The organism is Sciscionella marina DSM 45152 (genome assembly GCF_000379465.1).
Classification (GTDB): Bacteria; Actinomycetota; Actinomycetes; order Mycobacteriales; family Pseudonocardiaceae; genus Sciscionella; species Sciscionella marina.
Genome location: NZ_KB905394.1, coordinates 1 through 90,434, shown reverse-complemented (window position 1 = coordinate 90,434; position 90,434 = coordinate 1). Strand labels below are relative to the sequence as shown.

The window sequence follows — 90,434 nt, the reverse complement described above, 5'->3', positions numbered from 1 at the left end:
CTCCTTGATCTTCTTCTCAGCGCTCACAACGCCAGATGTCATCACTCACAGTGCCCATCCCACCGGACATCAGCCCGGCGTGTCGGGCCGAAAGCACCGCTACTGACACAGGCCCCAGTCCCCCGTATGGCCTGCGGTTTTTTGTGTTCACGGGTTTTCGGGTGAGTGTGGTGTTGGGTGTGCTCCTGGTGGGGCATCCTGGGGTGGTCTGTGCTGGGTATCGCTTGGTGGGCCGGTGCGGTTTTTGCTTGTGTGGCAACGGGTTTGTGGCTAAGGCGGTGGTTGACCCCGGTGCGGGGCCGATAGGGGACAATCACCGCGAACCGGGGGGTCGGTTTGTTCGGTTGGTGGGGTGGGTGTTGTCGGTCCAGCGTTGTTCGAGGGTTTTGAGGTGTTGGCCCTGTTCCGGGCGGTGGTAGAGCCCGTCGACCTGGTCACCGACGGCGGTCAGCAGACGGGCCAGACGGTTCCCGACGTCGCCGGCGATGCCCACGATGAAGACCTCATTGGTGTCGCTCTCGTTGATCGGTGTGCCCACGGGTAACGGAGTGCGCAGCGGGCCCGGCCGGACCACTGATCTGCCTGTCCGGCCGGGCTCGTTGTGGTGCGGGGGTTATGCGCGGGACTTGTTGACTTCGGCGAGGAGGGTGAGGAGGGCGTCGGCCGCTGGGCCGGAGGAAGCCGGGCTCTGGCCGGTGACGAGCAGGCCGTCGGTGAGGACGTAGGGCTGCCATTCGTCGGTCTTGGAGTAGTCGGCACCGAGGCGCTTCAGTTCGTCCTCGACAAGGAAGGGGACGATGTCGGTCAGTCCGACGGCGGCTTCCTCCTCGTTGGTGAAGCCGGTGATCCTCCGGCCCTGGACGAGAGGTGTGCCGTCGGGGTTGGTGGCGTGGCGCAGCGTGCCGGGGGCGTGGCAGACCAGGGCGAGGGGTTTACCGGCGCGCAGGATGGTCTCGATGAGCTGGACGGAGGTGGGGTCTTCGGTCAGGTCCCACAGGGGGCCGTGTCCGCCGGGGTAGAAGACGGTGTCGAAGTCGTCGGCGGAGACGGAGTCGAGCCGGGCGGTGTGGTCGAGGGCGGCCATGGCTTCCGGGTCGGCCTCGAAGCGGTGGGTCTGGTCGGTCTGGAAGGCGGGTTCGTTGCTCTTGGGGTCAAGCGGAGGCTTACCGCCCTTGGGGGAGGCAAGTACGATTTCGGCGCCGGCGTCCTTGAAACGGTAGTAGGGGGCGGCGAGTTCCTCCAGCCAGAAGCCGGTCTCGCGGCCGGTGGCGCCGAGTTCGTCGTGCGAGGTGAGAACGATGAGGATCTTCATGGTGTGACTCTTTCAGTAGACCGGTCGTCTCTGTTGGTGACCGGTGCTCGGGTGGACCTTCGGGGTCGGGGTGTGGCTGGGCGCTACAGATGCAGGAGCTGACGGGTGACCGTCGTCGTGGTGTCCAGCGGGGCGATGTCGCGGTGGATCTTGGCCATGACACTCGCCCCGAGCCACATGTCGTACAGGACCTGCGCGGTGTCGCGAGGGGTGCCGTCGACGGTGATCGATCCGTCCTTCAGGCCGGCCGTGATCGTCCGTTCCAGGCGGTCGATAATGGCGGTGGTGCCTTCCTTCAGGGCGAGCCGCATTGTCTCCGACAGGTCGGCGACCTCCGCGCCGAGCTTGACGGCCAGGCACTTACCCTGGCATTCATCGACGCTCTGTGTCTCGTGCCAGTTCCGCCAGTAGTTCATGAGCCGTTCTGCCGAGGTCAGGTCCGACTCGGCGAGGACGCGGTCCATGTCCGCCAGGTAGTCGGTGAAGTAGGCCCGCATCATGGCCTCGCCGAAGGCGTCCTTGGAGCCGAAGAAGTGATAGAACGATCCCTTCGGAACCCCGGCCGCGGCGAGGACTTCGCTGATGCCTACCGCGGAGAATCCCTTGCGGGACATGATCCGCTGGGCGGCGTCGAGAATGCTGCGGCGAGTGTCGCCCCGGACGGCTGGCATGCTCCCCATCCTACCGTCCATTAGACCAGTCGTCTATTCGGTTTCATGCATCGGCCACACCGCCTGACACGTTATCGGCCGAGGAAGTTCAAGAGGATCTCGTTGACCTCGGCGGTGTGGGTGGTGAGCAGCCCGTGCGGCGCGCCGTCGATCTCGACGTACTTGGCGGTGGGCAGGGCTTTGGCGAAGCGGCGTCCGGTGGCATCGATGGGCAGGGTGCGGTCGCCCGTGCCGTGCACGATCAGGGTGGGGACGTCGATCCGGGGGATGTCTGCCCGGAAGTCGGTGGGCCAGGTCAGTGGGGCGGCGGCTGAGGCGATCGGGCCCGCGCCGGCCGCTACGTTCCAGGCGTTGCGCACGGCCTCCTCGCTCACCCGGGTGCCCAGGTTCTCGTCGAGGTTGAAGAAGTCGGCGTAAAAGCTGGCGAAGAAGGCGTAGCGGTCCTTGTTCGCTTCCTCGGAGACGCCCTCGAAGAAGGAGAGTGGCGCGGCGCCGTCGGGATTGTCGTCGGTGATCGCCAGATACGGTTCCAGCGACGCGAGGAACACGGCCTTGGCGACCCGGCCGGAGCCGTAGACGGACAGGTAGCGGGCAACCTCGCCGGTGCCCATCGAGAAGCCTGCCAGGACCGCGTCGCGCAGGTCGAGGGTCTCCATGACGGTGTTCAGGTCGGCGGCGAACGTGTCGTAGTCGTAACCGGTGGAGGGCTGACTGGACTTGCCGAAGCCGCGCCGGTCGTAGGTGATGACCCGGTGGCCTGCGGTCAGCAGCGCCGGAATCTGACCCTCCCAGGAATTGCCGTCCAGCGGGTACCCATGGATGAGGACGACCGGCTGCCCCGTCCCCTTGTCCTCGTAGTGCAGCTCGATGTCGGTGCTGTTCTCCGTGCCGACCTTGATGCGTCTCATTGCGCCTTCTCTTTCCGGGAGTTCGGTGTCTGTCGCGTTCTGAAGTTACTATACGACCGGTCTACTCAAATCACAACCCCCTTCGTTCTCGGGCATCGGCCTTTCGGGCCACGCGGCTGCGACGGGCGTGGATCGCGGCCGCCGCAGCCACGCGGACAGGTTGGTAGTGGGCAGCTGAGGAGTCCCGGCAAGCCGGACCCGTCGGCGAGCTCCTTGTCGTCGAATTCAGCCGTGCTCGTTGAGGATTTTGATGATCCGGCCGACCGCCTCTTCGAGCATCTCGGGCTGGGTTGCGAAGTTGAGCCGGACGAAACCGCTGCCCGCTTCGCCGTGGTCCGGCCCCGGTGCCGTGGCTACGGCTGCCTCGTCGAGCAGCAGTTGAGCCGGCTGTGCCCCGGATCCCAGTGTGCGCAGATCGAGCCAGGCGAGGTAGGTGGCGGCTGCTGGTTGGTAGGCAGCGGAGAGTTCCGCCTCGGCGAACAGCCTGGCGAGTAGTTTCCTGTTTTCATCGAGGAACTGGATGGCGTTGTCCAGCCATGGCTCTCCGTGCTGGAATGCGGCAGCGGAGCCGAGCATTCCGAGCGGGCTGATTCCACCGGTCGCTGCGCCGGGAAGGGTTTTCCACAGCGCGCGGTCGTCCGGGTTGGTGAGCGCGATGAAACCGCAGCGCAGGCCCGGAATGTTCCATGCCTTGGTGGCGCTGAAGAGCGTGACCGAGTGCCGGCGGGTTGTGGCATCGAGCGACGCGTACGGCGTGAACTCCGTCTGATACCGCACCGGTGCATGTATTTCATCGCTTATCACGCGCGCACCATGCCGGTCGACTACCGTGGCGAGCGCGCGCAATTCGGCGGGGGTGAAAATCCGGCCGACCGGATTCGACGGGTGACAGAGCAGCACGCTGCCCGCTCCGGCCGCCAATGCCGAGTCGATCTGCTCGATATCGAGCTGATACTCGCCGGAATCGGTGCGCATCGGAACTTCGACAGCGTGGCGACCGGCCAGTTCGATCGCACCGAAGAAGCTGCGGTAGCTCGGCGTCGGGACGACAACCGGCGATTCCGGTTCGGTGAACAGCCGGATCGAATGGGTGATGCCGCGCATCAGTTCGGGTAGTAGTCCGATGGCCGATGGCTCCGTCGCGAGCCCATGCCGCTCGGTCAGCCAACCGGCGGCGATTTCTGGCAGATCGGAAGCCGAAGCCGGGATCGGATAGCCGACCGTCTGGCGCCGCAGGGCGTCCCGCAACGCAGCCATGATCGGCTCGGCGATCGGCAGATCCATCTCGGCGACCGTCAGATCGAGCACCTCCGGCCCGTATACCGACCACCGCTTGGTCCGGCGTTCGCGCGATCGCGCCACATCCCAATCGAGCTCGGCGTAGCGTGCTTCGGTCAACGGAGTACCTCTACTTTCTGGGTTTGCGTTTCAGGCTCGAGCTTCGTTGATCGAAAGGAAATCGGAATGGTGTTCCGCTCGCCTGGCGAGCGCTTGCCGGTACTGCACACCGGAGCGGTGCGCCAGCCACCATGTTCCGGCACTGATGGCAGTGGCGAGCACGGTATCCCACGGTGCACTGACGACTTCGATCCCGTCGAATGCGCCGAGGAACGAAAAGGAACCGAGCAGTAAAAGCCAGCCGATCAGCCAAAAACCTTGCATCGCCGATACTGGTTCGCTTCCACGGTGCACCCGCCGGCGCACGAGGTAGATGACGAACCCGATCAACAGCATCGGCAACGCAATTCGTACTTTCGTCCAGCCGGACCAGTAAAGGATGAGTCCGGACAGTACGAACGAGGTGAACCCGATCGGCATCGACCAACGACCGAGCCACCCGGATCCGGGTCCGTCCGACCGATAGAGCACTGTGCTGGCCACCGAAACGACAGCGTAGCTCAGTCCGTAGAAGAAGCTCAGCGAACTCGCGATCGATTCCCAGCTGCCGAAACCGAGGATGACGACAGCGCCGACCACGGTGTTGAGCAGCAAGGCGGTCCACGGCACGCCCCAACGGCGGTTGACTCGGGTGAAGACGCTCGGCAGCAGCCCATTCTGCGCCGCACCGTAGGTATAGCGTGCCTTGATCGAGGTCCCCATCAGCATGCTGCCGGACGGCGAGAAGACCGCGTCGATGATCAGCACCGTGGAAAGCCAGCCCATGCCGAGCAAACCGGCGAGTTGCGCAAGCGGGGAACTGAGGTTGAGTCCATGCCAGCCCGAACCGAGCAGACCGCTCGGTGGCGAGAAAATCATCGCGGCCTGCAATGCCAGGAACAGTAACAGCGAACCGCCCCAGACCAAGAGGGTCGCACGTGGGACGGATTTGCGCGGATCCTTTGCTTCACCGGAAAGTACCGCCGCACCGTTGATTCCGGTGAACGCGTACACGACACCACCGCCGACGACAGCGCTCAGTGCCGAAGAAATACCGTACGGTGCGAAACCGCCGCCGATCCGGTAGTTGTCCGTATCGAATCCGCTGGCGAGCAACAGGATCACGGTCACGGCCGGGACGACGAGCTTGATCGTGGTCACCACGTTGTTGATCCGGGTGATGAAAACGACGCCGAAGAAGCTGGCCGTACAGAACACCAACAGCAGTCCCGCCGCCAGCAGCCGGCCGGTCCAGCTCAGCGAATCCTCGTTGACCAGTCCAGGGACCCACCGTCCCAGATACTGTGCGACAGCGGTCGATTCGCTCGGCCCGGCGAAGATGGCCTGTAAGAGGATCGCCCAGCTGACCGCGATACCGACAAGTGGACCGCTGGCCATCCGCGGCCAGCGTACATTGCCGCCGGACATCGGATTCCGGAAGGCGAGATCGATGAATACCAGGCAGACCAGAAGCGTAGCGAGTCCGCCGATCACCCAAGTGAGCAGTGCGGCGGGGCCCGCGGCCTTCGCGACGGTATACGGTGACAACAGCCAGCCGGACCCGATCACACTGGAAAACGTGAGCATGGCAAGGGATGGTGTTCCCAATGCGCGGCGTAGCCGGCGGTCGTCGGCGGCCGATACCGTCCCCGAGGAATCCCCGTCGGGTTTTTCCATGCTCATATTTCCACTATTGAATGCCGTGCGGCGTTTCGGAAGAGTGACTTTCCCTTCGGCTAGCGTTAGCCTCTGCCTATGGCTGTGCCGCCAATCGATATCACGGACCTCAGCGTTTTCACCGCTGCTGCACGTCTCGGGAGCTTCGCCGCCGCGGGAGCCGATCTGCGGATGAGCGGTCCTTCGGTGAGTACTCGGCTTGCCGCGCTCGAACGTCGGCTGGGCACAACGCTTTTCGAACGCGGAGCGCGAGGCAGTGTGCTGACCCCGGAAGGGGAGCGGTTCGCGGAGTACGCCACACGATGCCTCGGCTTGCTCGATGAGGCGGTCGCGGAGCTCAACAGCGAACGAAGCCAGCGACTGGTGCTCGCCGCGCCGGCCAGCCTTGCGTCCTCCGTTTTCCCAGCTGCACTGACCGTGCTTGCCGGTAAACCGGTCGCGCTGCACTGTCGTGTGGCGCACAGCGACGAGGTGCTTCGCCGACTACGCGACGGCACCGCTCATGCCGGATTCGTGCTGACCGGGAGTGCCGAGGAGCAATTGCGCTCGGTACGAGTCAGCCGGCCGTCGATGGTGGCCGTTTGCCCTCCGGAGCACCCGCTGGCGCATCGGAAACGGCTGCGCTTCGCGGATCTGCGGGAGACTCCTGTCGTGGTCTACCGCTGGGGTCCGGAAGCCGAGTCACTCGCAACGAACTTCGAGCATCCGCAACGCCCAGGCAATCGGCCGGTGCACACCATCGGACTGCCGTTGACGGCGATTCAGCTCGCTATCGACTCCGGTTACATCGCTGTCGTTCCTCGGTTCGCGGTCACGAAAGCGCAGCGCGCCGGTGAGCTTGCGGTACTGGCCCTGCCGTTGCACCAATGGAAACTGGAAATCCGCTTCGCTTACTCGCCGACGGCGGCGAGTCGCCCCGGTGTCGCGACGCTGCTCGAACACCTCGGCGAGATCGGAACGGCATTGGGCAACTCGCCATCGGGGCGATCCGGATAGCTCATCGAGCATCTCGCGGCCGGTGTCGGGCTGGCGACCGACCCGATAGGCGAACACGGCCCGGTCGCGGTCAGTAGTGTCGGCGGCTTTTTGTGTGGTCGGCGCAGAAACACGGCATGTCGTGATCTACGCAGTGCCGGGCATGGCCGCGTATTCGGCCAACCGCTCCATCGCCAGCCGTGGACTCGACAGCACCCGGGTGCCACTCGTGGGCCGTACGGTGGCTATCCGCGCCATCGAGGCCTGGGCTAGTACGACCACATCGACTTCGGCGGTCAGGCGGTCGAGTTCCTCGGTGACGATCGCATCGTGTTGCACGCTTTCGCCACGGTCCAGCGCGGCGAAAGCGCCGTCGCAGAGGCGCGGGACCACCGTGACGGCGCGGCCGGCCTCGCAGGCGACGGTCTCGACCAGTTCGCTGGTGGGGACGAGTGTCGTGGGCAGGGTAGCGAGCACTCCAACCGTGGTCCCGAGGTCGATGGCGCGCTCGGCCATCGCACGATCGACCCGCCAGACGGGGGTATCGGCCCTCTGCGTGATCTCGTCGACCACGTCGCCCACCGACGAGCAGGTCACGAGCACGGCGTCGACGCCGAAGCCGGCAAGCGCAGCGACGTGGCCGCGGAGCCGGTCCCGCGTCTTGTTGTCGACCATGCCGTTACGGACCGTCCTCTTGAGGAGGAGCTCGTCGGTGATGACGGTCGTCTCGACTGCGGGGAGCAGTTCAACGGCGAGCTCGGTGAACGTCGGCGCGAGGCGCGAGACGGTGTGGACGATGCCGAGGCTCTGCAAGGGAATCTCCATTCTGACGTTGGGCAGGGCACAACCGTCAAAGGCGTGACGGATCCAGTGATTCACGGGCTGGTGACGACGGTCGAGAACCTCGTCCCGAACGCTTCGGACCGTGTCGGTGCATGTCGCGCTCGCCGAGTCACGACCAGCGACATAGCGCCGGTCCGGCCGAGCCTGGCGCTGCGCCGGCCCGCGCAGTGGGCTATGGAAGCGTCGGACGCGCTAGCTGGAGCAGGAGGCCGAGCGTCACATGTTCGTCCTCCGACCGCAGGTATACCGGCCCGTTCCGGCACCGGTCCGGATCGAAGCACAGTCCCGTCAATAGCACTCAGCGAGCAGACCGCCGTCGACGACGAGCGCCTCACCCGTGACGAAGCACGCGTCATCCGAGGCGAGGAAAAGCACAGCGCGAGCAACCTCGCGCGGCTGCGCTATCCGGCCGAGCGGGTACTCGGCCTCGGCCTGCGCGCGCAGGGCGGCCGGATCCTGCGCGGCGGCGAAGTACGCCTCGACGATCGGGGTCTGCATGTCGCCCGGGCAGACGGCGTTGCAGCGGATTTTCTCGCGCCCATACTTCACAGCGGCCGATTTGGTCAGCGCGAGGACCCCGCCCTTGGCGGCGCCGTAGGCAGCGAGCATGGGGTCGCCGGCCAAAGCGAGGACGGAGGCGACGTTGACGATCGCTCCGCCGCCCGCTCCGCGCATCACCCGGATCGCGTGTTTGCTGCCGAAGAACGGGCCCTTCAGATTGACGGCGAGGACGCGGTCGAGCTGCTCCTCGGTCGTGTCGGCCAGCTCTTGCTCGACCTGAATCGCGGCGTTGTTGACCATGACGTCGAGTCGGCCGCACCGCCGCACCGTGTCGTCGATGAGAGCCTCGACCTCGGCTTCCTTGGAGACGTCTGCGTGGCGATAGACGCCGATCCCGTCCATCGCCGCCGCCCCAGCCTCGTCGCTGACGTCGCAGCCGAAAACATGTGCTCCCTCGGTCGCGAACTCTCGCGCCAAGGCACTCCCGAGACCGGAGGCGACCCCGGTGACGATCACGCTACGTCCTTCGAATGACCTGCTCAACACTGCTTCCTTTCGTTGACCATCCGACGCCTGCGCAAGCTTGACACCGGGCTTCACCGCTGCCCATTGCGTCCAGGAATGACTCGTGCTCCCCGAGTCATATGCGAAGACAGGGCTCCACTTCCGTCACTGCGTGGTCTGGGAGAGTGCAAGCGCCCGCAGCGCGAACCAGAGTTCGCACACGTCACCGGTGGACCGCATCGAACGGCCGGTCAGTTCCTGGATCCGCGCGATCCGGTAGGCGACGGTCTGTGTGTGGATGAACAGCAGCTCACCGGCCCGGCTCGGCGAGCGGTCACATTCCAGGTACACCCGAAGGGTCTTGACCAGTTCGGTGCCTTGCTCGTGGTCATACTTGAGGAGCGCGCCCAACACATGTTCGGCCGTCAGCTCGGACTCCGCGAGCGTCCGCGGGAGGAATGGGGGACTGCCGTCGCCGTAGGACGCCAGCGCGGAACTGCCCGGGCTGACGGTCTCCAGCGCCCACCGCGCTTGGCGGACGGCATCGCCGAGGTTGCCCGCCCCCGCGAACGGGTCGCTGAGCCCGGCGCGCCAGTGTTCCAGTCTGGTGCGTTCCTCGAGGTATCCCTGCGGAAGGTCGTCGGCTCGGAACACGGTAATGGCGATCTGGCCGATCTCGCCGACCAGAAAGGGGATGTCGCCAAGCAGCCATCTGCGCGCGAGTCGGTCGACCGCGGTGGGGCGGTCGTCGATCGCCAGCACGCGCAGATCGCCCCGCAGGCGGTGCTCGTGGAAGAGTGCGGTCAGGACCGCCGGTTCGAGTCGGCCGTTCAGCGCGTCGTTCAGCAGTCCGGCGCCCGAACGACGAGCACGCTCTACCTCCGCATCGACTCGCCCGATTTCCAGCGCGCATGCGGCCGCGATCTGCTGCAGGACTGCCAGCCGGGGCTCGACGTCGCTGTCGGGGAAGGCGATGAGGCAGGCCGCGCGCTCGCTGGGGATCGGCATGGTGAGCGCAGTCCGGTCATCGACGGTCAGGTTCATCACGAACGGCGCCCGGCCCGAGGACCGGCGGACCTCCTCGTCGTAGGCGTCCTTCCACGCATGCCCGGGCGTACTGCCGCCGCGGATGAGTGGTTCCCACACCTGCGGGTCGACCACGTGCAGAGTGCAGCGCACCACGCGGCTGAGCCGGTCGACGAACTCGGTGCCCGCGAGCTTCTCGCGCAAGCTCGCCATCACCTCGCCGTGCACCCGGGCGATCTGGATGAACGACTGGTCCTCGCCCCGGGCATTGGCGGCGGCCACGAACCGCACATACTGAGTGAAGCCGACGGCGTGCGCGCCGTCGATCACCGGGAACCCGGATCGATCGGCCGCCGCAAACAGCTCGTCGGAAAGGTGTGGACGGCGTTCGTCCTCGCCGATCACGATGCCGCTCAGTCCGGCCGCGGCCATCTTCTCCACGAACCGCACCTGCGCCGCAGGCTCCTCCGGGACGATGTAGCCACAGGTCAATACGAGATCGCCTGGATCAAGCCAGTTCCAGGGATCACAAGCATCGCTCACATGAGCCCACGACACCGGACGGTCGAGCCCCGCCGCACCGGCAAGCAAAGTCGCCTGCAGGTGCCGCAACTCGACCAGGTCACGGACCGTGACGGCCCCCGGTATGGTCACGGTCCGTGACCATGCCGTTCGCCGTCGGCCCGCCACTTGCGCTCGGGACGTGTGCTGTCACAACGGACCCAGCACAATCATCGCCGCAGCACCATAACGCGCGGACGGGGTCGTACATCGTGATTGCATTCGAGAACACGTCCTACCGAACCACGCGCCGCTCGTGTCGTCCGGATGTTCATGCCGCAGGCGGCGCACGTCTCGCGCCCGTGCCGCCCGTTCGGCCTCAAGCCGTCGGTCTTCGGAACGTCGACCGCGAGCGCACGTGTACCTAGCGTGGTCATAAACATCGAAGGTCACCACGCGGAAAAGGGTGCCGCGGGCAGTGCGAGCCATTTGTCGACGGTAACACGCCGAGAGTGCGGAAAGTCTTATCTTGACACATAGCCGGAGTCCTCTCGGCTATGTGTGCAACTAGAAGACACGATTGTTCTGCGGGTCAGAAAATGATCATGATGGCAATTTCTTTCACCTTCGCAGGCCAATCGGGATGGCTCCGGCTCGCGTCCCGCCTGCGGCAGACCTCGCATACCGGGCGGAGGGCAGCATGAGCACGGAGACGAGGATCGACCGGACGGACCACGCGTTCAATCCGCGATTGGCAACGCCGCCGAGGATCACCTGATCCACCAGGTTGACGCCGAACCGGCACAGGTATTCCGTGTTCCGGGACCGACCAGAGCAGCAGGCCGGTGTCGATCACCTGGTCGACGACTCGGTGCAGTGTGTCGACGTAAGCAGCCAGGCCGTCCACGGGTGGGCCCACGCTGAATCGCCGGGGTGCTTCCGGACGAACGCCAAGCCCATCTCCTGACGACTGCATCCCGTCCCATGCTTCCCCGCGGGCGTCGAGTATGTTGATCCACACCGTGTCGGCCCGGATTTGCCGGGCAAGGTGGTTTGCCGTCGCGATATCGCGCCACCAGATCACCGCGGCGAGACAATATTCGGTGTCGCTCGCGCGGTCAGCGAGCTCTTCGGGTTCGTCATAGGAAATAACGGAGAGCACAGTCCCGAATTTCCTCGCGTGCGATACGCATGGGGTCGGTCACTCTCGCGAATCCTGTTGGCGAGTTCTCCCCCAGGCTCCCGCTCCCGGTGAGCAGATCGGCCCCTCCTGGCAACCGTATGGCACGTCCGGTCGGTGCGCCGGAGTTCGTCGGCAATTTGGGCGCCGGATGAACCCGCACTGACCACCAGAACGTTTCCTGCGATGGGTTGCTCCGGTCTGCGATAGGCGACAGAGTGGATCTGTTATATGTTGTCGTCGTCCGGAATGGTGCGGGGGATTTGTGGTTTCTGGAACGGGCCGGTTGCCGTCACCACGTGACAAGCACGGAGGTTTCCTGCGGACGTTTCGACCGTGAAACCCGGATGGGAAATTCCTCGTGCGCTCAAGTGCTTACTCGTGGCGACGCCGGGTTGATCTGCGCCGACGATGACAACATCGGTCTCCTGACCCGGCACGGGCCCTCCGCTTCATTTGATCAGGCCGCTCACGATTCGGATGTTCGAAATCGGTGCTGCTCGGACCACGGCGTTTGCCCGATGATGTTGCCACGGTCTTCCTGTGTCCAGTGTGGGAGACACGGGCTCAGTAGGCCAATACGAGTTGTCGAACTCTGGTATCGGTTTTGCTCATGAGAGGCGTCTGTGGATGAGTTGCAGCCCCATCGTGGCTCCACTGCGCCGATTCGTGTGTCATGATCGTGGTGTGTCCAAAACCTATGTGGTGATCTATTCGTATACCAGCGACTCGGAGTTGCGCGAGAAAACACGGCAGGTCCACCGCGACTACCTGAGTTCACTCGCCGACGGCACGTTGCTCGTCGCGGGTGCATGGGCACCCACCGAGGATCCGGGTGGGCTTCTGATTTTCCGCTCAGAAGATCGTGCCGGTGTACAAACGATCGTCGACGAGGATCCTTATACGAAAGCCGGTGTCGTGGCCACTGCCGATATCAGGGAGTGGGCTCCGCCGCTGGGGCCGTTGTCCGATGCGCTCAATGGCAAGGGCAGTGTCGGCAACTGACGCAGTAGGGCGTTCCGTGGTCTCGCTCGATCACATTGAGTGGTCGAGCGGGTCCGGAAGTGTTGTGCGGCAGGGGATCCAAAGCCTGGACGCTGTCAGCCGGGAATCGAGCCCGCCTCCTGCCGGCGCAGTGATCTGCTGCACGGGCTCACCTCGCCTCGCCGATCCCTCGCCTCGTGTTGCTGCGCGTCCGACATCTCCGGAGCTTCCGCCTTGGCCGTACAATGCCGTCGTCAAGGTCATTCAGCTTGTGGTGCACCGACTCTTTGAACCCAAGGAGTCACAAAAGGGGCAATTTTTCAGGATCCGTGATACCTCGATCGGGACCGTGTCAGGAGCGGTGTTCTCGGCTCGACACGCTGGGTTTCGGTTCGGTGAGATGGGCACGATGAGTGATGACGCTGGATACTGTGCACACTCCTTCGGGTAAGGTGCGCGGTCTGCGCAGGAACAGCCGGCCGCGCAGGTGGTGGCGCGGGCCCGTGAGCAGGTTCTCGATCTGACTGGTCCGGACGGGCTGCTCAAACAGCTGACCAGGACAGCCCCGACCGGGATGGCACGAACGTGCGCAACGGGTGCCGGTCGGGGACCGTCCGATCAAGTGTCTTGTCGATGAGTCGTGCACCTCGGTTCCAATGCCGAGCAGTCAAGCGCGGTCTGCTCGAATCGCAGGGAGTGGCCGGGTGCCTGCTTGACATAGGGTGTTTGTCATTCACCGGATGGGCACAATCGATGGAGGAGTCACCATGGGACCGCTGGTCGTCAAGGGGATCGATGGTTTGCGCACCGCCACCGGCGCGGTGCTGGGCCCGACGGAATGGCTGCGGATCGACCAACAGCGCATCGACATGTTTGCCGATGTCACTGGTGATCATCAGTGGATACACGTCGATCCTGAGCGGGCGCGCGACTCGCCGTTCGGCTGCACTGTGGCACATGGCTATCTGACCCTCTCGCTGTGCAACTACTTCCTGCCACAACTACTCGCCGTCGAGGGCGTGCGCCTGGGCGTGAATTACGGGGCGAACCGGGTCCGGTTCCCTGCCCCGGTACCTGTCGATTCGCAGATTCGCGGTCGCGGCGAAATCCTCGCCTGCGACGACATCCCGGGCGGTGTACAGGCCACGATCCTGATCACCGCCGAGACCGCGGACGGCGGCAAGCCCGCCTGCGTCGTCGAGACTCTCAACCGCTGGCTGACCTGACCTCACCAAGCGACCAGTGGATGCCTCGCCGCCCGGTAGCCGAAGACCATCCAGATCAGGGCGTCTCTGGGGGCTGGTCGGGGTCTGTTGAGTTTCATTCTTTCCGTGTCTGTACGGCGTAGGTCAGGTGAGTGGTCAGTGAGGATGTGGACTCTGAACTGACTTGCTGCAGCGCTACGCGGCTGGCGTCGATGCCTTCGAACAGTCGGATGCCCTTGCCGAACAGTACGGGTGCGAGAGCGACCGTGAACTCGTCGATCAAGCCCGTGTTGAGGCACTGCATGATCGTCTGGCCACCGCCGGAGACGCGGACGTCCTGGGCTCCGGCGGCTTTCCGTGCCTGCTCGATCGCCGCTTCGACGCCGTTGTTGACGAAGTGGAAGGTGGTGGCGCCCTTTCGTTCCCATGGCTCGCGTGTCTCGTGGGTGACGACGAAGACCGGGGTGTGGAAGGGCGGCTCTTCGGGCCAGGAGTGCTCGCCGGCGTCGAACATCCGCTTGCCCATGACGTTCGCGCCGGTGCGCTCGAAGGTTTCCCGGACGATGTCGTTGTCGCGGCCTACCTCGCCCTTGCCGGGCAGGTTGAGACTGTCCCGGAAGTACTGGAGCCGGAAGACCCAAGCCTGCAGCTCCATCCACTGCTTTCCCATCAGCTCTTCCGGGGACTCGGGGGCGATGAATCCGTCCAAGGACATCGACACGCTGAAGAACACCTTGCTGGCCATCAGCCCTCGGCTCCCTGATGCACGGAGTCGGTGACATACGCCGCAAGGTTGCCCAATGTCTGCCTGCCCCCTTCGATCGCGCCGTGTTTCTCGATCGCCTCGTCGCGCAGCTGCTTGGTCGGGAAGACGGTGAGCATCTCGATCGTGGTCACGTCCCCATCGGCGGTGAACGTCAGGACCGACTCGAACGCGTCCGGATCGTCGCGATGCTCGCCGTGAAGCATTGCGATCCGCTCCGGCGGGGTGATCTCTGTCCAGGTGATCCACTCGGGGTAGTCGGTGCCGTCCGGGCCGTGCATCACGAAGTCCCACACGCCGCCGACGCGGAACTCGAACGCCCGCGTGGTGGTGGTGAACCCTTTTGGTCCCCACCACTGCGAAAGATGCCGCACTTCGGTGAACGCGTCGAACACCAGCTTCCGTGGCGCGCCGATTGTCCGGGAGACCACGATCTCTCGGTCGGCCGTCGCGGACTGCCCCGACGACGGGTCTGGTCTCCTGCTGCTCATCAGCTATCCCCCCGGTTCTCCTGCTTCAAGGCCTGCACGTATGCGTCCAGCCGGTCGAAGCTCTCATTCCAGAATTGTTCGAACCCGCCCGTCCACTCGTGGATCGGCCGCAGCCCCCGGGCATCGAGACAGTAGAGGCGCTGCTTGCCCTGCTGACGGTCCCGCACCAGCCCGACTTCCCGCAGCACGCGCAGGTGCTTCGACGTGCTCGGCTGCGGCAAGCCCAGTTCGCGGACCAGATCAGTCACCGGGCGCTCACCGGCACGCAGCAGCATCAGGATCTCCCGGCGCTGAGGCTCGGCGATCGCGTTGAAAACGTCCGACGTCGTTGCTGCTCGTGCCACAGAAACCATCATATACCCATATCGGTATGCGTCAACAAGGGAACGGTAGCCCGTGGCCTGGTTCGGGGTGAGCCATGCGGCGGAGGATGATTCTCGACCGGAATCGACCTGGCCGTTTTGTGCGCTGAGTCGAGAGCGCGCCGTGGTTCAGAGCGTGTCTCATGGGAGAGTTTCTCGTGGCGGGTGACGGTGGCGGCGGTGGATCGTTCGATGCCCAGCGGTTCGCCGAGCTTCTTTGCTGGACTCGACGTCTTTGCCGGCGATACGGACGACGATGCCGCGGTCACGGACGCAGTCCCGCAGGTCGGTGTGATCGTCGGCCTTGTCGGTGTGCAGCGTGCTGGGTTTGCGGCGGCGGGGTTCCGGCCGGGATCGCCATGACCAAGGGTTTCCGGGCTTGCCGCGGTCGACCGGATCCGGCCGGTCATGAACCCTTTTTTCGCGCGAATCGATGCCGCGTCCAGGACGGTGCGGTGCAGCCGGGGCCATAGACTGGCCTTGGTCCATTCGGTGAACCGTCGATGCGCAGTCGGCACCGTGCCCCGAGCGACGGTGGCAGTATTCGCCAAGAGCATCCGCTGGTCAGCATGTACACCATCGTCGTGAACACGGCCCGGTCGTCGACCGGAGCCCCCAGTTCATCCGGCACCAGCCGCCGGGACAACGCATCGACCACGACACACGATCACGCACTGCCAACCACGAAAACCATACGAGACACGCTCCAAGAGCGGATCCACCGGTGTTTCGACATTCCCAGATGTGGCTGTCTGCGAGCATTTCCTGTCCTGTGGAACCGGTTCGCCGATCCGCCCGTGCTCGTTACGCTGCGCGGCTGTACGCGAATCGGGATCGGGGCGGTGGTATGCAGACTGTTCGAAGTGGACTTTCGGCGGCAGTGCTGACCGGTGCGGTGTTGCTGGGCGTGGCCCCGGTGGCTTCGGCACACGTGCGCGCGGATGTCTGGGGCTCCGCGGCGCCGGGACACTATGCGACGGTGGTGCTCCGGGTGCCGAATGAACAGGAGTCGGCGCGAAGCACCGGAATCGTGCTCCGGTTGCCCGCGGAGCATCCGCTCGCGGAGGTGTCCACGCAACCGGTCCCCGGCTGGCGGGCGCAGGTGACGAAGCGGCGGCTGCCGCAGCCGAAACGGGAGGGCAAGCTGACGCTCACGGAAGCGCCGAGCACGGTGAGTTTCACCGCGGATCCCGGAGCGGGCACCCCGCCGGGGCAGTTCCAGACCTTCTGGCTGTCGCTGGGCCCGCTGCCGCCGGACACGGATGTCCTCCACCTGCCGACCGAACAGCGTTACGACAACGGCAGGGTGGTGGACTGGGCGACCCCGGCCAGGGCAGGTGCCGCGGAACCGGACCATCCGGCCCCGCAGATCACGGTCGCCGGTACGTCCCGCCCGCGGACCACCGCCCAGGACGAAAGAACCGGTGACGGGATCGCGCGGCTGCTCGGTGGGCTCGGCGTGGGGATCGGGGTACTCGGACTGGGGCTCGCGATCGGAGTACTGCTGCGCCAGCGAAGGGTGAACCGATGAAGCGGGCACTGCTGCTGGCCGCGCTGGTCCTGGGACTCACCGGGCTCACCGCTCCCGCCTTCGCGCACAACACCTTTGTCGGTTCGAGCCCGGGAAACGGTGCCACGGTCGGCAGTTCTCCGAAGCAGGTATCGGTCACCTTCGGTGAACCCGTGCAACAAGGGGAAAACCGAATCTCCGTGCTCGGCCCGGACGGGCACAGCCAGTGGCAGGCGCAGCGTCTGGCCACTGTGGACGGTGACAGTGTGCGAGTGCCGCTTCGCGAGCTCGGCCCAGCCGGGCGCTACACGATCGCTTACCGGGTCATTTCGGCGGACGGGCACCCGGTTTCCGGTACCGCGACGTTCACCCTGAGCGCGCCGGGCCACGGCACACCCGCTGCCCCGGAGCAGGCCGGGCAGTCCGATACCGGCGGCGGGGTACCGGTCTGGGTCTGGGCGGTCGGTGTCGTGGTGCTGCTGGCGGTCGCGATCGGGTTGGCGCTGCGACTGACCCGGCCCGTGAGGAAGTAGTGCGCGCACTGCCCTTCGTGGTCCTCGCCTTCGTGGTGACGCTGACCGCGGCGTTGGTCGGTGTGGTTACGGCTCCCAGCGCGGTGCCCGGGATCCCGAACAGTCCAGCGGCCGTCGGGGTCGGGATCTCCGTGCTGCGCGGGGTGTTCTATCTCGCCGCTCTGGTGCTGCTCGGTGTGCACCTGCTGCCCGCGCTGCGGGCCGCGAAGGCGGGAACCCAGCCCATCGCCGCGTGTGCCGCGCTGATACTCGGTGCTTCCGCACTCGGTCAACTCGTGTTGCAGAGCGCGGATTTCCGCCCGGAGCGCCCGGTCACCCTGGCTTCGATCGGTGAGTACGTGGCACTGGTCGACGCGGGGAAGGCACAGGTGTTCCTGTTCGCGCTCGCCGTGGCGCTTGCGGTGCTCGCGGTCCTGGACGCACGTCGGGGTGGCGGGATCGCGCCCACGTTGCCGCTGTTGCTCTCCGGTGCCACGGTACTGGTTCTTCCTCTTGTCGGGCATGCCATCGATCAGCCGGACTGGCGTGGCCGGCTCGGCATCGTGGCGATGGAACTGCACGTGCTCGGCGCGCTGGTCTGGACCGGGGGTCTGCTCGCGGTGTTGTTCTCGGCCAGGGATCCGGCGGCGGTGGTGCTCGACCGATTCTCCACGGTGGCGGGGATCTGTCTGGCCCTCGTCGCGGTCACCGGGGTCTGTTTCGGGCTGCTGCAGCTGGACGCGGTTCCGGGGATTCCCTGGTATATCGCGCTTTTCCGGAACGACTACGGTCTGTTGCTGTGTGCCAAACTGGTCTGTGCGCTCGCGTTGAGCGGGATCGGGACAGCCATGCGTTATCGTGTTCTTCCCGGGGTGCTCTCCGGAGCGCGTGGCGGATTCGCCCGGCTCGCGGTCGTCGAGCTCGCGGTGATGGGACTGGCGATCGGTTTCGCGGTGGTACTCACCAGAACACCGCTACAGCAATAATCCATCGATTCGATTTGTTCGGACTCGGATATACTCGCATATAAGCATATAACAGGACTATAACAGTCCTGGTTGTGCGGGAACTTTTCCGAGCGTTCATGGTCAGTTCGTGAGCTGCGAATATGATCGTTATTCTCCGGTTTGTACGCCTGATCGGGTGATGACGACGACGCTGGGACACGTTGACATCACCCGCGCGGGGCGAAAATATTCACCCATGCTTCGTACGCTCCTGGTAGCGCGGATTCATGCGGACCTGTGCCGCACGGCGAGCGCGCTCTGTCAGTGAACGCCGTGTCGGTTCTGCATTCGCGGTAATTCGAAGTATCTGTTTCCGTCATATCCCCACCGGGCGGGCGAGTTGTTCGTGCCCTCGCACGCCGCTGGAATCTGAAAATGGAGAGTGGATGGTGAAAACCTCGCGACGATGGCCCAAGGTTGCTGCCGTACTCGCCGCTGCCGTGGTCGGTATCGGCCTCGCGGCATTTCCCGGGACGCAATCGGCCGGTGCGGCCGTGCAGGTCTCGACCGAGCACACGAAGGCTGCGGACGGCAGGGACTACTGGGTGCAAAACCACCTGGCCCCGGCGAATCTGGCGGCCAAGGGTGATACCGGAGGTAAGCGCAAGGAATGGTTGCTGGTCTGGGCCGGTGACGAGAATGTCGCCGATACCGCGGTGAAGGACATCAAGGGGCTGCCCGGATCCCTCGGCGGTGGCCTGGACAAGGTGAAGAACGCCCTGCCGGGGCCGGACTTCCTCGCGGTCATCGATGCGACGAAGGGGTCCCCGGACTACGGCAAGGTGGTCAACACGGCCACCGTGGGGCCGCTGGTGGAGAACGAGCCGCATCACATGCAGTACACCTGGCACAAGGGCAACACGATCTACGCGGGTGGGCTGTTCAGCGCGGCCACCTACGCCTTCGATGTCTCGGCGCTGCCCAAACTGCAGCTCAAAGGGGTGAGCCTGCCGACCCAAACGCTCGGCGGTTCGGTTCCGGACGCGTACGACACGCTCAAGGACGGCACCGCCTACGGCACGTATATGGGCGGCCCGGTGGTTCCCGGTCCCTATGTGGACAGCAACGGGAAAACCGTGATCTCCAACGGGTTCGCGGGCAGTCCGGGGGAGGTGGTGCGCTTCGACCAGAAGGGCAAGGCACTCTCCCAGGTTTCCGCGGCCACCCCGCAGGGCGACAACCAGAAGCTCTGCGACGATCTGCCGCAGCTGAGCAAGGCGACCTGTGCCAACCCGCACGGCATCCAGGTGCGCGAGGACCTGAACACCATGGTCACCAGTGACTACGTGGAGCCGAGGAACATCATCCTCGACCCGGTGAAGCAGCCCTCGCCGTACTTGCGCCGTCCGACGATCCGGACCTGGGACATCGCCGACCGCAACCACCCGAAGCTGAAGTCGGTGGCATACCTGCCCGATGGTCCCCGGTCGAATCCGAAGGACCCGCTGCACAACGAAAGCCGTGCGGTGATGGAGAACGGGGTGACGCACAAACCGGGCCACAAGGGTGCCTTCGCGCAGACCATGCAGGGCGGCGCGATCTTCTACACGCCGGACATCACGGCGAAGAAGCCGAAGTGGCGCGAGGTCTGGGACGACGGCACGGCAGGCAAGAAGTTCGGTCCGAAAAACGACAACATCGGATCCGGCACCAACGGCGGCTGGGTCGCGGTGAGCCCGGACGACAAGTTCCTGTACCACGCGGTCATCGGACGCCCGAAGGGCACGCTCGGCCCGAGCGATCCCGGTACCAGCGGCGGGGTCTACACGCTGAACATCCAGAAGCTGATCGGTGCCGGCGATGATGTCAAGTGCGCCATCGACACCAAGGCCAAGGCCGAACAGGGCGGTAGCGGTGACTGCCCGACGCTGGCCGGGGCGGCCGGGATCAACCCGGATGAAGCCGGTCAGGGCCCGCATTGGGGCGCCTACGACAACTTCCAGACCGGAAAGGACGGCTACTACCACGAAACCGAGCAGCCATCACGCATCGCCGCCTCGGACTACTTCGTGGCCCGCTCTGGGCTGGACGGGGACCACAAGGTGTGGATGCTCGGCCTCGGTAAGAACGGGAAGCTGTCCGTGGACAAGGACTTCCGGGACGAGAACACCGGCCAGGTCGGTGTCGACTTTAACCGGAAATCCTGGCCACACGGCGATTTCGGATACGCGAAACCGCACTCCGAACTGTTCGTCGTCGCCGACAAGGATCTGAAGTAGGTCACTGGCAACGAAAACCGGTCGGTGGTGCCGGGGCTTCCTGCACCACCGACCGCCGAGCTTGGAGTCGTCATGGACATGCCGGGTATGGATCACGCGGCGCAGGCCGCCGACGCCGGTACCCCGACCTTCGCGGTGCTGCTGCGAATCGTGCTCCTGGTGGCCACCGCCGTGGTCGCCGGGTCGGGACTGCTGCGGCCAGCCATACGCACACACACGAGGCGGACCGCGGTGTCGGTGTGGATCGCGGCCGGGATCGCCGTGCTCGCGGACGCGCTGTCGGTTGCGTTCGCGCAGGCGGGGATCGTGGTGACGGTCGTGCAGATCGTGCTCACCGTCGCGATCGCCGCGCTGCTCGGCAAACCCCGGCCGGTCGCGGTGATCTCGGTGCTGTTGACCGGCCTGCTGATCGCCGAGGGATCACAGGAAGCCGCCGGCGGGCTGTGGTTCGTGCTGGACCTGTTCTTCGTCCTCGCCGCGGTGGTGTTGCTCGGCGCGGCCGGTTATCTGGCCACCGTGGACATTCAGGACTGGCGGCTGGACCGCTCGCGGGTGCGGACGCTTGGCCTGAGCGCCGCCGCGGTGCTCGCGGTCACCGGGATCGGGCAGCTGCTCGCCTCCGGGATCGCGTTCGACCGGCGGCTCTACGAGACGGCGTACGGGCTCGTGATGTTCGCCGGAGCGGCGCTTGCCGTGCTGGTGCTCATCGCCCTACTGCTGCGGCGGTACGCGCGGATCGCCTCCCGTGCGGCGGCGATCGCCGTGGTGCTCAGCTTCGGCGCGTGGACGGCGGTCGCGGCGATCCCCGAACCCGGCGCGCTGCCCACGCCCGGGGTCCCCGAACTCACCCACGTGCAGCTCGCGGAAAAGCAGGTGCCGTTGTTGGTCACCCCGAACCGGCCAGGACCGAACCTCGTGCACTTCCCGGATTCCGCGGGCCGCAACCTCACCGTCGCGGGCGAGGACGGTCACCGGGTACGCGCCGATTCCCGTCCGGGAGCCGAGGGCAGCTGGGCGAAGGTGAATCTGCCCGCGGGACGCAGCACGCTCACCATCGGCGGCGAGGAAGTGGGAGTGGACACCGGAACCGGGCCCGCACTGCCGCAGGCGGTCGGACCGGACGGACCGGAATGTGCGAGTGCCGCACTCGGTTCCCTGGTCACCGGCAATCGGAACGTGCTGCACACCTGTCCCGCCGATGCGCTCTCCCCGGGTGATGCGCGGGATCTGCGTACCACCGTGGGCTTTTTGGCCGGTCGTGGGGCGCGGGTGATCACTCTGGCCGGTGATGCGAGCGCACGGTCCACCGCGGCACAACGGATCGTGCGTGCGGCGGCCGCACGGCGCGGAGTCGTGATCGCCGATCATCCGCGTCCCGATGGCGCATTGCTGGTGGTCTCCGGGTGGGAGCACGCGACCGGCACCCTGGTGCGCACCCGGCGCGCGCAGCAGGAAAATCCGCTCTACGCCTACGGAAACTACCTCGCCCCCTGGTTGCTCAACGCGCCGATCGTGAATTCGGTGCCGACCTCGGAGTTGCCGCTGCGATTCGACCCGCGGGTGCGCGAATCGCTGGAATTCTCCGTGGCACTGGAGAACCTGTTCGGCGGGGAGAATCCGTCCACCGCAGCCTACCGTTCCTGGGCGGCCGAGACCAGCGCACCGGTGGACAGCGGGCTGCAGATCTACGGCTGCGCGCAGGTGAACGCGATGCCGATGGATGCCATGGGAGACATGGGGAAACCGTATCCGGGGCAGTGGATCCCGGACGGAACGATCGTTCCGGTCACCGGGGTGCTCCGTTGACCGCCGCCGCTGGGAGAACAGAAAGGGACGCCTATGACAGCGATCGACGGTAGTTTCGGATTGCCCGCTCCCGCGGCGCGGGCGCCATCGGCCCGGGCGGGCGTGGTCGGTGTGGGGTTGGTGCTGGCGGTTGCGCTCGGCCTCGCCGTGTTCAACGCGGCGGGCTGGAAACTGACCCTGCTGTACGCGGTCGGTCTGTTGCTCGGCCTGGTGCTGTTCCACTCCCGGTTCGGGTTCACCTCGGCGTGGCGGCAGCTGGTCACCGTCGGCCAGGGCAGCGCGCTGCGGGCGCACATGCTGATGCTCGCGGTCGCCTGTGCGCTGTACGCGGTGATCCTCGGATTCGGGGCGGGGCTTTCCGGGCGGCCGGAGGGACTTGTCATGCCCGCCGGGGTCGGGGTGATCCTCGGCGCGTTCCTGTTCGGGGTCGGCATGCAGGTCGGCGGTTCCTGCGCCTCGGGCACGCTGTTCGCGGTCGGCAGCGGTCAGACCGCGATCCTGTACACGCTCGGCGGGTTCATCCTCGGTTCGATCGCGAGCGCCTTCGCCGCGAACTGGATCACCGTGCTGCAGAACCTGGGTCCGACGGTGTCCTTCGCCGACACCCCGCTCGGCTATCCGGGTGCGCTGCTGATCTCGCTGGTCATCATCGCGGGTGTGGTGCTCGCCTCGCGGTGGGTGCAACGGCGGCGCAGCCCACCACCGGTGCAGCCACCGCCCTCGGCGTGGGGGATCGCCAGGGTGCTACGCGGTTCCTGGCCACTGTGGGCGGGTGCGATCGCGCTGGCCGTGCTCAACGCCGTCACCCTGTTCGTCTCCGGCGGGCCATGGGGCATCACATCCGCGTTCAGCCTGTGGGGCGCGAAAATCCTCGGCTGGCTTGGTATCGACATCTCCGGAGCTCCGTACTGGCAGGTGGCGAAGAACGCCAAGTCCCTGCATGCTTCGGTGCTCGCGGACAAGACCTCGGTGATGGACTTCGGCATCATGATCGGCGCGCTCATCGCCGCCGCCCTTGCGGGTGCCTTCGTGCTGCACCGCAGGGTCCCGCCACGGATGGCGCTCGGTGCCGTGCTGGGCGGAATCCTGATGGGATTCGGTGCGCGGATGGCGGGCGGTTGTAATATCGGAGCCTATTTCTCCGGAATCGCCTCGTTCAGCCTACACGGTTGGCTGTGGGGAATCATGGCCATCGGCGGGACCTATGCGGGAATAGCGTTGCGCCCGCTTTTCGGACTGACGAATCCCAAACCGACGGATTCGGTCTGCTGAATCCTGATCCGCAACAACAGTGAGGAGTATCCACCCATGAAACGACGTCTCGCGCGTATCCTTGTCGGCGGCGGTATCGCCGTGGCGGCGCTTGCCGGAGCGGCCGGGCCGGCCGGTGCCGCGCAGCCCGCGGCCCAGGACGGTCCCGCGGTCTGGCTTGTGCCCGGGGGCGACCTCGGCGGCGTGCTCGGCCCCACCGTGGGCGTGCCGACCGCGCTGCTCGCCCCGGTGAACAAGCTGCTGACCGTGCTACACGGTTGAGGTCAAGAAAGTCGGGGCCGCCGCACCGAGTATGGTGCGGCGGCCCCGGTGCGCGGTTCAGTTCCCGGAAGGCAGCAGCTTGCCGGGGACTTCGGCGACCGACTGGATCAGCCCGACGACCGGGACCCCGAGCACCGTGTAGTCGGTCCAGATATCGTGCAGACCGCTGGTGTCCGGCTCGTCCACGATCGCGGGATCACCGCCATCGCCGGTGCCGCCGCCGGTCGCCGCCAGTGCCGGTACACCCGCGCCCGCGAGCAGGCCGAGCGCGATCACCGAGGACGCGATTCCGCGCCGGAGATTAGTGCGCATAACTGTATTCCCAATCTGGTTCCGATGGGTATTGTCCGAAACTACCGTGGCACTTCCGGTGCGGAAAAGAAAGTGCGATCCAGGTATCGGGAATTCCTCGATAATCGACGAATTGCGGATCAATAGGCGAGTGCTGTTGTTGCGGTTGTGCGATGCGGCTTCGCACGACGGCTCGTCCAACGGAATCTCCGCCGCATCACGACGAGGCAGCCCTGTCTGAGTGGTCTTCTCAGCAAAGCTGAGAGGCCTGCCATGGTCGGCTCGGTGTCCAGCGGCGGTGCCGCAACGGCCGTGGCCGCCGGGCTGCTACCCCTGGCTCATGGTAGTGACGGGGCAGGCTCGATCCGCACACCGGCCGCGACCTGTCACCTTGTCGGGGTGAAACCGAGCCGCGGATTGGTGAGCTCGGCGCGCCGTCTTGCCCTTGGCATCCGGTACGGCTCCGGTGCCGGACGATCGCACAACGTTCCCTATCGCACATCCGAGGCATACATCTGGTCTACCCGAGTGGCTACCTGAGAAATTACCGCCAGTCAGCTCTCGACCGTATCCGCGTGGTGTGCGGTGGCGTGGAGGCTGCTCAGCAGCGCGAGGGCGTGGGCGCTGGGTGTGCCGGGGTCGGCGTGATAGATGATCAGTTGCTGCCCGGGGGCGTCACGTACGTCGAATGCCTGGTAGGTGAGGGTGAGCGGGCCGACGTCGGGGTGCACGAGGTGTTTGGGTTCGCGGGTCTTGCCGCGCACCTGATGGGTTTCCCACAGAGTCCGGAATTGCGCGCTGCCTTCGGTGAGTTCGGCCACGAGCTGTTGCAGAGCGGGATCCTCGGGGTCGTAACCCGCGGCTACCCGCAGGTTCGCCACGACGGCTTGCGCGGTCCATTCCCAGCGTGCGTAGAACCGTCGTCCGGCGGGGTCGAGGAAAGTCATGCGGGCGAGGTTGTCCACCGTGCCGAACGGTGAGAACAGCCCGTCGGCGAGGGTGTTGGTGGCCAGTACGTCCAGCCGCTGATCGAGCACGAACGCAGGGGTCTGCGGATAGCCGTCCATGAGCTGTCGCAGTTCGGGGCTCACGGTGCGGTGTTCCGGAACGGAGGTGGTGGCCGGCGTGGCGCCCGCCAGCCGGTACAGGTGGTCGCGAGCGTCGGGTCCGAGATCCAGTGCACGGCAGAGCGCGTCGAGCACCTGCGGTGACGGGTGGGTCTCACGGCCCTGTTCCAGGCGGGTGTAGTAGTCGACGTTCACCCCGGCGAGTACGGCGACTTCTTCGCGGCGCAGTCCGGTCACCTTGCGGCGTCCCGAGTGGAGCACGTCGGCGTTGCCGGGGGATCGTTGTGCGCGGCGCGCTCGCAGGAACGCACCCAGCTCAGTGCTCGCCATGGCACCAGGGTAGGTCGGTCTCCGCCCGGTTGCCTGGGTGTGGGACACCCAGGCACCGTTCGTCCTGCCGGGGCTGGTTCTCGCCGCCGATGCTGGTCGGCATGACAGGTGATAGCGACGTGCGGGCTATGAGGGTCCCCGCGGCTGGCCGAATCGAGCACGGGCTGCATGCCGGGAGGCGCTGCGCGTGCGCTGCCGATCACCCGGGGGCGGGCAGGGCGATGAGCGCGGAAAGTCGTGAACTGGACGGTAAGTCGCACTGCTCACCGGCGCCGCTCGCGGTGTGGGTGCGCCATGGTCGCTGTGCGGCACGCCCGTGATGTGCGAGTGCTGGGCACCGACCCCGTTCGCAGTGAACGAGGTGGCCGCCCGACTCAGTGGTGTGTCCCAGGAGGACACCACAGCCGACTGGGACGAGCTGATGTCGGTCAACGCTCGGGGAACGTTTCTGCACGCCAGGGAGGTGTTCCGCCCCGGTGTGGTCGAGACCGACATGCTCGACGACTTCCGGGCCGACAGCCGGGAGTACCTGTGCTCCTTCGGCGACGCCCGCCCCTGGGCCATGCCGCACAACCCGAAGAGGTGGCCGAGGTGATCGGTTTCCTGGCCCGGCCTCGCTCGAGCGTCGTCACCAGCGCGGCCGATGACGGCTACACCGCCGCCTGATCCATACACACACCACAACGAGAGACAAGGAGCCGTCATGTCTGGACGCCTCACCGGCAAGGTCGCGCTGATCACGGGTGCGACAGGCGGCATCGGTCAAGCCACCGCGGAACTGTTCGCCCGTGAGGGAGCCGGCCTCATCGTCGCCGACCTCGACCACGACACCACTGACAAGCTCGCCGCGCGCCTGAAAGCCGAAGGCGCCGAGGTGCTGGCGGTCCGGTTGGATGTCCGCGCACCGGAGAACTGGGACGAGGCAATCGATCTGGCGAGCCGGCGCTTCGGCCGCCTCGACATCCTGGTCAACCTGGCCGGCGTCGTGGACTGGCCCGGTATCGAGGACACCACGAAGGACGACTGGGACCGGGTGGTCGCGGTCAACCAGACCGGCACCTGGCTCGGAATGAAAACCGCCATGCCCCTGCTGCGTGCCTCCGGTAACGCCTCGGTCATCAACACCTCGTCAGTACTCGGCCTCATCGGCAGCGGGGCCGCCGCCGCATACCAGGCGACCAAGGGTGCGGTGCGGTTGCTGACCAAGACCGCCGCCGTCGAGTACGCCACCCGCGGAGTCCGGGTCAACTCGGTGCACCCCGGGGTGGTAGCCACCCCGATGATCCAGGACCTGCTCGACGAGCAGGGTGACCAGCAATCCGACATCCTGCGCACCCCGATGCGCCGGGCGGGCGGCCCCGACGAGATCGCCCCCGCAATGCTCTTCCTGGCGAGCGACGAATCCTCGTTCGTCACCGGAACCGAACTCGTCGTCGACGGCGGACTCACCGCACACTGACAACCGTCTTCGGCTCCACGCCAGGTGCCCGCATACAGGTCCTCAGTGTTCCGTGGTGGCGGGGAGCGCAGCACGTGGTGCGGTGGCATCCGCGGTCCCCAGGCACTGGCTGCCGTCGAAGAGGCCCAGTTCGTAGTGCGCGGTGTGCTCATCGTGTTCGTCGACGGCGATCCCGATGTCGTAGGTGCCGGGATAACGGACCTCGCCGAGGTAGTTGACCTGGTAGTGCCAGGGAAGGAATCGCGGGAGTTTCCTGGGGAACCGTCTCCCAGCAGGGTGTGTGCGTGCGACGCGATCGCCTCGTCGTACCAGCCCAGCGCAGCGATGTAATTGACGTGCCGGTTGAGATCGACATCTCCGACGCGGGCGTGGACGGTGGCGGCGGCCGGGTAGTAGTGCCGCTCTCGGTGATGCGGACCGGGTTTCGACGCAGCTGTCACATCTGTTCCCGGCAGCCGTAGCTCTTCGAGGTCGGCGAGCAGCTCGTCCGGCACGATGATCGGGCCGGACTTGTCGGCGAGCACGATGGTGGCCTCGGCCGTGGCGACCGGCTGGCCGTCGGAGAACATGCCCTGACCATAGGTATACGAAGACCGCCCGATCGCCCGGATACCGGTACCGATCCGGACGGTTCCACCGAACTCGCCGAACGCCGAGTACCGTTCGACACGCTGGCCGACCAACAGGATGTGGAACGGCCCGAACCCGCTCTCGGCCACGAGCTTGTCGAACCGCGGGAAGCGCAGAGCCACACGGGGATGTTCGAAAAGGCGCGCCAGTGCCACCGTGCTCGTCGTGCCGTCCGGCGCAAGGTCACCGAACCGTCGCACCACCTGCTGCCGGTCCGGAAAGTCGGCCTCGGTCGCAGGCCAGTGGGCTGTTCGTCGATGGTCACAGTGGTTCCTTTCCGGGTAACCCGACACCGTCCCGCTGGCGGGCACGCCCCTGGACAGCCTCCGAGCGGTGGGCTGCTGCGATGTCATAGCCGCCGTGAACCTGCTCTCCGGTTCCGCAGGCGACGAAGTGTTCAGCATGCGCAAGCTGGCCGGTGAGCTGGGGGCCGATTCCTCCAGCCTGTACCGGCACTTCCGTAACCGCACCGAGTTGATGCTCGCGATCGTGGATCATGTACTGGTCCAGGCCATGCACGATTACCGGCGGCAAGGTAGCTGGCGTGCGCGGCTGGTGGACCTGGCCTTGCGCTCCTGGGACGCGTATGCCGCGTTGCCGCAGCTGGCGAAGGACGCCAGCCACTATCCGGGCAGCGGGCCGGGCAGTCAGCTGGTGATCGAGGAGACCCTGCAAGCCCTCGGCGACGCCGGGGTGCCCGAGGAACTCATCCCCGAGTGGTATCACCGGCTGATGACCTTGTCCGTCTCCCTCATCGCCGCACACGCGGCCAGGCAGACCAGCGGCCCAGCCGAACAACAACGCAGACTGGAAACCTTCCGGGTGATCACCGTAGGCGCCGACCCGGAAGAGTATCCCGCATTGGCTCACTACAGCCGCCACATCAAACCCACGGGCTTCACCCGCGCAAGCTTCCTCGCCACCATCGAACTCGTACTGGATGCGGTACCGGCCCGCCAAGAAACAAGCGGTACTCAGTGAACCGTCACGGGTCGGGCCGCTTCCTGCGTTGCGTCACCTCTCTTTGATGTGTGAACAGATGACTCGGGAAATCGTTCAGTCGGCCGGAGCGCGGAGTGCGTGCAGTTCGGCCGCGGCTTCCGGATACTGCTCCGCCAGCTTGTCCGCGGAGGCGAACTCGACGCAGTCGTCGGTGTAGGCCGGGATGACGATCGTGCTGAACAGGCTCCACTCGCCTCGGGTGACGGTGGTCTGCCAGGTTCCCGCCGGAACGACGACCTGCGGCCGCTCACCGGCGGAGACGTCGGTGCCGAGCACCACACGCTCGATGGTGCCGTCCGGGTGCAGCAACAACATCGCAGCGGGCGCTCCCGCATGGTGCACCCACACCTCGGTGCGATCGAGTCGGTGCGGCGCGGAATACGCCGGGGCGACGAGCAGATAGTAGATCGCGGACCCGTCCGCGGACCGCCAGCTCTCGCCGAACAGTCCACCTTCTATGGGCAGAGGCTGGAGCTCTAGATACCTGATGTAGTCCGTGGGTTCTGGCATACCCGGACCCTAACGGGAATCAGGGGCAACCGAACCGCGACGAACCACCCCTTGCTGCCACACCACTTGCGGAGGTGATCGACGGGGAGGACTATCCCACCAGCGCGGTCCCCTCCACTTCAGCGGCTGCTCTCGACTACGCCCGTCATCACGGCGCCAGCACCTACCACGAGGTCGGATCGTGCGCGATGGGCTCGGCCGACGACGATGTGCTCGCCCCCCGGCTGCGTGTCCGCGGTACCGATGGGCTGCGGATCGTCGACGCATCCGTTCTGCCGTTCCAGGTTTCGGCCAATACCGCCGCGCCGGTGATGGCCCTCGCCTGGCTTGCCGCCGATCTACTGGATGCCTGGCACGTGGAACTTTGCATGGTGTCTCAGTCAGTAAGGAGACAGCATCTCGGATTACCGGGACGATGGTCGCGGGGATGGCGGAATGACGGTCGTGCCCACTCGATGAATGTCGCGCGACCGTGTTCATTGATGCCGTGGTCGTGAAGGCGCGATGGTCAGCTGATGAGTCCCGCGTTCTACGGCCGATCGGTGTGACGCTCGAGGATCGTGAGGGTGTGATCCATTTGATGAGGAATTCTTTCCGGATCGCGTGTAAGCGTGGCTTGGACGTGGTGAAAAAGGATTTGGAACCGGTTCTTGCCGCCGCGGCGGCGGGAGCTGCCAAAGGGCCCGAGCGATCCGGGATGAGAACGCTCAGGCAGGTCGGCCTCCGACGCGTTCCCATTGGGCTTTGTTCCACTCGACGTATTCGGCCCGGACGCCACCGGGTAGTTCGGCGGTCAGGTTCCTGCCGGTGGGTACGGTCTGCGGGCCGCGCACGATCTGCGCTCCGGCCCGGTCGAGCAGCTCCTGGCACTCGTCGAGGTCGTCGACGATCAGCGTAGTCACCGTTGCCCGGTACGGCTCCAGTGCTCGCTGATCACCCGCCACCAGCAGAACGCGGCCAACGGTGGCCAGCTCCAGGCCGTTCGGCATCGTGAAGCGGGTGTCGGGCGGCTCGCCCGTGACCGCGGTAAAGGACGCCAGTGCCGCATCCAGGTCGTCGACATAGGCGCGGGCGTAGGTGCGGAGGATACGCATGATCAGAAAAGGTGTGCAGCGATGCGGATATTCCGTTTGCACCTTGACGAGTGCCTGACCGTCCCGACATCAGGATCAGCTCGAGTGGGGGTGGGGCAGGACGAAATCGCGTAGCAGAGCGGCGACCTGGTGTTTGCCTTCCAGGGTGCTGCCGTGGCATATCCGGGGGAGGATCTCGATGCGTTTCGTGCCCGGGATCGCCTGGGCGAGAGTACGGCCGTGCTCGGCGGTCGCGGCGGGATCCTCGGCACCGTAGATGGGTTGGGTGGGCACGGTGATCGTGGCGAGCCGATCGGTGACGTCGAAGCCGTTGACCGCGTCGAGCCGGCGGGCGTCCTCGACCGGAGGCTGGTGCACCAGTATCCCGCGGGTCTCGGCCAGCAGGCCGGGATCCCGCCGCCTTTTCTCCGAGAGCACGAAGTCGAGCATCCGCGTGTCGCGCTGTTCGGGTGGGAGCGCGGTCAGCTCACCGGCGGCGGTCCTCGGGACCAAGTGAATCCTGGGCAGGGTCGCGCCGAGCGTCAGGGTGGCGATGACCCCGGGCCGGGACACCGCCAACTGCAGGGCGATAGCGCCTCCGAACGACACCCCGAACACGTGTGCGCGCGCGTGGCCCAGCCCGTGGATCAGTGTCGCGAGATCGTCCATTCCGTAAGGGGTGGCGGAGTTGATCGACTCACCGGTGTCGCGCTGGTCGTAGGTGATGGTGTGGATGCCTTCGTCCAGCAGTCCGCGGAACTGGTCGTATTGCGCGCGGTTGCTCTCCCGCCGTGGATCAGCGCGAGGGGCTGCCCGGAGCCCGAGGTCGAGTAGGCGATCCTGGCCTCCCGCTCTCGTTCGCCACCTGGACCGTGCTACACAGTCAGTGCGTCGGCCAGTTCCCGGGTCCGGCCCAGCATCCGCGCCATCGCGATCGAGTCGATGTAGTCCTCGTAGCTCACGATCTGACCGTTCCGCACCCGGGCCACGGCCAGCGCCCGGAACGTGTACGGCTCTTGGGCCGCGTGTGACCAGCCGTTGTGGCTGAACTCGGCGACGACCACCTCCGGATCGTCGGTCTGGTGTACCACCGTCTCCACCTCGGCCATGTCGAGCAGCTCCTTGGTCGACTCGCCCGCCTGATAGTACTTCTGGATCGCCTCGGGCCCGCTGAGCTCCGCGGGTGTGCCCGGCGGAGCGAAGGGGAACCGGAGCACCCCATCGGCTGCGAACAGGCTGGAGAACTCGGGCCCGTCCCCGGCTATCATCCGGCGGACCTCTTCGATCATTTCGCGGGGTGTGAGCGCCATGATTGCTCCTTCGGGTGACGATGAAATCCTCAAGAGGACAGCAACGTCTGTTTACCGTGGTCGGGTTGTGTGGACTCGGGTGTTGCGTGCTTCGATGGCTTTCCAGGTGGCGGGGATCGTGAGGTCGGCTCCGTTGTGTGCGAATTGTTGGGCCGCCGTTGTGTGGGGGTGGTGGTGTGGCTGGGGGTGTTGCCGATCGCGATGTAGAGCCCGAGGTGTTCGGTGAGCTTNTCGTCCGGGCCGAATACCGGTCGGCGCGCTGGCGAGTGTGCTTCGTCGGTGCCGACGATGAGGTCCGGGGTGTTTTCGTGGCTGGAGGCGACGGTGACTGTGACTCGGTCGCCGTTGTCGATGAGTGTTTCGACGTGTTCCTCGAAGCGCAGGTCGGCCTGCTCGGGCAGGTGTGTTGCGGGATGGTGACCGCCACGTGCCAGGTCGATGTCGGCGCTGAGCCGGGCTGTTCCTGCCCCACCGGTCGAGATCCGCATGCTTGCTCCTTCGGTGCCCCACCACCCCACTATAGCGACATTCTGTCTATTTAAGCTAGTTTGCCGGGTGGTCGGGGCGGCGAGTGGTCGGTCACCCCTGCGGCTCGTGTCGGGCTGTGCTGATCTGGGTCACAGCCATCCGTGGTCGTGGGCGTGGCGGGTGAGGACGACACAGCGGGTACCGGGATGGTGTGTGGCGACGTGTTCGGCGACCTGGGCGCCGTCGAGCCCGGGCATCTCGATATCGAGTACCGCGATATCAGGCCGATGGGCGCGGATCACCGCCGACACTTCGTTGCCGGTGCCCGCCTGACCCACCACGGCGAGATCGTCTTCCATACCGAGTAGGGGCGCCACCGCATGACGAGTGACCGGCATCGTCCCGCCGTATGCCGGAAACACCGCCGATGTGCTCGAACAGGCCGTGACGCAGTGACCCGCAGACGGGGCAAGAGCCGGCTCGGCGGGTTGCCTTTCTTCCACTGGGACACCGGCTATGGAGACAGCTCGGGCGTGAACTGCTGGACTTCGCGCCGACCGCCATCCCAGCCGGTCCGGCGCAGCCAGTTTTCGAAGGTCATCAGAGTGGGATGGAGTCGCCGCAACAGATCGAGGTCGCGAGCGTTACCGGCGAGGTCATAGTGCTGGAAGAATCCGAACATGCCGGCGTAGTCGTGACCGACTTCGGGAGTGCCGGTCCGGAGCGCGTCGAGTGGCAGTTCGGCGTAGCGGGCGGGGATGCCGGTCACCCGCTCGAAGGTCGCCGCGATCTCGTTCCCGGTGAGGCTGTCGGCGGCCACGGCGAGATCGCGCGCACCCCATGATTGCCAGTGCTCGAGCATGTGTACGGCGAACCAGGCGATGTCGTCGAGCCCGATCATGGGATACCGGCCGGAGCCGAGCGGCAGGGTGAACACCACATGCTCGTCGCCCTCGGCCGCGGGCGAAAGGCGTGACTGGAGGTTTTCGAAGTACGGCGAGGTCACCAGGACCGAGACGTGTTCGGAGTACCATCCGTCTCGCTCATGCCGCATCATCTCTTCGGATCGGTGGAGCTGGATGTGCGCGGCGACCGCGGCCTTGGCCTCGTAGTGGGGCACGAGAATGCGCCCTGCGGTCAGGGTGGCTGCGCTGTCCAGCGAGGACCACACGAACCGGTCGATCCCCCGTAGCCGGGCAGCTTCGAGGATGCTGGTGCCCTGGGTGAACTCGGCGATCGGGCTTTTCGTGGAGAAGAAGTCGGTGTTGCAGAACACCCAGGACACGTCGTCCAGTGCGGACCGGATGCTTTGCGGATCGCCTGCGTCGCCCCGAACGAGCCGCACGCGGTCGCTTCCGTCGGCCAACGCAGCCGCGCGCTTCGAGTCCGGGTTCCGGGTCAGTACCGTCACCTCATCGTCGGTATCGGCAAGCAATTGCGCGACGACGCGGCTGCCCATGGCACCGGTGCCGCCGATGACGAGTGTGCGGTTCATGAGACGAGCTTTGCGGCATGGAGCACGTGATCGGCGAGCTCCTGATGGGTGACAATCCAGACATCCTCCCGGACGTCGGCGAGCTGCCGGAGCACCTGCTCGAACTGGTCGGCGAATGGTGGCCGTCCTCCGACGTGCGCGTGCACGGTCAGATTCAGGATGCCCGGTCCCGGCTGGCGCAGCAGGTAGTCGAGGAGATCGAGGTGAATGTCCCGGTAGGCTCGCGGACCGGCCAGCGCACCGCGCACATCGGTGAAGTCGCTGTGTTGGAGGCACACCAATGGACCAGCGGCTGTGCTCGTGACATAGGGCAGATCCCGGTCTCCGTGGTCCCCGGACCATCGGTAGCCGGCCGCGGTGAGCAGATCGGGAGTGTTCCTGGTCGGGGTGGCTCGCGGGCTGAGCCAGCCGACCGGCCGGGAGCCGGTGAGCCGCCGCAGAATGTCGGTGCAGCGCAGGATGTTCTCCCGTTCGGCATCCGGACCGAGCTGTCCGGGAACGAGGTCCTGGGCGTACGAATGCGCCGCGAGCTCGTGTCCGGCAGCGTGCGCGGTCAGCACTGGTTCGGGATGCCGCTCCGCGAGTCGGCCGCTGACGCCGAACGTCGCCCGCATGTCGTACCGGTCCAGAATCTCGAGCAGCCGCCAGACGCCCGTCGTCGCCCCGTATTCGGCCCACGAAATGCTGTGCAGGCACTCCACCCCGGGCAGCGGCCATGCGGCGGCCATCGGTGCGTAGCCCGGCCAATGACCATCGGACCAGGATTCGAGCGCAACGCAGATTTTTGCGGCGACCTTTTTGCCATCCGGCCAGGTCAGAGCAGATCCCATGGGCGTCACGGTAGCCGCGGCCGAACAGGTCATCTAGTATCGCCGAAGGAGAGGACCTATCCGCGCGATGCATAAATCAGAAGTCACGCTCGATCGAATGCGCACCTTCGTCCGGGTCGCCGAAAGTGGCAGTTTCTCCGCCGTCGCACGGGATCTCGGTGTCGGCCAGTCCACCGTCACGCGGCATGTGCGCGATCTGGAGGATGCGCTCGGGGTTTCCGTGTTCAGCCGCACCACCAGAAGCATCGCGTTGACCGACGAGGGGAGCCGCTATTACGCGCGTGCCACGGAAATTCTGCGTCAGGTCGAGCAGGCGGGCCAGGAGCTCGAGGACGCCAAGGCCGACGCGTCCGGAAAAGTGCGCGTATCCTGCTCGGCTTTCTTCGGCGTCCTGCAGCTGAGCAGACTGATCTTCGAGTTCCAGGATCGGCACCCCGACATTCGCGTGGATTTCGTCCTCACCGATGAACGCTCCGATCTGATCCGTGACGGCGTGGATATCGCCATCGCGCTCGGCGAGCAGCCGGACAGTGAACTGCGCCTGCGCCCGCTCGGCGAAGCGCACCAGATTCTCGTGGCTTCCCCCACCTATCTCGCGCGGCGCGGGACGCCGGGGTCGCCGGAAGATCTCTTTTCGCACGACGTGATCCGCCGGACGGGCGTCGCCAGAAGCCACGAGCTGACCCTCATCGATGAGCAGGGCACGGCGCACATCGCTACCTTCACTCCCCGTCTCCGCATCGACCACGGTCATGCGGCTCGGGAGGCCCTTCTCAGCGGTCGCGGTGTCTCGCCCGTACCCCAGTGGCTCGTCGATGATCTGCTCCGCGACGGGTTGCTGCACACCGTGCTCCCCGGGTACAGCTGTGCGCCGATGCCACTGAACATGCTCGTCGTGCCGGAACGGGCCGATATCGCTCGAGTCCGGCTGCTCCGGGACTTCCTCGCCGAGCAGATGACCACCATCCCTGGAGTGCGGCCGCCTCACCGGCAGTGAGCATCAGGCCCGGGTCGCCAGCTGCGGAGAGTGAAGGCAAGCCAGGTTGCCCACCGTTGACCATCCTGCGGAGCGCGCGGTTTCCAGAGCTCGACGAGCGCCGAACGGTAGTTTTTCCTGCGGGTTCTCCGTTTGCTCTGGTCAGCGAGCGGGAGAAAGACTCGGGAACCGTCCCGGAACCGATTTTCCGATGTCTCGATGGGTGTTCACCCTGTTACGTTCGGAGCATGCTTCCACCTCCGGACGACGACCCGGCCGATCCGAACATCATCATCCGGTTCGGCAGACATCGGCTGCGCATCGTCGATGTGTTCGAGACACTGAGCATCATCAACGATGCGTTGATCGCGATCGAGTTCCTCATCGGCAGCATCTTCTTCTTCGGCCGGGACCACGATCCTGGCGTGTGGCTGTTCGTTGTCGGCAGTATCCAGCTCGCGGTGCGGCCCGCTCTTCGCCTTTCCCGGCGGCTCACCCTGCGCCGCATGGGGCGGCGAGCCGACGGCCTGCATGTTCGCTGGCAGCGCCAACAGGAGGAGTTCTGAGCGCAGGCCCACAGTCGGTGGTGTGGACCGGGGAGCGCTATCGCCGATATCCCGCCGGGTCCATGTTGAACGCGAGGTCGATCGCGACCGGCGAGACGACGGCCAAGGCTGCCAGCGGTTGCGGCAGTCGCGCCGAAAGCTCGAGCACGTACCGGCCGACCGCCCTGGCATCGCGCACCAGCGGACGCCAGTGGGAGTAGCCGCCCAGTTTCACGAACCGGCCGACGTTGTTCCCGGCCTGGTCGGCGAGGTCGAACTGTTCGAGCCGGGTCCCGGTCGAGCGTAGCTTCCCCGCGGCGCGGCCGTGGCTGGTGATGCCGAAGCTGACCTTGCCGAGCACGTTCTTCTGGGCGAACCGGCCGATCTCCCCGCCGTCCGGGCTGGTCACGCTGATCTTGCTCTTCCACACCTTCCGGTGTGTCAACGTTGCCCACGGCCGCCCCCGGGGATCGCGGAACTCCATGGTTTCGGTGGTGTTCTTTTTGATCGCCTCGCCAAGTGGCGTCTCGGCGATGTCGTAGGACTCGATCTGTTCGACGCATTCGGCGAGCAGAGCACCGTTGGCGGAGTACAGCCGGTACAGACAGCCGGACCGGTCCATGGAGAGCTGGTCGACGATGACGACCGGTTCACCGAAAACGGTCCCGTCGCCGTAGCGCGGCGCGATTCCGCTCTCGCTGAGCATCGCGGCGATCTCGTTCCGGTCGGCGTACCAGCCTGCGGCGCTTTCCGGCATGTGCGACCCCGGTTCTGTGCTCGGTTTTTCGCGCAGTATACGGCGTAATGGGCGGTTCTGAGGGCCAGCCAGGTTCGGCTGCTTCGATGCCGATACGGAACCAGGCGTTGTTGCGTATCCCCACCGTTCTTCCTGCGCGCGGGGCTGCTCGTTGTCTCCGCTGTCCGCTGCACTGCGCATCGTGTGGCTCGCGGGTACTCCGCCGAGCGAGGTGAGCTCCGCGCTGCACCGGGCGGCTCTGTGTACCCCACTGACCAGGCGGAAACGGCCGTGCGGCTGAACCATCCGGCACGCTCTGCGGAAAGCCCGTGACTAGGTTCCGTGCCGGCCGTCCTCGATGCGATAGATGGTCGCGTCGCGGTTGTGGTAGATCGGGTGCAGTTCACGTACGCGATCGAGGTGGCGGAGGCCGTGCGCCCGCTGATTGGTGTTTCGCACGAAGCCTTTCTCCACCATGAGGTATTTGACGTTCAGCTGCCGCACGGCGGATCGGACCCGCGCGTCCGCGTCGTACTCGTCGAAGTGGTCCATCAGGAGGCTGGGCGCGGCACCCACCTGGTTGTCGCTGAAATGACCAGCCACCGGATGCGCACCCGAGATCGCGTACATCCACGCGGAACCATCGTATCGATCGTTCATGACCTTTTCGTTCGGCCGCACCACCGAGCGAAGATGTTCCATGGCTTGATATTCGAGGTTGCTGACCGTCGGCCCGTTTCCGTACCGGAACGCGATCGCCGCCGCGTTGACGGAATGATAGAACCCTTTGGTCAGCACGAAGAAAGCCAGGAACACCACGGAGAACGCGATAGCGAACGCCGCGCGCCGCAGTGCGTTCACCTTCCGGAGCAGCGCCGCGATCGCGGTACCCGTTTCGGTCAATCCATGCCCCGCGACCAGGGAAAGCGGAAGCACGGCGAGCGCGAGGAGCCGGTATTGGTCGTTCCACCACGGCCTGCTGAGTGCGACCACGAGAGTACTGCCATTGTAGGACATCGTCAGGATGAAAAGGCAGGCGAAGATGAGCGAACCGCCGAGAATCCATCGCGCATCGCGGAGATTCTTGAACCGGATCAGCCCGATCCACAAGGGTATCGCCAGCCAGATCTGCGGGTGTTCGCTCAAAAATTGATAGGTCAGCAACGATCCGACGGACTGGCTGAACGGGAAGTGTTTGTCCCAGGTTATTCCGGGGGCTTCGGAGGCGCTACTGAGCAGGCCGCTGATGAAAGGCAGCGAGATCACGATACTGGCCACGCCTGCCGTCGCCAGGATGCCCAGTTCCCGCCAGGTCCGCCGTGGAATCTTCAGCCAGCGCCCGAGCAGGATGGGCAGCAGATACAGGACTGCGGTGAACAAACCGGAGGGTTGCAGGGTGAGCAGTCCCACCGCCGCGAGTACGAGCGCCGCGCCGGTGCCGATGCGGCGCTCGTCCAGCACCATCACCGCGAGCAATACGAAGGCCAGGCTCAGAATGCTCGCTATCTCGAACGGGGTCAGCGGTCCCCGCCACAGCTGGTCGTAAATCACCGAAACCGAACTCACGGCGACCAGCACCGTGAAGGAACAGGTCAGGGCGCGAACCCGGAACCGGTGCAGCAATCCGAGCAACGCAAGGGCGAGCATGGCGGGAAGAAGCGCCATCTGGGCGTTCATCACGATGGTGATCGGCGCGCCGGTGATATTGTAAACGGTTGCGGCGACCAGATGATAAGCGTTCGGGTAGAAAGTACCGCCCGTTTCGTACCAGTTGATCATCCCCATCCCGGTGAAACTGCCGTCGCCGGTATCGGCGATATAGCGGATCCCGTTCGCATGGAACGGTGCATCCCAATCCTGCGGCAGATGCGTCAGCCCGCCGGTGCCCAGCGCGATGATCAGTGCCCCGGCCACCGATGCGATGGCCACCCCGGCGATCGCGATCCGGTGATCCCGCCGCTGCCAGCGAGCCGCGCTGCCGAGCGGTTCATCCCGGCCCCGCCACAGCCGGCGCAGCAGATAGGCGAGGACCGCGAGGACGAGCGTCGAGCCGCAGTACGTCCAGGCACCCCAAGGGATTCCCAGCCACGTGGTCAGTGGTCCGCACAGCCCCGCGACGGCATAACCCAGCAGTGGTGCGGTAGCCGTCAGCGGCCATCCCCGGAGCCCGGTGCCGTGGCCCAAGATCAGGCCCGGACCCCAGATCATGAGGATGTTCGCGAGACCGGCCAGAATCACGAGGCCATAGCTGTCGTTCAGTGACATCTGCTCAATCGATCGAAGGAATGCACAATGCAGCGATCCTAGCGAGGCCGGCAGATTCCGTTGCGTTCGACCAGTTCCGACGTTGCATCACCGGAAAGAGTGAGTGGTTCTCTCGGTGAATATCACCACCGGTGGTAGTGCGGCGAATGGCGTATCACCCGACAGTGTCTCGAGGAAGGAATGCCCTCGGAGACTATTTCGGGGGAAGTGCGGATCGCGAAGCCTTCATGCGCACGGCCGAGGCCGAGAGCGCCGGGTGATTGCCGAATCGAAGCCGGGGTTCATGCTGGTGTACTGCGTGCCGGGCAGCTCATCGCAATCGATGCCCCGTGTCTGGCGGTGCGCCGGAAGAACTGGGTTCATCACTGATGGCGCATTCGGCTGATCTCGGAATCAACGGAACACCGTTTCCCGGCGTGCACGGCGCCGAAATCGGTATGGCGGCCGAGCCGATCGGCGCGGCCGAGACGGCGATCATCGTCCGTCGCACGTCAGCGCGATCACAAAGGGCGTGATTCCACGCCGGAGATGAGTGATCCAGGTATCGGGAATTACTCGATATTCGAGGAATTCCGGGTCAGTAGGCGAGCGCGGCGCTGTTGTTGCGGTTGTGCGATGCGGCCTCGATCCGGCCGGTGACTGGGTCACGGGAAATCGCGACCCAGTAGCCCTCGCCGCCGAATCGTGACGTCTCGGAGCTGACCTCGGTCCACGGTAGCCCGCTCGCTTCGAGTACGGCGTGGTCGTACTCGCCCTCGTGGAATATGGCGGTGGCTGTGCCGGTGGCCGGGTCGAAGGACGGCATGAAGAAGTCCGGTTTGTTCACCGCCTCTTCCACCGTCATGCCCAGCCGGAGGTGATTCAGCAGGCACTGGAAGGTCTTCTGGTGCAGGCCCGATCCCATCGAGGCGAAGCCGAGCACCGGATTGTCTGCCCGGAACACGATCCCGGTCTCGGTGGGTGCGGGCAGCCGGCCGCCGGGTTCGGTGGCCGCGATCTGCTGTTGCTGGTGCGCGCCCGGATCGCCGACGGTGATCCCGTCCACGACGATCGCGGGCCTGCCCCACAGCACGCAGTTGATCGAGTGCGTGATGGCCGCGATGTTGCCGTGCTCGTCGACGGCGACCACATCATCGGAGTGCCGCGGTGGCAAGGTTTTCCACGGCAGCGGGGAGCCGTCCGCGATCCGCTGCCACAGCAGCCGGGCGTGCTCGGGGGTGACCCGGTTCTCCGGTGAGAAATCCAGCCCGGGGAACGCGGCCGACACGGTGTCCGCCGGTAGATTCGACACCAGCAGCAGCTGCGTGATGTCCAGCGCGTGGCGCAGGGACTCTCCCGATTCCGTCCAATGTGGACCATCGGTCAACCCCGCGGCGACGGCGAGGTTCTGCGCCTCGATCATGGCCACCCCACCGGCGTTCGGCCACGGCGCGGTGGCGATGACCAGGTCCTCGCCGATGTCCGCGCGCAGTGCGGGAGCCCACCGCACCTCATAGTCGTGCAGGTCCCGCATGGTCATCCGGCCGCCGTCGGCGCGAACCGCTTCGACGATCCGTTCCCCGAGCGAGCCGTGGTAGAGATGATCGGTTCCCTGGGCCGCGATCTGCCGGAGGGTGCGCGCGAGGCGCGGCTGGCGAAGCGTTTCACCGGGGTGATAGCGCGAACCGTCCTGCTTCAGCAGGGTTTCCCTGGTCTCCGGAAGACGCCGCAGATCCTCCTCGCGCATCGTGTAGGCGAGGCCCAGCCCGGGACTGATCGGAATCCCGCGTTCCGCGAATTCGATCGCCGGTCCGAACAGGCTCGCGAACGGAAGCCTGCCGAACCGCTGGTGCCCTGCTTCCACTCCCTTGAGGAAACCGCCCACGAGCGCGGCCCTTCCGCTGGGTGCCGCGCCCCGTGCCGCCTCGACGCTGCCATCGAGTGTCACCCCGCCGGGGATCGACAGCGGATCGTTCTCCCCGGCGACGGTGTTCCATTCGGCGTTCATCGTGTGCACTTCGCCGGTGCGCGCCTCGTAATACACCAGCGACATGATGCCGAAGTAGCTGACCGCGGATCCGGCGGTCAGCGCAACCTGGGCCAGCGCGGTGGTCATCGCCGCATCGGCCGCGGTGCCACCCTGGCGCAGGGCTTCGAGACCGGCGCGCGCTGCCGGTGCTCCGTAGGCGACGGTCACCGCTCCGTGGTCGCCGCTCGCCGCACCGGCCCTGGTGCGCACCGCGGTCTGTGCCTCGAAAACCGCTCATACTCGCCCGGCCGCCAGCTCGCCGAGCCGAGATCGATCCCTGAATCAACCACGATTTTCCTTTGCTGCCGGGGATATTCCCAGAATCGGGCATCCCATACTCACCACGCGTCCGACGACTGTCAAAAGATCCGTCCCCGTAGGCGCGACAGGAGTCGAGCCTGATGCAGTGCTATACCGACCTGTATAGTAAACGAAGGTATACAGATCGGTATAGTCAATGGGCTGGAGGAACCCACATGACCTTTCTGCGCGGCGATCTCCTGGTCGACGGTGTCCGGCTCGCATATCGCGATCGCGGTACGGGGGAGCCGGTGGTCTTCGTGCACGGCACGCCGTCGCATTCCCATGAATGGCGGGATGTCGTGCCCCGCATCGAGGCGGCGGGTCATCGGGTGATCACCTATGATCTGCTGGGGTATGGGCGTTCCGAGCGTCCACTGGACCGGGACACCTCGGTGGCCGGGCAGACCGCGTTGCTCGGGGCGCTGCTCGACGAACTCGGCCTGGACAGCGTCACCATCATCGCGCACGACATCGGTGGCGCCATCGGTCAGCGGTTCGCCATCGCCGCACCGGAACGGGTGCGGCGGCTGATGCTGCTGGACACGGTCAGCTATGACTCCTGGCCCTCGGCGACCTGGCGCGCGATCATCGCCGAACACCTCGACAGGTACCGGAATCTGTCCCAGTGGGAGTTCAACGCCCTGCTGACCCGGCAGCTCGAAATGACCGTCGCGGACAAGGAAATCATGACCGGTGCGGTGCTCGAGGCCTATCTGGCCCCGCACCAGTCGAGTCTCGGGCCCAGCTCGTTTTTCGAGCACCAGGTCCGCCACTACGACTCGGTCTACACCGAGGAGATCAGCGGGGAACTCGTCCGGTTGCGCATGCCGGTGCGCATCCTCTGGGGTGCGCGAGACCAATGGCAGCCCCTCGACTACGCCCGGCGACTCGCCGCCGACATTCCCGCCGCCGAACTCGTCACCATCCCGGGTGCCGGTCACTTCGTCATGGAAGACGCGCCCGACCGGGTCACCGAGGAGATCCTGGACTTTCTCACCGTCTCACCATGAGGGAGCACTCACCATGAGGGAGTACTCACCATGACGGAGCGCCGGAGTAGGACAGCGCACCACCGAGCACCGCCCGGTCGACGGCTGCGGCCGATGATGCCGTTCCGCGCTGCCCAGAGCCGGCCCGCGCCAGCGAGCCGTTCCGCTCTCCTGCTCGATGTCCTCGAGGGTGCGCCAGCGGGTTTCCGGAACCCGGAGGTGGCGCACCATCCAGCCACACGTCCGGTCGTATTTCCTACCCGAGGCTTCCGGGCACACCTCGCCCCAGGATGTGGTCGACCAGCATCGCCTGCTGTTGGATGTGCTGCACGAAGGGCGGCTCGACCGGATGGACATCGCGGTCGAGAACCACGTGCAGCTGTTCCTCGACACCGAGGGCCGGAACGTCTAAAGCGGACAGATTCCGGCCGCTTCATCTGCGATCGTTGCCGATCCGAAGCGAAGGAGCCGATCTTGTCCGTCCCGACCACCACCCGCCTGAGTACCCGCGCCCTCAACCGCGCCACGCTGGCCAGGCAGTTGCTGCTCGACCGCGCCGAGGTTCCGGTGCACGAGGCCGTCGCGCACCTGTGCGGTCTGCAGGCCCAGGAACCACAGGAACCGTTCATCGGACTGTGGTCGCGGTTGCACGCCTTCGATCCGCACACTCTCTCGGACCTGCTCGTCCGGCGGAGCGTGGTGCGGACCCATCTGATGCGCCGGACCGTGCACCTGGTCACCGCCGAGGATGCCCTCGCGTGGCGGGCCAGGCACGACGCCATGCTGCGCCAGCGGGTGCTCGGGAACTACCGCCGTGAGCTCGAAGGCGTGGACCTGGAGGAGCTGGCCGCGGCGGGCGCGGCGGTACTGGCCGACGGCGAACCCCGTTCGATGACCGGGCTCGCGCGGGAACTCGGGCACCGCTGGCCGGAGCCGGGGCCGCGGGCACTGGGGGAGATGCTGGTCGCCGCGCTCCTCCCGATGGCGCAGTTGCCGCCGCGCGGACTGTGGCGCACGAAAGGCGGGGTGCGCAATGCGCTGCTCTCCTCGTGGCTGGGGCGGGAAATCGAACCGCTCGCCCCGGACGGCACCGATCCGGCCGGTGCCGCGCTGGCGCTGCGCTATCTGGCCGCGTTCGGGCCCGCGGCCGTCGCCGATCTGCGCGCCTGGTGCGGACTCGCCGGATTCCCGGCCGCGGTCGCCGAGATCCGCGAGCGGTTGATCAGCTTCCGCGATGAGCGCGGCCGGGAACTGCTGGACCTTCCCGATGCGCCGCGCCCGGATCCCGATACTCCCGCCCCTGTGCGGTTTCTGCCCGCCTTCGACAACGCGGTGCTCGGCTATCAGGACCGTGGCCGGATCATCGACGAGGCGCACCGCGGACTGTCGGTGGCCGGGGAACGCCTGGTGCTCGTGGACGGCCGGGTCGCGGCGACCTGGACGGTCGAGGACGGCACCGTGCTTGTCGCACCGCTGCGCCGGTTCTCCCGGGCCGACCGCGGTGCCGTTGCTGAGCAGGGGCGGGAGCTGGCGACGTTCCTCTCCGAGGGTGCGTGTCAGCGGGTGCGGGTGGCCGCCGCACCGCGCTGATTCGACGTTTCCGGCGAGCTGCGCTAATGTTGTGACGAACATGTTCGTTACGAACGCATTCGAGAGGATCGATGCCTGAACCACGCAGCCGCCGCGACCGGCCCGCGAAGCCACCGCTGTCCCGGCAGTGGATCATCGATACGACGATCGGGATCATGCGCCGCGAAGGCCTTGGCAAGGCGACGATGCGCCGGGTCGCGAAGGAGCTCGACACCGGACCGGCCTCGCTCTACGTCTATGTGCGGAACACCGCGGAGCTGCATGCCGCGGTCATCGACGAACTCCTCGGCGCGGTGACCGTTCAGGAGCGGGGCGACTGGCAGGACCGGCTGCTCGCGCTGGTCACCGATTACCGCGCCATCCTCGCGACCCATCCGGGGCTGGCCCGCTCGGCGCTGGTGATCCGCCCGTCCGGGCCGCAGTTGCTCGCCCTCTTCGACCGCGCGATGGGCCTGTTCATCGAGGGCGGCGTGCACCCCGCGCAGGCCGCGTGGGGAGTGGACCTGTTGTTGCTGACCGCCACCGCGAGCGCGGCCGAACACGCCGCGCCCGAGGACGGGGATGTGGACGCGGCCACCGATGCGCCCGCGAAGCGCGCGGCCATGGCCGAGGCGGTCCGTGCCGCGGAAACCCCGCTGCTGGCCGAGCATGTCGACGCGGTCCTCGGCGGCACCCCACAGGGGCGATGGACCTGGTATTTCCGGGCGCAGATCGCCGGAATCGCCGCCACACCGATACCGAACGACTGAGCAGGGGAGTCTCATGACCGCGATACCGCACTTTCCGATCGCCATCATCGGCGGCGGCCTCGGTGGCCTGACGGCCGCGCGGGTGCTGCACGTGCACGGCATCGAGGCGGCCGTCTTCGAGCGCGAAGCGGGCCGCCACATCCGGACCCAGGGCGGCATGCTCGACATCCACGAGGAGAACGGGCAGCGGGCGCTGCACGCGGCCGGCCTGTTCGAGCAGTTCCTCGGGCTGATCAACAGGGGCGGGGAGGCCATGCGCATCCTCGACAAACACGGCATCGTGCTGCGCGACGAGGCCGATGAGGGAAATCTGGAACGGCCCGAGATCGACCGCGGCACGCTGCGGGACCTGCTGCTCGATTCACTGCCCGGGAACACCGTGCACTGGGGGAGCAAGGTCACCGCGATCCGGACAGTGCCAGGGCATTCCGGGCGGCACGAGGTCACCCTCGCCGAGGGCGGCACGTTCACCACGGATCTGCTCATCGGCGCGGACGGTGCCTGGTCGAAGGTGCGCCCGCTGGTCTCCGCGGCCTGGCCCGCGTACACCGGGATCTCGTTCATCGAGGCGGATCTCTTCGATGGCGCGGAAAAGCATCCGCTCGAGGCCGCTGTGATGGGCGAGGGCATGCTCTTCGCGCTCGACGGCCGGTCCGGTCTCGGTGTCCTCGGGCACAAGGAAACCGATGGCAGCCTGCACGTGTATCTCGGGTACCGGTGCGGCCCGGAATGGGTCGAGAGCATCGATTTCACCGACACCCCGGGCGCGAAGGCGGCGATCCTGGAACTCATCGAGGGCTGGGACGAGGGACTGCGCGGGCTGATCGCGAACGCCGATACCGGACTGATTCCCCGACACATCAACGCTTTACCGGTCGGGCATTCCTGGGGCCCGGTGCCCGGGGTGACCCTGCTCGGCGATGCCGCCCACGTCATGTCCCCGTTCGCGGGCGAGGGCGCGAATCTCGCCATGCTGGACGGTGCGGAACTCGCGCTCGCGATCGCCGCGCATCGAGACGGTCCGCCTGCCGACAACCGCGAGGCCGCGCTCGCCGCCTACGAGGCCGAGCTGTTCCCGCGATCCGCCGCCTCGGCCCAGGAATCCGCGGACGGGCTCGAGATGATCTTCGAACCGGAGGCGCCACAGGGGCTTGTCGAACAGTTCGCCGCGTTGGATCGGGAGGTTCGGTGATGGCAGTGAATCCGGTGTACGAATCCGGGAGCGGCCGCCCGGTTCTGGTGCTGCACGGTGGCCCCGGGCCCCAAGGGGCGCGGCAGATGGTCGACCATCTGGCACGCACCGGACACGTCTACGCGCCGACCCACCCCGGCTGGGAGGACGTCCCGCTGCCCGAGGGCGAGGTCTCAGTCCCCGCGCTCGCCCGCCGCTACCGGGAACTGCTCGCCGAGCTCCGGCTCGAGGATGTGCTCGTGGTCGGCACCTCGTTCGGCGGATGGATCGCCGCCGAGCTGGTCGCCCAGGATGCTGGCGCGATCCGGGGACTCGTGCTCATCGACAGCGTCGGCATCGAGATTCCCGGACAGCCGCTGCGGATGCCCGAGGGCCTGCCGCTGCTGGACGCCTACGGTAAGGGCACGCTCACCGATGCCACGCTGGGGCCCTGGCTCGCCGGGACGACCGTGCCCAGCCTGGTGATCTGGGGCGAGGAGGACCCGATCGCGCCGCTGCCCTACGGCAGGGCGGTCGCGGCGAGCCTGCCCGGGGCCGCCTTCGTGCCCATCGCGGGCGCCGGGCACGTGCCCTACCGAGACGCCCCCGAGGCGGTATGGGCGGCGCTGGACCGGTTCGCCGGTTAGCGGCACGCGTGGCTTGACCCTGCCCTTGGGGCACGGTTTCGAATGAGGCCGCGTCGCAGACCGCGACGCCCGCCGACCGTCAAGGACACTTCGATGACCACGATCCTGGATCAGGAACCGAACTGCGCGGCACGCCTGTGGAAACCGTTCCGGATCATCCGCGCGAATCTGCGCGCCTACCTGGTGATGAACGCGATCGTCTACGGCCTGTGCCTCATCGGCATGGGAGCGGGGCTGCTCTTTCCCGGGCTGACCGCCGCGCACAACACCACCATGCGCCAGGACGGGACAGCGGATCTGGTCGGGTGGCTGCTCGGGAACATGTGGCTGTTCAGCCTCGGCATCCTCGTGGTCAACATCCTCACGGTCGGCCTGTTGAGGATCCTGCTGCCCTCGATGATCGTGCCGTTCGCCGGAATCGCGATCTACGCGTACTGGGCGTTCAACACCGGGGTCACCCTCTCCCCGGTGAACCCGGCCGCCGCGAAGACCATGATCCCGCACTCGCTGACCGCACTGATCGAGTTCCAGGCCTACGCGCTGCTGATGCTCGGTTCCTATCTGCTCGGCAGGTCTTGGCTGCGTCCCGGAAGCATCGGCGCGCGGAATCGCCGCCAAGGGTATGCGCGCGGGCTGGCCCAGATCGGCTGGCTGAGCCTGCCCGCGCTGGCGCTGTTCGTCATCGGCGCCGTCTACGAGGCCTTCGAGGTGATCTACCTGGTTCCGCGACTGGTCGCGGGCTGATCCCGGGAACCAGCAGAATGAGCGTGCACAACGTGGGAGGACACGATGGCGTGGAGCACCCGGCAGCTCGCCGAACTCGCGGGCACGACGGTGAAAGCCGTTCGCCACTACCACCGGATCGGACTGCTGGAGGAACCCGAACGCGCGTCGAACGGGTACAAGCGCTACGGGGTGACGCACCTGATCCGGCTCGTGCAGATCAAAAGGCTCAGCGAACTCGGGGTTCCGCTGGCGCAGATCGCGGAGATGGAACGCGCCGATGAGGAACCGGACGAGGCGATCCGGGTACTCGACGCCGAACTCGCGGCGACGATCGAGCGGTTGACCCGGATCCGCGCGGAACTGGCCGTGATCCTGCGCCATCGCGCGCCGCTCGGGGTGCCGCCCGGATTCGAGACCATCGCCCGGGATTTCTCCAGCACCCAGCGATCGCTGCTGACGGCCTACTCGACGGTCTTCAGTGCGGAGGACATGACGGAATTCCGGGAAATGGTTGCGGCACGGGAAGACGTCGAGGACGAGTTCGATCGGCTGCCCGCGGATGCCGGGGATGCCGTGATCGAACGGCTCGCCGAGCGCCTGGTACCGGTCGTGCACCGGAGCAGGACGGAGCATCCCCGGTTCGCGGATCTGTCCGGGTATTCCGCACAGACCATCAGCACGATGGCACATGCCGTCGCGGAGTTGTACAACCCGGCCCAGATCCGTGTCCTGCAACGGGTGAACGAACTTCTCGGCGGGGAGACCGGATGACCCGGGCCCCCTTCCCGGGCGGGCGGCGATGCTGAAGACCGGAGTTCGTCGTCGGCGCGGGCTATCGGGATGCGTGACGGGCCGCCTGTTCGACCGGCTTCGCGACGCTCGTGCGGAATGTGAGCTGAACCACCCTCTCCGGATGTTGAGTGTGCCGTAACGGCACGGCTTTTACTGGCCGCATGACAACATCTGGGAGGACGGCGATGAGCACACTCGGGAAACACCGGGACCGCGCGGCCGATCCGAAGCAGGCGCTGCTCGACGGACTGGGTGGCGTTCCGGGAATGGTGTACACGGCCCTGCCGGTCGTGGTTTTCGTGGCGGCCAACGCGTTTTTCGCCCTGCCGGTCGCGATCGGGATCGCGGTGTTCGCGGCGCTGGTGCTCACCGGCTGGCGGATGCTGCGCGGGGAACGCCTGGTATCGGCGGCCGGTGGACTGTTCGGTGTCATCGCGGCCGGAGGAATCGCCGCATGGACCGGTTCGGCGAACGGTTTCTTCCTGATCGGGATCTGGGCGGCATTCGGCGGCGCGGTCGTCATGCTCGCCTCGCTGCTCGTCCGCAGGCCGCCGACCGGTGTCGTGTGGAACCTCGCACACGGCGGGAAACACCCGTGGCGGGCGGACCGGGCGAGCCTGCGCGCGCACGATCTCGCCACGCTCGCGGTGACGCTGGTGTTCGCGGCCCGGTTCGTGGTGAAGCAGTGGCTGTACGTTGAAGACGCCACGGGTTGGCTGGCGTTCGCCAAGATCGCGATGGGTGCCCCGCTGACCGCGCTGGCCGCGGTGGTGATCCTCTGGGCGTTCCGCCGCTGCACCACTCGACTGAACGGCGCCACCGTGGCCGCCGGGCGATGACGGACTGGAACGGGACCATGGATCTGACGCTGCCGCAACGACTTTACCTGTTGTGCTTCGATCCCGGCCGGAACAAACTCGACACGGCGAGCGTCCTGGTGCGCGGTTCGCTGCTGCGCGCGGCCGCGGTCGCCGAGCTGCGCACGCGGGGGCTGCTCGGTGATCGGGACGGCAAGGCGGTGCGCGAGACCAGCGCGGCGCAGCCGAGTGATCCGTTCCTCGCCGGAGTGCTCGACCACGTTTCCCCGCACAAGCCGTGCCGCTGGTTCACGCTGCTGGAGCGTGACTGGTACAAGGCCGAGAAGATCGTGCGGGAACAGCTCGAAGCGAAGCGGCTGGTCGCCGGAAACCGGGTGCGGAGGCTGGGAATTCTGCCCGGAAGGGAGGTCGGCCTCGCCGATCCGGGACAGGTGACCACCCTGCGGGAGAACACGAGGAATACCGTGCTGCTCGGCGGTGATCCGGCCGCTGCCCCGGTGGATGCGGCGGTGCTGGCCGTGTTCGCCACCGACGGCGATGTCCGCAGCGTGTTCACGACACAGGAACGCCGCGAGCACAAGCAGGCGATCAAGGCGCTCGGTGCGCGGGTCGAGGACGCCTTGCCCGGGCTGCGCAAGGCGCTCGGTTACGCGATCGCGGCGCGCAGGATGTCCGCATCCTCGGGATGAACCGCTGGTAGTTGCGGCCAGCGCCCGGACTGGGCAAGGTGGCACTGGTGCCAGGTGCAGTTGATCACCGCGGCCGGGGCGTCGACCGGCACTGGCCGGGTGATCAGCCCGAACTCCTCGATGAGCGGCTGGCGGAGCTGGCGGGACAACGATGCGGCCGTGGCCGACGCGCTGCGACCGGCGCTGACGTCGACGAGTATCGGGTGATTGGTCTGTTCGGGGGAATCTCTTGGGAATGGCGGGAATCCACCTCGGCGGTTGGTATTATAGATGTATGAACACTGGGGAAATGGAAACGATATTGTCGAGTCGGGAGAGGCTGGACCGGTTCATCGAGCAGGCCGCCGTGGTGCGGCGTGCTGAGGCGGAGTTGTTGCATCAGCTTGCGGAGTTGGATAAGGAGGGTGCGCCGGTCGAGTTCGGGTACTGTGGTTCGGCGGCGACTTTGGTCCAGGATGTGTTGCGGATCAGTCGTGCCGAGGCGCGCAGGATGGCCGAACGGGCACGAGTGTTGTTCGGTGCGCTCGGGATCAGCGGGGAACCACTATCCCCGGATTTGCCGAATACCGCGGAAGCGTATTCGCGTGGTGAGGTCGGTATCGAACACGTGGACCGAATCCGCACGTTCGCCGCCGAATTGCCCGCGGAGGTGGTGATCGGGGACGCGTGGCCGATCGCGGAAAACGCCCTCGCCCAGATCGCTGGTGAGGTCGGGCCGCGTGGGCTCGTCCGGCCGATCAGAGAACTACGGGCACGCCTCGATCCGGACGGACAGGAACCCAGCGATCGCGAACCTGCCCGTCCGGACCGGGAAATCTGGCTCCGGCAACACGCAAACCAGTGGGAAATCCGGGGACACCTGGACTACGAAACCGGGTTGAAACTCCGCGGCGTGTTCGACGCGCTCGGGAAACCCCGCAGCAGCGAGGCCAACGGCGGCACCCCGACACCCGAACCCCAGCAGAATGCGACGCCGACGCGTTCGCCGAGATCGTCCAACTCGCCGCGAACCCGGAAAGTCTTCCCGAAAACGGGGGCGAACCGTTCACCATCATGGTGACCATGACCGAAGAATCCCTGCGCGAAGGGATCGGGACCGCGACAACCATGGACGGCAGCACCATACCCGCCACCCAATTACGCAGAATCGCCTGCGACGCCGGAATCATCCCCACCATGCTCGGCTCGAACGGCGAAATACTCGACATGGGATGCCGCGAACGCACCGCACCACCAAAACTCCGCCACCGCCTCATCGCCCGCGACCGCGGCTGCGCCCACCCCGACTGCGATCACCAGCCCGCCTTCACCCAAGCCCACCACATCCAACACCACGCCAACGGCGGACTCACCACCGAAGACAACATGGTGCTCCTGTGCTCCCACCACCACACCCTCATCCACCACACCAACTGGAAAGTCCGGATACAGCACGGAAAACCCGAATTCACCCCACCCGAATACCGGCCGGCCTTCAGCTGGACGGCGTGAGGACCCCATCGAGGATGTAGACCACTGTGTTCGCTGCCCGGACATTGCCGCAGATGATCTTCGCGTTGTCGTTGACGGTGAAACTGGTGCAGGAACCGCCGGGGCTGATCAACTGACCGGTCAACGAGGTGAAGGTCCCGTTGTTCAACTGATTCGGGCTGATTCGCTTGCCGACCGCGTGGTACTGCAGCACCTTGCTCAGCTTGTCCTCGTCGGCGAACCGCTGATCGAGTTGCTGTTCGCCGCGGTGACGACCGGTGCGGTCGACCGAGCGGAACCGCTCAGGGAACCAGGTCGAGGAATTCCCAGCGTGCCCCGGGCTGGGCGCCGCTGAGCCATTTCCCGCAGTTCTGCAGCACCACCGGCCCGGAGGTGATGTGCTGGCTTCCGGTCCGCAGATCGCGCAGGAACCGGTCGATCGGTCCGCGCCGGATCGCCGTCGTCGCCGCCCAGCGGTGCACCGTCTCGCCGATCTCCTGCGCGGTCCAGGTCGCGTGGTTGAGCGCGAGCCGGAGCAGGGTCTGCTGTTCGGTACTCAACAATTCGCCCGCGTCCAGGGTGCGCTCATCGTCCCGCCACACCTGGAGCGCCCAGGCCCCGGCCGCGCGCATTTTCGCTTCCGCGTTCGCGAACTCGGCGTGGAACTGCGCGGTATCCACGGCGGCACCCCGGGTGCCGGATTTGCTCGCGGCGTAGCTCTTCAGTTCGTCGAGCAGGCGCCGCCCCACGCCGAGCGCCCAGCCGGTGTGCACGATCGCGGCCATGTTCACCAGACCAACCCGATAGATCGCGCCGCCGTTGGCGGGCAGCATCGTGGTCGCGGGGTAGGTGTGCGTTTCCGGGACGTACACATCCGTGCAGTGATAGTCGATGCTGCTCGTCGCGCGGAGCCCGAGCACATCCCAGTTGTCCACCAGGGTCACCTCGGACTTGGGCATGGCCAGCACCCGTGGCTCACCGGTGCCCTCGACCTTGATGGCGCTGTGAATATGGGTGGCCAGCGCCATTCCGGAGGCGAACTGCCAGTTTCCGCTCACCAGAAAACCACCCTGCACCGGGACCGCGCGGCCGGGCCGGGTGCCGTGCCCGGAGAGCAGCGCGTGCTCACCGGCGGCCACATCGGGAAACAGGTCCGCCGCCGCGACGGCACCGAGATAGGCCGCGGTGGTCCCGGTCATCATCTGCAGTGCCAGCATCGTCCAGCCGATCGCGGCGTCGTGATAGCTGATCTGTTCGATCGTCCGCATCAGCTGGCGCGGGGAGAATTCGTCTCCGCCGAGGTTGTGCGGAAGACCGGCCCGGATGACCCCGGCCGCCAGCAGCGCCTCCGTGATCTCCCCGGCAGGCCTGCCGAGCTCTTCGGCCCGGTCCGCCGCCGCGTCGATGGATTCGCCGAGCGTGTCGATCTGCTCGAGCAGCGCGGGAAATTTCGCGCTGACGTGCAGCCGGGCCGGTTCCGTCATGGATCGCTCCTCGCTCAGGCTTTCGTGGTCTGCTCCAGATCCACCTTGCCAGCCCGGGTGGTCAGGGTGGCAATGGTTTTCAGCTGCTTGCCTGCGAGATCCTTGGTGACGGTGAGCGTCGAACTCCTGGCCCCATCGATGGGAACGTAGTACTTGAAGCCGTCGCCGTCGTCTTTTTCCTGGTACCAGGCGTAGTGCACGGACGCATCATCAGGGGTGAGCGCGCCGACCGTGGCGGTGCGGCGATGGCCGGCTCCCGGGGTTCCGGTGATGCGCAGGGAACCGATCGGTGCCAGCGTGGGATGCGGGCGCAGTGCGTCCTGTCGCCAGTCACCGGGATTCATGAACTCGCCCTGGTGCACGCCGCCATCGCAGTTGTCGTCGCTCTGTGCGCTGAGCACCCCGGCGATCTCGGGTCCGCGTGCAGTGCTCAGCATCAGCGGACCGCCGGAATCACCGGGACAGACGCTCGGTGCCTGCGCGGCGCGCCCCTCGGGTACTCCGGTGACGCAGAACCCGGAATCGCCGACCGAATCCCGCGGAATGTCCGCCGCGCACCGCTTCGGTGGAAGCAGGGTCATCGTGGCCCGTTGCAGCCGATCGGTCATGCCGCCCTCGGCCGGGTCGGTGTGTTCGGTGCGGCCGTGTCCGTAGACCGTTCCGCGCGCGCCCCTGGCCACCGCGGCAGAGATCGCGGCGGGATTCGCGATCGGCGCCGGGCGCACCCCGGGCACCGGGCGATCGAGCAGGACGACGGCCAGATCGTCGGCGCCGAACGTGCCGTCCCGCGTGTCGATCTCCCGCCAGCCCGGATGCCAGAACCATCCCTTGACCCGGTGCGCCGTCCCGGCCGGTTCGGTGAGCCGGTCGGGCGCCGGGATACACCTGGAAATCGGCCGGTGCCTTGCCCTGCACGCAGTGCCCTGCGGTCAGCACCCGGTCCGGTGCGATGAGTGTTCCCCCGCAGTAGCCGCGCTCGGTGAGTGGATCGGTGCCCGGAAAGGCCAGGGTCGCCATCCAGGGGGCCGCCCCGTGCCGGGTGTCGCTGCCGTGCGACATCGCCGAGGCGGACGGTGCCGTGGCCACCAGTGCCGCCGAGGCCGCGCACAGTGCCGCGGCCCTGGCGAACCGGCGGCGGGAACCAGTGGATGCCATCAGATGCTCTCCTTCGGGTGTTCGGCATTACCTACGGCGAGCAATCTAGGTTCGGCGGGCCGGCGCGCGCGTCCTTCTGTCGTCGCGGGCGAGATCAGTCCACGGGACTACGACGGTGCAGCGCTTCGAGATCCGCCCGCGTCCTGCCGGTGGCCGTGCTCAGCTCGGCCGGATCGATCGCCCCGCAGTCGAGGCCGCGGAGCAGGAAACCGGACAGTGCCCGGGCCGTCGCCGGTTCGTCCAGCACCCCGCCCGCGGCGTGCTCGAGGTAGCGGCGCAGCCGGTCCGCGGCCGCCGGGAATCCCGCGCGGAAGAACGCGTAGGTCGCCGCGAACCGGGTGGGCAGCTGGGCCGGATGCAGATCCCAGCCCTGGTAGAAGCCGCGCTCCAGGGAGCGCCCGACCAGGCGGGTGTGCAATCGCCAGGCGTGGTGCACTTCCTCGGCGGTGCCGACCGGGAGGATGTTCGTGGACCCGTCGGAGAGCCGCACCCCGGTCCCGGCCGCGGCGAGCTGCATGACCGCCTTGGCGTGATCGGCGACCGCGTGCTCCATGCTCTGGTGCTCCGCGGCGATCCCGCAGGCCGCCGAGTAGTCGTAGGTGCCGTAGTGCAGACCGGCACACCTGTTCCCCGCGGCGCGCACCATCCGTGCGATCGGGGCGGTGCCATCGGCGCCGAGCACGGTCTGCGGGGTCTCCACCTGAATCTCGAACCGGAGGCTGCCGTCGTCCAGGCCGTGCGCGCGTTCCAGCCCCGCGCACAGGGTCAGCATGGCCTCGACCTGTTCCACCGCGGTGACCTTCGGACACGTCACCACGAACCCGTCCGGGAGCCCCGTGGAGGCCGGCAGTGCGGCGAGAAACGTGTCCAGGGTGCGGATCCCGCGCTGCCGGGTGGCGGCCTCCAGGCTCTTGATCCGGATTCCGTGGAACGCGGGGGCGCTGCCGTCCGCGATCGCGGTGCCGAGCTCGCGGGCCGCACGCCGCGCGGTGGCGTACTCCTGCTCCGCGGAGTGCCCGAGGTAGCCGTCCTCGAAGTCGATGCGCAGATCCTCGATCGGTTCGGCGGCCAGTTTGGCGCGCACCCGCGGATAGAGGTCTCCGGCCAGCACCGGGTCGATGCCGCTCGCCGCGGCGAAACCGTCCGGGTCCGGGGCGAACTCCGCGAGCGCGCCGATCGCCTGATCGCCCCACTCGCGGCACAGTCGCGCGCTGAACCGGTCGGCGGGGACGTAGACGGTGTGCACCGGCTGGCGCCCCTGGCGTTCCCCGGGATACAACCGGGCGAATGCCGCGTCGACCGGTTCGAGTTTGCGTTCGATCTCTGCCAGGACATTCGCGTCGATGTGCATCCGGCTCCTCGAGTGCGTGCGATGGTTGACATCGGCTGGCCTGAATCCCAGTATATATTCCACAAAACGATATGACAATTTCACTGAACGAAATTTGCGACCGAAAGCGCGGCGGTCGAGGAGAGGACGCCATGGATCTCGTGTTCAATGCACCTCGGGTGATCACCGCCGCGGGAGAGGTCGCCGCCTCCATCGGGGTGCGCGAGGGCCGCATCCACGCGATCGAACCACTGGGCACCGAACTGCCCGCGGAGCACACCGTGAACCTGGACGGGGACGAGGTGCTGTTGCCCGGACTGGTGGACACTCACGTGCACGTCAACGATCCGGGACGCAGCGAGTGGGAAGGCTTCGAAACGGCGACCAGGGCCGCGGCCGCCGGCGGGGTCACCACCATCGTGGACATGCCGCTGAACAGCCTGCCGCCCACGGTGGACGTGGCCGCGCTGGAGACCAAACGCGCCGCGGCTCACGGCCGGGTGCACGTGGACGTCGGATTCTGGGGCGGCGCGGTACCGGGCAATCTCGGCGAATTGCGCGGACTGCACGAGGCCGGGGTGTTCGGCTTCAAGTGTTTCCTGCTGCACTCCGGGGTGGACGAGTTCCCGCCGCTGGACCAGCGGCAGCTGCACGAGGCCGCAACCCGGATCCGGGAACTGGACGCGATGCTGATCGTGCACGCGGAGAACTCGGCGGCGATCGAACAGGCCCCCGGCGCGCGCGGCAGGCGGTACCTGGATTTCCTCGGTTCCCGCCCGCGTGATGCGGAGAACATCGCCATCGCCGAGGTGATCGAGCTCGGCAAGACCACCGGGGCGCGGCTGCATCTGCTGCACCTGTCCAGCGCCGAGGGGATCGGGATGCTCGCGGACGCGCGCCGCGAAGGCCTCGCGCTGACCGTGGAGACCTGCCCGCATTATCTCAGTTTCGTGGCCGAGGAGATCCCGGACGGGGCGACCGAGTTCAAGTGCTGCCCGCCGGTGCGTGAGGCGGCGAACCGGGAACTGCTCTGGCGCGGGCTCGCCGAGGGGATCATCGACTGTGTGGTCAGTGACCATTCGCCGTGCACACCCGAGCTGAAACGCCGGGACACCGGGGATTTCGGCGAGGCCTGGGGCGGGATCGCCGGTCTGCAGCTCGGCCTGCCCGCGGTGTGGACCCAGGCGCGCAGGCGCGGGTTCGCACTCACCGAGGTGGTGCGCTGGATGGCCGAACAACCCGCCGCGCAGACGGGAATGCGGCGCAAGGGGCACATCGCACTCGGCTATGACGCGGATTTCGGGGTGTTCGCACCGGACGAGACTTTCCTCGTCGATGCCGGGAAATTGGCGCACCGTAATCCGGTCACCGCCTATCACGGGCTTCCGCTGGCCGGGGTGGTGCGCCGGACCTGGTTGCGGGGCAAGGAAATCACCGCGGACGAGCCGTCCGGCGCCCTGCTGCGCCGCGGTGACTGCTGAACGGGGCAGCTGATGCGCATCGTCGTGGTCAACGTGAACACCAGCGAGGCGGTCACCGAGGCGATCGGCGCGCAGGCGCGGGCGGTCGCGTCCCCGGATACCGAAATCCTCGCGGTGACACCGTTTTTCGGTCCGGAATCGGTGGAAGGGAACTTCGAGAGCTACCTGGCCGCGGTTGCGGTGCTGGACCGGGTCACCGCGATCGGGGAACCGTTCGACGCGGTGGTGCAGGCGGGTTTCGGGGAGCACGGCAAGGAAGGGCTCGCCGAACTGCTCGATGAACCGGTCGTCGACATCACCGAGGCCGCCGCGCACCTGGCCTGCCTGCTCGGGCACCGCTACTCGGTGATCACCTCGCTGGACCGGGCGGTCCCGCAGATCGCCGACCGGCTCGCGCTCGCCGGGCTCGACGGGCGGTGCGCCTCGGTCCGCGCCATCGGGCTGCCGGTGCTCGAACTGGAAGCCGATCCGGAACGGGCAAGGGAACGGATCACCGAGGAGGCCGCGGCCGCGCTCGCCGAGGACCGGGCCGAGGTGATCTGCCTCGGCTGCGCGGGAATGTCCGGGCTCGCCGAACGGATCACCGCGGCCACCGGGGCGCCGACGGTGGACGGGGTCGCCGCAGCCGTCGGGCTCGCCGAAGCGCTGGTGCGCTCCGGGTTACGCACCTCGAAGCTCGGCGGTTACGCGCGGCCACGATCGAAACGGATCACCGGCTGGCCGATCACGCCACGCTGAGCCTGATCAGGAGGCACCGGCCGTGGTGTCGTCCAGCTGAGTGCCGAGGGCGCGCGCGGTCTGTTGCACGATCGGCACGATCTTCGTGATCACCTCGGGGGTCAGCCTGCCTTCGGGGCCGGAGACCGAAACGGCGGCGGGTGCGGGGCCGCCGGGCACGGCCACGGCCACGCAGCGCACCCCGAGCTCCTGCTCGGCCTCGTCCAGCGCGTAGCCCTGCTCGGCGATGGTGACCAGCTGGGCGAGCAGCGCATCCGGATCGGTGTAGGTGTGCTCGGTGTAGGCGGGCATCCCGGTCCGCTGCACCAGCGCGCGCACGTCCTGCGGGTCGAGGCAGGCGAGCATGGCCTTGCCGACCCCGGTGCCGTGCGGCAACACCCGCCTGCCGACCTCGGTGAACATCCGCATGGAGTGTTTGGAGGGCGCCTGGGCCACGTACACGACCTCATCGCGCTCCAGCACCGCGAGATTCGCGGTCTCGCCGACCGCGTCGACCAGTTCGGCCAGCAGCGGGCGGGCCCAGGTGCCGAACTGCATGCTGGCCTGTTCGCCGAGTCGGATCAGCCGGGCGCCGAGCGCGTACCGGCGATTGTCGTTCTGCCGCACGTATCCGGCGGCGACCAGGGTGCGGATCAGCCGGTGGATGGTCGGCATCGGCAGTTCGGTCGTCGCGGCGAGTTCGGAGAGGCTCGCTTCCCCTCCGCTGTCCGCAAGCCCTTCCAGGAGCTCGAAAGCGCGCTGCAGGGACTGCACGCCGCTACCGGCACCGTCCACGGGCATGATCGTTCCTCTCCGTCCTGCCACCGACCGTATTCCACGATACAGAAACGATACGCAGGAGAATTCAGTCGGTGCTCGATACGGCGATCGACTCGCCGGAGACCGCGCGATAATCCCGGTGGCGCTCGGCGATCAGGTAGTACAGCAGCGCGGCGATCCCAGCGCCGAACAGCCAGGAGAACGGGGCCACCACGGCGAGCTCGGGCACGAAGGCCACCGCGACCGCGATCGCACCGGCCACCGCGAACGCGAAAACCGCGCGCGGATTGACACCCGCGCGGTAGTGGTATTCCCCGTCCGGTGCCGGACTGTACAGCGCGGGAAGATCGATCCGGGCCTTGCGCACCAGCCAGTAGTCCGCGATGAACACCCCGAACAACGGGCCGAGCAGCGCGCCGAGTCCGCCGAGGAAATACTCGACGACGACCGGGCTGTTGTACAGGTTCCACGGCAGGATGAGCACCCCGATGATCGCGCTGATCAGTCCGCCGCGCCGGAAATTCAGTTTCTTCGGGAACAGGTTCGCGATCGCGTAGGCGGGTGCGACGAAATTCGCCATCAGGTTCACCGCGACCGTGAGAATCAGCAGCGCGAGCGAGGCGATCACCAACAGGAACGTGTTCGGGATGGCGTGCACGATATCGGTGGGGCTCTTGATGATCTGACCGTTCACCTTGAACTGCGCGCCGCACAGGACGACGGTGACGATGCCGAAGATGCAGATGTTGATCGGCAGTCCCCAGAAATTGCCCAAGGTGATCGATTTCCTGCTCTTCGCGGACCGGGTGAAGTCACAGAAGTTGAGCAGGAACGTGCCGTAGATGGCGATCCAGAGCGATCCGCCCGCGAAGATCTTGTTCCACATCGGCGCGCCGGACAGTTCGGAACCGGCGGACCAGGCGATGGAGCCGCCCGCCCGGAAGAACATCCACACGGCGAGCGCGCCCATGGTGAACAGGATGATCGGACCGGCGAACGCCTCGTATTTGCGCACCATCTCGATGCCGTACATGAGGATGACGACCTGGACAATCCACAGCACTCCGAAGCAGATCCAGCCCAATGTGGACAGCCCGAGGATGGAATTCCGGTACAGCGCGGACAATCCGGGATCGATCGCGATCAGCATCACGCAGAACACGACCGATGCCAGATAGGTCTGGATGCCGAACCACACGATCGCGACCGCGCCGCGGATCAGCGCCGGGATCTGCGCGCCGCGGATCCCGAAACTGATCCGGCTCAGCACCGGGAACGGCAGCCCGGTCTTGTAGCCCATGTAGCCGGAAAGGTTCAGCAGCACGAACAGCAGCGCGGCGCCGATCATCAGGGCGAGCAGCACCTGCCAGGCGCCGAGGCCGAGCGCGAACAGGCCGATGGCGAAGGTGTAGTTGCCGAGGCTGTTCACATCGTTGGCCCACAGCGTGAAGATGTTGTAGGCCCGCCATCTGCGCCCGGCGATCTTGGTCGGCGCGAGATCCTCGTTGTACAGCGCGGTGCTCACCGGGCCGGAGGCCGCCTGATCGGTACCGGCGGTCTCGGCGATGCGCGAGGCGGTGAGACGCGAGAGCACGCCCATATCCCAACTCCGAGCTTGTTTCGGTGTGTGGAATTGAAATACTGTCTTGCGGAAACAGCGTATGGCCCGGTGCGCCCGTGGTCAAGGGTGCACGCTCAGGAACCGCGCAGGAGGTCACGCAGCGCCGCGGCGGGTGCCTCCGCGAGCTTCGCCGCCGTCAGGGCCGCGTCCAGACCCGCCGCATCGCGCAGCGGCCGGTGCGCGAGGAGGGCGGCCGCCTGTGTGGCGCTCAGATCCGCCTCGGCGGCCAGTACCGCTGCGGCCGCGGAATCGGGCAGCCGGTCGAACCAGTCGATGCCGAGGTGTTCCCGGCCCGCCGCGGTGAGTTCCCCGTAGGCGCGGAACCGGGCGAAACCGCCGTCCGGGTAGACGTCCACCCGCAGCGCGCCCACCGGTTCGCCCGCGCGGATCCGGAACCGGTGCCGGGTATCGGGTTGCAGCGCGGTGCGCGGCAGAAGTTCGGTCCACCGCGCGGAATCCGTGTCCGCGGCGCCCCCGCTCAGCCGGAACCAGCCGGGTGCGTTGCCCTTGAAGTAGCGGGTGTCGATCTCGATCTGGTGCAGCACGCCCTCTCCGGCCAGGCGCACCGTGACGAAGTCGTTCCCGTCGTCGCGGCGGCGCGCCGTTTCCCAGCCATCGCCCATGCTGCGCGCGAGATCGGGGCGCAGCAGATTGTTCGGCGCGGAGTAGAACCGGTTCGAGCAGTCCGCGACGATTCCGCCGTTCTCCAGCGCGGCGAGGTCCAGCGGCGCACCCGCGATCCAGCGCGGATCCGCGACCGCGGCCCCGTGCACCCGCAGCCGGGCGACCCCGCCGTCCGGGACTATGTTCAGCCGCACATGGGTGAACCGCTGCGGTGAACTCACCTCGAAGGAGTTCTCGGTGTCCCCCTTGAGCGCCGAATTCGCCACGATCGGCACCCATTCCACATCCGGTCCGGAAAGCTCCTCGGGAGAAGGGTGACCGTCGATCGCGGCCGCCTCGACCGAACAGGATTCGGGGTAGTTGCCGGTGAAGAAGGCGGTGTCCACGATGACGCCGTGGATCACTCCCGGCGCTCCGAGGCGCACGATCGCCCAGTCGTGCCCCGGCCCCCTGCGCCGCCTGGTCTCCCAGCCGTCGTAGACTTTTCCCTTGTGCCCGAAGGATTGCGCGTCGAAGCTCGCGGCCCCGGGGTTGATCAGGTTCTCCCGCTCGGCGAAGAACTCGTCGTTCGCCACGAGCACGGCGCCGCCGAGGTCCCGGCAGGCGAGGTCGGGAAGCGTGCGGAATTCCGGTTCGGTCATGGGGCTCCCTAGGTTGTCTCCGTTGGTACTGGTTCAGGCGAGCGGCAGGATCGCGGTCGGCGCGTGTTTCGGATTCCCGGCCAGCTCCTCGAACTCCACGGTGTTGTCCAGCTCGGTGCCCATGGCGATATTGGTGACCGGTTCCAGGATCACCTCGACCAGGACCGGGACCTGATGGGTGGCCATGAGTTTCTTCGCCTCCTCGAGCGCGGGCAACAGGTCCGCGGGTTCGCTGACCCGGATGGCCTTGCAGCCCAGCCCCTCGGCGACTTTCACGTGGTCCACGCCGTAGGAGCCGATGCCCGGCGAGTTGATGTTCTCGTAGGAGAGCTGCACGCAGTAGTCCATGTCGAAACCGCGCTGTGCCTGGCGGATCAGTCCCAGATAGGAATTGTTCACCACGACGTGCAAGTACGGAAGGTTGAACTGGGCACCGACCGCGAGTTCTTCGAGCATGAACTGGAAATCGTAGTCCCCGGAGAGCGCGACCACGGTAGCCTCGGGGGCCGCCCGGCAGACCCCGAGCGCGGCGGGCACCGTCCAGCCGAGCGGCCCGGCCTGTCCGGCGTTGATCCAGTGCCGTGGCCGGTACACGTGCAGGAACTGGGCCGCGGCGATCTGGGAGAGCCCGATCGTGCTCACATACCTGGTCTCCGCGCCGAAGGCCCGGTTCATCTCCTCGTACACCCGCTGCGGCTTGATCGGCACAGTGTCGAAATGGGTGCGCCGCTGCATGGTCTGTTTACGCGCGCGGCAGGAGTCGGCCCACGCGGTCCGGTCCGGGAGCCGCCCCGCGTCCCGCCAGACACGTGCCACCTCGACGAACCGGGTGAGCGCGGCGTGTGCGTCGGAGACGATTCCGTAGTCCGGGGCGAAGATCCGCCCGATCTGGGTCGGCTCGATGTCCACGTGCACGAAGCTGCGCCCCTGCCGGTACTTTTCCAGCCCGCCGGTGTGCCGGTTCGCCCAGCGATTGCCGATGCCGAGCACGAAATCCGAGGCCAGCAGGCTCGCATTGGCGTAGCGGTGCGCGGTCTGTAGCCCGGCCATCCCGGCCATCAGCGGGTGATCATCGGGGATACTGCCCCAGCCCATCAGCGTCGGGACCACGGGCGCCCCGACCAGTTCGGCGAACTCCACGAGCAGCGCGCTCGCCTCCGCCTGCACCACACCGCCCCCGGAGACGATCAGCGGGCGCTGCGCGGCGGCGAGCATGGCCATGGCCTTCTCGATCTGCGCCCGGCTCGCCGCGGGCCGGTGCACGGGCAGCGGCGCGTAGGTGTCCGGGTCGAACTCGATCTCGGTCTGCTGCACGTCCACGGGGAGATCGATCAGCACCGGACCCGGCCGCCCCGAACGCATCAACTGGAAGGCCTTGCTGACCGCGCCGGGCACCTGGGCGGCCTCGCGCACCGTCATCGCCAGTTTGGTCACCGGGCCCGCGATGGACTCGATGTCCACAGCCTGGAAGTCCTCCTTGTGCAGCCGCGCGACCGGTGCCTGGCCGGTGATGCACAGGATCGGCACCGAATCGGCGGATGCCGAGTACAGCCCGGTGACCATATCGGTGCCCGCGGGCCCGGAGGTGCCGATACACACTCCGATATTGCCCGCCTTCGCCCGGGAGTAGCCCTCGGCCATGTGCGAGGCGCCCTCCACGTGGCGGGTGAGCACGTGCTCGATGGCACCGCTGTCCCGCAGTGCGGCGTAGAACGGGTTGATCGCCGCGCCCGGCACACCGAAGGCATCGGTGACACCCTCGGCCCGCAGTACCTCCACCGCCGCTCGGGCGGCTGTCATTCGTGGCATGGCATAGCTCCCTCGGTCAAGCGCCGCTGGGGCGCCCGGACAGTTCATCGGCGAGCTTGAGCAGCCCAGAGTGGTCGAGGCCGCCGTCGCCGCGCGCGACGAGCGCGGCGACCAGTTGGGAGACCACGGAACCGAGCGGAAGCGGTACACCCGCGTCCCGCGCGGCCGCCTGCGCGATTCCGAGGTCCTTGTGGTGCAGTTCCAGGCGGAATCCCGGGGCGAACTCGCGGTTGAGCATGCCCGCCGCCTTGCGGTCCAGGATCGCGTTCCCGGCCAGCCCGCCCGCGAGTACCTTGACCGCGGCCTCGGTGTCCACGCCGTGCGCCTCGAGGAACACGATGGACTCCGCGACGAGCTCGATGGTGCCCGCCACGATCAGCTGGTTCGCCGCCTTGACGGTCTGCCCGGAGCCCGCGGGCCCGACGTGCACCACCGTCTTGCCGACCGTTTCCAGTACCGGGCGCGCGGCCTCGACATCCGCTTCCGCGCCGCCGACCATGATCGACAGCGCCCCGTCGATCGCGCCCTGCTCGCCGCCGCTGACCGGGGCGTCCACCACCCGCACTCCGGAGCGCGCGCCCGCCCCGGCCAGTTCCCTGCTGATATCCGGGCGGATCGTGCTGCAGTCGATGAGCAGGGTGCCGTCCTTCGCGTTGGCCAGCACCCCTTCCGGGCCCTGCACCACATCCTGCACATCCGGGGAATCGGGCAGCATGGTCAGCACGATGTCCGCCTCCCGCACCGCCTCGGCGACCGAACCAGCGGCCCGCCCACCCTGCTCGGTGAGCCTGCGCACCGCGGCCTCGCTGCGGTTGTAGCCCAGTACCTCGTACCCGGCCCCGACCAGATTGGCGGCCATCGGCGCGCCCATGATGCCGAGTCCGATGAATCCCACAGTGGTCATAACGCTGAATCTCCTCGCTGTCAGTGCTCGGGCAACCAGCCGAAGCTATCGGCGCTCGGCCCGGAAGGCGAGTACTCCAAACCGATCCGGCCCCGATATCCCGCTTCGCTGAGCAGTCGCAGGTGTTTCTCGATCGCCAGCTCTCCGGTGCCCGGCTGGTGGCGTCCCGGGGCGTCGGCCAGCTGCACATGGCCGATCCGCGCGGAATGCTCGGCGATCACCTGTTCCACATCGTCCCCGTTGACCGCGAGGTGATAGAGATCGGCGAGCAGTCGCGCGTTCCCGATTCCCGCCTCGGCGAGGCGGTCCAGCACCGCGACCGCGTCCGCCGCGGTGCGCAGCGGGTAGGCGTCGACCCCGGAAACCGGTTCGAGCACAACGGTTCCGCCGATCGGTTCGACCGCCTTTGCTGCCGCTTGCAGATTCACCAGCGCCAGATCGTCCTGTACATCCGGATCCGCACCCTCGACGCGGTTGCCGTACAACGCGTTGAACACCCGGCAGCCGGTCGCCGCGCCGATCCGCGCGACCTGTTCGGTGTTCGCCAGGAACTCCGCGCCGCGACCGGGAACCGACAGCACGCCCCGGTCCCCGGCGGGCATGTCCCCCGCGAAGAAGTTCAGCCCGGTCAGCTCGGTCCCCGCCGCGCGCAGCGCCTCGAGGAACGCGTCCACCTCGGCCTCGGCGGCGACCGGTTCGCGGAACGGCCACCAGAACTCCACCGCGGAGAACCCCGCCTGTTTCGCCGCGGCCGGCCGTTCGAGCAGCGGCAGCTCGGTGAACAGGATCGAGCAGTTCACCGCGAACCGGTCACGATTGATCCCCATCGTTCTCACCTTTTTCGGATCGCGGAATCAAGATTCTGTGATTCGAAACAACGATAGGGCGTGTGCGAGTGAGCCGTCAACTGATCCGCGCCGTCAACTGATCCGCTGGTAGGCGGGCAAGGTCAGGAAGTCGGCGAACTCCTCGGCAAGGGCTACCTCGCCGAAGATCTCCACCGCGGTCTCCAGCCGGTCCGCGGGGATCTCCCCGGCCAGTTCCGCCCCGGTCTCCGCCAGGATCTCGCGCACCAGCTCCGCGGTCAGCACCGCACCGGTGTCCAGCCTGGTGCCGTTGTGGATCCACTGCCAGAGCTGCGAACGGGAGATCTCCGCGGTCGCCGCGTCCTCCATGAGGTTGTGGATCGCGGCCGCGCCGTTACCGCCGAGCCAGGACGCGATGTAGCGCACCCCGACATCGACCGCGGAACGCACGCCACGCTCGGTCGCCTGCCCCGGGGTCGCCGCGACATCCAGCAGTTCGTCCGCCGTGACCTCGACATCCTCGCGCAACCGGTCGAGCTGGTTCGGCCGGTCACCGAGCACCGCGCCGAACTCCTCGGCGCAGATCGCCACCAGATCGGGATGGGCGACCCAGGAACCGTCGAACCCGGCTGCGGCCTCCCTGCGCTTGTCCTCGTGCACCTTGGCCAGTGCCCGCTCGGTGACCTGTGGATCGCGCCGGTTCGGGATGAAGGCGGCCATTCCACCGATCGCGTAGGCGCCGCGCCGGTGACAGGTACGCACCAGCAGTTCGGTGTAGGCGCGCATGAACGGTGCGGTCATGGTGACCCCGTCCCGGTCCGGGAGCACGAACCGCTCGCCCGCGTCCCGGAAGTACTTGATCACGCTGAACAGGTAGTCCCACCGGCCCGCGTTCAGCCCCGAGGCGTACTCGCGCAGTTCGTACAGGATCTCGTCCATCTCGAAGGCCGCGGGGATCGTCTCGATCAGCACCGTGGCCCGCACGCTCCCGCGCGGGATCCCGAGCGCGGCCTCCGCGTGCGCGAACACCTCGGCCCAGAGCCGCGCCTCCAGGTGACTTTCCATCTTCGGCAGGTAGAAGTACGGGCCGCTGCCGTGTTCGAGCAGATAGGCGGCGTTGTGGAAGAAGTAGAGCCCGAAGTCGACCAGCGCGCCGATCGCGGGCCGCCCGCCGATCTCGATATTGCGCTCGTCGAGGTGCCAGCCCCGCGGGCGCACCACGATGGCCGGACGCTGCTGCCCCTCATGCAGCGCGTAGTGCTTGCCCTCCGGGCTGTCGTAAGTGATCTGCCCGCGCACCGCGTCGTAGAGATTGCGCTGCCCGCCGAGCACGTTCGCCCAGTGCGGAGTGTTCGAATCCTCCAGGTCGGCGAGCCACACCTTGGCCTGAGAGTTGAGCGCGTTCACCGTCATCTTCCGGTCCGTCGGCCCGGTGATCTCCACCCGCCGGTCGTGCAGGGCGGGCGGGGCGGGCGCCACCTGCCACTGCCCCTCGCGGATCGTCCTGGTCTCCTCGAGCCAGTCCAGCCGCCCGGTTTCGGCGACCTGTGCCCGCCGCCGCGCCCGCGCCGCCAGCAGCTCTGCACGGGTCCCGGCGAAGGCCTCGTGCAGTTCTGCCAGGAAACGCAGCGCCTCCGGGCTCCGGATCTCCTCGGTTGCCTCGACTTCGGCTCCCAGCACACGAACATCGGACACGATCGACACCTCACCTAGTGATTCTGCATAGCGGATAGTAATTTCTACTCTGCGAAAATACTCCGCTCACCAGGGAGGCGCCAACCAGGTCAGTCCACCGGGATGCTCATCGGATGGTCGCGGCCGCTGTCCGCGTCGTGGACTGGCCACGCCCGCCGGGGGCGCTGATCAGTACCCGTTCGGCGGCATGTGTTCGGTGAACCAACCGAGGATCCGGGTGAGCAGATCGGTGACCGCGGGATAGGCGCGCACCCCGTGGCCCTCGCCCGGGTACACGACCAGCGCCGAGTCCACGCCCCGGTCGAGCAGCGCATGGTGGAACTCCAGCGCCTGGCCGGGCGGGGTGCACCGGTCCCTGGCCCCGGCCACGGTCAGGCAAGGTGTGCGGACCTTGCTGGCCTGCAGCACCGGACTGCGGGTGTGCGCGGGCGATCCGGGTTGTTCCGGGTCCGCGCGCAGGAAGGCGTTGCCCCAGCCGTTGATGTTGCTGGTGAAGGACTGGCTGTACCAGTCGGTGACCGGGGCGATGGGTACCGCGGCGGCGAACCGCTGGTCCTGGGTGACGAGCCAGGCGGACATGAAACCGCCGTAGCTTCCGCCGATCAGGCCGACGCGGTCCGGATCGGCGATACCCTGTCCGGCCAGCCAGTCGATGCCCGCGAGGAAGTCACCGGTATCCGCCCCGCCCATGTCCCCGACGACCTGTCCGGCGAACTTCTGCCCGCGGCCGCCGCTGCCCCGCGGGTTCGGGTTGAGCACCGCATAGCCGTGCGCGACGAGCAGCGGTACCCACGGATAGTTGAGGGACCAGGTGTCGCGGAACGCCCAGATGGGCCCGCCGTGCACGTTCACCACCAGTGGATGCGGTCCCGCACCCCGCGGGGTGCAGAGCATGCCGTCGATCTCCAGCCCATCGGCGGCCTGCCAAGTGATCGGCCGGGCGGTACCGGCTACCGAGGACAGGTAGTCGGTGCCCGGACCGGCGACCGAACCGAGCACCGTATCGGTTTCGCCATCGGTGCTGATCAGTTCCTGGGGCAGGGCATAGGATTCGCGGATCGTGATGACCCGGCCGTCCGCAGTGAACGTGCCGTCCGGATAGAACCAGCTGCCCCCGCACGCCTGCGCGGTGGCGAACACCTCGGTCACCGCTTCGCTCGGCACGTCCACGATCCCGGCGACCGAGTCCATCCGCCGCAGCCCGAGGAAACCGAGCCGCCGCTCATCGATCCACTGCAGCCGGGTGACATCGGTACCCGCCGTGTCGATGCGGTGCCGCGCCCCGGTTTCCAGTTCGATGACCGAGAGCTCACCCGCGAGGATCCAGCGATCACTGCAGACCGCCTCGGCGACCGCGGCGTAGCGGCCGTCCGGGGATCCCACCGGAAGACCGAGCTGCACCTCGCTGCGCAACAGCTCCCTGCTCGTCCCGGTGGCCGAGTCGATGTGGTGCAGCGCGGCGCCGTACCAGGAATCCTCGCTCGGATCGTCCGAGGCGATCGCGAGGACCCCGGCCGGTCCCGCCCAGCCCGCCTCCCAGCAGTTCAGCCCGTCCGGCGAGATCCGCCGCACGGCACCGGTTTCCACGATGTACAGCCACAGGCCGCGCCAGGCGTCCTCCGTCGCGCCGGTGTCCACATCCGGTAACCAGTCCGTGGCGGGGGCATCGGTGGCCGTGGTGGTCGTCCCGGAACCCTGAGCACCGGAAAGGTCGGCACCGAGCCCGGCGACCCCGAGCAGAATGTGCCGCCCGTCCGGGGACCAGTGTGCGTACTCCACCGTTCCGGGCACCTTCGGCGCGGCGACCGCTTCACCGAAGTCGTCGTCCCGCAACAGATAAAGCTGGAACTCGCCGGGTGTGACGCGGTCGGCGAGGAAGGCGAGCGCCGACCCGTCCGGGGCGAACCTGGCCGAGCGGGCCGATCCGGTGCCCGCGGAAACCGGCCGGAGTTCGCCGTCCCCGGTGTAGATCCCGGTGCGCGGATGACCGGCGAGCCGATCGAACACCAGGCCGGTCACGGCGACCCGCGTCCCGTCCCGGGAGACTTCCGGCTCGCGCAGCGCATGGGGCCGCCCGAACGCGGGCTCGTGCAGCCGCCGCAAATGCTCGGCGACCGCGGCGAATTCGATGGTGTCTCGCAGGTCGGCTTTCATGTGATCCCTCTCGGCACGGTGCGGTCGGGGTCCACCTTCGCCGGTCGGACCGCCGTGCGCCACCGACAGATGTCGGCCACCCGCCGCGCGGGGTTCGACAATCGCCCCGGCTGCGTGAAGTATCCGGCGACCGTCGATGGCCGCCACCGGCGGCAGCTGCCTACCGTGCGGGTATGGCGTGGAACGGACGGCGAACGATGCCCGAGGAACAGCTGGAATACCCGGCGGCCAGGACGGTCGATGTGCGGGAAGAATTCCCCGGCGCCGGTTTTCCCGATCCGTATCGCTGGCTGGAGGACGAATCGGAGCAGGCGCGAGCGTGGCAGCGGGCGCAGAACGCGCTTACCGACCGGATCATCGAGGGCTGGCCGTATCCGGACGCGTCGCGCGCCTCGGTGGACCACTGCGTGGCCGACGGCTCCGGTTCACCGAACTGGATGGTCGATCCGGTGCCGTGGTTCGCGGGCGGGCGCAGGTTCCGTCTGGACCGGGTTCCCGAACCGGACTACCCGGACCGCGCCGTCGTGGTGGTCTCGGACGGTTCCGGCGACTGTTTCAACTTGGAACAGTCGCCGGAGTGGCCGCATCGGATACTGAGCCCATGGACGAGGCGCGGACCTGGGACAGGCGGGGATTTCTGACCCGGATCGGGTTGTTCGGCGCGGCCGGTGCCGGTGGGCTGCTTGCTGCGCCCGCCGCGGCCGCGCCGCGCGAACCGATCGAGGATGTCGTCGGGCTGCTGCGGCCGGTGCTGGACGAGCTCGCGCGGGACACCATGACGGGACTGTCGGTGTTCGTGTGCCCCGGCCCGGACGCGCACTCGGTCGCGCAGGGGACCCGGCGGAGCGAGCCGGGGGCGGTGGAGGCGGGAACACCGCGGTTCCTGCTGGACGCGCTGAACAAGTTCATGCCGTTACCGGACGAGTTGCTGCGCCCGGCGGTCGCCGCGCTGGTGACGGCACTGTCGGATGCGGGCGTGCACCTGCCGATCCTGGACGGTCTGCCGAACGTGGTCGCCACCCTGGACAAAGCACTGGCGAAGCTGTTGCAGAACAATGCGACGGTTCCGCTTCCGGTGGTCGCGGCGGCGCTGCTGAATCTGGTGGCGACCGGGGTGAAACCGGCGGCGGTCGCCGGACCGCTCGGTTCGCCGTTCTCGCGGCTGTCCTTCGCGGAGAAGGCCACGGTTTTCTCGGTGATCGAGGCGCCGCTGCCGGATCTGGTCGCGGTGCTGGATGTGCACCTGCCGCAGCCGTTGAAGGCCTCTCTTTCCGGGCTGCTGAAGTTTCTCGGCGGGGCGCTGCTGGAGTTCGCCGCGTTCGGCTCGTACAGCGAGTTCGCCGTGTTCGATCCGGTGCGCAGGAAGCTCATCGCGCGGCCGGTCGGCTGGACACTTTCCGGATACCAGCCGGACGGCCCGGTCGAGGGCTGGGACGAATTCCTCGGCTATTACCAGGGACGTCAGGAGGTACGCGGCTGATGCGGGATGTGATCGTGGTCGGGGCGGGGGCCGGTGGCCCGGTGGTGGCCAAGGAACTGGCCGCGAAAGGGCTCGACGTGCTGGTGCTGGAAGCCGGGCCGAGACATGCGGACCCGCGCGCGGAGTGGACGAGTTTCGAGAACGACGCGAACAATCCGCTCACCGGATTCCTCCGGCTGGGCCCGACGGACCGGACCCGGCCTGCGTGGTTCCGGGAGTTGCCGCAGAATTCGTTCGTGTGGCAGGTTTCCGGAGTCGGCGGGACGACACAGCATTTCTACGGGAACTATCCCCGGCCGTATCCGGGGGTGTTCGACGACTACACGGGGCCGGATGCCGCGGCCTACGACATCCAGCACCGCTTTCCGTTCGGATTCCGGGAACTGCTGCCGTACCTGGAGTGGGTCGAGGCCACCGCCCCGGTCGCCACGGCCGCCATGGGGCACAAGGAGCAGACGTTTTTCCGGGGCTGTGAATCCCTCGGCCTTCCGGTGCAGACCACGAAAACCACCCGTGAAGCCTCGTATCGCCCGCAGCAGAACGCGGTACTGCAACCACACGGAACGGCGGGACGCAGCGCGGACACCGACCTGCTGCACTACCCGCGGGCCACCGGATGCACGTTCTGCGGCTACTGTTTCCAAGGCTGTATGCGCCCGGTCGGTGCGCCGCGCAACCAGTACGCGAAACGGTCCACCGACAATTCGTATGTGCCGATGGCGCTGACCGCGGATGCGTGGGCGCGGGGCGGGAAACCGAGCACGCTGATCACCGATGCCTACGTCACCCGGATCCACGCGGAAACCAGGAATGGCAAGCTGACCGCGAGCGGGGTCACCTGGAAGGACAACACCACCGAGACCGAGCACCGCGAGGACGCCCGCGTGGTCGTGCTGGCCGGTGGCTGTGTGGAAAACCCACGGCTGTGGCTCAACAGTGGGCTGCCGAATCCGAACGACTGGGTCGGACGCGGGGTCACGGACCATTTTCTCGACTGGGTCGTCGGGGTGTTCGACGATCCGGTCGGCAATCCGAAAGGTGTCGGTTCGGCCGCGCGCGCCGATTTCCCGTCGAAGGGTGGACTGGAGAACGTCGGTGTGCCACCGGCTTTGCACGCCTTCGCGATGAACTTCTCGGACAGCGGTATCCACGGCCACTATGCGAACGGGCGCGGTCCGGTGGGCCCGTGGGACGGACCCGCCGGTCGCCTGACCGGGCCGATGCTGAAGGACCTCATGAGCGGGCGCCTGGAGAATCTGCTGTCCGTCGTGGTCCTCACCGATGACGACGTGCAACCGGAGAACCGTGTCGTCCGCTCCGGGCTCCCGCTCGGGGACGAACACGGCCCGGTGCCGAAGGTGCAGATGTGGGGCCGCAAGCGCACCCGGCGCACCCTGGAGAACCGGGAATTCCTCGCCCGCAGGGCCGCCGAGGTGATCCGCGGTGCCGGGGCGAAGCGGGTCTACCGGATCGACTGGGCGCCCTTGCTGCTGCACATTCAGTCCTCGATGCGCATGGGCGGATCCGAACGGGATTCCGTGCTGGACTCCGATGCGCAATCCCGCGCGGTCCGGGGCCTGTACATCGCCGACACCTCCGCGCTGGCCAACGCGCTCGGCGGCCCGAACCCGACCCTGACCACCCAGGCCCTCGCCACCCGTACCGCCGAGAAGATCTTCGCGGAGCACTTCGGGGGAGATCCCTGGGTGTACGCTGACAATCCTGTCGTTTCAACCGATCCCCGCATCACCGTCCGGCTCGGTCAACTCGGACTCTGACCCGGTCCGAGTGGAGGTGGGTATGTATCTGACACAGACCCTGCACCGCGCGGTTCAGCAGGCCCCCGACCGTCCGGCCACGGTGTTCTCCGGGCGCACCCGCTCGATCGCCGAATGCGCGGACCGAGTGGCCCGGCTGGCCGGGGGACTGCGGGCGCTCGGAGTGGGCGCCGGTGACCGGGTCGGGATTCTGGCGCTGAATTCCGACCGGTACCACGAGTGTCTGCTCGCGATACCGTGGGCGGGTGCGGTGCTCAATCCGCTGAACATCCGCTGGAGTGCAGCGGAACTGTCCTACGCGCTGCGGGATTCGCGGACCGGTGTGCTGATCGTGGACGACCGGTTCGCCCCGCTCGTCCCGGTGCTGCGCGCGGAGTGCCCGCAGCTGTCGGTGGTGTTCCACGCGGGGGACCATCAGGTTCCGCAGGGCCTGCACGACTACGAACAGCTCATCGCCGAGACCGCGCCGGTCGCGGATGTACGCCGTGGCGGGGATGAGCCGCTCGGCGTGTTCTACACCGGCGGCACCACCGGCACTCCCAAAGGCGTGCTGCTTTCCCATCGCAATCTGCTCACCTCGGCCTTCGGTTCGCTGGCCACCGGAGACTTCCTCATCCCGGAGGGCCGCCTGCTGCACAGTGCGCCGATGTTCCACCTCGCCGACCTCGCCATCTGGACCGCGGGGCAGCTCAGCGGCGCGACCCACGTCATCGTGCCCGCGTTCAGCCCGGACGCGGTATTCGAGGCGATCAGTGAGCACGGAGTGACCGATCTGCTGCTCGTGCCGACCATGATCGAACTGCTCGTGAACGCTCCCGAGCTCGCCGGGCATGACCTTTCCGGGGTGCGCCACATCGCTTACGGCGCCTCGCCGATCGCGGAGACCGTGCTGCAGCGTGCCCGCGAGGCTTTCCCGAACGCGGGCTTCACCCAGGCGTACGGCATGACCGAACTGTCCCCGGTGGCCACCCTGCTGCGCCCGGGTGATCACGAGGATCCCGAACTGCGCCGCAGTGCGGGGCGGGCCGCACCCCATGGCGAGGTCCGGGTGGCCGATCCCGGGGGCGACGAGGTCGAGCGCGGCACGGTCGGGGAGATCCTCGCGCGCGGGGATCATGTCATGCTCGGCTATTGGAACCAGCCCGAAGCCACCGCCGAGGCACTGCGCGGCGGGTGGATGCACACCGGAGACGCGGGCTATATGGACGAGAACGGCTATGTGTTCGTCGTGGACCGGATCAAGGACATGATCGTCACCGGCGGCGAGAACGTCTACTCCGCCGAGGTCGAGAACGCCCTCGCCGCCCATCCCGCGGTCGCCTCGTGCGCGGTGATCGGGCTGCCCGATTCGCGCTGGGGCGAACGCGTGCACGCGGTGATCGTCCGCCACGATGGGTACGAGGCGGGCGAATCCGAGCTACGGGAGCACTGCCGCACCCTGATCGCCGGGTACAAACTCCCGCGGAGCATCGAATTCACCGAAGAACTGCCGCTGTCCGGGGCAGGCAAAATCCTCAAACGCGAACTCCGGGACCGGTACCGCACGGGATAGCACGCATCCCCCGTTCGGGTATGGGAACCGTACTCTCATCGGCGTATTGTCCACCGACAACACAGCACGATTCGTGTCATAACGGTCACCGATGTCCGTTGGGAGGGTTGTCGCCGTGGGTCCGCAGTCGGAGATCGCCCTGGCCTGGTATCGCTCGAAACAGTACGGCGTCGACCCGGAACGCGCGCTGAACAACATCGCCATCGCCGAAGTCGATCGGTCCAGCAGGCTCCTGCACGCCGCTGCCCCCGTGCTCGAAGCGTTGACCGAACAGTTGGAGGGCACCAGATTCGGGCTGGCACTGACCGACCGGGACTGCCGGATCGTGTACCGCTGGCTGGCCGATCCGAGCATGGACCGCGCCATTTCCTCGATCGGATTCGTGCACGGCGCCCAGCTCGACGAGGAACGCATCGGGGCCAATGCGTTCGGCACCGCGCACGAACTGCACCGGGCCGTCCAGATCCACGGCGGTGAGCATTACGCCGAACCGCTGCGCGCGTTCTCCTGCTACGGCCATCCCATCAAGCATCCGCTCACCGGCCGGGTAGAAGGTGTACTCGACATCACCGGCGCGGCCGCGGACAGCAACCCGCTGTTCGCGCCGCTGATCGCCAGGGCGGTCGCGGACATCCGGACCCGCATCCTCGAAGGAGCACAGGCCAGCAGGCGGCGGCTGTTCGAAGCTTTCCAATGTGCCACCGCACGCCAGCACACCCCGGTCGCCGTACTCGGCGGCGACGTCGTGCTCGTCAACCGCAGTTGCCTCGATCAGCTCGGCGTCGCCGGGCCCGCGCTGTTGCGTGTCACGGCGGGCGAACTGCCCCGTGATCGCAGTATCGAGCGGCTCCTGTATCTGCCCGATGGCGCTGCGCTCACCGTCACCCTGCGCCGCATCGAGGGCACCGAGGACGGGGTGCTCTACCGGATCGGAAAGCCGCGCCCGCAACCGGTTCCACACCCGGCCGCGGAACCGGAAGCGGCGGAGACCGTCTTCATCACCGGTGAACCGGGAACCGGGCGCAGCCATACCGCGGAGAAACTGGCCGGGACCGCGCTCGCCGGGGATGGGGAACCGGTGCGACTGCCCGCCGCCGATGCCATCCTCGGCGCGATACCGGAATGGCACGGCGAACTCCGGAAAGCATTGCGCGAGAAAAAGACGATCATCGTCGAAGACGTACACTTGTTCCCGGATCGACACCTTTCGCTGCTGCAGTCGGTCGTCCGCGACCGTCGTGGCCGGATCGTCTGCACCGCCTGCCGCGACGAAGACCTCGCGGGAGCGGTCGCGGTGATCGCGGCGCGGTGTTCCCGGCGGATCACCCTGAAACCACTGCGCGAACGACTCTCCGAGCTCCCCGCGCTGGCCGCGCCGATGCTGGCCGAGCGGTTCGGCACACCCGCGCCGGTGTTCACCGACCGGGCCATGGAGATACTGCGATCGCGTTCATGGCAAGGGAATCTGGCCGAACTCCGCGCGCTGATCGAGCGCCTGCCCGCGGTGGCGCCGGGGACCGGAATCACCCCGGAACACCTGCCCGCCGAATACCGAATCGGTGGCACGCGGCAATTCGGCGGAATGGATCTCGCCGAGCGCAATGCCATCATCGCTGCACTCGAACAGGCGGACGGCAACAAACAACAGGCGGCTCAACTGCTCGGCATCGGCCGGACCACCCTGTACCGGCACATGCGCACCCTCGGGATCCCCGACCTTTCCTGACCCGATGCACGGGGAAGTGCACCCACTGAAGCGATCCAGCGTTTCAAGATGGAACACGGACCGGTGTGTTCTCCGTGCCATTCTCTGAATCGGCTGCGGTTCGGCGATTCCAGGAGGCACGATGGCCAACGCAGATGAGCGGAAAACGGGTGGTGACTCGGAACGGAGTATCTCCTCGCGGCGTTCGATGCTGAAGGCAGCCGGCGCGGCCGGTCTCGGTGTCCTGCTGGCATCGGCCTCGGGTGTTCCCGCTTCCGCGGCGGCGGCCAACGGGCGCAGAGTGGCGGTGTTCGGTGCCGGTCCCGGTGGCATGAGTGTTGCGCACGAGCTGGCCGAACGCGGTTTCCAGGTGGATGTCTACGATCGGTTTTCCCGGCTCGGTGGCGGGGTTCGCTCGTACACGACCCCGGGCGCGGGCACCGCGGGCCGGCCGGCGCTGCCCAATACCAGCGGCGGGCATTTCTTCCTTCCCGGTTATGCGGCCATGCCGGACCTGCTGAGCCGCATTCCGACCGGAGACGGGCGCAAGGTCATCGACCGGCTCGCCTTCTCCTCACAGGGCATGCTCGGTGGCCGGATCGGTGCCAACGGCGCACTCATCGCGCTGGGGATACCGACTTCTCTGGACCGGATCGGGGAGTTCGATCCCGCGCACATCGCGCAGACCATCCAGGGAACGCTGCAGCTGCTCGGCGGTTTCCGCCCCTCGGATATTCCGCACCTGGCGAGCAAGATCGCCGCCTGGGTCACCAGCGGAACACTGCGCCGGGAAAACCAGCTGGAGTACATCGATCTGGAATACGGTTTCTTCCGCAGCGAACTGCTTTCCCCGACCGCGCACACGCTGATCCGGGACCTGGCGACCACGGTCTCGGTGGATTCGCCGACCCGCGGGATCAATTCCCTGGTGTATCTCACCGCCATCATCGACCAGATCATCAACATGCTCGCCGGGCGGCGCAGGTATCCGAAATCCCCGGAGAAGGTGCTCGACATCCTCACCGATGGCCCGGAAACCGAGGTGTGGTTCGATCCATGGGCACGGTATCTGCGCGGTCTCGGCACCCGGTTCCACCTGCGGCGCACCCTGACCCGGATCGGCGTCGAGAACGGGCGGATCGCCGGTGCGGATGTCATGGATGAACGCGGCCGCACGGAACGGGTCGAGGCGGACTGGTACGTGCTGGCGATGCCACCGGACCGGATGCGCCCGCTGCTGTCCAGGGACCTGCTCGCCGCCGATCCCGGGCTGGCGAACGTGCGAAAGCTGGATCCCGCGGTGGAATCCGGGTTCGAGATCTTCTTCCGCGATCCGGTCGGTTTCGAGCTCGGCCAGGTCACCAACCGCAACGGTGACGAACAGTGGCTGCTCACGCTTGTCGGGCTCTCCGAGATCTGGGGCATCGACCTTCGCGAATTCGGTGACGGACAGGCGAAGGGGATGCTGTCCGTGGAGTTCAACAACCATCCCTACTTCGACACACCGGGAATCCTGTACGGCAAACCCCTCAAGGACCTGAACTACGCGCAGGCCTTCGACGAGATCCGTGCCCATATCGAACGGGGAATCCCGGACGGGAAAGCCTTGCTGGCCAAGGACAATCTCCTCGGCTGGCGACCGCATCCCACACTGTCCTGGACGGGACAATCGGGCTGGACCGTGCCCGATCACCGCACGGCATCCGCGCCCGGAACGAGCAAGTACTTTCCCGATCAGGTGCGCAGGATCCCCAACCTGTTCCTCGCCGGTGGCAGCACCAAGACCGCGATCGGCGGGGACAACATGGACTCGGCCGCCCTTTCCGCGAAGCTGGCCACCAACTGGATCATCGAGGCCGCCGGAGTGCGCGAACCGCACGCCGAGCTGCCGTATTACGGCCCGCCGCCCGAACTCGAGGCCGCGCGCCGGGACGACGACCGCCGTTTCCGCGCGGGCCTTCCACACGCCTTCGACCTCGTCGCTCCGGCCAGAATGCCGCCGCCGCACGGCTGAGAAACCCATTGTTCGCGAGAAAAGGAGAGAACATGACGATTCGCACCAGGCTCGGCCGAAGGCGTGCCGTGCGCCCGCCGAGGCTGCTCGCCGTCCTGGCCGCCGTGCTGCTCGCCGTCTCACTGGGCAGTGTTCCGGCATCGGCGGCCGGAGAGCAGGCCATCCCGGGGTGGCAGAAATACGAACCGAAAGGATACGACACATCCCCGCTCCCGAAGGAGAAACAGGCCAGGGTGGCGACACCGCAGGACACCGGACTCGACAAGCTGAACGGCGAGATCGTCATCTCCTGGTGGAAACTCAAGAATCCCAAGGACCCGAAGCGTTCGCTGTTCCTGCTCGAAGCCGAGCCCGGCTGGAAGCAGCCGCGGCAGATCGGGCAACAGGGGACCTATGTCTGGGCCATCGCCGACGAGGCCAATGAGGAGCAACCGCAGTTCCCGTTCCTGAACGGAATCATTTCCTTCAAGCGGGGACTGCCGTTCGGCGGATCTCCGGGAACCGCGAGGATCGACGGTAAACCCGGGCTTCGCGGGAACAATCTCAGCTTCGATCATGATCCCGCGGCGAACACCTGGCATGTGCAGGGGCAGTCCCCGAACAATTCGGCGAACTTCACCGTCGATCAGGTCGTTCCGGGTTCCGTCGGTTCCTATTACCCGCCCGATGGGCACACCACCGGGCCGACGAACGTGGACGCCGTGGCGAACGGCCGGGTGCACGGAAGCCTGACGCTCAACGGGCGCAAGATCGATCTGGACGGCTGGCGGACCAACTACTGGCGGATGAACATGTTCCCGAGTGTGTTCGACAGCCAGCTCAACCCGGCGACCTCCTGGCGCGGCTGGGAATGGAACATGGTCCTGGAACCCGATGGCGGGGCGAGCCAGTACTACGCCATGATGGACCCGAGCGGCCGGATGCACGACGGCTATCTGGTCGACGCCCGTCCATCGGGAACCCGGGTCTGCTCGCGGATCACCATGAAATTCGGTGACTACCATTGGGGACGCTCGATGTTCGGGGACATCTCGCCGCCGTTCCAGCGCTACACCATTCCGGGATGGATCAAGGTGAAATGCGCACCCGGGGAGAAGGTGCAGATGGAGAAGACTTTCTATCCGGACTCGCGGGACTACGTCGACGCGGGCCTGCTCACCGCGACCGAGATGCCGATGCACACCGTTCCCGGTTCGTTCGGCACCTACGAACACATGCGGTACAGCACCTACCGCGCGCAGAAGTTCGCCGAGCGAAACCAGGTCTCCCAGAGTGCGCAGTCCCGGTAGGGAGCCGGAACACCTGGGCCGCGCTGTTCGCCCGAGCCCGATCACGGGGCGAACAGCCGGTCCAGGTGCGCATCGATGGCGGAAAGGGCACCCTCGGGCTGGACGACGCCGAGCTCGAGCAGGGTGGTGAAGCCGGTGAGGGCGAGCAGCAGATCGGTCTCGGTGCCGGGATCGCGGTGTGCCTCGATATGCCCATCGGCGATCGCGGTGCGGATCAGCTCCTCGAGCCTGGCGCGCGCGTGCCGGAGATCTTCGCCTGCCTGGTCGCGGAGTTCGCGGTCGTGCAATGCCTCCAGCACGTAGGCGGCGCTCATCCGGCTGGAAGCGCGGGAATCGGTCTGCAGTGGCAGCAGCTCGGTGAGCATCAGCGCCAGGATGTCGCGGGGGTGCGGTTCCCTGCCGAGCCGGTGCAGCCGGTTCTGCACGCGCAGCGAGCGCTGTTCGGCGGCGAAGTCCATGGCGAAGGTGAGCAGCGCGGTCCGGGAACCGAAATAGTGCTGGAGCTGCCCGAGGGAGATGCCCGCCTCCTGCGCGACCTCGCGCATCGTGGCCTGGGCGACTCCCTGCTGGTCCACGACCCGCCACAGCGCACGGGCGATCGCTTCGCGGCGTTGCCGGTGATCGACCTTCTTCGGCATCCGACTCTCTCCCACGGGTTCCAATACATGTGACATAATACAGTTGACTTGGAACATCGGCGAGGGGAGTGGGCGTGTCCGGTTCCGGGCAACCGCCCAGGGTGCGCACGGCGGCGGGCGTGGTGCAGGGCCGGTGGCGGCCGGGCCTCGCCGAGTTCCGCGGCATCCCGTACGCCCACCCCCCGGTCGGTGCACGGCGCTTCGCCGCGCCCGTCCCGCCGGTCCCCTGGGAAGGCACCAGGCAGGCCACGGAGTTCGGCGCCCCGCCACCGCAGTCCGGCCCGGTGCAGGTGGAAGCGGAACGGGATCCGGGCTGGCTGACCCTCAACATCGGCACCCGGATCCCGGCGCGGCCGGTCTTCCGGTGCTGGTGTGGATCCCCGGCGGCGCCTACATCACGGCGGTGAGCAGCGATCCGGTGTACGACCCCGCCGAATTGTGCGCGGCGGGGATCGTCGTGGTGAGCCTCGACTACCGGGTGGGTATCGAGGGGTTCGCGCAGCTGGACGGTGCCCCGGCCAACCGGGGATTCCTGGACCAGCTGGCCGCGCTGGAGTGGGTGCAGCGGAACATCGCGCGCTTCGGTGGTGATCCCGGCCGGGTCACGGTCGCCGGGCAGTCCGCGGGTGCGGGATCGGTCGCCGCCTTGCTGGCCGTGAAGCGGTCGCGGGGGTTGTTCCGCCGGGCCATGACCCATTCGGTACCGGGCAGCCATGTCACACCCGCCCTTGCGGAGCGGGCCGCCCGCGCATTCGCGGACCGCCTCGGGGCGGCGCCCACTGCGGCGGCACTGAGTGAGTTCGATCCCTGGCGGCTGGCCGCGGAGCTCACCGCGTTCAACACCGAGCTCTCCGCCGATCGCGAGCGCTGGGGCCGGATCGCGCAGGCCGGGGTGGCCGTCTGCCCCGTGCTCGATGGCGAGGTTCTTCCGGAACCCCCGTGGTCCGCGCTGGCCGGTGGGCGGGCGGACGGAATCGAACTGTTCGCCGGGCACACCCGCGAGGAGTTCCGGCTGTTCTCGGTCATGGCCGGGCGGGCCGGGACCTTCACCGAGCAGGAAACCCGGACCGCGCTGCAGGACCTGGCCCCGCAACCGGGTGATGCGCGGGCCTATCGCGAAGCCTATCCGCACGCAGCCGCGGAGGAACTGCTGGAGATCGTGTTCTCCGATGCGTTGTTCCGGATGCCGTCAGTGCACCTGGCCGAGGCGAACGCGAAGGCGGGCGGTGCCTCGTTCCTGTTCGAGCTCAGCCTTGCCGCGCCGGGGCTCGGTGGCGTGCTCGGCGCGTGTCACAGCCTCGATGTCCCGCTCGCCTTCGGCACCCTGGACAGCCCTACCGGCAGTCAGGTGTTCGGTGCGGCGCCGGGACCCGGAGTCCGCCGGGTTTCCCGGGAACTGCGGCAAGCCTGGGTCCGGTTCGTCACCGATGGCGATCCCGGCTGGCCCGCGTACCACCCCGACCGGCGGCTCACCCGCGTGCTGGACACCGACTCCCGGACCGTTCCCTATCCCGAGGAGGAATCCCGCCGGATCTGGGCGGAACATTTCCCGGTGCCCTTCGGGTCCTGATCGGCTCCCGGGGCTCGATCGATCCGGGCCACAGCAGCGGGAAACAGCCGCAGTGCGTTGTGGCCGATGGCCGCGCGTTGCTCCCTCGGCAGCCCGGTGAAGTCCGCGAGCGCCTGCCGGTTTGCCTCCAGTGTCGTTTCGGTGCTGCACGGCACCCCGCTGTCCGAGCCGTAGACGAGGTGCTCCGGTGAGGTCATGGCCAGTGCGGGGGCCAGGGAATGCCCGGTTCCGGTCGCCGCGGTGTCCAGATACAGCCCGGCGAGCTGCGCGCGGATCTCGTGTTGCTCGATCCGGTTCGGGTTCGGCACCCAGTCCTGGGTGCCGAGCAGCTCCAGGCGCCCGGCGAGCGCGGGCAGCGCGCCGCCGCAGTGCGCGAGGATGAGCCGGAAATTCGGGAACCGGCGCAGAATCCCGGCGTACAGCAGGTCCACGACGGTGCGGGCGGTTTCGAAGGCGACCTCGAGCAACGGGCTGGGGCGGCCGAGGTTCGCGGGTGCGTAAGCATCCGGGTGGGCGAACACGGTCGCGCCCCGACGGTCGAGTTCCGCCCATACCGGTTCCAGGCTCGGGTCACCGAGCGAGACGCCGTTGTAGTCGCAGGTCACGGCGAATCCGTCCACGTGCAGCTCGTCGGCGCAGCGCGCGATCTCGGCAAGCGCGGCCCGCGGGTCATCGGTCGGCAGCGCGGCGAGCAGACCGAATCGGGTGGGATGGGCGGCGACGAGCGCGGCGCCGTAGTCGTTGGACTCCCGGAGCGCATCGGGAGTTTTGGGGATATTGCTGAGCAATTGCATCGCGACGCCCGCGCGGTCCATGTAGTCCAGTGTTCCCGCCACGGTCCAGTGGTAGGGCTGCGGTGCGAGGAACCGCTTCGCGCGCATCGCCTGCCACCGGGCCTGTCGTTCCCGGGCCGTGGTCGGCGGGGTGAAATGCGCGTGCACATCGAGTAATCCGGTCACACATCCGAGGATGCCGCGCGCGCTGTAGCCAAGGAAGCAAATCCGTTCCATGCCGGATATAGACTGGCCCTATGTCCATGGAGTCCGAGCCGGCGAACCTGCACAGCCTGGACAACAATCACCTGCACGCCTTGCATGCGCTGCTGACCGAGCGCACGGTCACCGGTGCGGCGCAGCGTCTCGGTCGCACCCAGCCGACGTTGTCCGCGGTATTGGCCCGGCTGCGCAGGCACTTCTCCGATGATCTGCTGACCAGGTCCGGGAATCACTATCAGCTCACCCCGTTCGCGGCCCAGTTGCTCCCGCTCACCAATGTCGCCGTGGTCGCGGTCGAACGGGTCTTCTCCGCCGAATCGAGCTTCGATCCGGCGGGCTCCGAGCGGGTTTTCACCATCGTTTCCTCGGACTACGGAATCAGTGTCATCGGCGCGCATCTGGTGGCACTGCTGGAAAAGCGGGCACCGCGGGCCAGTGTGCGCTTCGAGCCGGTCACCCCGGATGTGCTCAGCAGGGATCCGGAGTTCTACCGGACCGTGGACGGCGTGTTCATGCCGCACGGCTACCTCGATCTCCCGCGGTCGATGGATCTGTTCCGGGACCGGTGGGTCTGTGTGGCGGCCGCGGACAACCCGGCGATCGGGGACCGGCTGAGCATGGCCGAGCTGCGCAACCTGCCGTGGGTGGCAACCTTCGGTAATCCGCTGGGGCGTGCGCCTGCGTGGCGGCAGATGGAACTGCTCGGCGTCACCCCCCGGGTGTGCGCCACCGCGGATTCCTTCCTGAGCATGCTGCAACTCGTCCGCCGCACCGGTGGGCTCGCGCTGGTCCAGCACAAGCTCGCCGCCGGGATGGCGGAGGCATTGGGGGTCCGGATACTGCCCTGCCCGTTCGACGCGGTGCCCATCGTCGAAGCGTTCTGGTGGCATCCGATGCACGATCCGGACTCCGCTCATGCCTGGCTGCGTGGCTTGCTCACCGAGGCGCGTGCCGAGCTCAGCTGACCTCGACAGACGGCGCCCAGCGCGGAATGTCGGCGGTGCCGGAGGGCAACCGCAGGCTCTTGCTGTAACCGAACTCCTGCAGCGTTTCCAGGGCGTGTTCGCGGCCGTAACCGCTCGCGCCGACCCCGCCGAACGGGGTTCCGGTGAACGCGCGGTTGTAGTGGTTGACGAACACCATACCCGCGCGCAGTGCCCGGCCGACCCGCATGGCGCGCTCCGCATCGCGGGTGAAAACCCCTGCCACGAGCCCGAATTCTGTGCCGTTGGCGATGCGCAGCGCCTCGGCCTCGTCGTGGAAAGGGATCAGGCACACCACCGGGCCGAAGATCTCCTCTCTGGCGATGCGCATGTCCGGGGCGACGCCGGTGAACAGGGTCGGTGGCGCGTAGTACCCCTCGGCGAGCGCGGGATCGGTGGGCAATGGCGCCTGTGCCGCGATTTCCGCGCCTTCGGCCACCCCGATCTCCAGGTAGTCCAGCACCCGCTTGCGTTGCGCCGGGGTGACGAGCGGCCCGACGTGGGTGCCCGTGTCCGCGCCGTCGCCGACCCGCAGGCGGCGCACGGCGGCGGCGTAGCGCCGGGCGACCTCCGCATACCGATCGGCGTGCACGAGGACGCGGGAGGCGGCGGTGCAGGCTTCGCCCTGGTTGAAGAATCCCCCTTCGAGGGCCCAGGGCAGCGCCGAATCCAGGTCGGCGTCCGCGAAGATCAGCAACGCGTTCTTGCCGCCGAGCTCCAGCAGGGCAGGAGTCAGGTTGTCCGCAGCCGTTTTCAGCACCGCCGTTCCGGTCGCGGGTGCGCCGGTGAAGGAGATCTTCCCGACCAGTTCGTGCCCGGCGAGCGCCGCACCGATCTTCCCGGTTCCCGGGACGACGTGCACGACATCGTCCGGGAGCACCGAGCGGGCCAGTTCCACCATCCGCAGTACGGAAAGCGGTGCCTGCTCGGGTGGCTTGAGCACCACGGCGTTTCCGGCCGCGAGCGCGGGGGCGAGTTTGCCCGCGGTATGCAGTGGCGGCCAGTTGAACGGCACGATCGCGCCGATGACGCCGTAGGGCTCCAGCACGGTGACATCCAGGATGCTGCCCGCGTCCCGTACCTGGCCGGGCATGGCCTCGCACAGTCCGGCGAAGAGCTCGAAGATCGCGATGGCGGCCTCCAGGTCGAATTCCCGCGCCTGAGTGACCGGTTTGCCGTTGTCCCTGGATTCCAGTGCCGCGATCTCGTCGGCGTGTTCGCGCACCGCCGCGGCGATCTGCCACAGCCAGCGGCCGCGCTCCCGTGGTGTGCGGGCCTTCCAGCCGAAATGTGCCTCGTGCGCGGCGCGGACCGCCCCGTCCACCTGCGCCACTCCGGCACCCTGGACCTCCGCGGTGGGCTGACCGGTCGCCGGATTGTCCACAGTGAACACATCGGCCGGGTCCGCAGAGGACCACGGGGTACGGATCGTGGATGGCATGAGCATCGAACTCCTTCGTTGGTTGATCAGAAATGGGGCAGCAGGCCGAGTTCCGCCGCGTTCCCGCCGCCGATGGCCGCGGCGAGCCCCGGATCGGGAACCGCATCCGCCAGCCGCCGCACCGGATCCTCGATGCCCATATCGAACGGATAGTCCGAGCCGAGCAGCACCCGGTCCGGGCCTGCCGCGCGGATCAGGGCATGCAGGGACTCCGGGGTGTACACCAGTGAGTCGAACCACATCCGGGGCGGATAGGTGCTCGGTAGTTCGCGGCACCCAGCCGCCTCCGGGCGGTGACGCCAGGCATGATCGGCGCGCCCGAGGCTGGTGGGCAGATAGCCGCCGCCGTGTGCGATCAGCAGCCGTAGCCGCGGAAACCGGTCCAGCACACCGCCGAAGATCAGGTGCGTGATGGCGACCGTGTGCTCTACCGGCTGACCGACCGAATTGGCCAGATACCAGCGATCGAGGCGCGCATCGAGCGTGCATCCCCAGGGGTGGAGGAAGAGCACGGCACCGAGTTCTTCGGCGCGTGCCCACAGCGGGTTCAGCGCGGGGTCGGAGAGTTCCACGGTGCCGCCGTCCGGCAGGGGAGCGTGTGAGGAGATCTCGACGCCACGCAGTCCGTTGCCAAGCGCGTGCTCCAGGGCGGCGACAGCGGTCTCGGGATGACGCAGCGGCGCCACCCCGAGGCCGCACAATCGCTCCGGATGAGCGGCGCAATGTTCCCGGATGCCGTCATGGGTGGCCTGTGCGAGCTCCCAGGCCAGCACCGGATCCGCCCAGGAGTGGTACTGCGTCGGCGAGACCGAGACGACCTGGACGTCGACCCCGGCAGCGGTCATCGCCGCGATGCGTGCATCCGGATCGGTGAGCAGCCCCCGGTTTTCGGCGAACCGGCGCGCGCTCACCCCGGCCGAGGCACGGCCCGCGCGCAGTTCCTCGAGCTCCGCATACGCCGGGTATTCCGGACGGTAGCGCACCAGGGACTGGATTTGCGGCAGCCAGGCATGCGCATGCACATCGACGGTCCGGGGCATGTGTCCATGGTCGAGCCGGCAGCGCCGTCAAGGAAGCGCGATCTCCCGATGGGCGGTATAGAGCGAGACTATGTCAGGGAGTCTGCACCGGAACCGCCTGATTGGTGATCGAGGCCCGGAACCGGTAGCGGTCGCCCCGGTAGACCTGGACGGTCAGCTCGATCGGGCGGTCCGCCTGGTTGAAGGTCAGCTGGGTGGCCACGAGCATCGGCATGGTCTCCCCGGTCTCGAGCAGTTCCCTCTCCGAAGGCGTCGGATGCCGCGCCTCGGCGGAGTAGTCGGCGACCCGCGGCAGTTGCGGCGGATCGGCGGCGCGCAGCGTGGCGTACAGCGAGGCGGTGCTGAAATCGGTCTCGGCGAGCGCCGGGCAGACCGCGAGCGGGAGTCGGTTGTGTTCGAGCACCACGAGCAGCCCGTCCAGCAGGCGCAACCGGAGCAGGTCGAAGAGTTCGGCACCCGGGGCGATGCGCAGCTGCTCGGCCTCGGCCACGGCCGCCGGGCGGACCGAGGAGCGCAGGATCTGGCTGCTCGTCCTGAGCCCGTGCGCCTGCGCGTAGTCCGCGAAGCCCTGGATCTGCGGGGCGGAGATGGTGGGCTGCGCCGGTTCGGTGGCGTTTTCCTCGATATCGGCGATGAACCAGCCGCGGGAGGAGGTCGGGCACACGATGCCGCGCGACTCCAGCTCGGCGAGCGCGGCGCGCAGGGTCACCCGGGACACGCCGTACCGGGTCGCCAGTGCCCGCTCGGAGGGCAGCCGGTCACCGGCGCGCGGGGCGGTGGCGTGCAGGTCGTCGAGCAATCGGGCGGCGGTGCGCTCGTAGAGCGGCAGCGCGTCATCGGCGAACAGGCCGCGTGGCATCGACGTCCTTTCGGGCATACCAGAAGCATACCGGTCGACTCCGTAAGTTCGCGGTGATCGTGCCAGCTCATTCCCTGCGCCGGTAACCTGACTGATCCAGATGCATACCAAATGTTGACCGTTGACAAGCCAATTAAAGACCAATAAGTTCAGCCGACAGACCGTTGGGAGCGGACAAAGGAGTTCACCGTGGGCGAGGAGGTGGCCGTGTATCTCGGCGTCGACGGTGGAGGAACCAAGACCGCCTACTGCCTGGTCGCCGAGACCGGTGCGGTGCTCGCGCAGTGGCAGGGGCCGTCCGCCGACTACTTCTCGGCGGGGATCGATCTGGTCGCCAGGGTGCTCACCGATGGGGTCGCCGAGGTGTGCTCCGCCGCGGACATCAAACCCGGCGACATCCGGCACGCCTTCTTCGGTCTGCCCACCTACGGCGAATCGAGCGGTGATCTTCCCGCCCTGAACGCGGCGGCACGTACCGCTCTCGGGCACGATCGCTACGACTGCGGCAACGACATGGTCTGCAGCTGGGCCGGTTCGCTTGGTGGCGCCGACGGGATCAACGTGGTCAGCGGCACCGGTTCCATCGCCTACGGGGAGCGCGCCGGAACCATCGCCCGGGTCGGCGGCTGGAGCGAACTGTTCGGCGACGAGGGTTCCGCGTACTGGATCGGGAACCGCGGGCTGGCCTGTTTCACCAGGATGAGCGATGGCCGGTCGCCGATCGGACCGCTGCACGCGCTGGTGCGCGAACACCTGGGACTCACCGAGGATCTGGACCTGGTCGGCCTGGTGCTCAACCGGTGGCAGGGCAACCGCAGCATGATCGCCGCACTGAGCAGGCTCGTGGTCACCGCGGCCGGGAAGGGTGATCCGCAGGCCCGCGAGATTCTCGCCGATGCGGCTCGGGAGCTGGCCGAGATCGTGGACACGGCCCGGAAACGCCTCGGTTATCGGGACGGGCAACCGGTTCCGGTCTCCTACTCGGGCGGGGTGTTCAACGCGGGTTCGCCGATTCTGGACGCGTTCGCGCACGAACTCGCGAACCGGTACGGCGGCTACGAACTGCGCGAACCCCGCTATGCCCCGCATTTCGGCGCCGCGCTCTACGCGGCCAAGCGCGCCTGCGCCCCGCTCGGCGAGACCGCGCTCGCCCGCCTGCGGTCCGCACCACGCACAGCACTGGGAGAAGATGATGACAAGCAGTAGAAGCTGGATCCTCTACTCGTCTCTCGTGGTGATCGTCTGGGGCGTCTGGGGCGCCCTTTCCGATCTGCCGACCAATCTGTACCACTATCCGGATCAGATGGTCTACGTCATCTGGGCGCTGACCATGCTCATCCCGTGCGTGTTCGGGCTGCGCGGGAACCGCTTCGACCGGCGCCCCATCGCCGCGGTCTACGGCCTGATCGTCGGGCTCACCGGGGCGGGCGGGCAGTTGCTGCTGTTCCACACGCTCACCATCGGGCCCGCGTATCTGGTCTTCCCGATCACCGCGCTCTCCCCGGCGGTCACCGCGCTGATGGCCATCGCGTTCCTGCGCGAACGGCTCACCAAGATCGCGGTCATCGGGCTGATCGCGGCGATCGTCTCGCTGGTGCTGTTCAACATCTCCGGTGGCGACGGGGACGCGAGCGCGGGCACCTGGCTGCTGCTCTCGATCGGCATCCTGATCGCCTGGGGCGTGCAGGCCTTCTTCATGAAGAAAGCGGCCTCGGTCGGGGTGAACGACGGAACCACCTTCGCCTATATGACGATCAGCGGGCTGCTGCTGATCCCGGTCGCGATCGCGATGATGGGCGGAATCCCCGGCGGGTTCCCGTGGCAGGCACCCACGATCACCGCGGCCACCCAGGTGCTCAACGCGATCGGCGCGCTGTTCCTGGTGATGGCGATGAGCCGGGGGCGGGCCACGATCGTCGCGCCCTCCACCAACGCCCTGTACCCGGTGTTCACCGCCATCGTCTCGCTGGCGATCTATCAGAAGGTGCCCTCGATCTATTCGGTGATCGGGATTGTGCTCGCGATCGGCGGCTCGGCGCTGATGATCTACAGCGATGAGCGCGGCAACGCGAATTCGGTGTCCGGCCTCGACAGTGTCGATGAGAGGAGTCTGACGTGACCGGTATGGATCGGCGAACCATCCTGAAACTGGCCCTCGGGGGTGCCGGTCTGGCCATGGCCGGGGGATTCGGCACGGCGCAGGTGGCCGGGGCCACGAGCCGCTCCGATCTGCTCGGGGTCGGTGACGATTCCATCACCGTGGAATTCGACGACACCCTGCGCAGCCGGGTGCGGATGGCGGGCGAGCCGGTGACCGGTTTCGACGCCGGCGAGGCCCTGCTGCTCGGCGACACCACCATCGAGTCGTTCCGCTACTCCGGGCGGGAGAGCCGGAACACCCGGCATCCCCGGCACGGCGCCGGAGTTCAGGTGATCCTGCACGGTGAGTCGGAGCAGGGCGTGCGCAAGACGGTGGAACTGACCTCGTTTCAGCGCCTTTCCGGCATGGTCATCATGAAAGTGAGCTACACCAACGTTTCCGGTGCGCCGCTGCAGGTCACCGGATGGCGCAACGGGGCACACGAGCTGCTGGCCGCGTCCGGCGGATTCTATATGTTCTCCGGTGCCACCCACGAGGACCGGCGGGACTGGGTGCGGCCGATGACCGAGGGGTTCTTCCAGGAGAACTCCCTGGGAATGGTCGCTTCCGACTACGGCGGCGGCACCCCGCTGGCCACGGTGTGGCGCAACGGAGCCGGGCTCTCGGTCGGGCACGTGGAACCGGTCCCGCGGATGCTGCGGATGCCCACCCGGCGGACCACCAAGGGCGCCATGATCGCGATCGAGGGGGACAGCGCGCGCACCCTGAAACCGGGACAGCGGCTGAGCACCGACACCACGTTCCTCATCACCCATCCCCGCGACCACTATGTGCCACTGGAGCGCTATCGCCGCTATATGGCCGATATCGACCAGCGCGCGCCCCGGGTCGGCGAGCCCGCGTTCGAGGCCATCTGGTGCGCCTGGGGCTATGAGCGCGATTTCACCGTCGACCAGGTGCTCGGAACCCTGCCCAAGGCCAAGGATGTAGGCCTGGACTGGGCTGTGCTCGATGACGGCTGGCAGACCAATGTCGGCGACTGGGAACTCGATCCGAAGAAATTCCCGCGCGGGGAAGCGGATATGCGTTCCTTCACCAAGCAGATCAAGGAGAAGGGGCTGCGGCCGCGGCTGTGGTGGGCCCCGATCGCGGCGCATCCCTCGAGCAAACTGTTCGCGCAGCGCCCGGATATGCTGCTGCTGAACGAAAAGGGCGAGAAGCAGAAGGTGTCCTGGTGGGACTCCTATACCCTGTGCCCCGCCTATCCGCCGGTGATCGACTACTTCGTGCGCCAGGCGACGAAGTTCATCCGGGACTGGGGTCATGCGGGAATCAAGGTCGACGGACAGCACCTCAACGCCGTGCTTCCCTGTCACAATCCGGCGCACGGGCACGCGCGGCCGGAGGAATCGACGGAGGGACTGGCACGGTTCTGGAAACTGGTGCACGAGGCGGTACACCGGGCCGAGCCGGATGCCGTGGTCGAACTGTGCCCGTGTGGCACGGCCTTCGCATTCCACAATCTGCCCTATGTGGACCAGTATCCGGCTTCCGACCCCGAGTCCTCGTTCCAGGTGCGCAGCAAGGGCAAGTCGATGAAGGCCCTGATGGGCCCGGGCAGCAGCTATGCCGGTGACCACGTCGAGCTCAGCGATGGCGGGGACGATTTCGCGTCCAGCTACGGTGTCGGCGCGATCCTGTCGACCAAGTTCACCTATCCGCCGCGTTCGGCGAAGGACCCATACGCGCTCACCCCGGAGAAGGAGCGGCTCTGGCGCCAATGGGTGGCGCTGTACAAGAAGAACATGTTGTCCACCGGCGAATACCGCGGCGAACTCTACGACATCGGCTTCGACAAACCGGAAACCCATGTCGTGGCCAAGGATTCGACGCTGCACTACGCCTTCTACGCGCCCTCCTGGGAGGGCACCGTGGAACTGCGCGGGCTCGGGCCGGGCCGGTACCGGCTGACCGACCCGTTCCACGGCGGCTCGCTCGGCACCGTGGACGCCGCGCACAACACCGTGCGGCTGAAGTTCACGAAGTTCCAGCTGATCGAGGCTCAGCGGCTGGGATAGCAGCCGTAGCCGGGTGGCGGATCAGGACGAAAACCGCGAGCACACAGCCGATTGCCTCGGAGGCCAGGGACACGAGTCCGGGCACGGAAACCCAGTCGCCGATGTAGTTGTACAGCGCGGGCAGGCCGACCGTTCTGGACAGCACATAGGCAAGGGCCGCCAGCCCGGTGGTGAGCGCGGTCAACGTCCAGGCCGCCGCGGAGTCACGGAGGAACAACGCCGCGATCAGCACCAGATCGGCGAGGATCAGCAGCAGGAAAAGTGCTGCCACATAAGGGGTTTCACGTAGTTCGGGTGCCACGACCGGAATGTGCGCGAGCGCCGAGACGAGCAGCATGATCATGACCGGCCAGCGCAGCGGAGAACCGTACCGCCGCAGCCAGAACGCGGACACTGCCGTACCGGAAACGGAGTGGCCAGCCATGACGCACCTCCTTCGAGTGCCCCTGTGGCTCAACGATACGACGACTCTGGGGTGCCGTCCATGGACGGCACCCCACGCGGTCAGTCCGGTACGCTGGGACAACTGGTGCGCGTCTGACAATCCCGTAGCCTGCTGCGCTGCAATGTCGGCGGCGTGCCGCCGCGTGCCATGTCGGCGCCTCGCGGCGTTGTCGTCAGTCACCGCAGAAACCCGCTGCGGCTCGATCCTCCGCCTTGCCGATCTCGGGCGCGGGTGTCCCGCAGGAACACCGCCGATCTGGCTCCCGCTCGCGACGGCAGTGGATTATCAGACACGCTGTGAGTCTTTCCGGTGGCTGGTCTGGGACCGGCTGGCAGGGTTGGCGTCGGTCGTCCCACCCTTGGTCGTGACTCGAGACACGCTCGGCCCCATCGGGGTGCTCTGCTAGGGATCTGTCCGACCAGGGCGGGGTAGCCGGCGTCGTCCTGGCCCACCTCGGTG

The 90,434-nt window shown here is 67.2% G+C and carries 87 protein-coding genes and 4 pseudogenes; 46 read left to right on the top strand and 45 right to left on the bottom strand.

All coding sequences use genetic code 11. The features are described from left to right. Positions 1–313: 313 nt before the first annotated feature. From A37U_RS0121815 to A37U_RS44595, 6 genes are all read right to left on the bottom strand, one after another. A complete protein-coding gene (locus tag A37U_RS0121815) occupies positions 314–538 on the bottom strand; it encodes a hypothetical protein (RefSeq protein WP_026197480.1) in 225 nt (74 codons plus the stop codon). 75 nt (positions 539–613) lie between these two features. Further along, on the bottom strand, positions 614–1,312 hold the full coding sequence (locus A37U_RS0121810; protein WP_020498805.1) for a type 1 glutamine amidotransferase domain-containing protein: 699 nt from the start codon (positions 1,310–1,312) through the stop codon (positions 614–616). A gap of 83 nt (positions 1,313–1,395) precedes the next feature. Next, entirely contained in the window at positions 1,396–1,983 is a 588-nt protein-coding gene (locus A37U_RS0121805; RefSeq protein ID WP_020498804.1) for a TetR/AcrR family transcriptional regulator, read from the bottom strand. A 71-nt stretch (positions 1,984–2,054) separates the two neighbouring features. After that, positions 2,055–2,891, bottom strand: a complete 837-nt coding sequence (locus tag A37U_RS0121800) for an alpha/beta fold hydrolase (protein ID WP_020498803.1) — start codon at positions 2,889–2,891, stop codon at positions 2,055–2,057. 225 nt (positions 2,892–3,116) lie between these two features. After that, complete coding sequence (locus A37U_RS0121795) at positions 3,117–4,289, bottom strand: MalY/PatB family protein (RefSeq protein WP_020498802.1); 1,173 nt, start codon at positions 4,287–4,289, stop codon at positions 3,117–3,119. A 30-nt stretch (positions 4,290–4,319) separates the two neighbouring features. Then, a complete protein-coding gene (locus A37U_RS44595) occupies positions 4,320–5,951 on the bottom strand; it encodes an APC family permease (RefSeq protein ID WP_063712814.1) in 1,632 nt (543 codons plus the stop codon). Between the two features lie 72 nt (positions 5,952–6,023). On the opposite strand from A37U_RS44595, the gene A37U_RS0121785 reads away from it, so the two are divergent. Beyond that, positions 6,024–6,941 carry a LysR family transcriptional regulator gene (locus A37U_RS0121785; RefSeq protein ID WP_020498800.1) on the top strand — a complete coding sequence of 306 codons (918 nt, stop codon included), beginning with the start codon at positions 6,024–6,026 and terminating at the stop codon, positions 6,939–6,941. A gap of 126 nt (positions 6,942–7,067) precedes the next feature. Here the strand turns inward: A37U_RS0121785 and A37U_RS44590 are convergent, their stop codons facing one another. The 4 genes from A37U_RS44590 to A37U_RS53005 all read right to left on the bottom strand — a co-directional run bounded on the left by A37U_RS44590 (position 7,068) and on the right by A37U_RS53005 (position 11,457). Next, entirely contained in the window at positions 7,068–7,799 is a 732-nt protein-coding gene (locus A37U_RS44590; protein ID WP_157182950.1) for an aspartate/glutamate racemase family protein, read from the bottom strand. Positions 7,800–8,051: 252 nt separating this feature from the next. Then, entirely contained in the window at positions 8,052–8,810 is a 759-nt protein-coding gene (locus A37U_RS0121775; RefSeq protein ID WP_276142036.1) for an SDR family NAD(P)-dependent oxidoreductase, read from the bottom strand. A gap of 123 nt (positions 8,811–8,933) precedes the next feature. Then, positions 8,934–10,448: a PucR family transcriptional regulator gene (locus A37U_RS0121770; RefSeq protein ID WP_169526920.1), complete on the bottom strand. Its 1,515-nt coding sequence runs from the start codon at positions 10,446–10,448 to the stop codon at positions 8,934–8,936. A 439-nt stretch (positions 10,449–10,887) separates the two neighbouring features. Next, positions 10,888–11,457, bottom strand: a complete 570-nt coding sequence (locus tag A37U_RS53005) for an aldehyde dehydrogenase family protein (RefSeq protein WP_205622987.1) — start codon at positions 11,455–11,457, stop codon at positions 10,888–10,890. Positions 11,458–12,162: 705 nt separating this feature from the next. On the opposite strand from A37U_RS53005, the gene A37U_RS0121760 reads away from it, so the two are divergent. Together A37U_RS0121760 and A37U_RS0121755 are read left to right on the top strand one after the other, a co-directional pair. Continuing rightward, the gene (locus A37U_RS0121760) at positions 12,163–12,480 is read left to right on the top strand and encodes a YciI family protein (RefSeq protein WP_020498795.1); all 318 of its coding nucleotides are present in this window, start codon (positions 12,163–12,165) and stop codon (positions 12,478–12,480) included. 779 nt (positions 12,481–13,259) lie between these two features. Beyond that, entirely contained in the window at positions 13,260–13,685 is a 426-nt protein-coding gene (locus A37U_RS0121755) for a MaoC family dehydratase (RefSeq protein WP_240437637.1), read from the top strand. Positions 13,686–13,779: 94 nt separating this feature from the next. On the opposite strand, the gene A37U_RS0121750 is transcribed toward A37U_RS0121755, so the two are convergent. The 4 genes and pseudogenes from A37U_RS0121750 to A37U_RS53795 form a co-directional block, all read right to left on the bottom strand. Next, positions 13,780–14,409, bottom strand: a complete 630-nt coding sequence (locus A37U_RS0121750; protein ID WP_020498793.1) for a dihydrofolate reductase family protein — start codon at positions 14,407–14,409, stop codon at positions 13,780–13,782. Further along, positions 14,409–14,918, bottom strand: a complete 510-nt coding sequence (locus A37U_RS0121745) for an SRPBCC family protein (protein WP_040588398.1) — start codon at positions 14,916–14,918, stop codon at positions 14,409–14,411. The genes A37U_RS0121750 and A37U_RS0121745 overlap by 1 nt, the downstream gene beginning before the upstream one ends. After that, entirely contained in the window at positions 14,918–15,262 is a 345-nt protein-coding gene (locus A37U_RS0121740) for an ArsR/SmtB family transcription factor (protein ID WP_026197476.1), read from the bottom strand. Before A37U_RS0121740 ends, A37U_RS0121745 begins: the two co-directional genes overlap by 1 nt. Before the next feature lie 192 nt (positions 15,263–15,454). After that, a pseudogene (locus A37U_RS53795) lies at positions 15,455–15,938 on the bottom strand (transposase); the annotation flags it as partial. Between the two features lie 189 nt (positions 15,939–16,127). On the opposite strand from A37U_RS53795, the gene A37U_RS0121730 reads away from it, so the two are divergent. The 8 genes from A37U_RS0121730 to A37U_RS0121700 all read left to right on the top strand — a co-directional run bounded on the left by A37U_RS0121730 (position 16,128) and on the right by A37U_RS0121700 (position 23,867). After that, positions 16,128–16,811, top strand: a complete 684-nt coding sequence (locus A37U_RS0121730) for a YcnI family copper-binding membrane protein (RefSeq protein ID WP_026197475.1) — start codon at positions 16,128–16,130, stop codon at positions 16,809–16,811. Then, on the top strand, positions 16,808–17,323 hold the full coding sequence (locus A37U_RS0121725) for a copper resistance CopC family protein (protein ID WP_020498788.1): 516 nt from the start codon (positions 16,808–16,810) through the stop codon (positions 17,321–17,323). The genes A37U_RS0121730 and A37U_RS0121725 overlap by 4 nt, the downstream gene beginning before the upstream one ends. Further along, positions 17,323–18,288: a copper resistance D family protein gene (locus A37U_RS0121720; RefSeq protein WP_020498787.1), complete on the top strand. Its 966-nt coding sequence runs from the start codon at positions 17,323–17,325 to the stop codon at positions 18,286–18,288. The genes A37U_RS0121725 and A37U_RS0121720 overlap by 1 nt, the downstream gene beginning before the upstream one ends. Positions 18,289–18,448: 160 nt before the next feature. Next, complete coding sequence (locus A37U_RS54945) at positions 18,449–18,577, top strand: putative leader peptide (protein WP_420806253.1); 129 nt, start codon at positions 18,449–18,451, stop codon at positions 18,575–18,577. A 118-nt stretch (positions 18,578–18,695) separates the two neighbouring features. Then, the gene (locus A37U_RS0121715; RefSeq protein WP_051111705.1) at positions 18,696–20,528 is read left to right on the top strand and encodes a hypothetical protein; all 1,833 of its coding nucleotides are present in this window, start codon (positions 18,696–18,698) and stop codon (positions 20,526–20,528) included. Between the two features lie 72 nt (positions 20,529–20,600). After that, entirely contained in the window at positions 20,601–22,334 is a 1,734-nt protein-coding gene (locus A37U_RS0121710; protein ID WP_020498785.1) for a hypothetical protein, read from the top strand. A 33-nt stretch (positions 22,335–22,367) separates the two neighbouring features. Next, the gene (locus tag A37U_RS0121705; RefSeq protein ID WP_020498784.1) at positions 22,368–23,606 is read left to right on the top strand and encodes a YeeE/YedE family protein; all 1,239 of its coding nucleotides are present in this window, start codon (positions 22,368–22,370) and stop codon (positions 23,604–23,606) included. Between the two features lie 36 nt (positions 23,607–23,642). Further along, the gene (locus A37U_RS0121700) at positions 23,643–23,867 is read left to right on the top strand and encodes a hypothetical protein (protein WP_020498783.1); all 225 of its coding nucleotides are present in this window, start codon (positions 23,643–23,645) and stop codon (positions 23,865–23,867) included. Positions 23,868–23,924: 57 nt separating this feature from the next. Here the strand turns inward: A37U_RS0121700 and A37U_RS0121695 are convergent, their stop codons facing one another. After that, the gene (locus A37U_RS0121695) at positions 23,925–24,179 is read right to left on the bottom strand and encodes a hypothetical protein (RefSeq protein ID WP_020498782.1); all 255 of its coding nucleotides are present in this window, start codon (positions 24,177–24,179) and stop codon (positions 23,925–23,927) included. Positions 24,180–24,443: 264 nt separating this feature from the next. Between A37U_RS0121695 and A37U_RS53790 the strand changes: the two are divergent. Further along, positions 24,444–24,590 (top strand): annotated as a pseudogene (locus tag A37U_RS53790) (amidase family protein); the annotation flags it as partial. A gap of 122 nt (positions 24,591–24,712) precedes the next feature. Here the strand turns inward: A37U_RS53790 and A37U_RS0121690 are convergent. Continuing rightward, positions 24,713–25,555 carry a helix-turn-helix transcriptional regulator gene (locus A37U_RS0121690; protein ID WP_020498781.1) on the bottom strand — a complete coding sequence of 281 codons (843 nt, stop codon included), beginning with the start codon at positions 25,553–25,555 and terminating at the stop codon, positions 24,713–24,715. Positions 25,556–25,907: 352 nt separating this feature from the next. Between A37U_RS0121690 and A37U_RS0121685 the strand changes: the two genes are divergently transcribed. From A37U_RS0121685 to A37U_RS0121660, 3 genes are all read left to right on the top strand, one after another. Beyond that, a complete protein-coding gene (locus tag A37U_RS0121685; protein ID WP_240437635.1) occupies positions 25,908–26,150 on the top strand; it encodes a hypothetical protein in 243 nt (80 codons plus the stop codon). A gap of 108 nt (positions 26,151–26,258) precedes the next feature. Further along, positions 26,259–27,014, top strand: a complete 756-nt coding sequence (locus A37U_RS0121675; protein WP_020498780.1) for an SDR family NAD(P)-dependent oxidoreductase — start codon at positions 26,259–26,261, stop codon at positions 27,012–27,014. 990 nt (positions 27,015–28,004) lie between these two features. Next, positions 28,005–28,625 carry a TetR/AcrR family transcriptional regulator gene (locus tag A37U_RS0121660; RefSeq protein ID WP_020498778.1) on the top strand — a complete coding sequence of 207 codons (621 nt, stop codon included), beginning with the start codon at positions 28,005–28,007 and terminating at the stop codon, positions 28,623–28,625. A gap of 75 nt (positions 28,626–28,700) precedes the next feature. On the opposite strand, the gene A37U_RS0121655 is transcribed toward A37U_RS0121660, so the two are convergent. Then, the gene (locus tag A37U_RS0121655) at positions 28,701–29,156 is read right to left on the bottom strand and encodes a cupin domain-containing protein (RefSeq protein WP_020498777.1); all 456 of its coding nucleotides are present in this window, start codon (positions 29,154–29,156) and stop codon (positions 28,701–28,703) included. 74 nt (positions 29,157–29,230) lie between these two features. Here A37U_RS0121655 and A37U_RS0121650 point away from each other — a divergent pair, with 74 nt between their 5' ends. After that, positions 29,231–29,653, top strand: coding sequence for a GMC oxidoreductase (locus tag A37U_RS0121650; protein WP_020498776.1), 423 nt, complete (start codon positions 29,231–29,233; stop codon positions 29,651–29,653). A gap of 210 nt (positions 29,654–29,863) precedes the next feature. Here the strand turns inward: A37U_RS0121650 and A37U_RS0121645 are convergent, their stop codons facing one another. The 6 genes from A37U_RS0121645 to A37U_RS0121615 form a co-directional block, all read right to left on the bottom strand. Continuing rightward, a complete protein-coding gene (locus A37U_RS0121645) occupies positions 29,864–30,292 on the bottom strand; it encodes a VOC family protein (RefSeq protein ID WP_205622986.1) in 429 nt (142 codons plus the stop codon). A 33-nt stretch (positions 30,293–30,325) separates the two neighbouring features. Beyond that, entirely contained in the window at positions 30,326–30,955 is a 630-nt protein-coding gene (locus A37U_RS44585; protein WP_240437639.1) for an alpha/beta fold hydrolase, read from the bottom strand. Positions 30,956–31,104: 149 nt separating this feature from the next. Further along, complete coding sequence (locus A37U_RS0121635; RefSeq protein WP_020498772.1) at positions 31,105–31,539, bottom strand: nuclear transport factor 2 family protein; 435 nt, start codon at positions 31,537–31,539, stop codon at positions 31,105–31,107. 617 nt (positions 31,540–32,156) lie between these two features. Continuing rightward, a complete protein-coding gene (locus A37U_RS44580; RefSeq protein WP_240437634.1) occupies positions 32,157–32,405 on the bottom strand; it encodes a response regulator in 249 nt (82 codons plus the stop codon). Positions 32,406–32,521: 116 nt separating this feature from the next. Continuing rightward, positions 32,522–33,502 (bottom strand): NmrA family NAD(P)-binding protein, encoded by a 981-nt coding sequence (locus A37U_RS0121620; RefSeq protein WP_020498769.1) that lies wholly within the window; start codon positions 33,500–33,502, stop codon positions 32,522–32,524. Further along, positions 33,499–34,332, bottom strand: coding sequence for a polysaccharide deacetylase family protein (locus A37U_RS0121615; protein ID WP_205622985.1), 834 nt, complete (start codon positions 34,330–34,332; stop codon positions 33,499–33,501). The genes A37U_RS0121620 and A37U_RS0121615 overlap by 4 nt, the downstream gene beginning before the upstream one ends. A gap of 67 nt (positions 34,333–34,399) precedes the next feature. On the opposite strand from A37U_RS0121615, the gene A37U_RS0121610 reads away from it, so the two are divergent. Both A37U_RS0121610 and A37U_RS44575 read left to right on the top strand, forming a co-directional pair. Then, positions 34,400–35,329, top strand: coding sequence for a LysR substrate-binding domain-containing protein (locus tag A37U_RS0121610; protein ID WP_026197471.1), 930 nt, complete (start codon positions 34,400–34,402; stop codon positions 35,327–35,329). A gap of 227 nt (positions 35,330–35,556) precedes the next feature. After that, positions 35,557–35,874, top strand: coding sequence for a YrhK family protein (locus A37U_RS44575; protein ID WP_020498766.1), 318 nt, complete (start codon positions 35,557–35,559; stop codon positions 35,872–35,874). Positions 35,875–35,911: 37 nt separating this feature from the next. Here A37U_RS44575 and A37U_RS0121600 read toward each other — a convergent pair whose 3' ends face one another. Together A37U_RS0121600 and A37U_RS0121595 are read right to left on the bottom strand one after the other, a co-directional pair. After that, on the bottom strand, positions 35,912–36,610 hold the full coding sequence (locus tag A37U_RS0121600; RefSeq protein WP_020498765.1) for a hypothetical protein: 699 nt from the start codon (positions 36,608–36,610) through the stop codon (positions 35,912–35,914). A 312-nt stretch (positions 36,611–36,922) separates the two neighbouring features. Further along, entirely contained in the window at positions 36,923–38,854 is a 1,932-nt protein-coding gene (locus A37U_RS0121595) for a DUF6541 family protein (RefSeq protein ID WP_020498764.1), read from the bottom strand. A gap of 329 nt (positions 38,855–39,183) precedes the next feature. On the opposite strand from A37U_RS0121595, the gene A37U_RS0121590 reads away from it, so the two are divergent. Then, the gene (locus tag A37U_RS0121590) at positions 39,184–39,369 is read left to right on the top strand and encodes a hypothetical protein (RefSeq protein WP_020498763.1); all 186 of its coding nucleotides are present in this window, start codon (positions 39,184–39,186) and stop codon (positions 39,367–39,369) included. A 62-nt stretch (positions 39,370–39,431) separates the two neighbouring features. On the opposite strand, the gene A37U_RS0121585 is transcribed toward A37U_RS0121590, so the two are convergent. Then, the gene (locus tag A37U_RS0121585; RefSeq protein ID WP_020498762.1) at positions 39,432–41,072 is read right to left on the bottom strand and encodes a gamma-glutamyltransferase; all 1,641 of its coding nucleotides are present in this window, start codon (positions 41,070–41,072) and stop codon (positions 39,432–39,434) included. 266 nt (positions 41,073–41,338) lie between these two features. On the opposite strand from A37U_RS0121585, the gene A37U_RS0121580 reads away from it, so the two are divergent. The 12 genes and pseudogenes from A37U_RS0121580 to A37U_RS54940 all read left to right on the top strand — a co-directional run bounded on the left by A37U_RS0121580 (position 41,339) and on the right by A37U_RS54940 (position 50,827). After that, positions 41,339–42,175, top strand: a complete 837-nt coding sequence (locus A37U_RS0121580) for an alpha/beta fold hydrolase (RefSeq protein WP_020498761.1) — start codon at positions 41,339–41,341, stop codon at positions 42,173–42,175. 157 nt (positions 42,176–42,332) lie between these two features. Beyond that, positions 42,333–42,566, top strand: a complete 234-nt coding sequence (locus tag A37U_RS50980) for a hypothetical protein (protein ID WP_026197470.1) — start codon at positions 42,333–42,335, stop codon at positions 42,564–42,566. Positions 42,567–42,628: 62 nt separating this feature from the next. Continuing rightward, positions 42,629–43,744: a winged helix DNA-binding domain-containing protein gene (locus tag A37U_RS0121570; RefSeq protein ID WP_020498759.1), complete on the top strand. Its 1,116-nt coding sequence runs from the start codon at positions 42,629–42,631 to the stop codon at positions 43,742–43,744. Positions 43,745–43,815: 71 nt separating this feature from the next. Further along, positions 43,816–44,493, top strand: coding sequence for a TetR/AcrR family transcriptional regulator (locus A37U_RS0121565; RefSeq protein ID WP_020498758.1), 678 nt, complete (start codon positions 43,816–43,818; stop codon positions 44,491–44,493). A 13-nt stretch (positions 44,494–44,506) separates the two neighbouring features. After that, positions 44,507–45,685 carry an FAD-dependent oxidoreductase gene (locus tag A37U_RS0121560; RefSeq protein ID WP_020498757.1) on the top strand — a complete coding sequence of 393 codons (1,179 nt, stop codon included), beginning with the start codon at positions 44,507–44,509 and terminating at the stop codon, positions 45,683–45,685. After that, complete coding sequence (locus tag A37U_RS0121555; RefSeq protein ID WP_020498756.1) at positions 45,685–46,311, top strand: alpha/beta fold hydrolase; 627 nt, start codon at positions 45,685–45,687, stop codon at positions 46,309–46,311. Before A37U_RS0121560 ends, A37U_RS0121555 begins: the two co-directional genes overlap by 1 nt. A gap of 93 nt (positions 46,312–46,404) precedes the next feature. Further along, complete coding sequence (locus tag A37U_RS0121550; protein ID WP_020498755.1) at positions 46,405–47,055, top strand: stage II sporulation protein M; 651 nt, start codon at positions 46,405–46,407, stop codon at positions 47,053–47,055. A 45-nt stretch (positions 47,056–47,100) separates the two neighbouring features. Then, the gene (locus A37U_RS0121545) at positions 47,101–47,808 is read left to right on the top strand and encodes a helix-turn-helix domain-containing protein (RefSeq protein ID WP_020498754.1); all 708 of its coding nucleotides are present in this window, start codon (positions 47,101–47,103) and stop codon (positions 47,806–47,808) included. Between the two features lie 206 nt (positions 47,809–48,014). Continuing rightward, positions 48,015–48,668 carry a DUF3159 domain-containing protein gene (locus tag A37U_RS0121540; protein WP_020498753.1) on the top strand — a complete coding sequence of 218 codons (654 nt, stop codon included), beginning with the start codon at positions 48,015–48,017 and terminating at the stop codon, positions 48,666–48,668. A 17-nt stretch (positions 48,669–48,685) separates the two neighbouring features. Beyond that, positions 48,686–49,336 carry a GOLPH3/VPS74 family protein gene (locus A37U_RS0121535; RefSeq protein ID WP_026197468.1) on the top strand — a complete coding sequence of 217 codons (651 nt, stop codon included), beginning with the start codon at positions 48,686–48,688 and terminating at the stop codon, positions 49,334–49,336. Positions 49,337–49,390: 54 nt separating this feature from the next. Then, a complete protein-coding gene (locus tag A37U_RS51735) occupies positions 49,391–49,543 on the top strand; it encodes a hypothetical protein (RefSeq protein ID WP_020498751.1) in 153 nt (50 codons plus the stop codon). Between the two features lie 28 nt (positions 49,544–49,571). Further along, positions 49,572–50,827 (top strand): annotated as a pseudogene (locus A37U_RS54940) (HNH endonuclease signature motif containing protein). On the opposite strand, the gene A37U_RS53785 reads toward A37U_RS54940, so the two are convergent. The 5 genes and pseudogenes from A37U_RS53785 to A37U_RS0121505 all read right to left on the bottom strand — a co-directional run bounded on the left by A37U_RS53785 (position 50,811) and on the right by A37U_RS0121505 (position 54,796). Continuing rightward, entirely contained in the window at positions 50,811–51,020 is a 210-nt protein-coding gene (locus tag A37U_RS53785; protein ID WP_020498749.1) for a fasciclin domain-containing protein, read from the bottom strand. The pseudogene A37U_RS54940 and the gene A37U_RS53785 overlap by 17 nt on opposite strands. A gap of 88 nt (positions 51,021–51,108) precedes the next feature. Continuing rightward, positions 51,109–52,290 carry an acyl-CoA dehydrogenase family protein gene (locus A37U_RS0121515; protein WP_020498748.1) on the bottom strand — a complete coding sequence of 394 codons (1,182 nt, stop codon included), beginning with the start codon at positions 52,288–52,290 and terminating at the stop codon, positions 51,109–51,111. A 14-nt stretch (positions 52,291–52,304) separates the two neighbouring features. Beyond that, positions 52,305–53,171 (bottom strand): trypsin-like serine protease, encoded by an 867-nt coding sequence (locus A37U_RS53780; protein ID WP_276142032.1) that lies wholly within the window; start codon positions 53,169–53,171, stop codon positions 52,305–52,307. After that, positions 53,155–53,349 (bottom strand): annotated as a pseudogene (locus A37U_RS54935) (trypsin-like serine protease); the annotation flags it as partial. The gene A37U_RS53780 and the pseudogene A37U_RS54935, both read right to left, overlap by 17 nt. 190 nt (positions 53,350–53,539) lie before the next feature. After that, positions 53,540–54,796, bottom strand: coding sequence for a DUF6986 family protein (locus A37U_RS0121505; RefSeq protein ID WP_020498746.1), 1,257 nt, complete (start codon positions 54,794–54,796; stop codon positions 53,540–53,542). 131 nt (positions 54,797–54,927) lie between these two features. Between A37U_RS0121505 and allB the strand changes: the two genes are divergently transcribed. Together allB and A37U_RS0121495 are read left to right on the top strand one after the other, a co-directional pair. Continuing rightward, positions 54,928–56,256: an allantoinase AllB gene (allB, locus tag A37U_RS0121500; RefSeq protein ID WP_020498745.1), complete on the top strand. Its 1,329-nt coding sequence runs from the start codon at positions 54,928–54,930 to the stop codon at positions 56,254–56,256. A gap of 12 nt (positions 56,257–56,268) precedes the next feature. Then, positions 56,269–56,994: an aspartate/glutamate racemase family protein gene (locus A37U_RS0121495; RefSeq protein ID WP_020498744.1), complete on the top strand. Its 726-nt coding sequence runs from the start codon at positions 56,269–56,271 to the stop codon at positions 56,992–56,994. Positions 56,995–57,000: 6 nt separating this feature from the next. Here A37U_RS0121495 and A37U_RS0121490 read toward each other — a convergent pair whose 3' ends face one another. From A37U_RS0121490 to A37U_RS0121455, 8 genes are all read right to left on the bottom strand, one after another. After that, entirely contained in the window at positions 57,001–57,774 is a 774-nt protein-coding gene (locus A37U_RS0121490) for an IclR family transcriptional regulator (RefSeq protein ID WP_026197467.1), read from the bottom strand. 64 nt (positions 57,775–57,838) lie between these two features. Beyond that, positions 57,839–59,353, bottom strand: a complete 1,515-nt coding sequence (locus A37U_RS0121485) for an NCS1 family nucleobase:cation symporter-1 (RefSeq protein ID WP_020498742.1) — start codon at positions 59,351–59,353, stop codon at positions 57,839–57,841. 95 nt (positions 59,354–59,448) lie between these two features. Continuing rightward, on the bottom strand, positions 59,449–60,639 hold the full coding sequence (gene alc, locus A37U_RS44560) for an allantoicase (RefSeq protein ID WP_020498741.1): 1,191 nt from the start codon (positions 60,637–60,639) through the stop codon (positions 59,449–59,451). A gap of 33 nt (positions 60,640–60,672) precedes the next feature. After that, a complete protein-coding gene (gcl, locus tag A37U_RS0121475; RefSeq protein ID WP_026197466.1) occupies positions 60,673–62,448 on the bottom strand; it encodes a glyoxylate carboligase in 1,776 nt (591 codons plus the stop codon). Positions 62,449–62,464: 16 nt separating this feature from the next. Next, the gene (locus A37U_RS0121470) at positions 62,465–63,352 is read right to left on the bottom strand and encodes a 2-hydroxy-3-oxopropionate reductase (RefSeq protein ID WP_020498739.1); all 888 of its coding nucleotides are present in this window, start codon (positions 63,350–63,352) and stop codon (positions 62,465–62,467) included. Positions 63,353–63,372: 20 nt separating this feature from the next. Further along, positions 63,373–64,179 (bottom strand): hydroxypyruvate isomerase family protein, encoded by an 807-nt coding sequence (locus tag A37U_RS0121465; RefSeq protein WP_020498738.1) that lies wholly within the window; start codon positions 64,177–64,179, stop codon positions 63,373–63,375. 93 nt (positions 64,180–64,272) lie between these two features. After that, positions 64,273–65,853: a malate synthase A gene (aceB, locus tag A37U_RS0121460; RefSeq protein WP_026197465.1), complete on the bottom strand. Its 1,581-nt coding sequence runs from the start codon at positions 65,851–65,853 to the stop codon at positions 64,273–64,275. A 168-nt stretch (positions 65,854–66,021) separates the two neighbouring features. Next, positions 66,022–68,007: a S9 family peptidase gene (locus A37U_RS0121455; protein ID WP_020498736.1), complete on the bottom strand. Its 1,986-nt coding sequence runs from the start codon at positions 68,005–68,007 to the stop codon at positions 66,022–66,024. A gap of 173 nt (positions 68,008–68,180) precedes the next feature. On the opposite strand from A37U_RS0121455, the gene A37U_RS0121450 reads away from it, so the two are divergent. From A37U_RS0121450 to A37U_RS0121420, 7 genes are all read left to right on the top strand, one after another. After that, the gene (locus tag A37U_RS0121450; protein ID WP_240437633.1) at positions 68,181–68,648 is read left to right on the top strand and encodes a hypothetical protein; all 468 of its coding nucleotides are present in this window, start codon (positions 68,181–68,183) and stop codon (positions 68,646–68,648) included. Further along, the gene (locus A37U_RS0121445) at positions 68,609–69,487 is read left to right on the top strand and encodes a hypothetical protein (RefSeq protein WP_020498734.1); all 879 of its coding nucleotides are present in this window, start codon (positions 68,609–68,611) and stop codon (positions 69,485–69,487) included. Before A37U_RS0121450 ends, A37U_RS0121445 begins: the two co-directional genes overlap by 40 nt. Continuing rightward, positions 69,487–71,265, top strand: a complete 1,779-nt coding sequence (locus tag A37U_RS0121440) for a GMC family oxidoreductase N-terminal domain-containing protein (protein WP_020498733.1) — start codon at positions 69,487–69,489, stop codon at positions 71,263–71,265. Before A37U_RS0121445 ends, A37U_RS0121440 begins: the two co-directional genes overlap by 1 nt. A gap of 22 nt (positions 71,266–71,287) precedes the next feature. Further along, positions 71,288–72,817 carry an acyl-CoA synthetase gene (locus tag A37U_RS0121435; RefSeq protein ID WP_020498732.1) on the top strand — a complete coding sequence of 510 codons (1,530 nt, stop codon included), beginning with the start codon at positions 71,288–71,290 and terminating at the stop codon, positions 72,815–72,817. Positions 72,818–72,932: 115 nt separating this feature from the next. Next, positions 72,933–74,543 (top strand): sigma-54-dependent Fis family transcriptional regulator, encoded by a 1,611-nt coding sequence (locus A37U_RS0121430; RefSeq protein WP_020498731.1) that lies wholly within the window; start codon positions 72,933–72,935, stop codon positions 74,541–74,543. A gap of 121 nt (positions 74,544–74,664) precedes the next feature. Continuing rightward, complete coding sequence (locus A37U_RS0121425) at positions 74,665–76,536, top strand: FAD-dependent oxidoreductase (RefSeq protein WP_020498730.1); 1,872 nt, start codon at positions 74,665–74,667, stop codon at positions 76,534–76,536. Positions 76,537–76,568: 32 nt separating this feature from the next. Further along, positions 76,569–77,825, top strand: coding sequence for a hypothetical protein (locus A37U_RS0121420; RefSeq protein WP_020498729.1), 1,257 nt, complete (start codon positions 76,569–76,571; stop codon positions 77,823–77,825). Between the two features lie 41 nt (positions 77,826–77,866). Here the strand turns inward: A37U_RS0121420 and A37U_RS0121415 are convergent, their stop codons facing one another. Beyond that, positions 77,867–78,463: a TetR/AcrR family transcriptional regulator gene (locus A37U_RS0121415; protein WP_020498728.1), complete on the bottom strand. Its 597-nt coding sequence runs from the start codon at positions 78,461–78,463 to the stop codon at positions 77,867–77,869. Between the two features lie 74 nt (positions 78,464–78,537). Between A37U_RS0121415 and A37U_RS54445 the strand changes: the two genes are divergently transcribed. Both A37U_RS54445 and A37U_RS44550 read left to right on the top strand, forming a co-directional pair. Then, on the top strand, positions 78,538–78,870 hold the full coding sequence (locus tag A37U_RS54445; RefSeq protein ID WP_157182946.1) for a carboxylesterase family protein: 333 nt from the start codon (positions 78,538–78,540) through the stop codon (positions 78,868–78,870). Next, entirely contained in the window at positions 78,828–80,033 is a 1,206-nt protein-coding gene (locus A37U_RS44550) for a carboxylesterase/lipase family protein (protein WP_276141991.1), read from the top strand. Before A37U_RS54445 ends, A37U_RS44550 begins: the two co-directional genes overlap by 43 nt. Here the strand turns inward: A37U_RS44550 and A37U_RS0121405 are convergent. After that, positions 79,970–80,992: an amidohydrolase family protein gene (locus A37U_RS0121405; protein ID WP_240437632.1), complete on the bottom strand. Its 1,023-nt coding sequence runs from the start codon at positions 80,990–80,992 to the stop codon at positions 79,970–79,972. The two genes, A37U_RS44550 and A37U_RS0121405, sit on opposite strands and share 64 nt — an antisense overlap. Positions 80,993–81,063: 71 nt before the next feature. Between A37U_RS0121405 and A37U_RS0121400 the strand changes: the two genes are divergently transcribed. Beyond that, entirely contained in the window at positions 81,064–81,993 is a 930-nt protein-coding gene (locus A37U_RS0121400) for a LysR family transcriptional regulator (protein WP_020498726.1), read from the top strand. Here A37U_RS0121400 and A37U_RS0121395 read toward each other — a convergent pair. The 3 genes from A37U_RS0121395 to A37U_RS0121385 form a co-directional block, all read right to left on the bottom strand. Beyond that, positions 81,986–83,452 (bottom strand): aldehyde dehydrogenase family protein, encoded by a 1,467-nt coding sequence (locus A37U_RS0121395; protein ID WP_240437631.1) that lies wholly within the window; start codon positions 83,450–83,452, stop codon positions 81,986–81,988. The genes A37U_RS0121400 and A37U_RS0121395 overlap by 8 nt on opposite strands. Positions 83,453–83,478: 26 nt before the next feature. After that, entirely contained in the window at positions 83,479–84,492 is a 1,014-nt protein-coding gene (locus A37U_RS0121390) for an amidohydrolase family protein (RefSeq protein ID WP_020498724.1), read from the bottom strand. 73 nt (positions 84,493–84,565) lie between these two features. Next, positions 84,566–85,369, bottom strand: coding sequence for a GntR family transcriptional regulator (locus A37U_RS0121385; protein ID WP_026197464.1), 804 nt, complete (start codon positions 85,367–85,369; stop codon positions 84,566–84,568). A 171-nt stretch (positions 85,370–85,540) separates the two neighbouring features. Between A37U_RS0121385 and A37U_RS0121380 the strand changes: the two genes are divergently transcribed. The 3 genes from A37U_RS0121380 to A37U_RS0121370 are packed head-to-tail and all read left to right on the top strand — an operon-like array spanning position 85,541 to position 89,530. Continuing rightward, positions 85,541–86,557, top strand: a complete 1,017-nt coding sequence (locus A37U_RS0121380) for an N-acetylglucosamine kinase (RefSeq protein ID WP_020498722.1) — start codon at positions 85,541–85,543, stop codon at positions 86,555–86,557. Further along, positions 86,544–87,470, top strand: coding sequence for a DMT family transporter (locus A37U_RS0121375; protein WP_205622984.1), 927 nt, complete (start codon positions 86,544–86,546; stop codon positions 87,468–87,470). Before A37U_RS0121380 ends, A37U_RS0121375 begins: the two co-directional genes overlap by 14 nt. Positions 87,471–87,475: 5 nt before the next feature. Next, entirely contained in the window at positions 87,476–89,530 is a 2,055-nt protein-coding gene (locus A37U_RS0121370; RefSeq protein ID WP_240437638.1) for a glycoside hydrolase family 36 protein, read from the top strand. Here the strand turns inward: A37U_RS0121370 and A37U_RS0121365 are convergent. After that, positions 89,490–89,954, bottom strand: coding sequence for a hypothetical protein (locus A37U_RS0121365; protein ID WP_020498719.1), 465 nt, complete (start codon positions 89,952–89,954; stop codon positions 89,490–89,492). The genes A37U_RS0121370 and A37U_RS0121365 overlap by 41 nt on opposite strands. Positions 89,955–90,434 lie beyond the last annotated feature (480 nt).

What these genes read in the sequence shown, in the direction of transcription:
- A37U_RS0121810 (WP_020498805.1), bottom strand. Translation starts at nt 1,312, where the DNA reads ATGAAGATCCTCATCGTTCTCACCTCGCACGACGAACTCGGCGCCACC.
- A37U_RS0121805 (WP_020498804.1), bottom strand. Translation starts at nt 1,983, where the DNA reads ATGCCAGCCGTCCGGGGCGACACTCGCCGCAGCATTCTCGACGCCGCC.
- A37U_RS0121800 (WP_020498803.1), bottom strand. Translation starts at nt 2,891, where the DNA reads ATGAGACGCATCAAGGTCGGCACGGAGAACAGCACCGACATCGAGCTG.
- A37U_RS44595 (WP_063712814.1), bottom strand. Translation starts at nt 5,951, where the DNA reads ATGAGCATGGAAAAACCCGACGGGGATTCCTCGGGGACGGTATCGGCC.
- A37U_RS0121785 (WP_020498800.1), top strand. Translation starts at nt 6,024, where the DNA reads ATGGCTGTGCCGCCAATCGATATCACGGACCTCAGCGTTTTCACCGCT.
- A37U_RS0121750 (WP_020498793.1), bottom strand. Translation starts at nt 14,409, where the DNA reads ATGGCCAGCAAGGTGTTCTTCAGCGTGTCGATGTCCTTGGACGGATTC.
- A37U_RS0121745 (WP_040588398.1), bottom strand. Translation starts at nt 14,918, where the DNA reads ATGAGCAGCAGGAGACCAGACCCGTCGTCGGGGCAGTCCGCGACGGCC.
- A37U_RS0121730 (WP_026197475.1), top strand. Translation starts at nt 16,128, where the DNA reads ATGCAGACTGTTCGAAGTGGACTTTCGGCGGCAGTGCTGACCGGTGCG.
- A37U_RS0121725 (WP_020498788.1), top strand. Translation starts at nt 16,808, where the DNA reads ATGAAGCGGGCACTGCTGCTGGCCGCGCTGGTCCTGGGACTCACCGGG.
- A37U_RS54945 (WP_420806253.1), top strand. Translation starts at nt 18,449, where the DNA reads ATGACGACGACGCTGGGACACGTTGACATCACCCGCGCGGGGCGAAAA.
- A37U_RS0121715 (WP_051111705.1), top strand. Translation starts at nt 18,696, where the DNA reads ATGGTGAAAACCTCGCGACGATGGCCCAAGGTTGCTGCCGTACTCGCC.
- A37U_RS0121710 (WP_020498785.1), top strand. Translation starts at nt 20,601, where the DNA reads ATGGACATGCCGGGTATGGATCACGCGGCGCAGGCCGCCGACGCCGGT.
- A37U_RS0121705 (WP_020498784.1), top strand. Translation starts at nt 22,368, where the DNA reads ATGACAGCGATCGACGGTAGTTTCGGATTGCCCGCTCCCGCGGCGCGG.
- A37U_RS0121700 (WP_020498783.1), top strand. Translation starts at nt 23,643, where the DNA reads ATGAAACGACGTCTCGCGCGTATCCTTGTCGGCGGCGGTATCGCCGTG.
- A37U_RS0121695 (WP_020498782.1), bottom strand. Translation starts at nt 24,179, where the DNA reads ATGCGCACTAATCTCCGGCGCGGAATCGCGTCCTCGGTGATCGCGCTC.
- A37U_RS0121690 (WP_020498781.1), bottom strand. Translation starts at nt 25,555, where the DNA reads ATGGCGAGCACTGAGCTGGGTGCGTTCCTGCGAGCGCGCCGCGCACAA.
- A37U_RS0121675 (WP_020498780.1), top strand. Translation starts at nt 26,259, where the DNA reads ATGTCTGGACGCCTCACCGGCAAGGTCGCGCTGATCACGGGTGCGACA.
- A37U_RS0121655 (WP_020498777.1), bottom strand. Translation starts at nt 29,156, where the DNA reads ATGCCAGAACCCACGGACTACATCAGGTATCTAGAGCTCCAGCCTCTG.
- A37U_RS0121635 (WP_020498772.1), bottom strand. Translation starts at nt 31,539, where the DNA reads ATGGCGCTCACACCCCGCGAAATGATCGAAGAGGTCCGCCGGATGATA.
- A37U_RS44580 (WP_240437634.1), bottom strand. Translation starts at nt 32,405, where the DNA reads ATGCCGGTCACTCGTCATGCGGTGGCGCCCCTACTCGGTATGGAAGAC.
- A37U_RS0121620 (WP_020498769.1), bottom strand. Translation starts at nt 33,502, where the DNA reads ATGAACCGCACACTCGTCATCGGCGGCACCGGTGCCATGGGCAGCCGC.
- A37U_RS0121615 (WP_205622985.1), bottom strand. Translation starts at nt 34,332, where the DNA reads ATGGGATCTGCTCTGACCTGGCCGGATGGCAAAAAGGTCGCCGCAAAA.
- A37U_RS0121610 (WP_026197471.1), top strand. Translation starts at nt 34,400, where the DNA reads ATGCATAAATCAGAAGTCACGCTCGATCGAATGCGCACCTTCGTCCGG.
- A37U_RS44575 (WP_020498766.1), top strand. Translation starts at nt 35,557, where the DNA reads ATGCTTCCACCTCCGGACGACGACCCGGCCGATCCGAACATCATCATC.
- A37U_RS0121600 (WP_020498765.1), bottom strand. Translation starts at nt 36,610, where the DNA reads ATGCCGGAAAGCGCCGCAGGCTGGTACGCCGACCGGAACGAGATCGCC.
- A37U_RS0121595 (WP_020498764.1), bottom strand. Translation starts at nt 38,854, where the DNA reads ATGTCACTGAACGACAGCTATGGCCTCGTGATTCTGGCCGGTCTCGCG.
- A37U_RS0121580 (WP_020498761.1), top strand. Translation starts at nt 41,339, where the DNA reads ATGACCTTTCTGCGCGGCGATCTCCTGGTCGACGGTGTCCGGCTCGCA.
- A37U_RS50980 (WP_026197470.1), top strand. Translation starts at nt 42,333, where the DNA reads ATGTCCTCGAGGGTGCGCCAGCGGGTTTCCGGAACCCGGAGGTGGCGC.
- A37U_RS0121565 (WP_020498758.1), top strand. Translation starts at nt 43,816, where the DNA reads ATGCCTGAACCACGCAGCCGCCGCGACCGGCCCGCGAAGCCACCGCTG.
- A37U_RS0121560 (WP_020498757.1), top strand. Translation starts at nt 44,507, where the DNA reads ATGACCGCGATACCGCACTTTCCGATCGCCATCATCGGCGGCGGCCTC.
- A37U_RS0121555 (WP_020498756.1), top strand. Translation starts at nt 45,685, where the DNA reads ATGGCAGTGAATCCGGTGTACGAATCCGGGAGCGGCCGCCCGGTTCTG.
- A37U_RS0121550 (WP_020498755.1), top strand. Translation starts at nt 46,405, where the DNA reads ATGACCACGATCCTGGATCAGGAACCGAACTGCGCGGCACGCCTGTGG.
- A37U_RS0121545 (WP_020498754.1), top strand. Translation starts at nt 47,101, where the DNA reads ATGGCGTGGAGCACCCGGCAGCTCGCCGAACTCGCGGGCACGACGGTG.
- A37U_RS0121540 (WP_020498753.1), top strand. Translation starts at nt 48,015, where the DNA reads ATGAGCACACTCGGGAAACACCGGGACCGCGCGGCCGATCCGAAGCAG.
- A37U_RS0121535 (WP_026197468.1), top strand. Translation starts at nt 48,686, where the DNA reads ATGGATCTGACGCTGCCGCAACGACTTTACCTGTTGTGCTTCGATCCC.
- A37U_RS0121515 (WP_020498748.1), bottom strand. Translation starts at nt 52,290, where the DNA reads ATGACGGAACCGGCCCGGCTGCACGTCAGCGCGAAATTTCCCGCGCTG.
- A37U_RS0121505 (WP_020498746.1), bottom strand. Translation starts at nt 54,796, where the DNA reads ATGCACATCGACGCGAATGTCCTGGCAGAGATCGAACGCAAACTCGAA.
- allB (WP_020498745.1), top strand. Translation starts at nt 54,928, where the DNA reads ATGGATCTCGTGTTCAATGCACCTCGGGTGATCACCGCCGCGGGAGAG.
- A37U_RS0121495 (WP_020498744.1), top strand. Translation starts at nt 56,269, where the DNA reads ATGCGCATCGTCGTGGTCAACGTGAACACCAGCGAGGCGGTCACCGAG.
- A37U_RS0121490 (WP_026197467.1), bottom strand. Translation starts at nt 57,774, where the DNA reads ATGCCCGTGGACGGTGCCGGTAGCGGCGTGCAGTCCCTGCAGCGCGCT.
- A37U_RS0121485 (WP_020498742.1), bottom strand. Translation starts at nt 59,353, where the DNA reads ATGGGCGTGCTCTCGCGTCTCACCGCCTCGCGCATCGCCGAGACCGCC.
- alc (WP_020498741.1), bottom strand. Translation starts at nt 60,639, where the DNA reads ATGACCGAACCGGAATTCCGCACGCTTCCCGACCTCGCCTGCCGGGAC.
- gcl (WP_026197466.1), bottom strand. Translation starts at nt 62,448, where the DNA reads ATGCCACGAATGACAGCCGCCCGAGCGGCGGTGGAGGTACTGCGGGCC.
- A37U_RS0121470 (WP_020498739.1), bottom strand. Translation starts at nt 63,352, where the DNA reads ATGACCACTGTGGGATTCATCGGACTCGGCATCATGGGCGCGCCGATG.
- A37U_RS0121465 (WP_020498738.1), bottom strand. Translation starts at nt 64,179, where the DNA reads ATGGGGATCAATCGTGACCGGTTCGCGGTGAACTGCTCGATCCTGTTC.
- A37U_RS0121455 (WP_020498736.1), bottom strand. Translation starts at nt 68,007, where the DNA reads ATGAAAGCCGACCTGCGAGACACCATCGAATTCGCCGCGGTCGCCGAG.
- A37U_RS0121450 (WP_240437633.1), top strand. Translation starts at nt 68,181, where the DNA reads ATGGCGTGGAACGGACGGCGAACGATGCCCGAGGAACAGCTGGAATAC.
- A37U_RS0121445 (WP_020498734.1), top strand. Translation starts at nt 68,609, where the DNA reads ATGGACGAGGCGCGGACCTGGGACAGGCGGGGATTTCTGACCCGGATC.
- A37U_RS0121440 (WP_020498733.1), top strand. Translation starts at nt 69,487, where the DNA reads ATGCGGGATGTGATCGTGGTCGGGGCGGGGGCCGGTGGCCCGGTGGTG.
- A37U_RS0121435 (WP_020498732.1), top strand. Translation starts at nt 71,288, where the DNA reads ATGTATCTGACACAGACCCTGCACCGCGCGGTTCAGCAGGCCCCCGAC.
- A37U_RS0121425 (WP_020498730.1), top strand. Translation starts at nt 74,665, where the DNA reads ATGGCCAACGCAGATGAGCGGAAAACGGGTGGTGACTCGGAACGGAGT.
- A37U_RS0121420 (WP_020498729.1), top strand. Translation starts at nt 76,569, where the DNA reads ATGACGATTCGCACCAGGCTCGGCCGAAGGCGTGCCGTGCGCCCGCCG.
- A37U_RS0121415 (WP_020498728.1), bottom strand. Translation starts at nt 78,463, where the DNA reads ATGCCGAAGAAGGTCGATCACCGGCAACGCCGCGAAGCGATCGCCCGT.
- A37U_RS0121400 (WP_020498726.1), top strand. Translation starts at nt 81,064, where the DNA reads ATGTCCATGGAGTCCGAGCCGGCGAACCTGCACAGCCTGGACAACAAT.
- A37U_RS0121395 (WP_240437631.1), bottom strand. Translation starts at nt 83,452, where the DNA reads ATGCCATCCACGATCCGTACCCCGTGGTCCTCTGCGGACCCGGCCGAT.
- A37U_RS0121390 (WP_020498724.1), bottom strand. Translation starts at nt 84,492, where the DNA reads ATGCCCCGGACCGTCGATGTGCATGCGCATGCCTGGCTGCCGCAAATC.
- A37U_RS0121385 (WP_026197464.1), bottom strand. Translation starts at nt 85,369, where the DNA reads ATGCCCGAAAGGACGTCGATGCCACGCGGCCTGTTCGCCGATGACGCG.
- A37U_RS0121375 (WP_205622984.1), top strand. Translation starts at nt 86,544, where the DNA reads ATGACAAGCAGTAGAAGCTGGATCCTCTACTCGTCTCTCGTGGTGATC.
- A37U_RS0121370 (WP_240437638.1), top strand. Translation starts at nt 87,476, where the DNA reads ATGGATCGGCGAACCATCCTGAAACTGGCCCTCGGGGGTGCCGGTCTG.
- A37U_RS0121365 (WP_020498719.1), bottom strand. Translation starts at nt 89,954, where the DNA reads ATGGCTGGCCACTCCGTTTCCGGTACGGCAGTGTCCGCGTTCTGGCTG.